The organism is Croceivirga radicis, from assembly GCF_002072105.2.
In the GTDB taxonomy this organism is placed as follows: domain Bacteria; phylum Bacteroidota; class Bacteroidia; order Flavobacteriales; family Flavobacteriaceae; genus Croceivirga; species Croceivirga radicis.
In genome coordinates, this window is sequence record NZ_MTBC01000001.1 from 230685 (window position 1) to 346027 (window position 115343).

Consider the following 115343-nt stretch of genomic DNA (forward strand, 5'->3'; position numbering starts at 1 on the left):
GACATCCGTAATTAGGACGGTCAGAAGTTGGTGTATCAGAAACAAAATCGTCTCTATTACATCTACCGTCTCCCCAGATATGTCTTAGGTTTAACCAATGGCCCACTTCATGGGTTGTAGTTCTACCACCATCAAAAGGAGCCGTTGCCGTACCGGTTGTTCCAAAATATTGTGGCGAAACCACCACTCCATCCGTAGAGGAGCTACCCCCAGGAAATTGCGCGTATCCTAAGATACCACCACCAATATTACCTACCCAAATATTTAAATGAGTGCTAGGTGTTACCACATTAGAGCCGCCTTGTGCATCAAACTTAATAGCATCACCTGTTCCAAAAGAAGTCTGGGAGGTTTGTTTTCTGATAACTTGATCTAAAGTAAACTGGATATCTGAATCTGCAACTACTGGACTAAACAAGGAAGGCACTTGGTTAATGTCGTTGTTAGTAGCGTTAAAATCATCATTTAATACAGCTATTTGCGAAGCAATTTGAGCATCTGAAATGTTCTGACTGGCATTGTTGTACAAAACGTGAACAATTACTGGAATGGTAATAGTGCCTAGGTTGTCTTCAACGGGAGTATCGCCTCCTCCGCCGTTGCCACCACCACCATTGCCGTTACCTTTACCTTTTTTGGCAGCAAGATATTGCCTGGTGTGCTTTTCTATATTATACATTTTTTGCTCTAAACCAGGATTGCTCTTAAGCTTCTGGTTCAACACTTTCATAGTGGAGCAATTTTTACCAGCATTTCCTTTACCCGCACTGGTGTCTTCTGATTCAACATCATCTGTATACACAAAAAAGTCGCTCATATCTACTTGAACTTCTTGCGTAGCTAAAACATCACTTTCGGGGGATTGCTCCTTTTCACAGGAGTAAAGGACAACTGCCATTGCAGACAAAGTCAAAATCGTCTTTTTCATAAATAAATGGGTGTATAATGGTTACTATTTGCTACAGAAGATACAAATAATTAACACTATCCCAATATTTTGTTAAAAATAAATATGAAATCTTAAAGCGAAGTTGTTACCCTACCAACATATTCTTAGCGCGTTCTACCCCGGCTACAAGCGCATCTACCTCTTCTTTTGTATTGTAAAAACAAAAGCTTGCTCTTACCGTACCAGGAATTTTGTAAAAATCCATTATGGGTTGGGCACAATGATGTCCCGTACGTACGGCAATACCCAATTTATCCAGAATGGTACCAATATCATATGGGTGAACACCTTCTATATTAAAAGAAATTACCGAAGTTTTGTTCTGTGCCGTACCATAAATTTTTAAACCATCAATCTTAGACAATTCTGTGGTAGCATAATCCAATAGTTGATGCTCATAGGCCGCTATTGCTTCAAAACCTATGGTATTCATATAATCTAAAGCGGCGCCAAAGGCAATACCACCACAAATATTGGGTGTACCTGCCTCAAATTTATGCGGTAATTCTGCGTAGGTAGTTTTTTCAAAGGTAACCTCTGCTATCATTTCGCCACCGCCTTGGTAGGGAGGTAATTTTTTTAACCATTCCTCTTTGCCATACAGCATACCTACCCCTGTGGGTCCACATATTTTATGAGCAGAAACCACATAAAAATCCACATCTAAAGCTTGTACATCTGCTTTAATATGCGGGGCAGCCTGTGCTCCGTCTATTAATACTGCGGCTCCTACCTCATGAGCAGCATTGATAATTTCTTCAATAGGGTTTATGGTGCCCAGAGCATTGGAAATATGGTTACAAAAAACCAATTTTGTTTTACTAGAGAGCAAATTTTGATAGGTTTCCATAACTAACTCTCCCTGCTCGTTCATCGGAATTACCTTAAGTATAGCTCCTGTACGCTCACAAAGCATTTGCCAGGGCACAATATTACTGTGGTGCTCCATGGCAGAAACCAATACCTCATCTCCCTTTTGTAACAAAGAAGAAAAACCGTTTGCTACTAAGTTTATTCCATGAGTGGTGCCCGACGTGAATATGATTTCGTGGACTTTGGCGGCATTAAAATGCTGCTGAATTTTTTGTCTTGCTTGCTCATATTTATCCGTGGCCTCTTGCGATAAAGCATGGACGCCACGGTGAATATTTGCATTGTAATTTTGGTAATAGTCTACTATTGCATTTATGACCTGTTGTGGTGTTTGTGAGGTAGCCGCGTTGTCTAGGTATACTAAAGGCTTACCGTTGACTTCCCTATTTAAAATTGGAAAATCTTTGCGTATTTGTACTACATCAAAATCCACTTCTGTCATAAAAAACTATTATCCTATAAATCGAAACCAAGATTTACTCCCAGCTTACTGGCAATAAGTTTGTTGATTCTTACTTTCAATTCTGGTATACGTACACTTTCTAATACGTTATTGGCAAAAGCATACATCATTAAAGCTCTGGCCTCTTTCTTAGGAATACCTCTAGATTGCAAATAAAATAAGGCATCCTCGTCTAATTGACCTATGGTACAACCGTGAGAACACTTAACATCATCTGCAAAAATCTCTAACTGAGGTTTGGTATTTACCGTTGCTTTATCAGATATAAGAATATTATTGTTTTGCTGAAACGCATTGGTCTTCTGTGCAATTTTATCTACAATAATTTTTCCATTGAAAACACCAGTAGAACTATCCCCATAGATACCTTTATAATCTTGGTGGCTTTCGCAATTAGGTTGCGCATGGTGCACCAAAGTGTAATGGTCTACGTGTTGCTTTTCGCCTAAAATGGTTACTCCCTTCAGGGTAGAGTCTATATGCTCCCCGTTCTGGTAATAATTCAAGTTATTACGGGTTAGTTTACCTCCAAAAGAGAAGGTATGCACACGTACTTGACTATTGGTTTTTTGGTCTATATAGGTATTGTCCACCAAAGATGCGGTAGGCGCATCGTTCTGTACTTTATAATAATCTACACGAGCATCTTTAGCCGCAAAAATTTCGGTCACCGCATTGGTAAACACTTCATTTGTGGTTAAACTTTGGTGACGCTCTATGATTTGCACTTCTGCATTTTCTTCTACTACAATCAAATTTCTTGGTTGCAACATTAAAGCGGCTTCGTTACCCGTAGCCAAGTGCAAAATTTGAATAGGTTTTCTAGGGGCCTTACTTTTAGGTATGTAAATGTATGCTCCTTCCCTACTAAATGCGGTATTCAATGTGGTTAATGATTCGTCTTTAGACGCTACCTTGTTAAAGTATTTTTCTATAACCTCTTTGTACATTGGCTTACTAAACGCAGCACTCATCAAACAAACATCCACACCATCATGTGTGGTTTCTGATAAGTAAGACGAATACACGCCGTCTACAAATACAATTTTGTACGTATCTATTTCGTGTAAAAAGAACTTCTTTACATCTTTGTACTCCAATGCATTGGTTTCTTTTGGAAAAATGCTGAAGTCTACCTTTTCTATACTCTTTAGCGAGGTGTATTTCCACGCTTCTTCCTTTTTGCTAGGAAAACCTTTTGCTTCAAAATTCTTAATAGCCTCGGAACGCACCTCATGTACGGGATGGTCAAGGTCTACTTGGTTTTCAAAGGCCAAAAAAGAAGAAATCAATTTATCTTTCAACTCCATCTTCTACTGCTTATACCGTTTCTTCTTGTTTGATCCAGTCGTATCCTTTTTCTTCTAGCTCCATGGCTAGTTCTTTACCACCAGACTTTACAATTTTACCATTGTACAATACGTGCACATAATCTGGAACTATATAGTCTAACAAACGCTGATAGTGGGTAATTACCACAATGGCGTTGTCTTTACTTTTTAATTTGTTAACCCCATTGGCTACAATACGCAAGGCATCAATATCCAAACCAGAGTCAGTCTCATCCAAGATAGCCAACTTAGGTTCTAACATGGCCATTTGAAAAATCTCGTTACGCTTTTTCTCGCCTCCAGAGAAGCCTTCGTTAAGGGAACGAGATAAGAATTTACGGTCTATCTCTAGCAATTCTGATTTTTCGCGAATCAGTTTCAACATTTCATTAGCAGGCATGTCTTCTAAACCACGTGCCTTTCTAGACTCGTTGATTGCTGTTTTCATGAAGTTGGTTACTGATACACCTGGGATTTCAACAGGATATTGGAAAGAAAGAAAGACGCCCTTATGCGCTCTTTCTTCTGGAGAGGCATCTTCTAAATCTTCACCATCTAAAACGATGCTTCCTTTTTCTACCTCAAAATTTTCATTACCAGCAATTACGGAAGCCAAAGTACTTTTACCAGAACCGTTTGGCCCCATGATGGCATGTACCTCTCCTGGTTTAACATCTAGGTTAATACCCTTTAAAATGGCTTTATCTTCTACACTTGCGTGTAAATCTTTAATTGTTAACATTCTTGCTTTTTATTTTTATCCTACTGATCCTTCTAAACTAATTTCTAATAACTTCTGTGCCTCCACGGCAAACTCCATTGGTAATTTGTTCAACACCTCTTTACTAAAGCCATTAACAATAAGTGCAATTGCCTTTTCTGTGTCTATACCACGTTGGTTGCAATAGAAAATTTGGTCTTCACCAATTTTACTGGTCGTGGCCTCGTGCTCTATTTGTGCCGATTTGTTTTTGGTTTCTATGTAAGGAAAGGTATGCGCCCCACACTCATTACCCATCAACAAAGAATCGCACTGCGAAAAGTTACGCGCATTTTCTGCCCTACTGTTCACTTGCACCAAACCACGATAACTATTCTGGGATTTACCGGCAGAAATACCTTTAGAGATTATAGTACTCTTGGTGTTTTTACCCAAGTGAACCATTTTAGTACCAGTATCTGCTTGCTGATAGTTGTTGGTTACGGCTATAGAATAAAACTCCCCGATTGAATTATCGCCTTTTAGAATACACGATGGATACTTCCACGTTACCGCAGAACCTGTTTCTACCTGTGTCCAAGAGATTTTTGCATTTTTTTCGCAAAGTCCTCTTTTGGTCACAAAGTTGAATACACCACCTTTACCTTCCTTATCTCCAGGGAACCAGTTTTGTACGGTGCTATATTTAATTTCTGCATCGTCTAGGGCAATAAGCTCCACAACGGCAGCGTGCAATTGATTTTCATCTCTAGAAGGTGCGGTACATCCTTCTAAATAGCTTACATAACTTCCTTCGTCGGCAACCACCAAAGTACGCTCAAACTGGCCGGTACCTGCTTGGTTAATTCTAAAATAGGTAGATAATTCCATTGGGCAACGCACGCCTTTTGGAATGTAACAAAAGCTGCCATCAGAAAAAACGGCAGAGTTTAATGCGGCATAAAAGTTATCTTTTTGCGGCACCACGGAACCTATGTGTTTTCTTACCAATTCTGGGTGCTCTTGTATAGCTTCAGAAATAGAACAGAATATAATTCCTTTTTCTGCTAATGTCTTTTTAAACGTTGTAGCCACGGAAACAGAATCCATAACAACATCTACCGCCACACCAGCTAATTTTTTTTGCTCATCTAAAGAAATCCCCAAGCGTTTAAAGGTGTCTAGCAATTCTGGATCTACCTCATCTAGACTTTCGTACTTTGGCTTCTTGTTTGGTGCGGAGTAGTATGATATATCTTGAAAATCGGGTTTTTCATAATGCACATTGGCCCACTCTGGCTCTTCCATCTGTTTCCAGATTTTAAAAGCCTCTAAACGCCATTGCGTCATCCAATCTGGCTCATTCTTCTTTTTAGAAAGCGCAACAACCACTTCCTCATTCAACCCTTTAGGAAAGGTTTCAGATTCTATGTCTGTATAGAAACCATATTCATACTCCTTGGTTTCTAATTCTTTTTTTAATTCCTCTTCTGTATACGCCATAACAATCTTACTGTTCTCTTTTTGGTATTTATCTGGATTTAAAGTGAAAAGCTTTCACCACAACCACAGGTTCTCTGGGCATTGGGATTGTTAAAAACAAAGCCTTTACCATTTAAGCCTCCAGAATATTCTAATGTGGTACCCACCAAGTATAAAAAACTCTTTTTATCTACCACAATTTTTATGTCATTATCTTCAAACACCTTATCGGTGTCTCCTACGCTATGGTCAAATTTTAGTTCATAGGACAATCCACTACAACCACCACTCTTTACCCCAACACGTACGTAGTCCGAACCAGCTTCAAAGCCTTCCTCTGACATCAATGCGGCAACTTTTGCCTTTGCAGTATCTGATACTTTGATCATGTTACAATTAGATTAATTATAAATAGCTTACAAATATAGTGGTTAAGACGCATTTTAACAGGATTCATAACATTATTATAACGAATATTTCCATAAGGGTTTTCTATGGGTCTAAAGACAAGGCCAACAAAGTTAAAGGCATTTAATTTTTGGCATTTTTTTAAAAACTTGTTTTGGATAATTCCTCCTACTTTTGCAGCATGCTAGAAGACAAAAACACACCCAGGACCAAGTTAGAGGAATTAGGAGAATTTGGCTTAATAGACCACTTAACCAAAAACTTTGAAATTAAACACAAATCTACCGTAAAAGGAATTGGTGATGATGCCGCCATATTGGATTATAACCAAGAAAAAATGGTGGTAACCACAGATTTGTTGGTAGAAGGCGTACATTTTGACCTTAGCTACATGCCTTTAAAGCATTTGGGCTACAAAGCGGTTATGGTTAACCTATCCGATGTATATGCCATGAATGCCACGGCAAAACAAATAACAGTTTCAATAGCCGTATCTAATCGTTTTCCGCTAGAAGCACTAGAGGAATTTTATGATGGCGTTGCCACGGCTTGTAAGATTTATAATGTTGATTTAATTGGTGGCGATACCACCTCCTCTACCAAAGGCATGCTAATTAGCATAACAGCTTTGGGTGCGGCCGTAACCGAAAAGATAACCCAACGATCTGGTGCTAAAGAAAATGATTTATTGGTTGTTTCTGGCGATTTGGGCGGGGCCTATCTTGGCTTACAAGTGCTAGAACGAGAAAAAGAGGTTTTTAAGGTTAACCCTAATAACCAACCAGATTTAGAACCTTATAGCTACATTGTAGAGAGGCAATTAAAGCCAGAAGCGAGAAAGGATATCATAGAATTGTTGGAAAAGCTAGATGTTACCCCAACGGCAATGATAGATATAAGCGATGGCCTATCTTCTGAAATACTTCATATCTGCAAAGCAAGTAAAGTAGGATGTAATTTATTTGAAGACAAAATTCCCTTAGACCCAACAGTAATTAGTGCTGCAGAAGAATTTAAAATGGACGGCACCATGATTGCCCTAAGTGGAGGAGAAGACTATGAGCTTCTATTCACTGTAGACCAAAAAGATTTTCCAAAGATTAAAGCAAACCCAAACCTCACGGTAATTGGCCATATGACCGATAAAAGCAACGGACAACATTTAATTGCCAGAGATGGCTCTCAAATTCCGTTAAAAGCTCAAGGTTGGAACTCGTTTGAAAATTAAGCAACTCGTTTACGCTCTATTCTTTTTCTAGAAGCACGACGATTTCTTTTTTGGTACATTTCCTCTAGGGTCTTGTTAATTTCTTTTAGCTTATCTGTTAACGCAGTTAATTTTCCACGTTCGTCCGTGGTAACTTGCGTTTGGCAATGAATACATTTGTATTCTTTAATGTGGTGGGTCACCTTCTTAGAAACAACAAAGTGATGTCCGAATAAGCTACAGAACAAACCAGTGATTTTGCTACCTGTTGGGGTAATAGTTTGACTCATAAACTAGGTTTTTGGGGCACGTAAGCTTGGGGCTTGATATGCGTTTTACTTTATTAAGTTTAGTTTGGCTAGAAACATAATTATCAACAATTGTTAATAACTTGCTGTCTATAAAATAGCAACGTCACGCCTAATTGGTTTAGTATACCGTGTTCTCGGATTTTCACTAAAAAATCGATAAACGGCGTTTTTTCGACCAAATACACCAAAAAATCGTTAAGCGTTACGCATTCAATTTACAAATAAGTTGTAGCTATGCAAACAAATAGCCTAGAATGTTACGTAAAAAAGACACTTTCCTAGTCGGTTTTGCCCTATTTTCCCTTTTTTTTGGTGCTGGCAACCTAATATTACCTCCATTTTTAGGTTTAAATGCAAGTAGGGATTGGTGGTTGGTTACAATTGGATTTGTTGTAACAGGTGTAATTATTCCTATTCTGGGAATATGGGCCCATGCAAGATTACAAGGCACCTTATTTGATGTGGCCAAAAAAGTTTCTCCTCTTTTCAGTATAATTTATTGCTACCTAATTTATGCCATTGCTGTTTTGTTACCGGCACCAAGAACTGCCGCGGTAACACATGAAATTGGTATTCTACCAGTGTGGGATGTTTCGTCCTGGATAACAAGCTGTGTCTACTTTTTATTGGTTTTTTTATTTGCCATTAATCGCTCTAAGGTATTAGGTATTATTGGTAAATTCTTAACACCAACCATATTATTGATTTTGTTTGGCTTAATAGTTATGGCTATTTTTAATTTTCCGTTAGATTTTAACGCCAAACAAGTATATACACACGCGTTAAGCCATGGTTTTCTTGAGGGATACCAAACCTTTGATGCTATTGCTGCTGTTGTTGTAGGCGGCGTTATTATAATTTCAATCAATTTTGATTATAAACATTTAGCATATAGTCAAAAAAAGAAATTAATAGCAAGAGCTGGCGTAATTGCTGGTTTAGGTTTAGCACTCATCTATGCCGGTCTTATTTTAACAGGTGCATTGGTACAGCCAGAATTTGAGTCGTCTATTGACCGTACCAGTTTATTAAAAGGAATAAGCTTATTAACATTGGGCAAAAGTGGCTCGCTATTTTTAAGTATACTGGTAAGCCTTGCCTGTTTTACAACGGCAGTAGGCATAGTAACCGGTACGGCAGATTTTATAAGAGGCCGTTTTAACAACTCAAACTATGCCTACGTTCTAACAGCCGGAATATGTAGCTTGCTTGGTATTCTTATAGGTCAATTTAAGGTAGACTTTATAATTGCGGTTGCCATACCCTCATTAATGTTTATATACCCATTAACCATTATCTTAATACTCCTAAACTCGGTGCCCGAAAAATATGGTAGTAAATTGGTTTTTAGATGGGTGGTAGGCACAACCTTACTATTTAGTATACCAGATTTTTTAAATTCTTTGGGTTTTACGGTATTGAGCCAAAACACCTTTAATTGGCTGCCACTTGCTAAATATCAAATGGGTTGGATTTTACCTGCTACACTTACCTTTTTAGCTACAAACCTTTATTACATTAAACGCTCTTTAAACTAGAATAGTTAGCCTTAACCCTAACTATTCTAGCAAACTATAACCTCAAATATTTTTTAGGAATTCATCCATTCTTCAATCTCTTCTGCTAGAATGGGTATGTTACGCATTAAATTAAATGGTGCTCCACTTTCTTTAATCACTACATCATCTTCCAAACGAATACCAAAACCTTCTTCTGGAATATAAATACCCGGTTCTACCGTAAATACCATATTGGCCTCCATTGGTGTTTTTAAAGCACCGTAGTCATGTGTGTTTAACCCAATATGATGGCTAGTTCCGTGCATAAAGTACTTTTTATAAGCTGGCCAATCTGGGTTTTCGTTTTGCACATCTGCCTTATCCAACAAACCTAACCCTAATAATTCAGCGGTCATTAATTTACCAACTTCTTTGTGGTATTCTGCCCATAATGTTCCCGGAACCAACATAGAAGTAGCCATGTCTTTAACACGTAGTACCGCGTCATAAACCGCTCTCTGGCGTTGGGTAAACCTACCATTTACCGGTATTGTACGCGTCATATCACTAGAATAGTTTGCATACTCTGCTGCCAAATCCATTAAGATTAGATCGCCGTCTTTACACTCTTTATTGTTTTCCAGATAATGTAGAACGTTGGCATTGTTACCAGATGCTATAATTGGGCTATAGGCAAATCCTTTAGAACGATTTCTAACAAATTCATGTAGAAATTCTGCTTCAATTTCGTACTCAAAAACGCCTGGCTTAACAAAACCAAGCACCCTTTTAAAGCCTTTTTCGGTTATATCACAAGCCGTCTGCATTATCTCAATTTCTTCTGGCTCTTTTACCCCTCTTATCTTCTGTAAAATTGGGTTACTCTTAGCGTAGGTATGTGCAGGATATTCTTTTTTGCATTTTATTACAAAACGATCTTCACGTGTTTGTGTCTCTACTGCCTGCCTGTAGTGTTCATTGGTATTAAAATAGATGGTTTCTGCCTCTGTCATTAAATCAAAAAACACCTTGTCAAAATCAGTTAACCAATATATAGTTTGTATTCCAGAGACCTTTGTGGCCGCTTCTTTTGTTAATTTTTCTCCTTCCCAAATAGCAATATGCGCATTAGTTTCCCTTACAAACAATACCTCTTTATGCTTTGGGTCTAAAGCATCTGGAAAAAGTACAAGAATAGTTTCTTCTTGATCTGCTCCAGATAAGTAAAAAAGATCTCGATCTTGCTCAAACGGCAAGGTGCTATCTGCCCCAATGGGATAAATGTCATTAGCATTAAAAACAGCAATGCTTTTAGGCTTCATTTGCGCCATGAATTTCTTTCTGTTTTTTACAAATAACTTACTGTCTATTGGGTGGTATTTCATATATCCTGTTTTTTCAAAATTACGGAATGCCCGGCCCATAGAAAAACCAATGACATTTTAAAAAGTAATAGAAACAACGAAAACATTGTCCTACTTGCGGCTAAACGGACTTATTACTACCTTTCTACAGACTAATTCAACCAGAAAAAATGAACAGATTTTATTTGCTTTTCGCCCTTTTCTTAACAACGCTTGTTCAAGCGCAACTTAGATCAACCTCAGAAGAAAAAACAATTGAAGCATTACAACTAAAAGCAAAGTTGGATTCCACTTCACTATTAAAGAATTTAAAATTACAGAATATAGGTCCTTCCATAATGAGTGGCAGGGTTGTAGATTTGGCCGTTAACCCAGCAGACCCAACAGAATTTTACGTAGCATACGCCTCTGGCGGACTCTGGCATACTACGGATAATGGTATTTCTTTTACACCAATAATGGATAATTCCCCAACCCAAAATCTGGGGGATATTGCCGTACATTGGCCAACCCGAACTATTTGGGTGGGCACGGGAGAAAACAATGCCTCTAGATCTAGTTATGCCGGTATTGGACTATTAAAGACAACCGATAACGGTAAAAATTGGGATTTTGCCGGTTTAGCGGATAGTCATCATATAGGTAGAATATTAATTAACCCAAACAATCCAAACCATGTGGTAGTTGGTGTTACGGGACACCTATATTCCACAAATGACCAAAGAGGGGTTTATAGTACAAAAGATGGGGGTAAAACATGGAACAGAACCCTATTTATTAATGACCAAACGGGTATTATAGATCTAGCAAGTGCCAGCAACAATTTTAATGTGTTGTATGCCGCCGCATGGCAAAAAGACAGAAAAGCTTGGAATTTTGACGGAAACGGAACCGGATCAGGAATTTATAAAAGCACGGATGCCGGGGAAAACTGGGAATTAATTAGCACTGCCAATAGCGGTTTCCCAACGGGTAACGGTGTGGGTAGAATTGGTCTTTCGGTTTATAACGATTCTATAGTTTACGCGGTATTGGACAATCAAAACCGAAGAGAAAAAGAGCTAAAAACCGTTGTTGATGGTGATAAACTGGTAAAAGACGATTTTAAAACCATGAACAAGCGTAACTTTTTAAAACTGGACAATAAAAAGCTAAATACCTTTTTAAAAACTAACGGATTTCAAGAAAAATATAGGGCAGAAAACGTAAAAGCTTTAGTAAGAGACGATGTTGTTGAACCCATAGATTTAGCCAAATACCTAGAGGATGCCAATTCCCTTTTGTTTGACACTCCAGTTATTGGCGCAGAAGTCTATAAAAGCACCAATGCAGGTAAAACTTGGGTAAAAACGAACACAGACTACATAGACGACCTTTTTTATAGTTACGGGTACTATTTTGCCCAAGTAAATGTAGACCCAAATAACCCAGATGTTATCTATCTAGCAGGGGTTCCTTTGATACAATCAAAAGACGGTGGTAAAACGTTTGAGTCTATAGATAAGAACAATGTACATTCTGACCACCATGCATTGTGGATAAACCCAAATAAGCCAGGGCATTTAATTAATGGTAACGACGGTGGTATTAACATAACGTACAATGATGGTAAGGTATGGAGCAAAAACAACGCACCAAGCGTGGGGCAATTTTATGCTATAGCCGTGGACAATGAACAACCTTATAACGTTTATGGCGGATTACAAGATAATGGCGTTTGGAAAGCACCGCATACCTCAGAAAACAATAATGATTGGTTGGCATCTGGTAAAAACCCATGGGAAATGCTTATGGGCGGTGACGGTATGCAAGTAGAAATTGATGCAAGAAATACCAACATTGTTTATACCGGATTTCAATTTGGAAATTATTTTCGTCTTAATCTAGAAACTGGGGACAGAAAATACATTCAACCAAAACACGAATTGGGAGAAGCGCCCTATCGTTTTAACTGGCAAACCCCCATTAGACTTTCGCATCACAATCAGGACATACTTTATCTAGGAAGCAACAAATTGCACCGATCCATGGATAAGGGGGAAACTTGGACCAGCATTTCGGACGATTTAACAAGGGGCGGAAAAAAAGGGAATGTGGCCTATGGTACTATTACTACAATTTCAGAATCCCCATTTCAGTTCGGCTTATTGTACGTAGGTACGGACGACGGATTAATACACGTGAGTAAAGATGGTGGTGCCAACTGGACCAATGTGGCGAACCCTTTGCCTAAAGATCTTTGGGTAACGGAAATTATGGCATCCAAACATAAAAAAGAACGAGTTTATGCTACTCTAAACGGATACCGTTGGGATAATTTTACCACTTATATCTATGTAAGTGACGATTATGGAGTAAGCTGGAAAAACATTGGTGAAACCCTACCCTTATCTCCTGTGAACGCCATTGTAGAAGACCCTGTAAACGAAAGTCTATTATTTGTAGGTACAGATAATGGGTTATATGCCAGTTTAGACGCTGGCAACCATTGGCAATCCATAACCAACGGCCTACCCAATGTTGCCGTTCACGATCTTGTGATACAAAAAAGAGATAAACACTTAGTAGTTGGCACTCATGGTAGAAGTATTTATAAATTAAATATTGCCAGCCTACAAAAAGTAGATTTTGACCTTAATAGAGAAAGCTTAATACTTTTTGACGTAGCTGATATAAAACATTCTAGAAGATGGGGAAATAGCTGGAGTTCTTGGGGTACCCCAAATACACCTGGCCTTAATGTAGACCTATACACCAATACCGAAACAACTTTTAAAACCAAGATTAAAACTACAGATGGTATTGTGGTAAGCTCTGGAGAATTAAATGCCGATAAAGGTTTTAACACCTTACACTATGATGTTGCTTTTGACAAGGAAGGTAAGGCCAACTACCTATCTAAAAACAAAACAAAATTAGAAACGGCCAAAAATGGCAAGACCTATTTGCCCAAAGGCGAATACATAATAGAGGTTAGCGGTAACGGGGCCACCAAAAGCACGAATTTTAAAATAGAATAATGAATTTAACCCTTAGCATACCTGCCTTATTATTTCCTGCAATTTCTTTAACCATGCTTGCTTACAATGCAAGATATTTGGCAATAGCAGGATTAATAAGGCAATTGCATGGGCAGTTTATTGAAACAAAAGCATCTCCTTTAAAAAAACAAATTTCATCTCTAAAGAAACGTTTAGAAATCATAAAAGGAATGCAGGCAACAGCCATTGCAAGTTTTCTGTTAGCTGCGGTGACCATGTTCCTAATTTACATTGAACTTGTAGTTTGGGCCAATATAATTTTTGGAGTAAGTCTAGTTCTTTTGATGATTTCTTTGGTTCTATCTTTTGTAGAGGTACAACTCTCTACCAAAGCATTGGGTATACAATTAAAAAGTATGGAAGAATGAAAATTGTTGACCAAAATACGATACAAGCGGTTGGTGTTACCCATGATCCAGATATAAAAAAAAAGGTACTCATAAGTAAAGGGGAAATTCACAAATTAATGATGTTTGGATCTGCCACCCTAAAGCCAGGACAGAAAGTTACTCCGCATAGTCATGAAACCATGACCGAGGTATTTTATATACAACAAGGCAAAGCACTTTTTACAGTAAACGGTGAAGATCATATTTTAGAAAAAGGGCATTGTATAACAATTGAAGCAAAAGAGCTGCATAGCCAAGAAAATCCTTTTAAAGAACCTGTGGAATGGCTATATTTTGGCATCGCTTTGGATTAAATCCATAGTTTACTGGGGTTTTTATCGTGTTTTCTTGTGGTTTTCATCTATTTTTTAAGATTTAATTAATAGTCCTGTTGTATGTTTGTAGTCCATCTTAAACGAACAACCTATGGAAAGGGTGACAGACATCGCTTTTTTCAATAATATTAGAGAAATAAGGGAGTATAATTTTGGAAAATTCTACTTCTTTGATAAGCTTGTTATATCTGAAATTAAAGAGGGGGTAACCTTTAATTGGGTTATGGCAGAACGTGTAATAGAAGCAGCTTACGAAGTTTATGATGTTGACAAATTACCTGTGGTTTATCTTTCTAACAGAATAAACCGTTATCAAATTGTTCCTAAAGACTGGCTAAAATTCTACAAAAACAGACATAGTTTAAAGTGCTATGGTGTGGTTGCAAAAAACAAGTCAACCTATGCCAATGTAGTTTTAGAACGTATGTTCTTTAAAAATGCCATTAGGCAATTTACCAATTTAGAAGATGCCATTGCTTGGGCACAAGAACGAATTTTGGAAGAAAACAATACTACAATTTAATGCCCAATGTGGTATAATGCATCACCTTGATTAACTACCGCTTGGTTGTTAATACAAAAGACATACCCATCAAAAGGTGCTTTAATCCTTTTTATTTTTTGGTCGTTGGTATCCGTTATATAGCCTAAAGGCTGCCCTTTTTCAATTTTACTACCATTAGCAATTTCAGATAAAAACATACCTGCTCTTGGGGCACGTATCCATCTTCTTTTGGTCAAAGCAATACTTTTGGTTTTTAGTGGTTCATCGTTCGTTTTTATCATTTGCAAATAATTTAAAACGTTTAAAATTCCCATTTTGGCTATCCGCATAGCTTCTGCACTAAAACGCATGCTTTCTCCTGCTTCATAGACCAACACTGTTTTGCCCAACTTAAAGGCTTCATTCCTAAAACTTCCTCTAATAAGACTGGACGGAAAATTAAATGGTGCGTTGAAAACTTCCGCTAGGGTTTTGCCTCCTAAATCTTCGGCCGTATAGCGTATCTGCGGATAATTATAACGTTGTCCACCTCCGGTATGCAAATCAATAGCAATATCTGCCAATGGTAAAACCTCTTGTGCATAGGTATAGGCTATTCTACTTGCCAAAGAGCCTTTGTTACTACCAGGAAAACTACGATTGACATCTTTACCATCTGGCACATCTCTAGAAAAGTGAATAAAACCAAAAAGGTTAAGTATTGGTACAACAATCAGCGCACCTCTTTTTAATTTTATTTTCTTGTCTACCAATAATTTTCGCAGAACTTCTACCCCATTAATTTCATCGCCATGCAAACCAGCTTGCAACAAAACAACCGGCCCTTTCTTTGATGCGTTAAAAACATGAACTGGTAAATCTATTACTGTACCCGTTGGGAGTTTGGCTATCTCTATTTTTACCAATTGCTGTGCCCCGGGAACAATAGTTTGCCCGTTTAGCTTTAGGTCTGCATTACCTTTTCCTTCCCACATTTTTCTCTATGTACTGTATTATCTGCTTAGAAACGTTAATATCCGTAGCTGCCTCTATACCTTTAAGACCCGGAGAAGCGTTTACTTCTAACAATAGGGGCCCTTTTCTAGACCTAATTAAATCTACCCCGGCTACACCCAAACCTAAAAATTTGGTGGCTTGCAAGGCAATATATTTTTCTCTTGGCGTAAGAACAACCCGCTCTCCTATACCTCCCCTATGAATATTAGACCGAAATTCGTCAATATCACTAGTACGTTTCATGCCAGCAACAACCTTTTTACCTACAACTATTATTCGAATATCCGTACCGTTTGCTTCTTCTATGAATTTTTGAACCAAAATGCTGGTATCCATTTTATAAAAAGTGTCTATGATGGATTTAGCAGATTTTTTGCTTTCTGCCAATATAACACCTAGACCCTGAGTACCTTCTTGCAGCTTAATTATTACTGGAGGCCCACCCAATAAGCGGAGTTGCTCCTCTATGTTATTTGGATTAATAGAGAATAAAGTTTCTGGTATTGGCAAACCTTGTTGCGCCAATAATTGCAAGGTACGCACCTTATTCCTTGCATTGGAAATAGCTACCGCACTAGCTGTAGTAAACACCCCATTATCTTCAAACTGTTGCACTATAGCCGCGCCATGTCTGGTAACCTTTGTGCCAATTCTTGGAATTATGGCATCAAACTCGTGGGTTACGTCTTCTTCTATAAATATTTTTGGCTTTTCTGCTCCAAGTTTTACGGTACACTTGGTATGGTCTATTAACTCTACATAATGGCCGGCGGCCTGTGCTTCCTCTACTAATCTGCGTGTAGAGTGCACATGTAAGCTAACAGAAAGAATGGCTATATCCATCTAAATAATCATGTGTTGTAAAATTAAATTCAATATCGTTTAAAAAAAACAAATGGCAGGGTAAATCCTATATTAAATAAAGTTTAACAACTCACTTTGTTCAATTTATAGACAGGCCAGCAACTAAAATTGGCAGAAATTATCAAACGTTTTCGACAATAGCTTAAAACGTTTCTAAATAAGGTGTTTTGCGTTGTTTAAAGCTTGTTAAAATCTTGATCCTGCCGTAAATTTGCTAGTAAAACTAATAACTAATGAGTGGATTGATAAAATCTTCAATTGCCAGAAAGCTAGTGATGGCCCTTTCTGGACTTTTTCTTGTGGTTTTTCTTACCCAACACTTTGTCATCAATTTTACTTCTGTTATAGCGCCAGAAACTTTTAACCAGTGGTCTCACTTTATGGGTTACAACCCTTTAGTGCAGTTTGTATTGCAACCGATCTTGATTGCCGGTGTTGTTATTCACTTTGTGATGGGCTTTATATTGGAAGCACAGAATAAAAGTGCCCGCGGGGTTTCTTACGTTAAATACAACGGGGGCGCCAACGCATCTTGGATGTCTAGGAACATGATTTACACGGGCTTAGTGGTATTAGCTTTCTTAGGCTTGCATTTTTATGACTTTTGGGTTCATGAGATGGCCTACAAGTACGTAGAAGTTAAAGCGGAAGACCCTACAAGATACCATGCGGAAACAGTTGAAAAATTTGCGCCAATTTGGAGAACGTTACTTTATGTAGTTTCTTTTGTACTACTTAGTCTTCACCTATGGCACGGGTTTGCTTCTTCTTTCCAGTCTATGGGAGTAAACAACAAGTACAGCCCGGTTATTCAAAAAATTGCTAAAATATTTGCGGTGGTAATTCCATTGGGCTTTGCCTTTATTGCTATTTACCACCATCTTAACCCAATAACACATTAATCATATGGGAGTATTGGATTCCAAAATTCCATCTGGGCCGTTGGCCGAAAAATGGACAAAACATAAAAATGATATTAATCTGGTTAACCCAGCCAACAAGCGTAACATTGATGTTATTGTTGTAGGTACTGGTCTTGCCGGAGGTTCTGCCGCAGCTACTTTGGCAGAACTTGGTTATAATGTAAAAACTTTTTGCTACCAAGATTCGCCAAGACGCGCGCACTCTATTGCCGCCCAAGGTGGTATTAACGCAGCAAAAAATTACCAAGGTGATGGGGATAGTCCTTATCGCTTGTTCTATGACACCATTAAAGGGGGTGACTACCGTTCTAGGGAGGCAAATGTTTACCGTTTGGCAGAAGAATCTGCCAACATTATTGACCAATGTGTGGCGCAAGGGGTACCTTTTGCACGTGAGTACGGTGGTTTGTTAGACAACCGTTCTTTTGGTGGTGTATTGGTATCTAGAACTTTCTACGCTAAAGGACAAACAGGACAACAATTATTGTTAGGTGCTTACGCGGCCATGAATCGCCAAATTAACCGTGGCAAGATAAAGTCTTACACTCGTCATGAAATGATGGATTTGGTTTTAGTAGACGGCAAAGCAAGAGGTATCATAGCAAGAAATTTGGTAACTGGAGAAATAGAAAGGCATTCTGCACACGCAGTGGTATTAGCAACTGGTGGTTACGGTAATGTGTTCTTTTTATCTACCAATGCTATGGGTAGCAATGTAATGGCAGCTTGGAGAGCACACCGTAGAGGAGCTTTCTTTGCCAACCCTTGTTTTACGCAAATTCACCCAACCTGTATTCCGGTATCTGGAGAACATCAGTCTAAATTGACTCTGATGTCTGAGTCTTTAAGAAACGATGGTAGAATTTGGGTGCCAAAGAAAAAAGAAGATGCAATTGCTATACGTGAGGGTAGACTAAAGCCAACACAGTTAGCAGAAGAAGATAGAGACTATTACTTAGAGAGAAGGTATCCTGCATTTGGTAACCTTGTACCTAGAGATGTTGCTTCTAGAGCTGCTAAAGAGCGTTGCGATGCTGGTTTTGGAGTAAATAAAACTGGCGAAGCAGTATATTTAGATTTTGCAGCTGCTATACAACGTTACGGTAAAGAAAAAGCGTTGACTTCTGGTATTAAAAATCCAGATGCTGCAACTATTACTAAGTTAGGAGAAGAAGTTGTGGAAGCCAAATATGGCAACCTATTTCAGATGTACGAGAAAATCGTTGACGAGAATCCATATAAAACTCCGATGATGATTTACCCAGCGGTGCATTACACCATGGGCGGTCTTTGGGTAGATTATAATTTGCAAACCACCATTCCGGGTTGTTATGCCGCGGGTGAAGCTAACTTTAGCGATCACGGTGCCAACAGATTAGGTGCTTCTGCCCTAATGCAAGGTTTAGCAGATGGTTATTTTGTATTGCCTTATACCATTGGAGATTATTTATCTAATGATATTAGAACGGGAGCTATCCCAACAGATTTACCAGAATTTGAAGCAACAGAAAAGGCCGTACGTGAACGTTTAGAGAAACTTAAAGCTGGATCAGGACAAAATTCCGTTGATTACTACCACAAGAAATTGGGTAAAATCATGTGGAACAAATGCGGTATGGCTCGTAACGAACAAGGCCTTAAAGAAGCTATAGAAGAGATTTCTGCCTTGAGAAAAGACTTCTGGGAAAACGTAAGAATTCCAGGTGAAATCAATGCTAAAAACGCTGAACTAGAAAAGGCAGGTAGAGTTGCAGATTTCTTGGAATTGGGTGAGTTGTTTGCAAAAGATGCTTTAGAAAGAAATGAATCTTGTGGCGGTCACTTTAGAGAAGAGTACCAAACCGAAGAAGGAGAAGCATTAAGAGATGATGAAAACTTTAAATATGTAGCGGCTTGGGAATACAAAGGCGAGCCTAAAGATGCCCAGTTACATAAAGAAGATTTGGTGTACGAGAATATAGAATTAAAGACAAGATCTTATAAATAAAATTGCTATGAAATTATTTCTAAAAATATGGCGTCAAAAAGATGCCAGTACCAAAGGACAGATGGTAGACTATACCTTGGACGGGGTAGAAGGCGATATGTCCTTTTTGGAAATGTTGGATATCTTAAATGAAGATCTTATCAATAAAGGTGAAGAGCCTGTAGAATTTGATCACGATTGTAGAGAAGGTATATGCGGTACATGTTCGCTACAAATTAATGGAGAACCTCATGGTCCAGATAGGTTGGTAACTACTTGCCAATTGCATATGCGTAAATTTAATGATGGGGATACTATTGTTATTGAACCATTTAGGGCAAAAGCTTTTCCGGTTATTAAAGATTTAATCGTAGATAGAAGTTCTTTTGACCGTATACAGCAGGCAGGTGGATATATCTCTGTAAACACCTCTGGAAATACGGTAGATGCCAATGCAATACCTATAGAAAAGCATGCAGCAGATTCTGCAATGGATTCTGCTACTTGTATTGGATGTGGCGCCTGCGTAGCCGCTTGCAAAAATGCAAGCGCTATGTTGTTTACCTCAGCTAAAGTGTCTCAGTTTGCACAATTACCACAAGGACGTGTAGAAGCTACAGACCGTGTAATGAACATGGTAAGACAAATGGATTTGGAAGGTTTTGGTAACTGTACCAATACTGGGGCCTGCGAAGTAGAATGTCCTAAAGGGATATCTTTGGAAAACATAGCTAGGATGAATAGGGAATATTTGGCCGCTAGCGTAAAAGGATAACTCTTTTAAGTTAATAATACAATTAACCCGAACTATTAAAATAGTTCGGGTTTTTTAATTTAGTACCATGACAGGTTATACGGAACATCCTATTAAAGTGCCACGCTTCAATGAAGCCAATGGCTTTTATACCACACCAGAACGTTCTAGACACATGGGCAAAATAAAAGGTAAGAACACCAAGCCCGAACTAGCTTTTAGAAAGGCTTTATGGCATAAAGGATATAGGTATAGAATAGATTATAAAAAGCTTGTTGGAAAGCCGGATATTGCTTTAAAACAATACAAAACGGTAATATTTATTGATGGCGAGTTTTGGCATGGAAAGGATTGGAAAACACGCAAGCAAAAACTGAAATCCAATAGGGAATTTTGGATTGCCAAAATAGAACGGAACATACAGCGAGACCTTGAAGTAAATAGCCAACTTACCCAAATGGGCTATACCGTTTTTAGATTTTGGCAAAAAGAAATACAACAAAACCTAGCCGGTTGTTTACATCAAATTACTCAACATTTAGAACTTGTTAAACAAAAGGCATAAAAAAAGCTCGAAACGAATTTCGAGCCAATAATTTTTTTAGGAACTTTAATTTTGGTGGCTTTTATAACATAAAGAGCTTTTTAACCAACCTCATAAATCCGCTGAAAAAATCAGTTCGGTAAACCTGAATATCCTCTTCAAAGGCTACAGATTCTTGGTTAAAATTAGAAGTCATGGGAACAAATATTTTATACGGTTAATTTGGGAATTTTTTTAATCATTTCAAACTTAACCTATAAGTATTTTTTAAAAAATAATTTGTTGCAGATGCATTTAATCTTGTTGTAAATACATCTTTTTAACTAATTAAAGCCTATTACACCATAAAAAACCAATTACAACTGCATTTCCGGTATACTTCCTTCTACAATTAAATTACCTTCTGTTGCTGTTTTAATTTCTTCTACAGAAACACCAGGAGCACGCTCTAACAACTTAAAACCATCTGCCACTACTTCTAATACGGCAAGATTGGTAACTATTTTGGTAACGCAACCAACTCCTGTAAGCGGTAAAGTGCACTTCTTTAAAAGTTTAGATTGCCCAGCCTTATTGGTATGCATCATTGCAACTATAATATTATCCGCGGAGGCCACCAAATCCATTGCACCGCCCATACCTTTTACCATTTTGCCCGGTATTTTCCAGTTTGCGATGTCACCCTTTTCTGAAACTTCCATAGCACCTAAAATTGTTAAATCAACATGTTTGCCCCTTATCATGGCAAAACTAGTGGCCGAATCAAAAAAAGAAGCGCCCGGTAAGGTGGTTATGGTCTGCTTACCAGCATTGATAACATCCGCATCTTCATCTCCCTCAAAAGGAAAAGGGCCCATACCTAAGACTCCGTTCTCACTTTGAAATTCTACACTAATATCATCTCGTACAAAATTGGCCACCAAGGTAGGGATACCTATACCAAGGTTTACGTAGAAACCGTCTTTAACCTCTTTTGCAATACGTTTAGCTATTCCATTCTTGTCTAACATACTATCTAGGTCTAACGGTTCTTTGTTCTATTCGCTTTTCAAACTCTTCTCCTTGAAAAATTCGTTGCACCAGAATACCAGGTACATGAATCTCATTTGGGTCTAATTTTCCTGCAGGTAATAACTCTTCTACTTCTGCAACGGTAATTTTTGCGGCACCACACATAACTGGATTAAAATTACGGGCCGTACCTTTAAATATTAAATTACCGGCCTCGTCTCCCTTCCATGCCTTAACCAAAGCAAAATCTGCTTTGTACGCTTCTTCCATCACGTACATTTTACCGTCAAACTCTCTGGTTTCTTTACCTTCTGCCACTTCTGTACCGTAACCAGCAGGGGTATAAAACGCGGGGATCCCTGCTTGTGCAGCCCTACACTTTTCGGCTAACGTTCCTTGGGGCGTAAGCTCCACCTCTAATTCTCCAGAAAGCATCTGGCGTTCAAATTCATCGTTTTCTCCCACATAGGAAGAAACCATTTTATCAATCTGTTTTTTTTGAAGCAATAAACCAAGGCCAAAATCGTCTACCCCAGCATTATTGGAAATACAGGTAAGATTTTTGACATTTAGTTTTACAAGATGCGCTATGCTATTTTCAGGAATTCCGCATAAACCGAAACCACCCAACATAAGCGTCATCCCGTCTTGGATACCATCTAGGGCCTCCACTACGGAATTTACAGTTTTGTTAATCATATGCAGTCTGTATCAGTAAGTTTAAAAGTCTAAGTCATCCAAATCATCATCAGTGTCCATATCCTCCGTGAGCTCTTTGACTACCTTTGTGCAATCCACATTAATAGACAAATCACTTGGCTTATCAAACGCTGATTTGGATATTGCCAACTCCTCATTATCATAGTTGGCTTTCATATACAAGCCCCAAATAGGTAATGCCATGGAAGCGGCCTGCCCATAGGTTAAAGATCTAAAGTGGGTTGCTCTTTCTTCGCCCCCTACCCATACTCCAGTCACTAAATTAGGAACAATACCCATAAACCAACCATCACTTTGATTTTGTGTTGTACCTGTTTTACCCGCTATAGGATTTGTTAGATTATATGGGTAACCCGTCATAATTTCCTTATAAACTCTTGAATTCTTATTGTAGGAGTGTCTTAATCTACCTCCTGATCCATATTGGGTTACCCCTTCCATTAAGTTGAGCATGGCATAGGCCACATCTCTACTTAAAACATCTTTGGTTTCTGGTACATATTCAAACAACACGGTACCATTTTTATCTTCTATCCGCGTAACCATCACAGGTTTTACGTAAACCCCTTGATTGGCAAATGTACCGTAGGCACCAACCATTTCATAAACATTAACGTCTGGTGTACCTAACGCGATAGAAGGCACTTCTGGTAAATCTTTGGTTATACCCATGTTCCTGGCCATTTTTACCACAGAAGCGGGCCCTACATCATCAATAAGCCTAGCCGTAATTGAGTTAACCGAATTGGCCAATGCATTTTTCAGTGTCTTCTTTTCACCAGAGTATTTACCGTCAGAATTCTTAGGGCACCAAGCCTCAATGTTACCATGCTTCATAGGTTCTATACAATACTGCGTATCTGGTAAAGAATCACAAGGAGACAAGCGCAATTGATCTATTGCTGCAGCATACACAAAAGGCTTAAAGGTAGAACCAGCCTGCCTAGCTCCCTGTATTACATTATCATATTGAAAATGTTTGTAATCTATGCCGCCAACCCAAGCTTTTACATGGCCTGTTTGTGGCTCCATGGACATCATTGCCGTACGTAAAAATGTTTTGTAGTATTTGATGGAGTCTAAAGGGGTTAAAATAGTATCCTTTTCGTAAGAATCGCTATTCCAATCAAAAACGGTCATTTCCGTTTTCTTTTTAAAAGAAGCCCTAATTTCACTTTCGCTCTTACCAGCCCTACTCATGGTTCGCCATCTTGCGCTAGACTTCATAGCACGCTCCAAAATATTATCAATTTCGTGCTTTTCTAGGTCTAGAAATGGGGTGGTAGGATTCCTTTCTGGTGTATTTTGCACAAAAAATTCGGCTTGTAATTTTTTCATGTGCGCTTCTACTGCCATCTCTGCATTATGCTGCATTCTAGAATCAATGGTGGTATAAACCTTTAAACCATCTAAGTAGATGTTGTATTTTTCCCCATCCAGTTTAGGGTTGTCCTTTACCCATTGGTTTAACCAACGTTGCATATACATCCTAAAATAAGTGGCCAGACCCTCCCTATGGGATTCAGGATTAAAATTTAAATCCATCTTTGTTTTCTGAAGGGAATCTTTTTCTTTTTCTGAAATGTATCCATATTTGGCCATCTGCGCCAGCACCGTATTTCTACGGTTAAACACCAATTCTTCCCTCCTTATAGGATTGTAATATGAAGAGTTCTTAAGCATACCCACCAACATTGCCGATTCTTGAATCCTCAAATCTTTTGGTTCTTTACCAAAATAAATACGTGAGGCAGAACGAATACCATCTGCGTTATAGTGAAAATCATAGATGTTTAGATACATAGCTATAATTTCCTCTTTGGTATAATTACGCTCCAAACGAGTTGCTAAAACCCATTCTTTTAGTTTTTGGGTAATTGCCTCAAATTTATTTCTAGACCTTACCCCAACAAATAATTGCCTGGCCAATTGTTGGCTAATTGTACTTGCACCACCTTTACTCCCTAAATAGGCAACGGCTCTTATGGTACCCCTAGCATCTATACCTGCGTGATCAAAAAACCGAGCATCTTCTGTAGCTACAAGAGCGTTTACCAGATTATCTGGCAATTGATCAAACGGTACCGGTGTGCGGTTATCTTCCAGATAATATTTTCCTAATGTTTTACCATCGGCAGATATTAGCTCTGTAGCAAGGTTGGTTTCTGGGTTTTCTAGATGTTCGTATTCTGGCATTGGCCCTAAAAGGCCCCATGAAGCAAATAGAAAAGGTAGCGCTACCAACACAACACCACATATAAACAATATCCAGAACCATTTTATGAATTTCAAAAATGGGTTTTTGGTTTTCTTTTTTGTCGTTGCCATTTTATTCTTGTATCGTTTCTAATTGCAGTCCAACATCGGTAATGCCTTTAAGACGTTGCATACCTTCTACCATACCATTTTTACGCATGGCATGTTGCACCTTTAAAGTATATACGCCAGAATCTGGAAATTTGATGTTTTCGCGAAGCCAAAGTTTATTTTCTTTTGTACTACCCCTACCTGTACCCAACCATTCGCCATTTGGCAAGGCCATTTCATACTCCAAGGTATCTACTTGTACTTGTTGGTTAGGCTTTATTAATTTAGTGATTAGAAAAAGATTACTAAACTCATAATCGTTATCATTTCTAACGTTTAAAAATAGGTTGTAATAGGCTGTACTATCCAAGTCTTTTATCTTAAAATCCAAGGTGTCCGCATTGGACCAAATTCCGTTGTTCAACGTTTTATATTCTGTATAGACCACATTGGAATTACATGCTGTAAAAAGCAAAGCAACCAGCATGGAAATACATAACCTACTTGCCATTACCCACCTTGTTTTTAGGATTTCTATTTCTTCTTCCCTTGCCACCTTTGCGCTTTTTGTTCTTTTTACGTTTTGGGGCATCAAAACGGGTAAGACTATCTTGGCCAACTACGTTTTCAAAAACCAACTTTTCATCCAAGGCTTCATCTACAACAGCGTAAGCCTCCAAGCTTTCAATTTTTTGCTCTTTTTTGTTCAGTTCTACTATTTCTAAAACCTGTTCTTTTTTTAAGGCATGCCAATTAGAAACATCTCCACGATAAGCAAACCATAATGTTTCTTTGAAAATATCTACCTTTTGGCAAAAAGCTATTCCTTTCTCCGTTAACAATTTGGTGTCAGATGAAGGGAAATCTTTTAGTGCCTCTAAGTACATATCCAGTTCAAAATTGAGACAGCATTTTAGCTTACCACATTGGCCCGCCAATTTTTGTGGATTCAACGCCAGTTGTTGATACCTAGCAGCAGCCGTACTTACCGACCTAAAATCTGTTAACCAGGTAGAGCAACACAATTCTCTACCACAAGACCCTACACCACCTAAACGTTGTGCCTCTTGGCGATACCCAATTTGACGCATCTCAATACGGATACCAAACGCCTTGGCCATATCTTTTATTAACTGCCTAAAATCTACACGATCTTCCGCCGTGTAATAAAACGTAGCCTTAGAACCGTCTCCTTGAAATTCTACATCACTTAGTTTCATTTGTAGATTTAAGGAAATGGCAATTTCTCTAGAACGTTTTTTTATTGCCTCTTCACGCTCGCGACTACTGATCCAAATGTCAATATCTTTTTCTGTGGCTTTTCTATAGATTTTTGGCAAGGCATCATCAGTAGGATCTACCTTTTTCTTCTTCATTTGAATCTTTACCAGTTCTCCCGTAAGGGTAACCGTACCTATATCATGACCAGATTTGGCTTGGGTTGCTACCACATCGCCAATTGCCAAAGAAAGCCCTTCTGAATTTCTAAAGAATTCTTTTCTACTATTTTTAAACCTTACCTCTACACAATCAAAAGGTGCTTGCCCATTGGGTAAGGACATGTTGGAAAGCCAATCAAAAACGGTAAGTTTATTGCATCCGTCCGTGCCGCAAGTGCCATTGCTCTTACAGCCACGTGGTTGGCCATCCTTACCGGTAGCACAACTACTACATCCCATATATTATATATTGAGTTAGGCAACCTTTATTGCCCAACAAAGGGTTCATAAAAATGTTGAAAGTAAAGATAGCACAATTTAACAATACGCCTGTCTACCGTTTAAATTTTAGCACTTCTGACCTGCCTTTTTTGAAAATTTTATTGCTGGCCTTCTTACCTTTTCTGAGTTTCTTTTGCTCCTCAAATGGCAATGCATTTACCTCTTTACAATGATCAGAACAACAATTATCCATTTTGGCCTTACACTCCTCACACTGAATAAACAGTAGATGACAAGCCTCATTGGCGCAATTGGTATGCGTATCGCAAGGCGCCCCACATTGATGGCATTGTGCAATTACATCTTCAGATATACGCTCTCCCCTTCTATGGTCAAAGACAAAATTCTTACCCAAAAACTTGTTTTCCAAGTTTTTATCCCTAACCTGACGGGTATACTCAATAATACCGCCCTCTAGTTGGTATACATTCTTAAAGCCTTTGTGTTTGTAGTATGCACTGGCTTTTTCGCAACGGATGCCTCCTGTGCAATACATGACCAATTTTTTAGTTTCCTTATGCTCGGCCAGGTTTTCCTCAATTATATCTAGAGAATCCCTAAATGTATCTACGTCTGGGGTAATTGCGTTTTTAAAATGCCCAATTTCACTTTCGTAGTGGTTACGCATATCTACCAATATGGTATTTGGGTCCTCTATAAGCTCATTAAATTCTTCTGCTTTAACATGCAAGCCCTTATTGGTAACATCAAAAGTTTTGTCATTTAAACCGTCTGCCACTATTTTGTTCCTAACTTTTACCTTTAATTTCAAGAAAGACATATTGTCTTGCTCAATGGCAATATTTAAACGAACTCCTTTTAAAAAAGAGATACTATCTAAATGTTTTTTAAACGTTTTAAAATTTTCTGCAGGAACAGATAATTGAGCATTAATGCCCTCTGTAGCCACATAGATTCTACCTAGAACATCTAAATCGTTCCAAGTAAGAAATAAATGGTCTCTTAAAATTTGTGGATTACCAATGTGTGCATATTTGTAGAAAGAAATAGTAAGCCTATCCTTACCAGCCTCCTCAATTAGAGCGGCTCTTTCTTTTGCACTTAATTTATTGTACAGTTGCATGCTATACCAATATTTAAGTTAAAGAATTGTTTTTGCAAAAATACACAAAGAATAAGGGCATCCAAATGATTGGATGCCCTTAGATTAACCATCTTTCTTTTTCATAGAAATATAGGTTTATCATTAAAAATGATAAACAGAGTTTGAGTTAGTTCTTCTAAAAGATGTAAAAGATTAAAAATGGTTGCGTTAGGCAAAAATGGCAAAGAAGTGGTATTTTAGTCTCCTAATTTTTTAAAAACACTATGAGCAAAGATAAAGACGCCAAATTAAAGGCACTAAAGTTAACCTTGGACAAACTGGATAAAACCTATGGCAAGGGCGCGGTAATGAAGATGGGAGACAGTGTTGTTGAGGATGTAGAAGTAATACCGTCTGGGTCTTTAGGATTAGATTTGGCATTAGGTGTTAGTGGTTATCCTAAAGGTAGAATTATTGAAATTTATGGCCCGGAATCTTCTGGTAAAACCACATTGACCTTACACGCAATGGCCGAAGCGCAAAAAGCGGGTGGCATAGCAGCATTTATAGACGCAGAACATGCTTTTGACCGTTTTTACGCTCAAAAACTAGGTGTAGATATAGATAATTTAATTATTTCTCAACCAGACCACGGAGAACAGGCCCTAGAAATAGCAGACAACTTAATCCGATCTGGCGCTATAGATATTGTTGTTATTGATTCAGTTGCCGCATTGACCCCAAAAAGTGAAATTGAGGGTGAAATGGGTGACTCTAAAATGGGATTACATGCCCGCCTTATGTCTCAGGCTTTAAGAAAGCTTACCTCTACCATTAGTAAAACGCAATGTACGGTTATCTTTATTAACCAGTTGCGTGAAAAGATTGGTGTTATGTTTGGCAACCCAGAAACCACAACTGGTGGTAACGCATTAAAGTTTTATGCCTCTGTACGTTTAGATATTAGACGATCAACGCAAATAAAAAGTACAGATGGGGAAGTAATGGGTAACAAAACAAGGGTAAAAGTGGTTAAAAATAAGGTGGCACCACCGTTTAAGACTGCTGAGTTTGATATCATGTACGGAGAAGGGGTTTCTAAAGTGGGAGAAATCCTAGATTTGGGCGTAGCTTATGAAATAATTAAAAAGAGTGGCTCTTGGTTTAGTTATGGTGACACCAAATTAGGACAAGGTAGAGACGCCGTTAAAACATTGATTGATGACAATCCTGAGCTAGCAGAAGAGCTAGAAGGTAAAATTAAAGAAGCAATCGCGGCCTTAAAAGAATAAATTTTTCTTAAAACCATAGGGAATACGCAACCCCTAGAGCAAGTTTTCATCTTTATAGTGTTGAAATAAAAGACTATGAAGAAACTAGCTTTAGGGGTTTTTCTATTTTCATTTTGTTTGTTTTTCTCTAATTGCGATGTGGATACCGGAGAGAATTTTCACTTTGAAGCCTTGGCCATAACAGATGCCCAGGTACCAGATACGTTTAGGCTCAATGAAAATTATAAGCTTGCAGTATCGTTTATTCGCCCAGATAATTGTACCTTTTTTGAAGGATTTGATGTTGTTTCCGGTGATGGTGGTGTGCGTTACATTACAGCTGTGGGTTCTATTATAGATGGAAATGAATGCGAAGTATTGAATGACACCGTAACCGCCAATTTGGATGTAACCATACTCATTGACCAAACTTATGACCTCAAATTCTATGCTGGATTAGACAGTGACGACAAAGCAAAATATTTGGAATATACCGTTCCGGTAGAATAATTACGAACAATACTAATTACCTGACCAACAATTTGAGTCTAGAAGAACTCATAAAAAACTGTAAAGCGAACAAGCGTAGCGCACAAGAGCATTTGTATAGACAATATGCTGGAATTCTCTATGGAATCTGTTTAAAGTATTCTAAAAACAAAACAGAAGCTGAAGATAATTTGCATGACAGTTTTATGACCATTTATGAAAAAATAGGACAATATAATTTTAAAGGTTCTTTTGAAGGTTGGATTAAAAGGATTACCGTAAATACGGTATTACAGAAATATAGAAAGGATGCATACTTGGATATTGTTTCTGAAAACTGGCCAGAGAATGAAGACGATGATGAAGAATTACCAACCATTAATTTAAGTACCCTGTTAGGTTACATTCAAGAATTACCCAACAAATACCGAGTAACCTTTAATCTTTATGTTTTAGATGGATACTCGCATAAAGAAATAAGTGAATTATTGGGCACCTCTCCTGGAACATCTAAATCTAATTTGGCAAGGGCACGGAGCATTTTAAAAGAAAAAATAATTAAAGAAAGCATCAATATTGCTTAAATACCTACAGTGATAATGAAAAGGAATAATTTGGATAAACTCTATCAGGAGCAATTTAAAGATTTTGCGCCGCCACCAAACCCGGAGGTTTGGCAAAGAATAGAGGCATCTTTAAACGAAAAGAAAAACCGGAGGATAATACCCATTTGGTGGCGTTTTGGCGGCATTGCCGCAATCTTAATTTTGGGCCTACTCACTTTCTCCCTATTCTTTAGTAAAGAAAACCAACCATCTATTAAACAAAAAGTAACTACCACAACTACTAAAAAAGCTACAGATAATACCAAAATTAACAACACACTTAAAAATAATGATGCCTTGGTAAGGGGTAATCCCGACTCAAATAAAAATGAGGCGAATGCTATTACCACACATACTACTACAAAGGCTATAAATAGAAATAGAACCAGTGCAGAAAATCCAGTTTTAAAATCAAATAGTGCCGTTGTTTCCAATAAAACCCAAAAAAACAAAGACGGTTTTAAAGCTAACGAGGCAGCTATTAGCAATGAATTGCCTAATAAAACTAAAGCTGATATAGTAGCAACTAATAATAAGCCTGAAGCAAACAATACTGAAAATACCGTCTCTAAACAAAATAAAACAAATGGTATTTTATTTGAAGATTCTAGAGTAGCTCAAAATAAAGCTGTAAAAGACACCCTTGTAAATCAGCAAAAGAAATCAATTTTTGAAGCCATTGAAGAAGCAGAAGAAGTGGTGCAACAAAATGACGATGAAACCAAAAAATGGTCTTTAGGCCCATCCGTGGCGCCAGTTTATTTTGATGCCATTGGTCAAGGCTCCCCTATACACTCTACTTTTAACAGCAACAGTAAATCTGGCAATCTTAACTTAAGCTACGGTCTTACGGTTGCGTATCAAGTAAGCAAAAAAATAAGCTTACGTTCTGGTGTACATAAAGTAGATTACGGCTATGATACCAAAGATGTAAGTTTCTCTTCGTCTTTAAGCGCATTAAATAATGGACAAATAGAAAACATTGATTATTCGCAATCTGCAAGAACCATTGTTGTTTCTAGCGCCAAAGAAAGAACGGCCGCATTTAGTGATAATGCAGAAGTAGCCAATACAGTAGCTCCGTTGTCTGGCAGAATGGTGCAACAGTTAGGCTATATAGAAGTACCCATGGAACTTAATTACCGTTTATTGGACCATAAATTTGGTATAAATGTCATTGGAGGGGTATCATCCTTATTCTTACTAGACAACGCAGTTTCTTTAGAAAGCAATGAACTGGTTACAGAAATGGGCGCTGCAAACAACGTTAATGACGTAAGCTTTAGCACAAATATTGGCCTTGGCCTAGATTATAAAATCAACAACGCGTTAAAGATTAATCTAGAACCAATGTTTAAATATCAATTAAACACCTTTAACAATACATCTGGAGAATTTAGACCTTATACCATTGGGGTATATAGCGGATTGCGTTTTCAGTTTTAAACAAAGAAGTTGGTTAGGTTGGTCGATTTATCGACAATCTTTAAGACCTCGTAGGAGCCTACGGGGTCTTTAAATTTTTAAGTTAATTCTTGATAAAGTAATTGCCAAGTCTGTTGTTTTAACATTTGAGTGTCACTTACGTCTAATAACGCTGTAGGCACAAACGGAAAGGTCTTTACTCTTAACGGCCCTGGAGCTCCACTAAAAAACTCCCAAGGAAATCGTTTTTTACAATCATAAAACACCATTGAAACGATTGGTATATTATGTCTAATGGCCATACGAAACGCACCATCTTTAAACCGGTCCAATACAACGTCACTTTCTGGTACACCGCCCTCTGGAAAAATACAGATACTCAAGCCCTGCTGTAATCTAGCTTGTACCCTTTTGTAAACCGCCGCCCTACTTTTAGGGTTCTCCCTATCCACCAAAATACACACCCTCTTGTAAAAGAACCCAAATATTGGAATTTTAGCCAATTCTTTCTTGCCCACAAATACAAAAGGATTCTTGCTCACATACAACATAAGCATAATATCTAGCATGCTGGTATGGTTGGCTACTAGCATGTAGTTTTTATGCGCCTCCATTTTTTCGGCTCTTGTAATTTTGGGCAAACACCCCATACCATATAAAATTGTTTTGGCCCAAATATTACGCGCCAGCCAATAAAACTGGGGATATGTTTTTTCAGAGAAGGTGGTTGCTAAAAGCAAAGGAGAAAAAACCAAAATTGGCAGTGTTACCAAGAGGTAAAACCATATTCGATATACCGTATGGCCTATATACTTCAAAATCTTTATCACCGGGTAAAAATACTTATTCTAGATTATACCGTTCAAAACTACATTCAATGTGTCATATTTTGTAGTTCAATCCATTTTATAATCATTTGCATATTGCTACTTTTACCTTTTTAAATTACTATGGCAAGAGTATTAACAGGAATACAAAGTACAGGAGTACCGCATTTAGGAAACATTTTAGGCGCCATAAAGCCCGCAATTGAGCTTTCTAATGACCCAAAAAACGAATCGTTCTTATTCATAGCTAACATGCATACCCTAACCCAGATTAAAGATGGGGAATTGCTTAGACAGAATACTTATGCGGTTGCTGCAACTTGGCTGGCGTTTGGTTTGGATATTGATAAAACCGTTTTTTACCGTCAAAGCGATGTACCACAAGTGGCAGAATTATCTTGGTACTTAAGTTGTTTTTACCCTTACCAACGTTTAACCTTGGCCCATTCTTTTAAGGACAAGGCAGACCGCTTAGAAGACGTAAATAGTGGCCTATTTACCTACCCCATGCTAATGGCAGCAGATATTCTAGCGTATGACGCAGATATTGTACCTGTTGGTAAAGATCAATTGCAGCACATAGAAATGACTAGGGATGTAGCCAATCGGTTTCATAATGCAATGGGAGAGACTTTTATAATACCAGAGGGCAAAGTACAAGAAAACACAATGTACATTCCAGGAACAGACGGCCATAAAATGAGCAAGAGCAGGGGAAATACCATAAACCTTTTCCAAACCGATAAAAAGTTACGCAAGCAGATAATGGGTATTGTTACGGACAGTACACCAATGGAAGAACCAAAAGATCCTGCAAAAGATAATGTTTTTGCCCTTTATAAATTGTTGGCAGCACCTGAGCAGATAGAAGAAATGAGCGCCAACTATTTAGCGGGTAATTATGGCTACGGACATGCCAAACAAGCGTTGTACGAAGTAATTTTAGAAAAATTTGCTGAACCTAGGGAGCGTTATGAATATTACATGAACAACCTTAAAGAGGTAGACGAAGCCTTAGCCATAGGAGCAGAAAAAGCGGGTAAAATTGCAAACAGCGTTATTGATAGGGTAAGAAATAAAGTAGGCTATTAAAAATAGTTAGAAAAGGGTGTACTGTAATCTTAAAAGCCTTGTTATTAATCGAACATTTTTAAGCATCTATACGTAGAAAGTGAGAACCTTGACTGGGAATTGTAGTTATACATTCTATGCAATACGCGTATTAAGGCGATAAACGTTTAAATATTTCTGCTAAACCACCAAACCTATTGTACCAAACAGTCTGGTATAAAAAAGAAATGCAAACAAACGATTAACCGCCTAGACCACCTCGAACAACTTACCTGGTAAAGGGCGTATCAATCCTTTCATTTCCATATTCAACAATGTGGAAGAAGCTTTGAAAATGGGCAGATTACACTCAAGGGCCACGATGTCTAGCAACTGTTTTCCGTTTAACTGTAAGTAATTGTAGATAGACTTTTCTGTTTCGTCCATAGAAACGAACAACTGTTTTTGAATAACCTTTTCCTCTTGTTTTTCTAGTTGCCAACGCAGCAAATAAATTAGTTCTGCAGCACTTGTAAGCATTTGGGCCTTTTGGTTTTTTATTAGATTGTTACACCCTAAACTATAATTATCCGTAACCCTACCTGGTACCGCAAAAACTTCCCGGTTATAACTATGCGCCAAATCTGCGGTTACCAAACTACCACCTTTATCTGCAGACTCTACTACTATAGTTGCTTCGCTTAAACCCGCTATGATTCTGTTACGCTTTAAAAAATTCTCCCTATCTGGTTTACTGGTACTCCAAAACTCAGTGTAAAAACCACCATTCTCTAACAATTTGGGTACGTACTTATCATGTGCTTTTGGATAAATTTGATTTAAACCATGAGCCAAACATCCAATTGTTTGTAGTCCGTTATCCATCGCGGCACGTTGTGCGGTAATATCAACGCCGTAGGCAAAACCACTTACAATTACCGGGTTTAACGGTGCAATTTCTTCTATAAATTCATTGCAGAATCGTTGTCCGTAACTGGTTATTTTTCGGGTACCCACTATACTTATCAACTTTCGGTTTTGTATGTCAATATTTCCCTTTTGGAACAAAAGTAGAGGACTGTCTACACAATGTTTTAAGTATCTTGGATAAGCCGGCGATTTGTAATGTACATAGCTAATATTATTTTGCTGAATGTAGTTTAATTCTGCTTCTGCCTCTTCTAAAAAAATTGGATCAAAAAACTGCTCTAACATAACAGAGCCTATTCCGTCAATTTTTTGAAGTGTACTTTGTTTCTCGTTAAACAGGGTTGAAACATCGCCACAGTGTTCTAATAATTTTTTTGCGTTTATAGCCCCAATTTTGGGTATGCGCTGCAATCTTAACAAGCCAAGTAACTCACTATCAGTTAGTGGAGCATTCATTCAAAAGTTTTTCACAATATACCCAAAACCAAATGTTAATAAAAAGTTACTCGTAGATATTTTACACTCGTTCATTTTTTACAATATTTGCCCTTATGCGTTTAGAACACTATATAGCAGAATTATTATACCGTTACAATTGCGTAGTAGTACCTGGGTTTGGTGCTTTCTTGGCAAATACAAATTCGGCTCGTATAGTGGGCAACACCATTCATCCGCCTTCTAAAAGCCTATCCTTTAACCAACAACTCCATAAAAATGACGGTTTGTTGGTTTCCCATATAGCTAGTAGCAAACAACTATCTCATGACGCCTTGTTAGAAGAAGTAGTTTCCGTAGCCAAAAACTGGAAAGAGAAATTGGTTGCAGGTGGTGAATTACGATTAGAAAAAATAGGCAAACTATGGATGGGGCAAGAAGAGCGTATTTTATTTGCCCCAGAAGGACAAGAAAATTATTTAGCCGCTGCCTTTGGTCTTAGTTCCGTAAACGGTCAAAAAGTTACCAGAGAAGTTCTAAAAGAAGAGGTGGAAGCCTTGGAAGAAGCTATACCATTCTCAATAACACCAGAAAAAAGACATAACCCTATTCGCCCATTGTATAAATATGCTGCGGTGGCGTTATTATTACTTGCAACTGGTACCACTTCGCTATTGGTACACAAGCAAAACCAATCCAATAAATTATTGGTTGCAGAACAAGCAAGAGAAGCGGTAGATAGACATATACAAGAGGCCACTTTTTTTCAAACGGCCCCGTTAGAATTACCACCGTTAGATGTCAAGGTCACGAAAAAAGAGACCGCTATAGCGTACAACCATCATATTATTGCCGGTGCATTTAGGGAAAAAGCAAATGCCGACCGTAAAATTGGCCAATTGCAGGCTCTGGGCTATAAGGCAAGATATTTGGGTACCAACAAATTTGGACTGCACCAAGTGGCCTACCAAAGTTTTGTTGAAAGTAGCGATGCGCTGCGTTATTTAAGACAAATAAAACGAACGGTATCCAAGGATGCCTGGATGCTCTCTGAAAAGTAGACCACTACTTCTATTTAGCATTTTTATTTAATTACCTTTGCGCAAAATTTTAAACATGCGCACTAAAACACCTAGCGAATCCCGTACAATTATGACCGATATGGTTTTACCAAGTGAAACCAATCCGTTAAATAATTTATTTGGCGGCGAATTACTGGCGCGTATGGACCGTGCCGCAAGTATAGCGGCCAGACGGCACAGTAGACGAATTACGGTTACGGCTTCTGTAAATCACGTAGCATTTAATCGCTCTGTTCCTCTAGGCAGTGTTGTTACGGTAGAAGCAACCGTTTCAAGAGCATTCAATTCTTCTATGGAAATTTATATTGATGTTTGGATGGAAGATCGGATAAGCGGTGAAAAGGTTAAAGCTAACGAAGCTATCTATACTTTTGTAGCCGTAGACGAAACCGGAACACCTACAGAAGTGCCTAAGTTAAAACCCGAAACCGAACTAGAACAACAGCGTTATGATGCGGCACTACGCAGAAAGCAACTTAGTTTAGTGCTTGCTGGTAAAATGAAACCAAACGATGCCACAGAGCTCAAGGCTTTGTTTACAAAATAATACGCCTTAAAAATCAAAATTATCTGGATCTGGCCCAAAACGATGCTGCTTATCCATAGCATCTAATAAGGCCATATCTTCTGCTGATAACTCAAAGTCAAATAGGGCTGCATTGGCAACAATTCGGTCCTTTTTTGAAGATTTTGGTATAGTAACCACACCTTTCTGTAGATCCCATCGCAATACAATCTGAGCAATGCTTTTGTTGTACTTTTTGGCCAACTCTTTAAAGGCATCCAACTCAAAAATTTTACCCTGCATCATTGGGGACCAGGCTTCGTATTGTATCTGATGCTTTCTGCAAAAATCCAATAATTCTTGCTGCACCAAATACGGATGAAACTCCATTTGGTTTACCATAGGTACTATTTCGGCAGTAGAAAGTAAATCTTCTAAATGATGTTGTAAAAAATTACTAACTCCTATGGCCCGTATTTTTTTCTCCCTATACAATTGCTCTAAAGCTTTCCAGGTTTCCTTATATTTTCCTTTTACCGGCCAATGAATCAAATACAAGTCTAGATATTCCAATTGTAATCGCTCCAGACTATCGTTAAAGGCTTTTATAGTACTTTCATAGCCTTGGTCTGCGTTCCATACCTTAGAAACCACAAAAATGTCTTCTCTGGCAACTTTACTCTCTTTTATAGCCTGCCCTACACCTTCCTCATTTTTATAAATAGACGCTGTATCTATGTGCCTATAGCCAGCATCTAAAGCCCATTTTACCGCATTAATAACCTCAGTACCGTCCTCTGACAAATAAACTCCTAATCCAAAATAAGGCATTTTAACACCATTATGTAAAGTAAACGTTCCTTGTAAGTTTGTTATTTGTTCCATAAGTCTACATTTGGTAAATCCATTGCTCTGGATTTAATTTAACGGTATTTTGATAGAGGTAAAACTTTAATTTGGTTTCGTTGTTTAACGCATTGGTATATATCTCGCCAATAGATTCCTTAACTTTTACCTTATCACCTTTTTTTACGTATACACTGGCCAGGTTAAAATACATACTAATGTAATTGCCATGCCTCACATAAACACCTTTTTGGCCAGTTCTTAAGGACATAATCTCAATTACTTCTCCCTCAAAAATGGCTCTAGCCTTTTCGCCTTTATCGGTAGTTATGGTTACCCCATTATTTTGATGCTTGATTCCAGGATACAATTTATCGGCATATAACCCATAACCTTGGCTTTTAACACCCTTTTCTACCGGCCAGATCAATTTTCCCTTATTTGCAGAAAAATTGTTGGCAATGAGTTTGGCCTCAGGTGTCAATTCAAACTTAGAGGAACTTTTTCCCCCAGTTTTTTTATTACTACTTGCAATTGCACTTTTAATCAAGCGGTCTATCTCGCGGTCTATCCGTTTAGATTCTTTCTGTTTGTCCGATATTATTTTGGCATATTTACTTTCATTGGAGCGAATACTTTTTAATAAGTCTTTTTGGGACGCCACTTCTTTTGCCAATTGATTTTTAACTTGTGTATTTTCTTGTACCAATTGGTCTTTTATTTTGCGCTGCGCAACTAAATCTTTGTTTAAATCCGTAAGTTCTTGCGTGCGGGCAACAATCTGTTCGCCTTGATTCTTACGGTATTTGGTATACTGCTTTATATATTGAAGACGCTTAAAGGCTTGAAAGAAATTCTCGGCAGATAATAAGAACATGATACGGTTTTCATCCGTCTTATTTTGATACGATTTTTGAATCAGGGTAGCATATTCTTCCTTAAGTGCTTTAAGCTCTTCTCTTAGCTTACTTATTTTACGTACGTTGGCGTTAATTTGCCTATTCAATAAATTTGCTTGCTGGTTGGTTACTTTAATTAATTCTTGACTTTTATTTATTTTTTGATCTAACGCCTCCAATTGATCAAGAACATTGCCCTTTTCTTTTTTTTCTTGAAAAAGCAAACGGTTCATTTCTTTTATTTCTTTTTGTATGCGCGCTCTTTTTGCCTCTAGGACCTTTTGTTCACTAGATTGAGAAATACCCAAATAAGGTAGAAATACCAATAACCCTAACAATAACCCTTTATGTAACCGACTTATATGCATTAACGAGCGTCAATATTTTTAAAACCACTTGGTATTTTGTAGGGAAAATTTAAAGTCTTACCCAATTCTATATTGCGATATTCTAGATTTATAGTAGTTTTCTCCCCTTTATTATCTATCTGAACATTTACCATATTTGGAATAATCTTATTGCTTACTTGCTGATAGGTGTAATCCATATCTAAGGATCTTGCCTCTGCATGCTGCCTTAATTCCTGTCTAGAAATCTTAAAATACTTAGAATCCACGAACAAGAAAATACTGTACAAATCTTCTTGTTTCTTTGGTGTTAGTTTATAGGTGTTGTTTACCACGTTTGTCTCATACTTATGATTTCTTAAGTCTAATATGGCATTACCCAACAACAGATTTTGTACTTTTTCAAAATTCATTTCTGTTCCCAGCATCTCGGTAAGATATGCAAAGTCACCATCAAAATATTCATTATCCAAACGGTTATAAAAACTCACCCTATCTGGTGTAATCAATGCTTTGAACATACCAAAGGGTGCACTTAACCAAATAGCTTCATCTTTTTTCATACGTAAACTAACGGATACTGATTGATCTGCATCTGCACTTGTGTACTCAATTTTAAGCTTTCCTGTCAAGGTATTATAGTCCGTAAGGTTTTTGTAATGTTGTTGAATAATTTTTTTAGCAGTTAATGAAGGGTCTACCGTCCCAGAGGACAATACTTTAGTACTTTTACAGCCACCTATAAAAAGCAAGGCCAAGAAAACAAATCCCAAATAAATATTCCCTTTCATACATTCAAATTAAAAACCTGGTCTTATTTTATTTTTGTAGTAGTTGGCTTTGGTTGGGTTATGCATGGCCGTATAGGCAGCAGCCAACGTATTATAAAATTTATTGGCCAGCTTTATATCATCAAATAAATAATCCAATCCACCTTCTAAAACCTCTATTGCTTGGTAATTTTTGTCTTTTTTATGTAGAGCAAGACCATAAGCATAATAAAAATAGGGTTGTAGCGGATAAGACTCTAGAGCGGATGCTGCACGTAGTGCCACAATCCCATAATTTTCCATCTTTATTTGTTGCTCCAAGTTAAATTGAATACTAGAAACCGGATTACCTTGTTGCCGAACTACAGTGCTTGAAAATGTTTTTTGCACATTGTCTTGTCTTCTCCTTAAGGCATCGTCTATCTTTACGGCCAGGTTGTTTTTAAAGTCGCTATTTGTAAGTTTTTCTAGTTGTTCCTTGGCTAAAGTATAGCTGCTTAAATTGTAATAAGCCAATGCTAGATTCTTTCTTATTTTTTCGTTATCTAAATTTAAATTGTGGTCAATACCGTCCAAGTTGGTGTTTTGAGCATTTAAAAGTTCTACTAAGGAGTAGAGGTACCAATAATTTTCTGGCTCATTGGTCAATGCTTCCAAAATAAATTCTTGCGCTTTAACAAAGGATTTATCCAAAGCATAAACCTTTCCTAGCTCATGATTTATAACATTAGAATTGGGCTGTAGTTGTTTGGCTTCCAAAAACAAATTAATTGCCCTATCATAATTTTCGATACTCTTTTGGCGTAGACCATCAAAGAACAATTCCTGAAACCTATCGGTATAATCTCCAAGAAAGACTTCGGCAGATTCCTCTACCTGGGGTATAGAATCGTTATTGTTTTGGGCAAGGCTTTTTAGGCCTGTAAGTAAGCAGGCAACATATACACCTATAACAAAACAACTTTTCTTCATAAATTTTTATTCCAATGTAGAATAATCCCCAATACTTATGGTTTCAAAATTACCATTGTATTTTACGTGATTTCCAATCATAGCATTGTCCAAATTAGCATTTTTGATAGAGGAATGCGCTTGGATTAAACTATTTTTAACGGTAGAATTCTCAATAACGGTATGGTCTCCTATTGAAACAAAAGGGCCTACCGTAGTATTTTTAAGCACCACGTTTTCTCCTATAAAACAAGGTGGAATAATATTAGCATTCTCCTCTTTAACGGTGTCCGAAATTAATTTTTCCCCATCTTGCTCTAAGAATCCTAACATGCGCTGGTTGGTTTCTACGGTTACGTTTTTGTTACCACAATCCATCCATTCGGCAACCTTGCCCGTTACAAAAACTTTACCGTCTGCCATCATGCGCTTAATACCATCGTTTATTTGATATTCACCCCCATTGATAATATCGTTATCCAACACGTATTGCAATTCGGTTTTTAACACACCAACATCTTTGAAGTAATAGATACCTATTACCGCTTGGTCACTTACAAATTCTTGTGGCTTCTCTACCAGTTCCACAATATGGTTCTTATCGTTTAAGTTAACCACACCATAAGCCGACGGATTATCTACTTTTTTGGTCCAAATAACACTATCCGCAGTTTTATCTAAATCAAAATCTGCCCGTATTAGCGTATCTGCATAAGCTATTACAGCAGGGCCAGATAAAGATGGTTCTGCACACATTATGGCGTGCCCTGTACCTTTAGGATCTAGCTGTCTGTAAATTGATGCCTTAGCACCCAATTCGTGGGCAAGCTTCTCTAAACTAGTTACTACGTCCGCTCCAAAAAATGCAGGGTCTCCTAAAATAAAAGCAATTTCTTCTATAGGCTCACCCAATACTTTGGCAATATCACTCACCAGACGATGTACTATGGGTTTACCGGCAACGGGGATTAAAGGTTTTGGAACAGTTAACGTGTGTGGACGCAGTCTAGAACCACGACCCGCCATTGGTACAATGATTTTCATTTATTATTCAATTAGTTGTCGTATAAAAACGACTAATTTTTAATTTCATTTTATATCCTAAAAAGGAACTATTTATACTGCTGTTATTTTACACCCGTACTGCCAAAACCGCCCGCTCCACGTGCTGTTTCTGAAAGCTCGTTAACCTCTATCCATGTGGCACGTTCATGTTTGGCAATAACCAATTGGGCCACACGCTCACCATTTTCAATGGTAAATTCTTCATTGGACAAATTCACCAAAATAACACCAACCTCACCTCGGTAATCGGCATCTACTGTTCCCGGGGCATTAAGTACGGTAATCCCTTTTTTGGCCGCCAGACCACTTCTAGGACGTACTTGGGCTTCATAACCTACAGGTAGTTCTATAAACAAACCTGTTTTAACAATGGTTCGTTCTAAGGGTTTTAGCAGGATTGGCTCCTCTATGTTAGCCCTTAAATCCATACCTGCAGACGCCAACGTTTCGTAATGCGGTAAAGCATGAGCCGATTTATTTATGATTTTAATTTCCACGTTTTATGAATATTGCTTTTAACTTATCGCCTTCCATCTTATAAATGACCCCCAAAAATAGGCAAAGCAAAAAGGAACCAACGATTAAGTTACGGTTAAAAATATAGAATGATGAAAAGGAGAATAGTATAGATACCCCTCCGTAAAATATAATCTTTCTCATATTGTAGGGTACAGGATACAATTTTTTACCCATGTAATAACTTAAACACATCATTGCGGTATACGCGCATAAGGTTGCTATTGCAGAGGCCATATACCCTATTTTGGGTATAAAAATAATATTGATGGCCAAGGTAATGATAGCACCTATTACCGATATAAAAGCACCATAGCGTGTTTTATCCGTAACCTTATACCAAACGGACAGATTGTGATAAATACCCAAAAAGAAATTGGCAAGCACTATAAACGGTACAATTTTTAATGCTTCCCAATAAGCTTCATTGGGGATTAAAACCAATTTAATAACATCGGCAAAGACAACTACTACTAGTAAAATTATACTCCCAAATATGACAAAATAATCCGTGATTTGAGCATAGCCTTTTTGCGGATTTTTAGAATCTGCATGACTAAAAAAGAAAGGTTCTATACCCAATCTAAAGGCTGTAGAAAAAAGCGTCATAAAAACGGCTAGTTTATAACATCCAGAGTATTTTCCTATTTCTGATTTAGATATATCTGCTGGCAACAGCCACTCTAATAAATACCGGTCAAAAACTTCATTTATAGTATAGGCAACTCCCGCAACTAATACGGGCATGGCATAACGCATCATACGCCTCCATAGCGTGGTCTCAAAAATATACTTGGTATCTAGGTAAATACCGCCTACCCACAAAAAGGCGATTCCGCTAGAAATGGCATTGGCTATAAAAACATATTCTACTTGAAAATCCTCTACAAAAATGGCCCGCCACAAGGCATTATCACTTTCTTGTAACTTGGGTAGAATAGCCAAAAAGAATAAATTGAGAAATAAATTTATTGCCACTGTAGTAACCTTTACCACCGCATAACGCATAGGGCGCTCTTTCGCCCGCAACCAGGCAAATGGGATAATGGTCAATGCATCAAAAGCCAAGACCGCTACAACGATTAAAAACAAGGTGTTGTCTAACTCTAAAAGCGTTGCGATACCCGATTTAAAAATCCAAGAAATTATGACAAAACCTAATGTAGTAGCTGCTACACTTATTAAACTAGTAGAAATTACATTTTCTTTGTTAGCCTCTTTATTAAAAAAACGAAAAAAAGCCGTCTCCATTCCATAGGCTAATACCACATTGCAAATGGCAATAAAAGTAAATACCAAAGAGGTTTCACCATAGGTACTGGTATTCATAACCCCAGTATGAAAAGGCACTAGAATAAATGAGAGTATCCGTGGTAAAACCGTGGCCAAACCATAAATAAATGTTTGTTTAAACAGTTTGTTGAGGATGCTCAATTGGGTAGATGTTTAACAGAAACCCCGAAGTAGAACTTCGGGGAAATTTAAAAGATAAAGGTACACATTTTAGGCCTATTGATACATTTTTGGCTTTAGTTCCTTTACGTTATCAATTTTAAGATATTTGAGTTCACCGTTTTCTGTATAACTAATCACACATTCATTTTCTGACAGCTCAAATGGATTTTCCTTTTGTAATTTTGGAGGTTTGTTACCTACCTCTTTCTTTGGGTCTGCATGCATTACAATGTCTGGTTTATCCATTTTATTACTAAAATTTGCTTCAGCATACATTTCATCTGAATTCTTCACCATTTTTAAATCCGCAACTTTGCCCCTAAAAAAAGCTTGGGCAAAGGTTACCCCTTCTTTATCTAATTGCCCAACGGGAATTTTAAGTTTGGTGCCAGAACCACTTTCTGCCCTACCACCTGCCCAATACTGGCAGGTAACATCACCTGTTGTAAATGGGGCTTCCTTAACAAAGGTTTTTTGCGACGAACAACTACTAAGCGTAAAAATCAAACTAAAAAATATATAGGAAAACCATTTCATTTTGTACTATTTATTATTCTTATAAAGATAGAAAACCAAAATTAGTGCCAAACAAAAAAAGCCCCTGAAATATTTCAGGGGCTTTAGTAGAACAAAACGTTCTTATTAGTTGTTTAAAGCTTCTGCTCCACCAACGATTTCTAGGATTTCGTTAGTAATAGCTGCTTGTCTAGCCTTGTTGTACGTTAAGGTTAACTGGTCTCTTAACTCACCGGCATTATCTGTAGCCTTGTGCATAGCTGTCATACGTGCACCATGCTCACTAGCAAAAGAATCTCTAATTCCTTTGTACAATTGTGTTTTTAAGGACTTAGGGATTAACTGCTCAATAATCTCTGGCTTAGAAGGCTCAAAAACGTAATCTGAAGCAACTACATCACCTTCTGATGCAACCGGTACAATAGGTAAAAATTGCTCAGTGGTAACCACCTGTGTTGCGGCATTCTTGAACTTATTATAGATGATAAGTATTTTATCGTATTCACCGGCCACAAAACGTTGCATTAAATCTTCAGCAATTACTGCTACATTTTCAAAAGTTAAGTCATCAAAAATCGAACTATGGTTAGCAATTACCGTGTCTGCTTTAGTAAGGGCATCATTGGCTTTTTTACCTATGGCAACAAAGTCTACTTGCTTACCTTGATATTGTTGCTTTAAAGCTGTTGTTTGTTTAATGATATTAGCATTAAACGCACCACAAAGACCTCTGTTAGAAGTAATGGCAACAACCAAAACCTTATTAACCTCTCTGTTTTCTGCATAAGCACTGCCAGCATCACCTTCTAAACTAGCACTTAAACTTTGCAACAACTCCGTTAATTTATCTGCATAAGGACGCATAGCGGTAATGGCGTCTTGCGCTTTTTTAAGCTTAGCAGCAGATACCATTTTCATGGCACTGGTAATCTGCATGGTAGACTTTACCGATGAAATCCTATTACGTATTTCTTTAAGATTTGCCATCCTTTAGATTAAAATTTAAGCTTTATATTTTGCAGAAAGTTCTTTACTAACAGCTGTTAAAGTTTCTATAACCTCATCTGTAAGTTTACCTGCTTTTAAGGTATCTAAAACACCTCTGTGTTTAGCATTTAAGAACTCTAAGTAATCTCTTTCGAACTCTTTTACTTTATCTACCGGCACATCTCTTAGCAAGTTCTTAGAACCAGCAAAAATAATAGCCACCTGGTCTTCTACCGTAAATGGGTCGTTCTGCGCTTGCTTTAAGATTTCTACGTTACGCTTACCTTTTTCAATTACGTTTAAGGTAGCTGCATCCAAGTCAGAACCAAACTTAGCAAATGCTTCTAGTTCACGGAATTGTGCCTGGTCTAATTTAAGCGTACCAGATACTTTCTTCATTGATTTAATCTGGGCAGAACCACCTACACGAGATACAGAGATACCTACGTTAATTGCAGGACGTACACCTTGGTTAAATAAATCTTGCTCTAAGAATATCTGACCATCTGTAATAGAAATTACGTTGGTTGGGATATAGGCAGAAACGTCACCTGCTTGTGTTTCAATAATTGGCAATGCGGTTAAAGAACCACCTCCCTTTACGATTGGCTTTAACGATTCTGGCAAATCGTTCATGTTCTTTGCAATTTCATCATCCGCAATAACCTTAGCCGCACGCTCTAATAATCTTGAGTGCAAGTAGAAAACGTCACCAGGGTAAGCCTCACGTCCTGGTGGTCTTCTTAATAACAAAGACACCTCACGGTAAGCAACGGCTTGCTTGGACAAATCATCATAAACAATCAATGCGGGTCTACCCGTATCACGGAAGTACTCACCTATTGCAGCACCGGCAAATGGCGCATATACTTGCATTGGCGCAGGATCAGATGCGTTTGCGGCTACAATTGTAGTATACGCTAAAGCACCTTTTTCTTCTAAAGTTTTTGCAATTGCAGCAACGGTAGAAGCTTTTTGACCTACAGCAACGTAGATACAGTATACAGGTTCACCTGCATCATAAAATTCTTTTTGGTTTAGAATGGTATCTATACAAACGGTTGTTTTACCTGTTTGACGGTCACCAATAACCAACTCACGCTGACCACGACCAATAGGAATCATGGCATCAATAGATTTGATACCTGTTTGCATTGGCTCATTTACTGGTTGACGGAAGATTACTCCAGGCGCTTTACGCTCTAGTGGCATCTCATAAGTGTCTCCAGAAATTGGACCTTTACCATCTATAGGGTTACCTAAAGTATCTACAACACGACCAACGATACCTTCACCAACTTTGATGGAAGCAATACGTTGTGTACGCTTAACAGTAGCACCTTCAACGATTTCTTTTGAAGGACCTAAAAGTACCACACCTACGTTATCTTCTTCTAAGTTTAATACGATACCTTGCATACCGCCATCAAACTCTACCAACTCACCATATTGTGCGTTAGATAGACCGTAAACACGTGCAATACCATCACCTACTTGAAGTACAGTACCCACTTCATCTAAAGAAGCAGATGCTTCAAATCCCGATAATTGCTCTTTTAAGATTGCTGATACCTCAGCTGCTTTTACTGCTGCCATTGTTATAGACTATTTGTAAATTCCCTTTTTAAACTTTTTAATTTGCTTGCTACACTTGCATCGTATTGCAAGTCGCCCACACGTAGCACAAAACCACCAACCAAGGCTTCGTCAACCTTGTTTTCCAAGGTTACTTTTTTGCCGGTTAAACTAGCTACTTGCGCTAATATTTTATCTTCCAATGCTTTTGTTAAAGGCACGGCAGATGTTACATATGCCACATCTTCCCCTTTACGTTGCTCGTATTGGGCTATATATTTTAAAGCAACCTCGTTCAACAAATCCAAACGTTTGTTGGCCATTAAGGTGTCTAATAAACCCATGGTTATTTGACCACCATCTTTAAAGATAGCTTTTAAACTAGCTTTTTTGATTTCTGACTTTACGACAGGGCTGGAAAGAACTTGTTTAAGTTCATTGCTTTCTGCAATAGTAGCAATGATATCTTTCATGTCTTTCTCTACCTTATCAGCGGCCTTTTGCTCCATGGCAAAATCTAGCACCGCCTTGGCGTAACGTGTAGCTGCTCTTGAATCGCTCATAGGATTCTTTTCTTACTATTAATTTAATTTGATATCACCCAACATGTTTTCTACAAGCTTTAATTGCTTGTCTTTGCTGGACAATTCTTCTTTGATAACTTTTTCTGCGATATCTACAGAAAGGGTAGCCACTTGTGATTTAATTTCAGCCATAGCCGCTTTCTTTTCGCTTTCAATTGCAGCTTGTGCTTGAGCAATCATCTTATCACCTTCTACTTGAGCTTGCTCTTTTGCGTCAGAAATCATTTTCTCTTTGATTTCTCTAGCTTCCTTCAACATAGATTCGCGTTCTGCTCTAGCCTCTTGCAACAATCTATCGTTATCTGCTTGCAAGTTTTGCATTTCTTTACGTGCGTTTTCGGCAGCATCTAATGCATCTTGGATTCCTTTTTCCCTTTCATTCAAAGATTGCATTATTGGTTTCCATGCAAATTTTGCTAGCAAGAAAATCAACACCAATAAAATGATGGCTTGCATTACAAATAAGCCCGGTGAAAAATCGTTTAACAAATCCATTTTAAAATACTTTTATCAATTATTATTTAATCGCAAATGTTTTAAAAACACCTCCTGCAACCAACCGTTGCAGGATAAGTGTTCTTTGTAATTACTTTCCTAGGATCAACGCACCAAAGGCCAAACCTTCTAAAAGTGCACCGATGATGATCATCGCAGTTTGGATTTTACCAGCTGCTTCTGGTTGACGAGCGATACCTTCCATCGCTTTACCACCAATCTGACCCAAACCGATACCACCACCGATAACGATTAATCCAGCTCCAATTAAGTTGTACATAGTAATTGACTTTATAAATAATTAAACAATAATAATTCTAAACAAAATTTTCCCTAACGTCTTCCACATCAGAAACCTCATGGCCATGTGCGTCGTGCTCATGTTCATGGTCATGCTCCGCAACCGCCATTCCAATAAACAAGGCAGAAAGCATTGTAAAGATAAACGCCTGTAAAAACGCCACCAACAATTCTATTACCGTAATGAACAAGGTTAACACAAAAGAGATTCCCGTAGAGCCTACAGCTCCAAAAGAAGATTTAAGCAATATCATTAACGCAATTAAGCTCATTACCACAAAGTGGCCTGCAGTAATATTGGCAAACAAACGAATCATCAAAGAGAATGGTTTTGTAAACATTCCCAAGATTTCAATTGGCATTAAAATAATTTTCATGGGTACTGGTACGCCCGGCATCCAGAAAATATGTTTCCAATAATCTTTATTAGCGCTAAATTGAACTATCAGAAATGTAAATAAGGCCAAACAAAACGTTACAGCAATATTACCCGTTACATTAAAACCAAGCGGCGTCATCCCCAATAGGTTCAACACCCAAATGAAGAAAAATACGGTTAACAAGAATGGCATAAAGCGTTGATACTTTTTCTCGCCAATGTTAGGCCTTGCAATCTCGTCCCTTACATACAACACCAATGGCTCTAAAATGCGGCCAAAACCGGTTGGTACACTTTTGTTTTTGTATTGCTTTGCTAAAGAAGCAAAAGCCCACACCAACAATAAACCAGCCAACAACATACCAAATACACCTTTGGTAACAGAAAAATCTAAAACCTTGTGAGCGTTGGTAGGGTGGTGTGCTTCATCAAAAGCAACTTCTGTTGCCCCTTTATCTAACTCGTATATTTTTTCGTGAATCTTTACAAATCTAGACCCTCCTTTTTCTACAATCACGTTTCCTGCATCATCATGATGAAAAGCAGAAGACATGAACGTTTGCAATCCGTTACTAGACCAAACAATTACAGGTAACGGAAAGCCAATGTGCTTACGTTCCCCGTGAGAATCTGTATAGGAAAACAAATGAAAGTCGTGCGCATCTTTAAGGTGATGCTGAATGTACTCGTTAACCTCTTCCTTGGTATTTACCTCACCACCATGGTCAGTAGCATGTTCTTTGTCAGAAATGGCAAATGATTGAACGGATACAAACAGTGCAAAAAGCAAACTAGTAATACCTAGATTTTTCTTCATCATGATAAATTTCAAAAATGAGGCTCGTCAAAATTTTGCGCAAAAGTAATACATCTTGCTGTAATCCAAACCATTTTCATCGAATATTGTTTGATGTATCTATTTTGGTCAAGATTTTTGCGATGAAATACACCTCCAACAATAGACTTAAGAAAAAGGGAATCAGCAAAGAAAGTAATTCAGATTTGGGTGTTTCTTCTTCGGCAAACAAAGGTTCTTTAAACAATAAAACAAACAGGCCCATTTTTACAAACAACATGGCCAGGTATACAATTCCTAGCGAATTTTTTAAACTGTCTTGTTTGGATAGAAATTGAATGGATAATACCAAAACCAGCGAGAACGTAAAGTGGAATAGGTACGTATTGGTTAAAAAAGCCTTAAACGGACCATTTTCCAAAAAAAAATTGGTGTGCAATCCATAAGCTAGGATGGCTACACCAATAAATAATGCGATTATTTTAAAAGCTTGCTTCAACATAGTGCTATTTACTCATGTCTATGGCCTTTTTAATTACCAAGCCCATAGCCATAAAAACAGCCAGCAAAGTTATAATTTCTTCCCAATAGGCTGTTACAAACTTTTGATCCAACCATTCCCCTAACAAATTACCTAAATAAATGGTGACTCCCATTTGAATAGCTACTCCAGAGAAACTGGCAATATTTTTTAATAGTTGTTGGCGCTCGTTAAGAGGCTTTTGCTGGTTCATTTTGTTTTGGCTGCTGGGTACGCTGTGCATTTGGATTAGGTTTACCCATGGTACAGGTAGCGTTAAAAGTAGCTCCTGGTTCTACGGCAAGTTTTGCCACATTTACGGTACCCTCAATTTTTGCGTCACTTTTTAAGGATAATAATTCAGACACATATAGCTCACCATCAAAATTACCTTCTATGTCTGCATTTACGCATTCTACTTTACCTTTTATTAGGCCTCCTCTACCAATAACTACCTTACCAGAAGTTTTTACGTTACCCTCTAATTTGCCATCTATCCTAAAATCGGCCTCAGAAGTAATATCTCCTTTAATTACAGTGTTTTTTTCTATTCGGTTGGGCTGACCACCACCAAAGCCCTCATTTGGGCGTGGCTTTTTGTTGTCTGAAAACATTTTACTCACGGTTTTGGGGTTAAAATTTGTTCTTTATACGTTTCTAAATTTTTATGGACTAGGATAGTTTGGTAGTTCTTTGATAAAATTACGAAATTCTTATCCTTTATTCTGTAATCCTTATTGTTTTTTATCAGTTCTGCAAACCCTAAGGCAAAGTCTTTAGATTTAAAGCCGTGCACTACTACAAACTGGTCTTCTAACGTGTAGATATCTTTGCTTACCGCATTTTTATATCGAAGATCTTTTACCGCCGCTTCTAATCGCTCTTTTAATGCTAGGGCTGGTTCATTATTTGAAATTTTAAAGGGAAATACCACCTTCCAATTTCCGGTACCCGTTGCACCCGTTTCCGGGCTAAATTCTTTATTGGCCAACTTAGGTAACTGTTCCGCAACTATTTGTTCTGCTTTTTTACCTTCTGGATTATTTGGATACGTTAAAGCCACATAGTTAAGCGCCTCCTTAAAGGGTTCAAACCCTTGTAGGCGCCCTATGGCATTTGCCTTGAGCAGTTCAAACTTAGGTACAATAGGATCGCCCGTAAATCTATTGATCCATTCTTGGGATTGTGTAATTACTTCTATAAATTTTTGTTCTTGATATAGTTTAAAAAGTTGTGCATATCTAGCATCCGGACCTTCCTCGTTTACATCTAGAACCGCTTGTGGGTTTAACAACAACTCTGCATACCTACTACCATCATGATTGCGGATAATGTCTTGTTTCATTCCATTAGCAAGAGGACTACCCTCTTCCTCATAAATTTTATACAAATTATACTTAGAAGGTAGTATAAGGCGCTCTTCTGGATTACCTTTAAGAACACGCTCTAGTTTACCTGCGGCCAATAGATTCTCTTTAAACTTTTCCTTGTAAATAAGGCCTAGCTGGTAATTGGCAAAATTGCGTTCTGCCACAAGGCTATCTATTGTTTTTGTGTCTGTTGGTACTTGGCTTAAGTAATAATCTAAAGAAAACTTTTCGTTTTCTGGTACTGCCACATCTGTACTTGTTACAGCCTCTCCTGTTGCTTCGGATATGGCCACTGTATTTTTATTGCTCCAACGCCAATTGTCTTCTAAAGTACGTTCTCCCCATTGGGTCCTAAAAGTAGTTTTGCCCTTGCCCAAGCTTACCACATTGTAGAAATAGAACTTACCTTGATTTTGTTTGCCACCAGAAGAAGCTGCGAATTGCGCAAAACCGGCATTAGCTCTTTTCTCCTTCTCTTTTTCTAGCGCCTCTTCTTTAGCTTTTAAGTCTGCAATATAAGCCTCAAAGTACGTTACCCGCTCCTCTTCTGGCATGTTATAAACAGTAATAACACTGTCTGCATGCGTTACAATGTCCTCGTAAGCAATTACATCCTCTAGATTATCAAACTTTTTCTTTATAGTTCTGTACTTTCTAGTGTTTTCCATTAGATTTTGTAGTACACTATCATAATAAGAACCTGCCTGTTTGTAGTTGTTTAAATCAAAATTATAAGCTGCAAGTGTTTCGTAATTAAACGCATTGAGTTTTCTATCGTTCTGGGTAGCCTTGATTGATTTGTTAAAATAGACCAAAGCCAAACTATCCGAACCTGTTTCTAAATGATAATTTCCAATTTGATGGTAAATTTTATCTAAAAACGGACGATTTTCACGATTTTCTTCTAAATCCGTAAGGTACTCCAGTAAGTATTCTTCATTTTCTGGGGTAACCTTGGTATTTAAAATCTTTTTAAGGTGCGCATTGATCATATACACCCTAGGCGATTTCCTGTTTAATGCAATTACCTTGTCAAAGGCGTAGTTTGCACTGTCTTTAAACCCTAGTTGATTGTAAAGCTGCCCAATTATGAATAAATAGCGCCCACGCTCCTCATTCTTTTTGGTGTAAGCTTGTGCAATCTTAAGTTTTTGTATTGCGGTATCTTTAATTGCAATATCTAAATAAGATTGTGCCATTACGGCATTGGCATCTGCATATTCTTGGTCTTTTAACCGTTCGAACTTTTGTAAGCGCTTAAGGTTTTTGATAGCCAACTCTGGATTGCCCAAACGCATGTTGGTTTTTTCTCTCCAAATAGTTGCCTCATTGAGCTTGTCACTAGACTCGTATTTCTTTAGAACGTAATTGAACGCTTCTAAAGCAGGAATGTATCGCTCATCAAAATAACGGGCTTTACCCAAAAGCAAGAAGGCTTCATCTGTTTGTGGGTTGCGCTCTAAATCTTGTATGTCCATACTATGCTTTTGTATGGCCTTGGTAGCTTTTTCTTCTGCCCTTAAAAAGTTTGGGTTGTTATCTTCTGAATCTAGTTTTACCTGATCCGAAACTTCTAGCCGCTCTACGGGTAATAAATCCCAAAAATCATCTTGATAATTAGCGTTTAATTCTGCTCTTCCTTCCTCAAAAGCAATGTTACCATTGTACAAGGTATTGTACTTGGTATTTAGTGCATGCCAGTTTCTGTTTATAAAGGTGTCTTTTTTGGTAGAACACCCAATAACAGCTAACAAAGCCACTAACGGAACGTAATTTTTAAAAGTATGAAGCTTCAACTTGTTGCAATTCTGTACCTATGCATAACTAAAAAAATAGCTATTTAGTATAGGCTTTATCGATAAAATGCAACTACACCAATTCTTCCCCCGCAAAAAACTGTTCCAATTCTTTTAATGTTGCTTCAGAAGTGGCAATATCTTTTACAATTTCGCCCTTATTCAATACCACAATTCGTTCACAAACCTCTGTTACATGAATTAGATCGTGACTAGAAACCAGTACGGTAACATTTTCTTTTGCCGCAAGTTCCTTAATAATTCCTTTTAACCGAATTTGTGTTGTTGGATCCAAATTTGCAAAGGGCTCATCTAAAATCACTACCTCTGGATTACCTATAAAACTTGCTACAATTCCTACTTTTTTCTGATTTCCTTTAGATAAATCGCGCAGATACTTTTTCTGACCCAAAATCTCCCCATGGAAAAAGTCGCTAAATTGGGCTAGGTGGGCATTAACGTCTGCCCTGTTCTGCCCCCGAAGTTCTCCAATAAAGTAGAAATATTCTTCCGGAGTTAGATAACCAATTAAAAAACTCTCGTCTATAAATGCTGCCGTAAATGGTTTCCAAGCTTCACTTTGGTCTACTTGTATTTGGTTGTTAACAATATGGCCGGTTGTTGGTTTAATCAAATCTAGTAGCGCACTAAACAACGTAGTCTTACCCGCGCCATTATTACCCACTAAGCCAAAACTTTGACCTTTTGGTATTTCTAGTGAATCTATATTTAAAACGGTATTGACTCCGTAGGTTTTTGTAAGGTTGGTGGCTGTAATCATGTTTTTTATATTTTAGGATTGATGCTATTATTTATTTCTGCTTGTAGGCCAATAAGGTTTTGTATTTCTCTTTTTTGTAAATGCCTTCTATCATTTTAAAAGCCTTCTCTTTAAAAACAAAACCCAAAAGACCTGTTAGGGCTACTAGAACATAACCTATTAGTGGACTCACTAAAAAATGACCAATGGTGTATACTACAATAGGTAAAAGCAATTTAGGAAGGGTAAGTAAGAGGGTTTTTGCATTAAAGGCTTGTTTGTCCCCAAACGCTTTCTTGTTCGAGGTTAGGTCTATAGGCGTTTTTACATAAGCACCACCCCACAATACCATGTAGCTGTTAACGCCCAAATTATAAACTCCCCCAACCAAAACAGCGGCATACGCTTCCCACCCAAAATAGAGATAAAATATACCCAAGAAGGTAGAGATAACCGTGGCTATGTTTACCAAGTACCACTTAGAGTTTAGGTAATCCTTGTATTGTATGTTCTGGCTCATCATTAAAGGATAGTAACTACTGTCCCAGCTGGGAACATATTGTCCAAATCCAAACATAAAACCGCCGGTCACAAAAATACCCGCAAAGATTTTCATAAAAGGGTTGTCATATGCCTCTATACCACCTGTAAAGAACAGAAGGCCATAAAACAAGAACAGAAAACTCATTAGTACCGCCGTTTTGGCCCGTTTGTTTCGGCGTATTAGTTTAATATCATTTTTTAAAAAAGTACCTAACGTTCCGTAACGATTTAACCAATCGTATTCTTGAGTGTTAACGGCTACAGATTTTTTAGCCAAACCGCCATCCAAGTACATTCTGTTCAAAAAATAGTAGAATGCGGCAAAATATAAACCGATAGTTAAAATCCAAGGTATTATTGCTGTCCAAGGCAAATCGTAAAAAGCATCAAATATGGGTTGAGTATACAGGGTAATATCTAGCCAGCTGTAATATTGTGCCGCACCCAACAATGCAAATACGGCCAAAAAGGAATAAAAGACTGCATCTCTATTGTTGGCCAATATGTTAATGAAGTTGTTGGCATATATTAATGCCATAATACCCAAATGCCACCCTAGGACATTTAAAAAAGGATAATCGTTCATCAAAAGAATGATACTAAAGGGTATAAAAAAGAAAGCATGTGTCCAATTAAAAAAAGAACTTATCGTTTTGCCCAAGGTAAAGTTGACAATCTGACTTTTCTTTATGGGTAAATATAGCATTGGCTTTATGTTGGCTACCGGCATTTTTTGCAACATGTACCTAAACGCAAGGTCTATGACCCAATAGTAGATTAGGTATTTGTTTACAACCCTTAGCGGGTCTCCAAGATTGGCTTTATCCAAAAAGAAATAAGCGCCTATACCAAAGCCTAGAAGATAAATAGCTACAAAGAATGCACCAAGACCCATTAGGATTTTTATCCATAATTCGGTTTGGAAAGAAGCTTTTCTAAAAAAAGATTTCCATTGAAGGTTTAGTAAACGTTTAAACATGGTTGGTGGTGTTGTTTGGTTCTATGAGTAGGTAATTTACATTAATTGTTACATTAGTATACCAATTTGTATTCTGGATACACTTCGGCCAATAATTCTTCTGCCTTAGCAGGTATTATGTATGCACTTAAGATATAGAGCAGTACAGAAACAACAACTAATGCGGACCATAACAGCAATCCCCAATTGGTGTCTAATAATCCAAGTGAATTATTAAAATTTAGCAAATGAATGGGTAACAAAATTACTTGTAAGTATGCTCCTAAATTAAATATCAATTCTTCTAGCAACCACTTTTTAGGTTTATTATTTAGCTGTTTTTTTAAATGGAATGTTCGGATTAGTGCAACACTGGCCAATACCATAAAAAGACCTACTAAAATTTCAAACTTAATGGCATTTAGAATCTCTGACCCTAATACGATATAGAGCAAAAAAATTGCTCCCATTACCAAAATAATATTGGGAATTGAAAACCATTCATTAGTATAGCGCCAAAGTAGCCGTCTATATCTTTTATTCATAGCGGCGGTTTTCTTTTCTACCACCTCCATAAAGCCAAACACTCCAAATTTTTTAAATTCTATCTCCAAACACTGCTCAAAGGAACGTTCTGGATAACCGTTCCATTGCGCTTCTATGCCCTGAGCCAAATGGTCTACCAATTCTATTTGTACATCCAAATGTTCTACATAATGTGAACGCACGAAGCTGTGTAGCGTTTCTATTTGATTTTGATTTACTAAACGCTTTTCCATCTATTATAAATTGCTTTCTGCTTGGATATATAATTTGTGGTGATTTTATATTGGGTTATACCAAATACAAGTCCAAAAAAACCAACTACCATCCAGCCAGCGGTGGTCATTTCCAACCCAAAGCTTTTTGGCATAAATGATAACATATTAAACATGTGAAGTGGAAACATGGTGTAAACCCCTAAAAGATTGGCACCAAGATGCTGACGCTTTTTACCTATAAAAAATATGCTATATGCCATAGGAATAAGCGATAACGCTAAAATTGGTACAAAAACTGCTAACTTTAATTGTTTAGGAGTAAAATTTAAAGACTCTAAATAATAAAGCCCAAAGACGTACAATAATATGAATAGGAGGTATTTAGGCTGTTTAAAGATTTTTAATACAGTACTACCAAAGGCCTTTCTAAACCCAATATTTAGTTGTTTCTGCTTGTCTTTAATCAGCCTTTCAAATCCCGAATGGTCTGCGTAAATAGAAGTTTCAAAAATCCATTGGGTATTCTCTTTATTTAACTTTCGCTTTTGTGGTCTATTTCCAAATGAAACATGCACTTGCATCATAGCAGCATCAAAACTTACACCCATGCTCATCTTTTCCTCAACCTGTGTGGCTATGTGATCAATTAGCTCCGCGCGAACATCCCAATATTTAACCTTGTTCTGTATTAGGTAGGTTTCTATAAATGCTATTTGTTCTTGTGTCAACGTTTTTTTCATTTTAAAGAAATACTATGGCTTTTTACGTTTTAGCTAAAAGCGTATTAGTTTGCTTTCTTTTCAAAAAAAACAATCTTAAAAAAGCAGCTATAGCCGTAATTAAAAAAGCAGTTAAAATATTAGCAACTAACGGCCACTTTAACAAAAAATAACTATCATCTACCCAAAGGTTAAAATACAAGTTCATTGCATACGAACTAGCTACTAAGGGCCAAGCCAGCATTTCTAGACTAGAAATTCGATACCTTTTTTTGGGCAACGTTCCAAAAAAATAGACCAAACCAGCACTAATTATAGCAATCCAGACTGATTGCGCATAGGGAAACGGGTCTGTAGAAAATTTGTTCCACATATAAATAACTGTAACCGCAACGCAGAAAAAAATTAGAAACTTAGGAGTTATTATTTCTTTGCCAAGTACTAAAAAAGACGTTTTTTGCAACCGTTTTTTAAATAGCTCGTAATTTCTTTCTAATCCTTTTTTATTAACCACCATATAAGATTTAAAGGCATCATAGAATTCTAAGTCATGTTCTTCCATGCTTTTTTCTATTGCACTGGCAACATGGTCTATTAATTCTAAGCGAACATCTAAATAATCAAATCCAGAATTACGCAAGTAGTTATCTATAAAATTTAGTTCATCCTTGTCTAAATGTTGTATCATAACAATTTCCATTTAGGATTCAATAAGGTTTCCATACTGCGTATAAATTCTTCCAACTCCGCCAGACGATTCACCGTTTCCTTTTCGCCTTGCTCTGTTAATTTATAGTATTTGCGTAAACGGTTATCCACTTTGGCCACCTCAACATCCAACAAACCTTCTGCTTCTAATTTATGAAGTGCCGGGTACAAGGCACCTTCGGTAATCTTTAGCTCGCCTTTTGTTAATTGTTTTACTTTCTGGGTTATTTCGTACCCATACATTTTACCCTCCTCATCTAACAATTTTAGGATGATGGTACTCAAACTCCCTTTGTACAACTTTGAATTTGCCATATCCAAATATACATAAATTTCTTATGCATAAGTTTTTTAGGTATTAAAATTAGTGTTAGCTTTCCTTAGCTTTGCAAAAAATTTATTTGCTATGAGCGATTTTCATCCATTATCCGTTGCTGCAGTAACCAATTTAACACCAAATTCGGTTGCATTAACTTTTAATGTTCCAGAGAACTTAAAGGAAACTTTTTCTTTTACCGCGGGGCAATACATCACTATTAAAAAAACAGTGAATGGTAATGAGGTAAGAAGAGCCTATTCTATCTCTTCTGCTCCTAGTTCTGGCAAATTAACGGTTGGTATTAAAAAGGTTGAAGGGGGTACTTTTTCTGTCTACGCCAACGATGAAATTAAAGTGGGTGATGTTTTAGAAGTAATGCCACCAGAAGGTCGTTTTGTATTTGAACCGAGCAACCAAACAAAACATGTTTCCGCCTTTGCCGCAGGTAGTGGTATAACTCCCATAATTTCTATAGCTCAAACGGTTTTAGAAAGTCATGAAGAAAATACGTTTGTTCTTGTTTTTGGCAACCAAACGCCAGCAGAGACCATGTACCATACCGCCCTTTTAGAATTAAAAGGGCAGTTTCAAAGCCGACTACACATAGAATGGGTGTACAGTAAAAGCACCGAGCCCGATTGCCTTTTTGGGCGTATTGAAAAATCTACCGTAAATCTTATCCTTAAAAACAAATTTAAGGATACCACGTTTGATGCCTTTTACCTATGTGGTCCAGAAGCGATGATAAATACGGTATCCGATACGCTAAAAGAGGGCGGTATAGCTGCAGATAAAATTCATTTTGAATTGTTTACCTCTTCGGAAACGGAAGACACCTTGGCCCAAAATTTAGAAGGCGCTACCCAAGTTGAGGTTCTCCTAGATGATGAGACCTTCAAATTAAACGTGGAAAAGAAAACCATTCTTTTGGATGCCATTTTAAAAGAAGATATAGATGCGCCGTATTCTTGCCAAGGCGGCGTTTGTAGCAGTTGTATTGCGCGCGTTACGGAAGGTAAGGCAGAAATGGTGAAAAATCAGATTTTAACCGATGGGGAGATAGCAGAAGGTTTAATCCTAACCTGCCAAGCCCATGCCACCACGCCAACTTTAAAAATAGATTTTGACGATGTGTAAAGCTTAATTTTTAAGCTGCGTAAAGAGTTGTTCAAGATTGGTAAATTCTTTCTTTACCTGGCTTACACCAATAGCACCACCCGAAAATCCAGAAGTTGCTTTAATCAATTGCAACTTGGCTTCGTTTTGCCCGTTAAATTCTATATATAATTGTAGTTTAAAATATTTATAGAAAGCACCTAAAAGAATGCGCAAAATTCTGTTGCCCTTTTCATAGGTACCATTGCTTTTATCGCCTTGGATTAACTGGTAACCACGATTCGCCAATAGTTGGTGCACTTGTTGCGTAAATTCCTCTTGTTCTACCTCAGAATAATAGAAAGTTTTCTGATTTTTTACATCGGGGTCTCTTTTTACTAAAACAGCCATTGGTTTTCTTTTTTGATGGTGTAAAACTAACGCGGTTTACCATCGTATGGTATCCCTGAAAACCGGGTTTATGGCTTGTTCTTATCTAAATAAGCATCCATAGCAAAGTTGGCGGCATCATAGCCAATGGTAAACGCTTTTTCTATACCTTTTTTGTCTAAAACGCCTATTTGGTCTAACTGCGCTGGCTCTATCAAAATATCGCATTCACAAATTTTTTCCCTACAAGAAGCGTAAATCATAAGGCCTGTTATACGGCTCGTAAGTTGCAGTGAATTGCTCAGGTCCTTTTTTTGTAATTTACCATTAACCGATACATTACTGCCAACGACTAAATCGGCACCTTGCTCTACATATTCTTTTGGAAAATTGTTCATGATTCCACCGTCTGCGTACAATACCTTATCTATTTCTACAGGACTAAAAACGGGAGTTAAAGCTGCGGAAGCCAGCAAGGGCATAATTAACGCCCCCTGGTTAAAAACCTTTTCTGTTCCTTGTAACAGATCCGTTGCCACCACATGTAAGGGAATATTTAACTGTTCAAAAGAATCATGCGGAAAAAATTGTTGAAAAACACTAAAATAACGTTCGGTATCTATAAGTCCCGGTTTGCCAATAGCAAAAAAACTGTACTGGAACAAGGGTGTCTCTTTAAAGAAGGCCAGCATTTCGTCTATGCTATTGCCATTAGCGTATAAGGCGCCAACCAAGGCACCAATACTTGCGCCGGCTACGCTCTGGGCTTTTACTCCTCGCTCTTGCAATACTTTTAATAAGCCAATATGGGCCATGCCTCGAATGCCTCCGCCAGATAAAACCAGTCCTATTTTCTTTCCAGTAAACATGAAGAAATTTTATAGGTTAAAAGTACTGTTTCACAACTAATTATTTTGCGCTTACAGTTTAAAAAAAAGTTTTGTTTAATTTTTCTTCAACAGTAAAACCTTAATTAAAATAACTCCGTAGGTAACAAAAAAGAAACAAGAATAGATTTTTAAGAAAAAACCTGTAATTTAAATTCAAGTATTACGAACCAATACCCATAACAAACGTTTAGTTTGCATAAAAAAGCCAATCATACCGCTATTTTAATCTTTGCACAAAGTGCAAAATTAGAAGCCTTACGTAAACCCATTCGTAATGGTGAGCTGGTATTTGATGCCTTAAACAAGCAAACGCTTTCCATAGTCCAGGCCACTGGCTTACCCTATTTGGTTTGGGACGAAGAAAAACAAATTGGCGAAACCTTTGCCGAACGTTTTTCTAACGCATTACAGGCCGTTTTTGACAAGGGCTATAAAAATGTAATTTCTATTGGCAATGATAGCCCTAATCTAACAGTATCCAAACTTAAACAGGCCTACAAGCAAATCTGCAAGGGCAAAACAGTTTTAGGTCCTTCTGCGGATGGCGGCGTCTACCTAATTGGTATTCATAAAGACCATTTCAGATACAACGATTTTAAGCGCTTGCCTTGGGAACGTATTTCGCTTTTTAAACGTATTTCCGAATCCTTTGGCTTAGCCGGTGAAATTCATCAGTTAGAAACTTTGACCGATGTTGATTCGGAAACTGATATTCTTGAGATACTCCAAAAACCCATCACCCAGTCTTTAAAAAGAGCCTTAGTGCTTGGCTTATCCAGACAAGCAGCCCCTAAAACGTACACACACCTTAGCTATATAACACACTACCTGTCTACCTTCTATAATAAAGGTTCTCCACAGTTTAACTAAACTGGCCCCCTACCTATATTTAAGAAATCTCAACATCACAAATGAAAAATATACTTTTGGGTATATTGTTGTGCGTTTGCACGATTACCCATGCACAAATCAATATAAGCGGTACGGTTACCGATGCCAATCAGGAACCCTTACCCTTTGTCAATATCTTACTTTTACAATCTACAATTGGTGCTACTACAGATACCAATGGCAACTTTTCTATGGAACTACCCGCAGAAGGTGGTCAGTTGCGTTTTTCGCTATTGGGCTTTACGTCCAAAACGATAACCATTACCAGTGCTAGTAACAACCTCAACATTACATTAGAAGAAAGCTCAGAACTGCTCAATGAGGTTGTTTTGACCGCACTTGGTTTGGAACGAGAAACCAAAGAATTGGGTTATGTAGTACAAAGTTTGGATGCCCAAGGGGTAACCGAAGTAAAATCGGTAAACTTTTTAGATAACCTAACCGGTAAATTAGCCGGGGTAACCATTAACCAAGGGCCAACGGGCGTAGGGTCTTCTAGCCGCATTAGCATAAGGGGCGAAGCTTCCTTCAGCAATAACAACCCACTGTTTATCGTAGACGGCGTACCTATAAACAACAACACCGTTTTTAACTTTACCAATGAGGCGGCAGCTGGTTTTCAAGAGGTCGATTTTGGTAACGGTGCCATGGAGGTAAATCCAGATGATATTGAAGAAGTATCCATTTTAAAAGGCCCAAGTGCCGCGGCATTGTATGGCACAAGAGCAGCCAATGGCGTTGTGGTGATAGCTACTAAAAACGGTAGCCAAAGCAAAGGATTGGGCATCAGCTACAACACCAGCCTATTTTTGGAAAGTGCTTTTCAGTTGCCGGACTTTCAAAACAGCTACGGCCAAGGAAATTCTGGCCAATTTGAATACGTAGATGGTCTTGGCGGCGGTATTAATGACAATATTACCTACAGTTGGGGACCGCTCTTAGACCAAGGTACTTTGATTCCCCAGTTTGATAGTCCTGTGACCCTTGCTGACGGCACGGTAGTTCGCGGTGGTGATACTGCGCTTTACAATGGTTTGCCCATTACGGCAACACCTTTTGTTTCTAACCCAGATAACCTCAAGGATTTTTATGAAACCGGTACCACTTTCATCAACAACTTGGCTATTTCTTCCGGATTTGATAAGGGCAGTTACCGTTTGTCGTTTACCGATTTGCGTAGCGAAAGCATCATTCCGGGAGTAAATTTGGACCGCCAAACGGTTGCTGCTCGACTCAATTTTAGACCTACGGATAAGCTTCAAATTAATTCATCCATCAACTATGTAAATTCGCAAAGCGATAACCGCCCCTCTAATGGTTACGGTTCTGAAAATGTAAATTATTCTTTGGTGGCATGGGGTCCACGTTCCCTAAACATTGATAATCTTAGGAATTACTGGCAACCTGGCCTAGAGGGTAGACAGCAATATTCTTTTAACTATACCTTTTTTGATAACCCCTTCTTTATTCTACATGAGAATCGAAACTCGTTTAACCGAGATCGAGTTTTTGGGAATGTTTCGGCAAAATATCAGATTACCCCACAACTTTCCGCTACGGTGCGCAGCGGTATGGATTATTCCGATGAAACCCGGCAACTGCGGCGAGCTTATAGCTCTAACCGCTTTCAAAACGGAGGTTATGCGGAACACGACGTGTTTTTTAGAGAAATCAATACAGACTTTCTTTTAAATTATACCAATCGTTTTAACGATTTTAAAGTGGCTATTTCTTTAGGTGGTAACCGATTGGACCAAAAAGCATTCACGAGCCAGTCCCAAACCACCAGTTTGGCACAACCAGGTATTTTTAGGTTAAGTAATGCAGCATCCCCAGTTGAAGTATTTGAATTTGAATCCAACAAACGCATCAACAGCTTGTATGGTTTGGCCAAAATAGGTTACAAAGATTTTCTGTTTTTAGATATTACCGGTCGTAATGATTGGTCTAGTGCCTTGGCTACGCCATTTTCGGTAGACAATGTTTCGTTTTTCTATCCATCCGTGTCTTCTAGTTTTATTCTTTCGGAGGTTGCAGCACTGCCTTCAGCTATTTCGTTGTTAAAACTTAGGGCCAGTTGGGCACAAGTAGGTAACGATACCAATCCTTACCAAACTTCCGGTGCTTTTGTGGCACAGACCCCTTATTTAGGACAAGCAACGTTTAGTGAACAGAATTTTATCGCCAATCCCAACCTACGTCCGGAGCAAACCTCCGCAGTAGAATTTGGGGCCGATATTCGTTTTTTTGGCGACCATTTAAATTTTGATGTTTCGTATTACGATGCACTGACCAAAGACCAGATTTTATCACTGCCCATCGGTATTGCCTCGGGCTTTGGCCAACAAGTAGTAAATGGTGGTGAAGTGCGTGCCAAAGGGTTAGAAGTTATTTTAAATGCTACGCCAATAGTTACCGATAATTTTAAATGGAACAGCACCTTGAATTTTAGCCGTTCTAGAACTACCGTAGAAGATTTGCCACAGGAGGATGGGCGTTTAACCTTGGCGTATTCGCGTATTTACGATAGTCAAAACCAAACGGTATTTTTACAAGTGGAAGAAGGCGGCCGTATTGGCGACTTGTACGGCACGGGCTATTTAAGAAATGAAAATGGCGATTTTATCCTAACGGAAGAAGGCCGCTACATCCCAGATAATAACTTACAAAAACTGGGTAATTACAATCCAGATTTTATGCTAGGGTTCAACAATCAATTTAGCTATAAAAATTGGGATTTGGGCTTTCTGTTAGACTGGCGTCAAGGGGGTATAATCGTATCCCGTACGCGTGCTTTAGGCAATGTGGGCGGTCAGTTGGCAGAAACCGCATTTAGGCCAGAAGAAGGTATTGTGCCACAAGGCGTAGTTAACACCGGTACGGCAGAAAATCCTGTTTATGTAGAAAATACGGTAGCGGTAACCCCAGAAAGTTACTACCGCCAGTTTTATGACCGTAACCATGAAGAAAACAATGTGTATGATGCTTCCTTCTTAAAGATACGCCAAGTAGCCTTGGGCTATACGTTTAAAAACTTGAGTTTTTTACAACAAAATGCCAGTTTGCGCCTATCGTTAATTGGTCGTAATCTGTTTGCGATTACAGAAAACCCACATTTTGACCCCGAGCAATTTGCCGTACAGGGTAATGGATTCATAGGTGGTGTAGAAGACATGTCTTACGCCACCACCAGAAGCATCGGTTTTAAAGCAGGTTTTAATTTTTAAGAAGGTATCCAAATGAAAAATAGAAATAAAACAATTAGTATAGTATTTACTTTGGTACTTTCTACCGCTTTATTCCAAGCTTGTACCAAAGATTTTGAAGGCATCAACACCAACCCCAATCAGCCAATTGCTGTAGAACCCAATTTGTTGCTTCGCCAAGTTATTTATGATTATGGCGAACAAATGTCTTATGAGGGTTTTACCGCTGGTAATTTGTTGGGGCAGTATAGCACCGCCTTAGATTTTAATCTTTTTGACCGTCACGATTTAAAATCTCCTCAGTTGGGGGGTAATCCTTGGCCAATTATTTACAAAAACCTAAGGGATAATGAGTCCATTTTAGAACTGGCTCTAGAAAATCCTACCCATGAAGTTTATGAAGGTCCGTCTAGGATATTAAAAGCCTATATGGCGATGGCCCTGACGGATTTGTTTGGAGATGTTCCTTACTATGAGGCTTTCCGAGGTGATGCAGCTACGGTTACACCTTCCTATGACGCACAAGAAGCCATTTACTTAGGCGAAGAAGGCATTCTGGATAATATTGATAAAGGTATTACCGCCTTAGAAAATTATGAGGGTACCATTGCTTTGGAAGGCGATATTTTATTTGAAGGCGATTTAGAGGGATGGATTCGCTTTGCGAATTCTTTAAAACTAAAAGCTTTGGTACGTATCGGCAGTCAACAAGACCCAAGTACGGAATTGCAAGCGTTGTTCGATGCGGGAAATTTTATCTCCCTGAACGAAGAAAATGCAGTGTTCGATTTTACCAACGGAGAACCCAATAATTTTAGACTGGCGCGCTTGCGTATTGGCGACTTTAACAATTTTGTGCTTTCCGAAACTATGGAAGATATTTTAAAGGATTTGGAAGACCCACGCATAGCCACTTTTTATAGACCTTTTGCCAATAGTGATTCCGCAGAATTTAACGGGTTACTCAACGGTATCGATGCCTCACAAACCTCTATTAACTTAGCGGATTATTCATTGGCAGGAACCATTTTTAGGGAGGAAACTGGCAGATTAGACGCCAATTTCATGACGGCATGGGAAACCCATTTTTTATGGGCAGAAGCAGCCGAACGTGGGTGGATTACCGCCAATAGTACAGCATTGTACAACACTGCCGTTACCCAAGCCTTTGCCTATTGGGGCACCGATTTGCCCGAAAATTATCTAACCGGGCCTGCCGCTTTAGCCAATGGCGATGCCCTGCAGCAAATCATCACCCAAAAATGGATTGCCAATACTATTAATGGGTATGAAGGTTGGATAGAATTTAGAAGAACCGGGTTTCCACAGTTACGAACAATATCCGCCAGTTTAAATAACGATGTAATTCCCGTTCGTATGCCTTATCCAGCAGAAGAGCAGGCACTAAACGCAGAAAATCATGAGGAGGCGGCGGCCAATACCAATGATAACAGTATAAATACCCCCGTTTGGTGGGATAACGATTAACATGCGGCCCTATTTAGACATAGCACTTTTAAATCTTAACCCCGGTAGTATTGGTGTACTACAATGGGGGTTGGTGCTTTTGTCCAGCTTGGCATTCATCCTATTATCACCACTAGCCAAAAATACCGAACAGTTTTTTAAGGCTCAGGTCAACCATAAAGCGCCCAATACCTTTATGCTTATGGGTAGCTTGGTTATCTCTTGGATATTTGCCAAAAGCATTACCAATGCGGCCAATTTGGGATTGGCCTATGGTTTGGTAGGCGGTGTTGCCTATGCGGCTTATTACCTTAGTTTTATAGTTGCTGGTTATGTTATTTACCAAATGCGAACCAAAGGCGGCTTTACCAGTATACACCAATTTTTGACTACCCGATTTGGTAAAGGCGCCATGTTCTTGTTTTCGGTTCTTATCGCTATTCGGCTTTTTAACGAGGTATGGAGCAATACCATGGTCATTGGTTCCTATTTTGGAGAAATGGGTAGCCTGCCCTATTACAGTTCCATCCTAGTTTTTACGGTGTTAACATTAATCTATGCCTTGAAAGGGGGATTGAGTAGTAGTATTTTTACGGATGCAATTCAGATGGTCCTATTTGCTGTTTTACTGTTTGTGGTACTAAGCACTATTTTTTCATCGGAGTATAATTTTACACCAGTTACGGTAATTACTTCTGGAGAGTGGAAATGGGAAATGGGAATAAACCTTCTTCTAGCGGCCGTGTTACAATCATTTAGTTATCCCTTTCACGACCCCGTGTTAACAGACCGTGGCTTTATTAGTAAGCCAAAAACAACCTTAAAAGCCTTCTTGTGGGCAGGCTTGGTAGGCGGACTATGTATTATACTCTTTAGTATAATTGGCATATATGCACAACAACAAAATATGGAAGGCCAAGCTGCCGTGCAGGTAGCCAAAGCTTTTGGTGCTATTATCTTATTGGTCATTAACTTTATTATGATCACCTCTGCAGCTTCAACACTGGATTCTACCTTTTCTTCTTTTTCCAAACTCGCCTCCTTAGATTTGAATTTGGGAACAAGCTTAAGCTTTGGCAGATGGGCAATGGTGGTCATTGCTGTTTTAGGTACGTTACCCATTTTTATGAATGCAGAAATTTTATCGGCCACTACCATTAGTGGTACCATGGTTATTGGCCTAACACCCGTTTTTGTGCTTTGGAAAAAGAAAGTTTCTACTGCCAACTACTACTTGAGTGTTATTGGTGGTCTAATCTTTGGATTTTTATTGGTTTTTGGGGTGTTCCCAAACACCCTCATTTTTACCCATGGCAAATATGCCGATTTACTTTGGGTTAATTTTTGGGGAATTCTCGTGTGTTTCCTCTTATATTTAATACCGCTATGGAGAAGAAAATAATGCATTTGGAGGTCCAAACGGACCGTATATTGGTATTTGGTGGGGTTTACAGCAACCTACAAGCATTGCAAGAGCTAAAAAGCATTGCAGAAGCAGAAGGTATTGCGCCAGAACACTGCATTTGTACAGGAGATATTGTGGGTTATTGCGCGCAACCAGAAGAAACTGTTCAGCTGTTTAGAGAATGGGGTGCATTGAGTATTTCTGGGAATGTGGAACAGCAGTTGGCAGACGGAAGCGACGATTGTGGCTGTGATTTTACCGAAGGTAGCCGATGCGATGTTTTTTCCAGAACATGGTTTCCTTTTTCAAAAGAGCAGTTATCCAAAGATGCTATCGAGTGGATGGGAACGCTTCCAGAACATCTAAAATTCACGTTTGCTGGTAAAAAAATTACCGTAGTTCACGGTTCATACGAACAGGTGTCCGACTTTATATTTGAGTCCACTTCAGTAGATAAAAAACAGGTCAGTTTTAATGCATCGCAAAGCGATGTTATTCTAGGAGGGCATTCCGGATTGCCCTTTCATCATGCATTTGAAAATAAATTGTGGTTAAATCCTGGTGTTATTGGTATGCCGGCGAATGACGGTACCCCGCGTGTTTGGTATATGCTGCTAGAAGAGGTAGAGGGCAAATTAAAATATACCCATCGTTCTTTTGAATACGATTACCACACGGCAAAGCAACTAATGCACATCAACTTTTTACCCGAAGCCTACGCAGATACGCTGCAGACCGGACTTTGGGACAATATGGAAATCTTGCCCGAATTAGAAAAAATGGCGCAGGGCATACCTATCGATTTTAATACAAATTCAAACATAAATAAAAACACAAAACAAAATACCATGGCAAATAACTATTACGACCCAGCAGACTTAAGAAAATTTGGAAAAATAACCGAATGGAGCGAAGAGCTTGGCACCAAATTTTTTGACTATTACGGTAAGGTTTTTGAAGAAGGCGCACTAACTGCTAGAGAAAAGTCTTTAATTGCCTTGGCTGTTTCTCACGTGGTAAAATGTCCATATTGTATAGATGCTTACACAAAAGATGGTCTACAAAAGGGAATTACCAAAGAAGAAATGATGGAAGCCGTGCATGTTGGCGCTGCCATAGAAAGTGGAGCCACCTTGGTACATGGTGTACAAATGATGAACAAATACAATAAACTATCGCACTAATGGAAAAGAGTATCATGAATGACCTGAAAAAGGCGAAAAAACCCAAGTTAAAAACGCTACAAGCCAGGGAAAACGACCTTGCGCAACCCAATAAGCAGTTGGCGATATTAAACGGAGGTCTATTTGCCGATGGTGAATTACCTTATTTTAAGGATAAAATTAGTGAGATTGGACAATTTCCGCTTCGCCCTAATAAATTGGAAATTCTACAGATAAACGTAGGGTATATGTGCAACATTACCTGTGAGCATTGCCATGTAGATGCGGGCCCTACCAGAAAGGAAATCATGACGGTGGAAACCATGGAGCAATGCCTAGAGGTGATAAGAAATACGGGGGCGCATACCTTGGATTTAACTGGCGGTGCACCAGAGATGAACCCTAATTTTAGATGGTTTGTAGAAGAGGCTTCCAAAGCTGGTATTAAGGATTTTATCGTGCGGTCTAATTTGTCCATCATTTTGGCCAATCCAAAGTTTAACGACCTGCCAGAATTCTTTAAAAAACACAATGTACACGTTGTATCTTCCCTACCACATTATACCCGTGGAAAAACAGATAAACAGCGTGGCGACGGGGTTTTTGACAAATCGATTAAAGCCTTACAACTTTTAAATGAGGTGGGTTATGGAATGCCTGATAGTGACTTACGCTTGGATTTGGTTTACAACCCATCTGGAGCCTATTTACCTGGCGACCAAATGGCATTGGAACGTGATTTTAAAAAGGCACTGGACGAAGATTTTGGTATTCAATTTCATAACCTTTTTGCGATAACCAATTTGCCTATCTCTCGTTTCTTGGATTATTTAATAGCATCGGACAATTACGAGGAATATATGTATTCTTTGGTAGAAGCTTACAATCCGTCTGCAGTGAGCAGTGTTATGTGTACCAATACCATTTCCGTTAGTTGGGATGGTTGGCTTTATGATTGTGATTTTAATCAGATGTTGGGCTTAAAAGTGGCCAATAAAATAAAACACATTAAAGACTACAATGAGGATTTGATTAATGATAGGAATATCATCATTTCCCAGCATTGTTATGGTTGTACCGCAGGAGCGGGGAGTAGTTGCCAAGGAACGGTGGCGTAAGAGCGTATTTTGCTAAAGTAAATCTGTTATTTTAGCAACAACGTCATCTGGCGTAATGGTGTCGATGGCCTTGTCATATCCTTCCGGAAACTTATTGCCGTATACGGATGTTGGTAGTAACGGAAAGGTATCTAGATTAGGTAAAATACTATTGGACAAAGGTTGCTTATAAGGAACAAAACCCGCATAGGGATGGGTAACACCCCATATTGTAACAACGGGCACCCCGTAATTTGCCGCAAGATGACCGTTACCACTGTCCATGGCCAATATAACCGATAGGTTTGCAATAAGGTCCAATTCCGCCTTAAAAGGCACATTAAACGTCATGTTAACAACACGTGAATTAAATTTACTAGCCAAGGTATCTAACAGTTCCTTTTCTTTGGATCCACCACCAAAAAGTAGCACTTGCGCATTGGTTTGTGCAAGCAAATCACGAATAACTAATTCAACTTTATTTAACGGATACATTTTGCTTTTGTATGTCGCAAAAGGAGCTATACCTATCAAACGGCTTGAAGCATCAATACTGCTGGCTATTTCCTGTGGTAAAATTGGCTTTGATAACACCAAATCCTGGCTAAGGTCCACAGCAAAACCTAGTCTGCGAAACACATCTGCATAACGCTCATGACTGCTCTTGAGCGGTCGCATAACTTTATTGGTTGGGCGGGTTAACGCCTTTTTTTCTTTTCTTCCTTTGTCAATTTGGATAACCGGTACACCAACACTTTTAAATAAGATTTTCAGCACATTACTACGCAACACATTATGCAAGTCTGCTACGGCATCAATATTTAATTTTTTTAAACTAGAAAACAATCGGTATAAACCATAAATACCCTTATGCTCACCTTTTACATCTGCATGCACAACGGTAACCCGTTGCAAATCTTTAAAAATAGGTGCAAAGCTATTTTTGGTGAGTAGGGTTATGCTTAAATTCGGATGGTTTTGTAAAAGCGATATTAAAACTGGTACGGTCATGGCCACGTCTCCCATGGCAGACAACCTAATAACCAAAAGATGCTTGTATTTAGGCTTTCTGCCCACGTAGAACAGGGTTTAGTTCGTCATCGTTATACATTTTCATTTGCTTATAAACTTTCATGTATTTTTTACCCGCTTCTATATCTGCCAACAATTCGTCTATAGCGGTAGATAAATCCTTTTTTTGTTCTAGTAAGACGTTTAATTTGGCAGCACATTCTTTACGGTGTTTGTCTGTAGCATCCGCACGTTCTGCCTCCTCTTTCATGTGGTAAATCTTAAGCGCCAATATGCTTAATCTATCAATAGCCCACGCTGGACTTTCGGTATTAATACCTGCATTAGCTTTAATTTCTACCGATTGGTATTTATGTAAAAAATAACTGTCTATGAATTCAACTAAGTCAGTACGGTCTTGATTACTCGCATCAATTTTTCGTTTTAACTCCAACGCGGCAACAGGGTCAATGCCCGGGTCACGTATTAAATCCTCAAAATGCCATTGCACGGTATCTATCCAATTCTTACGATATAACAAATGTTCAATACTGTCCTTATCATATGGATTTTGAAACGGTTGGTCTACGGTATCTAATACATGATAGGCACGTATGCTTTCTTCAAATATGTTGAAGGCGTTTTGGCTAAACATAAAAATATTTTTTACAAAGATACATCATTGCAATAGGGTTAAGCATAGAAAAACTATACCCAAAATAACTACTGTCCAAAGAAATAATTCCTTAAATCGAGGTTTTCTAATGCTATTGGTATAGTTGGTCAACACAATAGACATAGGAAAAAAAGTATACAGTATTTTGGGTGCAAAACCCTCTACTGGCAAAGCGATTAATAAAATTGCGGTAAACAAATATCCTAATACTACTCTTAGACGTAAAGTTTTTCCTTGCCTACGATAGCCAATTTTTCCAAAAACGAATAGCGCCAATAAGACACAAAAAAGAAGATATAAGATTAGCCCGAAAGGGACTGCTTGAAACAAACCAAAACCAAATTGAAGCGAAAAGTGTTCTAATAAAGTAGTAACGCTTTCTGTGTTAATGGCAATAGCAAAAACAATAAGGGCTAAGGCAAAAAATGCGGCAAATGGCATAAACCAAAGTCGCATTTCATTATTCCAAAATTGGCTTATAGCTAAATATAGCGGTACAACAAATAAGATTGTCCATGGGTCTATTATAACTGCCATAAATAACCATAAAGCAGCTTCAAAAACCTTTTCCTTTTTATTTTTTTGGGATAATAACGTAATTATACGGCCCAATGAAAACATGAGGAATAATGCCGCATAGATTTCTTTAATATTCAAGAAAACAGCATTAAACCAAAACAGCAATAAAACAAAGAAAAAAATAGCAAAGGAATTAGTACCGGTAAGCTTATTGAATTTTACTATTTGACTTATTCCCAGCACGGAAACAACCAAACCAATATTACCTAAAAAAATCCATAATAGGTTTGCCTTTAATCCAGAAATACCATTTACGGTTGCCCAAACCAACCAGTAGCCTAGAACCAAAATACCGATAACCACGGCTTGGTTTGCCGGTTTGGTTTTGCTAAAAAAATTGGAAATCATATAATAATTATGAACAATTTAGGTAAATCTCTTATTTTTGTGCCGTAAATATACAGTATATCATGAGCAATTTGTTTTACGGAATTGAAGACTTGTTTGTTAATGTGCTTTTTAAGCCCTTAGACGCTTTACGATTTATGGATAGCTGGTGGGCCGCCAACACCTTAAATTGGTTATTTATGATTATTGGAGCCGTAGCGATGGTGTACTGGATGGGTCAATTGAAAAAATTCAATGACAATAACGAAGAGGACAAGACTAGCACCTCTCATTCTTTTTTATAGGTCGAATCCAATATCTTTTCGGTAATACATACCTTCAAAATTGAGGGTTGAAACGTTTTTATAGGACGTTCTCAACGCCTCTTCTTTTGTTTCGCCGAGCGAAGTTACCGCAATTACCCGACCGCCATTAGTTACCAATTTACCATCTTTAGCTGTGGTACCCGCATGAAATACTAGTGAATCTGATACCGTATATGCACCAGTAATTTCCTTGCCTCTTTCATAAGTTTCTGGGTAACCACCAGAAACCGTCATCACAGTGGTAGCAAATCTTGGGTCTATGTCTAATGAAACTTGGTCTAGGGATTGATTACCAACGGCCAGAAGTAAATCCATTAAATCCGATTTAATCCTTGGAATGACCACCTCTGTCTCAGGGTCGCCCATTCTTACGTTGTATTCAATAACCTTTGGGTCATCCCCAACTTTAATCAAACCAATAAAAATAAAACCTTGATACGGTATGTTGTCTTTCTTTAAACCGTCTACGGTTGGTTTTACGATACGTTCTTCTATTTTAGCAAGGAAAGCTTCATCTGCAAAAGGAACTGGCGATACAGCACCCATTCCGCCAGTATTAAGCCCTTTATCTCCTTCTCCTATACGCTTGTAATCCTTGGCATAAGGTAAAATCTTATAATTTTCACCATCCGTTAAAACAAAACAGCTTAGTTCAATTCCGTCTAAGAACTCTTCTATAACTACAGTTGTGCTAGCGTTTCCAAACTTAGCGTTGACCAACATGGCCTCTAGTTCTGCCTTGGCCTCATTAATATCTTGTAAAATCAATACTCCTTTGCCCGCTGCTAAACCATCTGCCTTTAAAACGTAGGGTGGATTTAAACTTTCTAAGAACTGAAAACCTTCTACTAAATTTTCTGAGGTGAAGCTTTGGTAAGCTGCTGTAGGCACATTATTGCGTAGCATGAATTCTTTTGCGAATTCTTTAGAACCCTCTAAAGTAGCCGCCAATTTTCTAGGTCCTACAATAATTAAATCATTTAGACCCGCTTCATCCTTAAGAAAATCATGTATTCCTTCTACCAAAGGCACTTCTGGCCCAACCACGACCATTTTAATGTTATAGGTTGTAATCGCCTCTTTAATCGCATTAAAATCAGAAACACCTATGGCCAAATTTGTAGCTATTGACGAAGTGCCTGCGTTGCCAGGCGCAACAAAAAGTTGGTCTACTTTATCACTTTGTGCAATTTTCCAAGCTAGGGTGTGTTCGCGGCCACCAGAACCAATTATTAATACGTTCATAGAAAGAATTTTGGCAAAAATAACTTTTGCCATAAAAGTACACTACGTTTTGGTAGAAAAATCCCTGTGTTCTTTTTTAGCTAATTCTTCAGGAGAAAGCGATTTGAAATATTCGAAAACCTTTTTAAGCCCTTCTGAACGGTGCACTTGTGGTTCCCAATCCAATATTTCTTTAGCCTTTGAGATATCTGGTTGCCTTTGGAGTGGATCGTCTTGGGGTAATGGTTTAAAGACTATTTTCTGATTTGTGCCCGTTAGCTTAATAATTTCTTGGGCAAATTCTAAGATTGTTGTTTCGTCAGGATTACCAATATTTATAGGCTCAACATAATCACTTTTAAGCAACCTATAAATTCCTTCTACTTGATCATCTATGTATGTGAATGAACGCGTTTGAGAACCATCCCCAAACACGGTTAAATCTTCACCTCTTAAAGCCTGACCCATAAAAGCTGGTACCACACGCCCATCATTGAGGCGCATTCTAGATCCATACGTATTGAAGATACGTACAATACGGGTTTCCAACCCGTGATGACGATGATAGGCCATGGTTATGGACTCCATGAATCTCTTGGCTTCGTCATATACACCACGAGGGCCAATAGGGCTCACGTTCCCGTAATACGATTCATTTTGAGGATGTACCAATGGATCACCATAAACCTCAGAGGTAGACGCTACCAAAATACGAGCCTTATGATCTTTAGCAAGACCCAATAAATTTAAGGTGCCTAATGAACCTACTTTAAGCGTTTCAATGGGAATCTTTAGATAGTCTATAGGACTAGCCGGGGAAGCAAAATGTAATATGTAGTCCATTTGCCCTGGCACATGTACGAACTTTGTAACATCGTGATGGAAGAACTCGAAACGTTTTAAGTGAAATAGATGCTCTATGTTTTTGATATCGCCTGTAATCAGGTTATCCATTCCGATAACATGATGGCCCTCGGCAATGAACCTATCGCAAAGGTGCGAGCCTAAAAATCCGGCTGCCCCGGTGATGAGTGTTTTTTTCATTTTCGCTATTATATCCCTCTTGAAAACAAAACGGTTGTCACTGTTTTAAAAATTATTCTTAAATCTAAAGTTATCGACCTATTTTTAATATAGTATAAGTCATACTCTAATTTCCGAATGGAGTCTTCCAAATCCTCACCATACTTATATTTTACCTGGGCCCACCCTGTTATACCAGGTTTAAATAAATGTCTAATACCATAAAATGGCATTTTTTTGTTCAATTGATCAACAAAAACCTTTCGTTCTGGTCTTGGTCCGATAAACGCCATATTCCCTTGTATGACAGATATAATCTGAGGCAACTCATCTATTCTAAAAACTCTTAATATTCTTCCAAAGGAGGTAATTCTTGCATCGTTTTTAGTTGCCATTTTGGCTCCCTCTTTTTCTGCATCAACCACCATTGATCTAAACTTATAGATTTTGAACTCGTTTCCAAACTGACCAACCCTTAATTGAGTATAGAACAAGGGTCCCTTGTTAAAAAATAAGTTTAATGACCAAACAAATGGACAAACCAAAAAGAAAACCACTCCTACTAAACAGGATAACAGAAAGTTTACAATAAAACTAAAAATTACGTGTAAATACCTAATTTTTTTATTTCTGAGACGAAGCAGTTCATAAAAACTGTGATGGTGAGATTTTATAGGCATCGCTTCATATGTGTTTTCGTAAAAGGAAGTATACGAAATCACCTCTTTCCCTTTTAAGATAGAGTCCAACAATATATTTTCAACCGATTCGGGTAAGCTATCATAGTTTCTTAGGTTTAAAATCCAGGCATCAATTTTTTCAATTGCCTCTAGGAAGGTTTTCTTTTGAAAAGGCGGCTGACCATTTTCAACACTGTAGGTTAACTTTACTTTATAATAGGTGTTTACTTCATCACCATTAATATATTCCAAATGTTCTTTTAAATTCTCTTCTGCCTTTTGATCGTATAGATAAAGGACATTCTTCGTGGTTGGGATAATTTTAAATATATTACTAAAAAAAAGCCTCCAAAGTGCAATTTCAATTGGTGTAAGCAATAAAAAAGAAAGTAAGGGTATTCTCCAGAAACTAACATCGTAAGTGAATACGGTAACAATAAAAACAATGAAAACATACAAGGACGATATGTACAAAGATTGCGACAGGGCATACCTCCTTCTTGCTACTTTTTCCAGGTTGTAGAAATCTAAAATATAGGATAATCCGAAATATGTGAAAAGACCAAATCCAAAAACAAAAACCTTAAGCCCTATTGAAATAAACTCCTTGTCAATAGCATGGTTGATTAAAAGGTTTAGAGATGTCAATACAATCAACATGTCCCCAACCAAAAGAATAAACTTTCGTTCAATAGAATTTAAAATGGAAGGTCTAGACATTAATTTTATTAATAAATAATTAAAAACAGTTCTATTATTAATTGAACCTAAAATATTTTCACGGTCATAAACTGAAAGTGTTCTCGAACAAATTTAAACAGTCATATTGCTTGTTTTTTCATTTGTCCACTTGTCCTTGTTATTAAAGTTCAGCATTAACAAAGTAAAAAAGATAAAAAAGAAAAGTCCCCTTTGAAGATAAATAAAATCCTCTATCAATGATACCGTAATTATTAAAGCAATAAAAAAATTAAGAATGAGGTTTTTCTCTTTTAATGCTTGATAAATAATCACTCCAATCAAAAACAATAGAAATATCAGCCCCAAAATCCCATTCGAAAGGGTTTCTTTCAAAAAAATGTTATGTGGAATCAAAGGGGTCATTTCTTTATTAATTTCAACCATATACTTTGTGATATTTCTTTCTCCAATACCAAAAAACAAATGGTTGTTGATTAAATTTAATGACTCGTCAAAGAATATCAGTCTATCTTGAATCGATTTTTTCATTGAGGTAAAAACCCATTCTTTAATAAGGTAGAAACCAACTATAGCACATGTTATGAATGGTATTGCCAAAAATCTAAAATTATTTAAAATCAAAATCAAGTTCAGCACTAAAAACATGACCATTGTAAGCTTCGACCCTAAAAAGAATATCCCTATCATCTGAAAAACAAATAATAAGCCCCATAATATTCTTTTGTTAGATTTCGCATTAAACAACCAAATGTTTGTCAAAATTGAAGAAAAAACAATGTAGACTCCTACGTAAGTTCTATGATATGTGCCCGGAAATCTATTCTCAATGGCCCAAAAAAGATAATTGTCTATTTGTACTGTATATCGAGGATGGATTTGAATAAAATAAATATAATAAAGACAAGCATATAAAATGTATGTAAATACTCCTATAACAAAGAAAACAAACACCTGCGATTGTAGTTCTTTCGTCTTAATCCTAGAATTATAGAAAGTGAATGGGAGTATGGCACATGCTATTTTCACATCATTAATAATAGTGTTTTCAAAAACGCCTCTACCTGAAAAAAAAAGAGATAAAAAATCTGAAAAGAAGAACAGTGCAAATGAGATTATCAAGGTATTATATTGAGGCTTTTTCTTTACTAATATTAAACTGTTTAAAAAAAGCACTCCCATCGCAACTGATGACACCCATAACGGAAAGGGCAAAGGCAATATCAGCGCAAATAAATAAAAACCTATAAATTTTTTTTTAATTCTTTTGCTCACAGTTGTTTATAAATATCCAATAATTTTTTCATCAGAATTTTATTAGAAAACATATTCTGAACTCTTGTTAGAGCATTTGTTCCCATTTTTTTTCTCATCTCGATATTTGATGACATTAAATCTATAGCATTCGCCAGTTCATTAACATTGTTAGGTGTAACAGTAATCCCTGTTAAGTTGTGTACACTAACATAAGGCACCCCTGTTGGTAAATTGGTGTTAATTACGGGTTTCGAATAGTTCATGGCTTCTAATTGAATTATCCCAAAAGCCTCACTCGGCTCAATAGAAGGAAACACCAAAAATGAACAATTTCTAAGATATGTTTGTTTTTCCTCATTCGAAACAAACCTGTTTATGAACTGAATATCCTTATTCGTTTTATTCATTACAGATTTAATGTTTTCGACAATATCTCTTTCCCCTTCACCAACCAAAAGGAGTTTTATATCCAATTTTGTTTTCTCGAAAGCCTTTAACAACACCTCGATTCCCTTGTAATAAGATAATCGGCCCAAACACAACATGTAACCTTTATCATGAATGTTTTTGGTTTTGACGGGTTCAATTCCTAGAGGAAGTATTTCTACTTTGTTCCCATATCTTGAAATTACATTGGAGAAGCTTAAGAGGTTTGGAGATGTCGTAGTAATGACAGAAGCTTTTTTACAAAGGTTTCGTTGAAAAATCTCCATTAAATTTTTGAGGAATTTCTGCTTAACTATATCGCTATGCCAGGTAATTATTATGTTGTTTTTCCTTTTAATAAAAATAGAGAGAATTGACGCCAAAGGAAAGGGTTCGTGAAAATGAAGAATGTCATACTTTCTGTATAACTTAAAAAAATAAAAGTAAAATGAAATTGATACTGGCATTGAAAAAAAAGTGCCAAATGAAGAGCATCTAATTACTTCAACTCCATTAACTTCGGTAATCGCAGTTTTAAGCTTAAAATCTTTATAGACGCATAAAATTGACACTTTATGGTCTTCTTTAACCGCCTCGGCATATTGCTTGACAACCGTCTCAACCCCACCAATATCTGGCCAATAATACTTGTTTATTTGTAATATTCTCATAATGTAGGGCTATGACAGATATAACTCCAATATTTTTTTTGTGTGAGATTCTACGGTATAGTTACCCATTTGAGCTAGATTATTCACAATAATATTCACTTGTTGTTGGGATTCAAATTCATCAATGGCCAAAGTAATTTTATCGGCCAAACCTTTATAATCTTTTGTTTTAAACAAATACCCTGTTTTTCCATCATGGATTAAATCAATGTTTCCATTGCAGTTAGAGGCAACCACAGGGATTTCACTGAGCCCTGCTTCAATTATAGCAGTAGGAAGGCCTTCAGAAAGTGAAGTCGACAAATATAAGTCGAAATTGTTTAAATAGTCGCCTGCCCTTTTAATGTCTCCCCAGAAATAAACTCGCTTATTGCATGGTAAACCGTTCACAATTGATTCTATTTTATTTTTATACTGCAAATCCACATCCAAATATCCTCCCATAATATGCAAAGAGATATTTTCATCTTCCAATTGGTCAAATGCTCTTATCATAGTTTCTAAATCCTTGACTTCTGCGATTCTTGACAAGCTTACCAAATTATATTCGTATTCTCGTAACACTTCCTCAATTTTCAAGGGCAATTTTTTTTTAATAATATCAACCCCATTGCCAATAACCTTTACTCTATCCTCTTTTACTCCAGTTACCTTTAAAAAGAGTTTTCTCTCGGACTCACTAACAGCAATAGATTTTGAATACATCATTGAAAAAAGCCTTTCGAAGCCGATATAAAGTTTTTGTTTTAATCCACTAAACTTAACGTGAAATCCTCTGAAGGTATAGAATACTTTACCTCTAAAAAAAGGGTAAATCAAAAAAGCATACATTGCCCCCCCTTTACCATTCGCATGAACAATGTCTGGTTTAATTTTTCTAATTATTTTTAAAAGTTTTAAAAATGATTGAAGGTTAACCTTTGAAATGTCTACATCGAAACATTGTGAAGTATTGTCAACAAACTCCCTGAAAATAACTTCATCGGCTTTTAGGGCCGCCGAGTAATTCTCTATTTTCCCATTGCTTTCTTTAACAAAACGCAGAACATTCACTGGAGCACCTCCAATTTTGTACACCGGAAATAAATGAAGTACTCTTTTCATTGAAAAAATTCAAGGTTAGACAAATAATATTTATAACTCTTAAAAAAAATCAACGCTGCCACCCCTGTAAAAAGAAACAGCTTGTTAATTATTTTTTTGCTTTTTAGAATTACCATGGAAAATAAAATTCCCTCAACAGCCAAAAAGTAGTACGTAATTCTAATCATATAAGAAAAGCTGTTCAAGAAAAAGTTCATTACTACCCCTAAAACAAAAATGTTCAGCAAAAAATTATAGCTTGGTTGATTGATACGTTTTTTTTGAAAAACAAACAGGAAACAAGTAAAAATATACCATAATTGAATCGGTGAAAAGCCTACTTTTTCCATCTTTGACGCATAATTTTCAAGCTTATAAAATATAAATGAACCCCAAAAAACAGTATATTTTACACCATACTGAAAAGTATCAACCAAAGAAATGAAAACAAATAAAAAAGATATACTGACAAGAATAAGTAAGGTTTTTGCTGAAAACCTTAACTCATATAGCCACCATACAGGAATAAAAACCAGTGCAGAGATGTGGAAAGACGCCGCCAACAACACTAACAAAAAAAAATAGATCCTTTTCCTTTTTAGAACAAACAATAATGACATTAATACTACGCCAAGAGCCAATGCCTGTCTTACTTGATTAGCCTCTAGCGACATAAAATATGTTCCTAGCAATATAAAAATTCCAAATATAGGTGCTGGAGACAATTTCTTCATAACCCAAATCTTAAGTCCAACAGAAATAATGGCTAGGCAAATGAAATAAAAGACAATGTCTCCCTTTATCCATTTAATAAAACTAGATAGCATATAGAATCCTGTGTCCATATTATAATCTAGAGCATTTTTAGTCCCAATATCACTGAAAAAAGAAATGTAGTTTGGCGTGTCCACACCGTCTATCCCTCTGTAACCCAGCACCATAACAGCGCCAATGAACAAAAGTATTGCTGATAAGCGCATTTTTTTGGACAAAAACACTTCGATTAGAGAAGCATATAGCGCATAACAATAAAGGATTACATATTGTGTCATTATTATTCTGTCAAAAGAAGGGAAAACAAATTTTCAAATTCAATGGTTATTTTTTCAATCCCAAACCTTTCCTTTACCATATTGCTTAAAGTTTTGGGCGGAAGTTCTATTGAAGTCAAATTTTCGCAAACCTTTTCAAATTCGATACTATCTGTTATATCAATTATCTCCCCATAAATTGATGTTTCAATTATTTCATTGATACCTCCTTTATAGTTATTAGCTACTACAGGGGTGTCGCACATTAATGTTTCTAAAACTACATTTGGGAAACCTTCAAATCTTGAACTTGATATGAATAAGTCGGCCTGTGCCATAAATTGATACGGGTTGTCTTGAAACCCCTTGAATGAGATATTGGCGCTTAAATCAAGTTTAATTGCATGAGCTTTAAGCTTATTTTTAAGCTCCCCATCCCCCAAAATAGTTAAATGATAATTGTCTTTATTTCTAAATTTTGAAAACGAGTCCAAAAGCATATCGTATCCCTTTTGATGGGTCAAGCTACCCACAGAGATTAAATTTATCTTACCCGTAGGTAATAATTGTTCACAGCTTTCTTTCAATTCAAATACAGTATTAAAATCTACAGGATTGTTGATTTTAACAATTTGGTTTGGTCCAAGGTTCTGTACTATCCTTTTTAGATCAGTTTCCATATCTGAACTTTGAACAACAATTCTGTCAAAATTTTTATAAAATAGCTTATAAAATAGAATTGTTATCCCGTGATGGTTTACCTTACTGATCATATTTGACTCTCGAGCCACTAACTTAACCTTAGAGGGGAAAATAAAAGAAATGGCTCCCAACAACGCATTTAAATGCCCTAAGGTTGAGAATAAAATATCGGGTTTGGTTTTTCTTACATATTTAACTATCGGAAGTATTGCATAACGGACCCTAGAAACTCCTAAATCATGTACCTCAAAACCAGTTTCATTCTCAAGAAAAGAAACAAACTCTCCCTTTTTAGCCAATAGGCATAAGATAACATTAAACTTACTCTTATCAATTTGCTTGCATAAATTCAAAAATACCCTTTCAGAGCCACCACCTCCCAGTGAAGGCAATAAAAAAACTATAGAACTTTTTGTTGTTTTTTTGTGATTGAAACTCATTTTCTTGGCAATCTAACCATTTCTCCTAGTTTATAATCCCACTCCTTTGGCACGATTGGCCTAAAACCTGAATCGTGATGAAATGTAATCTCACCAAAATAGACTTTACCCTCAACTGAATAGAAATCAACCCTGGCATAAGCAAATGGTTCACTCAATATCTCAGCGAATTTTAAAATTTTCTCTAAGGTTGGAGGTTTTGGCACATTGAACTTATTAGGTAAAGTTTCCTTTCCACTCTTTAGCTTAATAGCCCAATGAAAATTAGCCTTATCCCAATTCTCATCATACCAGTTTCTAGAGTGGTGTTCGGTACCACGATCAAAATCTAATTGAATATATTTTGGCTTGCCTCCAAAACAATGAACTTTGTAATCTTTAGGTATTTCTCCATCCTTTGACTGTAGTAGTCTTTCAACCAGGATTTTTGGCGGAATGTGTTTATACTGCCATTCTTTGGATGAATAATAAAAGTTCGTTTTTAACTTTTTAGCGAAAAACTGTCTTAGCACTTTCCAGTTTTTAACTTCATTTTTGTCTTTTATAATTTTATAACTGCCTGAATCGTGATTAGTCTTAATAATGAAGGGACTCTCTGGTAATGTTTCATAAGTTATGTCTTCTACGTTTTCGGTAACAAGTAGCATTGGAATAAGATGCTCCTTGCCTATTTTTTGTTCTACATAATTTCTAACTTCTATTTTGTCTGCACAAATTGTATGTAAATCGGTTCTATCATATAATTTTAACCATTGTATTTTTTCATTAAGTGTTTGGGGGTTATCCAAATTTAGTTCATAGCCCATCCTTCTTTTAAACCTGTTCTGTATGAATGTCTTTTCGTCCATGATATGATGTCTCCATATATCGTAAACAAAAACCATGGGCTTCATTATAAAACCAAAAGTCCCTTTACCGTAGTAATACCTTCCTATTTTTTCCCTGATTTTCATGGATAGTAGATTGTTATGTTTAGCAAGAAAATATCTATACAAGAACTCAAATAGATAAACCAAAAATACAACTATAAGAATATAATTGAATGTCAGATGCCCGACAAAAAAGAGAATGGCAATCAAACAAGAGTAAAAAACAGTTGTCCAAACCATAGACTTAAACAACAAATTGAATTTATTGTGAACTATTAAGCAGTTTCGAGCAAGGAAAACTGATAGTGTTAAAAAGGGGGCGCTTAACAATACAAGCCTTATTGATCCAACATTTTGCGGTTCGTCAATATTTAAAAAGCTAAAAATATCATACAAAAAAAATTGAACCACTAACAACAATGATAACACAAAAAGCAACGTGTACATGGCAACCTTTTTCACAAAAGTCATATTCAATTCTTTAGATACCTTCGGAAATATGGCCCCATTAATAGATTCTACCGGCTGAGTAATTATCGAAATCATCTTTATTGAGATATCGTAAAGTGCAACTTCTTGCATACCCAGAAAATAGCCAACAATAAATATATTAAACCGATCCTTAATGGATACAACCAAAGATGAAGCAAATAGCAAATAGCTTTGCTTCAAATAATGGTAATAAGTATTGAATTCATATAATCGAAACTGGACTTTCTTAAATCCTAGCATTATACCCAAACCTATTGCTCCGCCCACCAAAGCTCCCAAACTAAAAAAAAGTGGTACATAAATATAATCGTCCCTTGTCTCGATCGTGAGGAACATTAAAAAAACGAAAGCCAATTTAATGGAGACATTGATTATGACTATATACTTCATTTGCTCTATTCCCTGAAAAAACCATTTTGGAAATAGGATAAAATTGAAGTTCAACCCAAAAAACAAGAGATACAATACCTCATCTCCCTTAAAAAAATCAATATTGTAAATAGCAAGAAAATATAAAGTAAACGCTACAATGCCTAATGCCAACCTTAACATCACAACACAAGAGACTATTTTAGAAAGGTTTTCGGTATCATTCCTAAAAATAGAGACCTCCTTTGTGGCATATCTATCAAATCCAAAATCAACGAAAAGAGAAACATAAAGCGCTAGAGATTGTGCCAATATAATTTTCCCCCATAGTTCTAACCCAAATAAATCAATTAAAAATGGGTATATAATAACAGGAAAAAAAATATTAAATACCTGAAGAACAGTTAGGTAAGAGAAGTTCTGAAGAACATTATTGTACTTTTTTACAAGAAAGGATAAGTTACCCATATAAAATATTTTGTTGAATGCAAACCTGTCCTGAAAGCGTCGACTTCGATTCTCCTATTTATTTAAAAAAATATTTTTTTTGACAAACTTTTGTCCTTTGAAGATAGTTTTATGTGATTACTATCTAACATCCAATTTATTTTAAGTTTAGAATTATTAAATCTTACACCACATTCAACTTTAGGGTTGTAATAATTATCACATTTATATAAAACTCTTGCGGATTCGCTCAAAGTTAAAAAACCATGTGCAAATCCTCTTGGCACAAACAGTTGTCTTTTGTTCTCATTGTCCAGTTCAATGGATAAATGCTCGCCAAAAGTAGGGGAATTTTTACGTAAATCGACCACTACATCCTGAATTCTTCCATCCAATACGGAAACCAACTTGGCCTGGGCATGTTCGCCTTTTTGAAAATGCAGTCCTCTTAACACTCCCTTTTTGGAATAGGACTGATTATCTTGTACAAAATTTACCTCTTGCCCAATGGCTTTACAAAATTCTCTATGATTAAAACTCTCGAAAAAATAACCTCGGTCATCCTTAAAAATTGTAGGTTCGATTACAAAACATCCTTTTAACTTGGTCTCCGTCGCCTTTATCATCCCTCTTTCTTCAAAATACCCAATAAACGTTCACCGTAGCCGCTCTTTATTAAGGGCTTGGCCAATTCTTTAAACTGATCTGCATCTATATATCCCATTTCAAACGCTGCCACCTCTATAGATCCGACCACAAATCCTTGGCGTTCCTCGATTACTTCTATAAACTGCGAAGCCTGCATTAGGGCCTGAAAGGTCCCTGTATCCAACCAGGCAGTGCCCCTGTCCAAAATACTTACGCTCAGTTTTCCTCTTTCTAGATACGCCCTGTTTACATCGGTGATTTCCAATTCGCCCCTTTTGCTGGGCTCAATGTTTTTGGCTATGTCCACGACTTCGTTGTCATAAAAATAAATGCCCGGTACTACATAGTTGGATTTGGGTTGATTGGGCTTTTCTTCGATACTAATTGCCTTGCCATCCTCATCGAACTCCACAACCCCATATCTTTGTGGGTCGTTTACGCGATAGGCATAAACAATGCCACCCTCGGGATTATTGTTGCTCTGCAATAACTTGGACAATCCAGCTCCATAAAAAATATTATCGCCCAAAATAAGTGCCACCTTATCATCCCCTATGAACTCTTCCCCTATAATAAATGCTTCCGCCAGCCCGTTGGGTGAATCTTGGGCCGCATAGAAAAATGAGCAACCATATTTGTGGCCATTGCCCAACAGTTCTTTAAAAAGTGGGAGGTCTTTGGGTGTGGAAATAATCAATATTTCCCGTATTCCTGCATACATAAGGGTAGACAAGGGGTAATAGATCATCGGCTTATCGTAAATGGGCATCAACTGCTTACTCACCGATAAGGTAAGTGGGTGCAATCTACTACCTGTTCCTCCTGCCAATACGATTCCTTTCATCCTAATTTATGCTTGATATTGCTTTTTATAATATTCCAAATAGTCTCCCGAAGTAACATGGTCTAGCCATTCTTTATTATCAAAATACCACTCTATTGTTAGCTCCAAACCTTCTTCAAATGTTACCGATGGTTCCCACCCTAATTCTTTATTGATTTTCGAGGCATCGATGGCATATCTTAGATCGTGTCCTGGACGATCCTTTACAAAGCTTATGAGCTTTGCCGAAGTGCCTGCCTGCCTGTCCAATTTTTTATCCATTAATCTGCACAATAATTGGGTCAGTTCAATATTCTTCCACTCATTAAAACCGCCAATATTGTATGTTTCCCCCTTTTTTCCTTGATGGAACACCAAGTCTATGGCCCGGGCGTGATCTTTTACAAAAAGCCAATCCCGAGTATAGTTGCCATCACCATAAACGGGCAATGGTTTTTTTTGAATGATATTGTTGATGAACAGAGGAACCAACTTTTCTGGAAATTGGTTTGGCCCATAGTTGTTGGAACAATTGGAAATTACAAAAGGAAGGCCATACGTTTCCCCATATGCCCTTACAAAATGGTCCGAACTTGCTTTAGAGGCCGAATAAGGGGAATTGGGAGCATATGCTGTAGATTCCTTGAAAAAGCCATGACTTCCCAAACTACCATAGACCTCATCGGTACTAATATGATAAAATATAAACTCAGGATTATTCCGGAATAACCCTAGGGATGTATTCAGCAAATTAACCGTTCCAATAACATTAGTGTATAAAAAGGCATTTGGATTGGAAATAGAACGATCAACATGCGATTCAGCAGCTAAATGAATTACACCATCAAATTTTTCTTTATTAAAAAGTTGGGTAATAAATACTGGGTCAACAATGTCACCTTTTATAAAAGTGTAGTTAGGATAATCCGCAATATCTTTAAGATTTTCTAGGTTACCCGCATAGGTTAAAGCATCCAGATTAAAGATATCGTAATTAGAATAGTTGGTGACAAATCTTCTGACAACGTGAGAACCAATAAATCCCGCCCCCCCTGTTATCAAAATTTTTTTATCATTGCTTCCCATACTTTCTTAAAAACCTATTTAAATCCCTTAAGGCTAATACAATTAATATTACTCCCAATAGTAACAAAGGCAATACAAACTTATAACTATTCCAAAAACCTTTAACTTTGACACCTCGATTAGGAAAGTCACTAATTACATTTAAAATTGATGATTTATTGGCTCGTTCTTGGTTCAATGCTACTAGGTTTCGTTTCAAGATTTCTCTTTCTTTAACTAAAGCCAACTCTTTATTCTGGGATTGCCCATTTTCTGCCAAATTTATATTGGTTCCCTGCATCGGTTTTTCTGCTTCTTTAACCAATATCGTTTTATATAATTGCTGCAAGCTATCTACTTCACTCAATTGCTGTGTTATGATAGAATCTTGCAATTTAATATTTATGTCGTTAATCTGTTTTTGTAATTTAAAGTAATCATTACTTGAAATTGATTTAACGATGGATTGCTGTGCTTTTTTTGCCACACTGTTGTCCGTACTTATCAATGAAATTTGATGAAAACGAGCATCTAACGAATTAAAGTTTTGCAAATATGATTCAAACTCAATTGCCTTAATTGTTGATGTGTCTAATTCCTTAACAAACTCATCAAACAGTTTTATTTTTTGATTTTCGTCTGAATAGGAATCAACAAAAATTGACTTTATCGAGCCCGCTTCGGGAATTGTAATTTTTAATGCTTCTGCAAGTGCTACAGAGTCCTCTGCCTTTGCCAAGTCGTTATAAAACTCTATATTATTATATAGTTGTTGAACACTATTGAAATTAGGCTCTACAACCATTCGAGATATAAACTTTTCTGTTTTGTATTTGTCTATAAAATAACCAGCAATGGCTCCTATTACCAATGAAGCTAATAGGATGATGAAGTTTCTTTGGATAAACAGTAACAGTAGAATAATAAGATTAAAAAAACCTTTAAAAATATTCCCAATGAAATTATACAACTTTTGAAAAGCACGACCTATTAATTGGAATAATTGACCCAAATCAATCTCGTCAGTATTACTGTTATTATGATGTTCTAACATTGCTTATTTTAAAATTTAGTTGGTTAGAATTTGCCTACAAAGATACATGGAATTTAAACTCATATGCTATTAACCCGAAAAGTACTACCTTTTATCGCATTTTTAAATTAGTTATGATTACTGCCAACTTATCCTTTTCTAATTGAATAATATGTTTTTCCGCTACTAATCAATATAATTGAAGATTGGATTACTTATCATTCAGATCTCGCTTATTTTAACAAAGCTATTGGCCCTAACATAGGCTTCCTGTAGTTCAATTTCATTTATCATCTTATAAGCTTGCTTTGCTAAAGATTTTTATTAATTATACTAGATTTTGGACTCTATTGGATAATCCTGATTAAACTATCAAAAACCAATTAGTATAAATCATATAAAAATTTGCTCCAATATTTTATAGGTAATAAGATATGTAGGTTTTACTCCCGTTGTTCCTAGACCACCAGAAGCCAACGTACTACCTGTTTCCAAAGGATTATCTGATGCGTAATATGCATATCTAACCTTAACATCCTTACTTACACTTTTTCTTACCCTTGAAGCCGATTGTATGGCTTTTTGGTAATGAACACCTTCCATTTCTAGACCAATAACGTTCCAGGTAGACTCATAGAAAAACTTTAAAATGTCCTTATTCTGCAAAGACGTACCTAATACGGTAACCATGGTTCCTTCTAAAACTTTAAGTCCATGACCTTCAAAATCCTTGGCGCATAGTTCGTTCTCAAAAGGATAGTTATCTGCAGTACCTTCAAAAATGTGTGCAGAAGGTATCATTAAGTCGCCCTTACCGCCCTCTAGAATTCCTGCTTTACCCATAATGGAAACAGAATCTACATTCAGAAAAATTTTGTCATCTCCTTTTTCTAATGGTTTCAACAACTCGTCAATTGTTTCGTATGCCTGCTCGCCAAACGCATAATCCATCACAAAAATTACGGGCTTTTCATCTTCAGGAATGCTAGTGTCAACCTTGTAGCAACAGGCAGCATCATTAAATTTTGCCGTGTCAAATAACTGTACGGAGATGTTAGCTCCAGAAGTATCTTCTATAGGTATCATACCATTGGCAATAGCCACCTTCTCTACTTTATTCCGTAACTCTTTATTTTCTGATAAACTTAAAGCCTGATAAATCTCTAAATCGTCTTTACCTTCAAACTCTGCTCCAAGCACTTTTCTCGCAAACAGCGAATTCATTACACTATGCATATTAGCGCTTATAATGTGTAAAGGCCTGCCCAGTAAATTATACTTTTCTAGCGTCTCCTTAATAGTGGTAGCCCATCGTTCTCCGTGAATGTGGTGACCCAATCGTTCTCTTAAGAGCGGACTAAAAGTGATTGTTCTTTTGTTGCCTGTGGCCACCTCTTCTATAGCCAACTTGCCCAACCAATAAATAAACTCTAGAAAACGGTCTGGCATGGCATCGGTAGCAAACTTCTTTTGTATCGCTACCACCTCTGCATACGTTCTACTTAGGATATTGGCTACATGTATGTAGGCAACTTCGCGCTCATCTTCCGTACGTTCTGTTTGCTTAACAAATTCTTCTAACTTTTGCCAATCCCGAATGGTAGTACTATCCTCCTCTATCCATACACGCTCACATATTTTATCTGCCTCAATAAACAAAAAGGTTAAGTGCGTTAAAATATCATAGATGTCTGAGCGACCACGAGTAATTTCAATATTCATCTGCTCATCGTCTATACGATAGCAGTTTCTTCTTCTTTTTGGCGGAATTATAGGCTGCAAGTGCGATTTTGAGATGCCTTCATCTGACGTTAAATTGATATACCTACATTGTTCTATGCCCATAGGTAGGCGTTCTAAAACATAAATAAGTCCGTTTAACTCTCCTCTATCTTCTGCAACCGAACCGTAAATTTCTGGTCTTAGTACCAACAATGCGTTACGCAATGCATTGCCAGAAACACCGGAAGGTTTATAAAATCCCCTATTTAACAAATGCCGCATGGTAACATACAAACGCTCTATGGCGTTGGTAGATTCTTGTGCACGTGTAGTTTCCTTAATTGCCGTCATATTCACTATTTCAGTGTAAAAATACGGGAAATCTTCTTACCCTATTTTAAATGCAGTTAAGGCTTCTGCTAATTTTCTGTCATTAGAAAGGCGTTGTATTTTGTTTTGTCCACCCAGCTTACCAATGGATTGCATGTAAGCTTTAAATCCATCTTTTTGCACTTTAACTATTTGCAAACGTTTTAAAACCTTGCCTTCTATTAGATCAAAATAGTAGCTGTTTTGTTTTTGGAGCGATGTGTCTAAGGTTTGTATAAACAATTCCATATCTGATGGTTCTTTCTGAAATTCTATAAACCATTCATGATAGGGCAATCCACTTTCTGGTGTGGTTTGTGGGGCAACGGTAAATTCGTTCACTTGGGCATCCGTGGCCACAATGGCATCTTTCATTGCTTGTTCTACTTCTTTAGCAATAACATGTTCTCCAAAGGCAGAAATAAAATGCTTAATTCTACCCGATACGATTATTTTATAAGGGTCCTTAGAAATAAACTGAACGGTATCTCCTATGTTGTATCCCCATAATCCGGCATCTGTTGAAATTATCATGGCATAATTTACGTTCAATTCTACGTCCTTAAGGGTGATACGTTTTGCATCTGCATCAAAAAATTCGTCTGCCTTTACAAACTCATAAAAAATACCGGCATCCGTAAGTAAGAGCATTCCTTTTTCGGATTGGGAATTCTGATAAGCAAAAAAACCTTCACTAGCTGGAAACAATTCTATAGCATCTACTTTACGGCCTATTAAACTTTCGAACTTGGCGCGATATGGTTCATAATTCACGCCACCGTAAATAAACAACTGAAAGTCTTTAAATAAATCACCAACCTTTTTTTGGTGTTTATCTTGTAGCTTTTCAAAATACATCTGTACCCAAGAAGGGATGCCTGCTATAACGGTCATGTTCTCATTTTCCGTCTCGGTAACTATGGCATTTACTTTGGTTTCCCAATCTTCAATACAATTGGTTTCCCAGCTAGGCAATCTGTTTTTTTGCAAATAGTTGGGTACATAGTGTGCCGAAATACCGGATAATCTACCCAACTTTATGCCGTTTTTTTCTTCCATTTCTGGGCTACCCTGCAAAAAAATCATTCGCCCATCTACAAAATCGGCATTGCCTGTTTCTTGAATGTAATTAAGGATGGCATCGCGAGAAGCGTTTACCTGATTTTTAATAGAAGGTTTGGTTATGGGTATGAATTTTGCCCCAGAGGTTGTGCCCGATGTTTTTGCAAAATACAATGGTTTGCCGGGCCAAAGCACATCCTTTTTACCTTCTAGAATTTGTTCTACGTAGGGTTTTAACTCCTCATAATCACGGATGGGAACTTGCTTTACAAAATCTACATGGTTTTTAATAGCGCCAAAATTATGGTCTTTACCAAACGTAGTATGTTCTGCATTTTTTATAAGGTTCTTAAATACCTTTTCTTGAGCCCCAATAGGATTGTTGATCCATTTACTGTTTTTTTTGGCAATTCTATTGGCAAAAATTTTGGCAGCGAATGCTTTTAAGGACATATTATTTAAAGTCTATAAAATCTAAAGGATTGGTTGGTTTGCCGTTTAGCCATAGTTCAAAATGCAAATGCGGGCCAGTCGTAAATTCGCCTGTATTACCCACGGCAGCAATTACCTCTCCTGCCTTTACTACATCTCCTTGGCTTTTACTTAATGATCCGTTATGCTTGTAAACCGAAATCATATCGTCTTTATGTTCAATAATGATTACATAACCCGTTTCTGAGGTCCATTCCGAAAAAATTACCATGCCCGCGGCCACGGCCTTTACCGGCGCGCCTTCTTGGGCAACAACGTCTACGGCAAAGTGCTTCTTATCTGCATTATATGTTTCTGTTAAAGAGCCATCTACTGGTTTAAACAATAAATTTCCACCGCCACTAACATTACGCTCAAATAAATTGTACTTATCTTCTAATTCTACCTCTTCGCGCATGGCCAAATCTTCTTCAATTGGCTCTAGATTTATGGTAGACGGGTCCAGTTTATATCTTTCGAATAAAGAATCTCTTGTAAACTCATTGTTTTCAATTTCTCCACGCAATACCTTTCTTATATTCTCCAAATACCCATTGGTATAATTTAAAACGTTTACTAAAGAATCTGTTTTATAAGTAAGCTCGGTAGCTTGTCTTTTTAAGCGGGTAGAAGAATAACCAGGTATGTATTCCCTTAATGGTGTAAAGGCAATTAATAACGTGGTTAGTCCTATTAAAACGATAATAAAAAGCGTGCCAGTAACAAATACGTTTAACCGGTTTAGTTTAAAAGATATCTTTTCTTCAAACGTATTCTCATTTAAAATAACCAACCTGTACTTGTGTAACAGCTTTCGTTTAATTTCCTTACGCTTTTTAGCTTTTTTTGCCATAATAGACAAAGATAGGTTTACAAATTAATTTACGTGCTTTTACCTTTACTTTAAAGGTATTTTAGCAATTAACAACCGGTTAATTTACATTTTTTTGAAAGTAAAACTTCAAATTTTGGTATTTAACACCTATGCTCTGTTGAATTTTGTACTTTTGATATTCATTTAAGACAGAAAGATTATGGTTTTAAGTACTATTATTCTTGGAATGCTTGGACCTTGGCAAATTGTATTGATTGTTTTGGCCATATTATTGTTGTTCGGTGGAAAAAAGATACCAGAATTAATGCGTGGTCTTGGTAGCGGCATAAAGGAGTTTAAGGATGCCTCCAAGGAAGATGAGCAAATAGAAGGAAAAAAAGAGACCGAATAACATCGGTCTTTTTCTTTTTTAGCTCCTAACAGATTTCAAGACCGCCACACCTTTACGCTTTTACTTCACTATTTCTTTGTTTCACAACAAAAATTAATCCACTACTTATTAACAATCTATTTTCGTAGCTAGTATGTACTTTAAAGTGCATGATGTAATCGCCTAAATATCAAACTAAAACATAATAGGCCATTTATAATCTAGCCATGAAAAAACTATTCTTACTACCGCTATTCCTGTTTTGCCTAACTATTTCGGCACAGTCTGTTTCCCTATTGGAGTTTGAAGATGCGGAGATTGAACGAATCATTCTAAACGAAAACAAAAAGAATGACAGCCTAACCAAAAGTAAATCAACCACAAAAACTACTGTAAACAATAAGTTGATAAAAAGAGCAGATGGCTTTTTTGACAAATTGTGGTATGCAGAGGCGGCTAAAGTATATGATGAAGCTTTAAACGGAAAACAAAAAGATTTTCCAGCGGCTGTATGGCTAAGGGCTGGTGATTCTCACTATTTCAATTCCAACATGAAGATGGCCAGTAAGTACTACCAGATTGCATACAAAAAAGATGCAGATGCAGTTAGTAATGACGACCTATTTAAATACGCACATGCTTTAAAGGGAACCGGTAGATATAAAAAGGCCAATAGAATTATGAAGGTGTTTAATGCGCAGGATAAACAAACCCTTTTGGCAGATAAAGAGGCTAGCACCATTGAAAATAGCTTGGCAGAGAATAGCAAGCCTTATGAGGTAGAGATTAAAAACTTAAACATTAACTCAGAATACTCAGACTTTTCTCCAATGATAATTGGAGCGGGTAAATTCTTATATGCCTCTTCCAAAGATTCTGCATTTTTAAAAACCAGACGGTATAAATGGAACAAGCAACCCTACTTGGATTTATATGTTGGCGAGGTAGGCGATGATTTAGAAAAGGTTAAAAACGTGGAAAAGTTACCCCAAACCATAAATAGTAAATACCACGAGGCGGCAGTTACGTTTTCACCAGATAAAAACACCATCTACTTTACCAGAAACAACTATGGTAAAAAACTAAAACGAGACCAAAATGGTGTTAACCATTTAAAAATTTATACCTCTACCAAGACAGAAAACGGCTGGTCAGAAGCTAAAGAACTGCCATTTAATAGTGAAAACTATTCTACAGGTCACCCAGCAATGAACCAAGATGGAACCAAATTATACTTTGTTTCTGATATGCCTGGTGGTTATGGCGCAACGGATGTTTATTACGTTAACATTAAAGAAGATGGGAGTTATTCTGCACCAATAAATCTTGGAGAGGGTGTTAACTCTAGACGAAAAGAAATGTTCCCATTTGTGTCTGAAAACGCCTTGTACTTTTCTAGCAACAGAAGCGAAGGTTTTGGAGGTTTAGATATATATAAAGCTGATATAATTAACGAAGAATATAAAAACATAACCAATATAGGAGAACCTATTAACAGCAATAAGGACGACTTTTCTTTTGTAATGGACGAGGTAAATAATTCTGGTTACTTTGCTTCTAATAGAGATGGCGGCAAAGGTGATGATGATATTTATGCCTTTACTAATTTAGAGATTAAACCTCCTGTAGATATGAATGCTATAATTGAAGGGGTGGTCTTAGACGAACTAACAGGAAATCCAATCCAAGAGGCTCTTGTGGCCCTTTTGGATGAGGACCAAAATAAGCTTGCGGAAATAGCTACGGACGAAAAAGGAAGATTTCAGTTTGACGATGTTCGCAAACAAAGCAACTATACCATTGTAAGCAATCTTTTAAGCTATAATGAGGACAGTAAAAGTATTGCTACAGAAGACAAAGCGCGTATTAGTCTAGAGTTATTAATGAAAAAAGAGGCTGCCCCTATTGTTATGGAGGACGGGGTTAAGAAGTTGAAAATTGATAACATAAACTTTGACTTTGACCGGTATTACATTAAATCAGATGCGGCAAGCGAGTTAGATAGGTTGTTGGCTGTTTGGGAAGAGTATCCTGAAATGGTCATCAAAATTGAATCGCACACGGATAGTAGAGGTAGTAGGGCTTATAACCAATATCTTTCTGATAAGCGGGCCAAGGCAACCAGGGATTACTTAATTAAAAATGGTATTGACCCTTCTAGAATTGCCAGTGCCGAAGGTTTTGGAGAAGACAGACCACTTAACAATTGTGAGGACGGTATTCCGTGTAGTAGAGATAACCACTTAGAGAACAGACGTTCAGAATTTATAATTGTTTCAATGTAAATTACAGCTAATACATAAATAAAAAAGCCCCTTGTTTAGGGGCTTTTTTATTTATACAACTCAGGTTTTATTTGCTAGCCATTTCTGTTTCATTGGAAAACTCAAGCGTTTTCAATACCGCTTCCAATTCAAACATATAATCCCTTTTTTGCGTATTAGGGGCAAAAGTAAATCCTTCTAACACCAATTTTCTTTTGTTGGGTTTATCGTTGATAATATACATTAAAAACGGACCCGCCATTGGATAACCGTTAATTTCCCATATACCCCTAACCTCTGCCGCTTTTCTTCCTCCTATTTCTGCAGGAAACACATAAGGAGCAAATGCTTTTTCTGTCATCATATAAGTGCCTGCATCAGGACCAGGAACATATTTTTTACCTATACTATCTCTTAACTTAACTATATCTTGAACAAATGTAGAATCACTAGTAAACGTTTTCTCTGGAATACTGTAGGCAATAATATTCATGTTTCCTTTTGGTATTTGGCGGTCTACCCAAACAAAATTCTTTTCTTGCTTTCCAACACGATATACAGATGGTAAGGTAAGCTTAACACCCAATTCATCTTCTATGGCCGTTTCTTTGCTTAACGAGCGATTAAAACGCTCCTGAACCGCGGCAATCTCAACAGCTTTGAAGGCAGTTATGGCTTCTTTTCCAATTTTTTCTATACCCGCAACTATTTCGGCATTTGTTTTACCTTTTACAACGGCTATATTTTGAGGGTCTGCGTATACATCTCGTTTAACATGGGCTATCGTCAACGTGTCTTTTTGGACAAACAGAACAGAGCGTGCGTGCGTAGTAGCTCCTTTGAATACTTCCGGCGGTATCTGTGTAAGTGTAAGTATGGCCTGCTCTGGCATTAAACTCACAGCAGGGGCGGCAAAAACCTCTCGCACCTTTTCGCCAACTTCTCCTTGCCACAAGCTATTATCCATAACCACCATAAGGCTATTTTCACTTCCTGTAGAGCCAGGTAAAAAATTGGCGGCTTTTTTTTCTTGTTTACAGGAATAAACGGTAAGGGCCGCAAGGGCCAAAATGAATAGTGTTCCTAATTTTTTCATATCCTCTAATTTACGAAGAACAATTACACAATTTGAGTTTTGTTCCTGGTTTAAGGTTGTTGTTGCTTAAACCGTTCCACTTTCGTAAGTTATCAATAGTTATGCCAGGATATTGTCTAGATATGGTCCAAAGAGAATCTCCTGATTGTACTACATGGATTTTAGATGGATCTGAGGGTAATTTTACAGGTTTCGTGGTTGTGGGCGTGGTGCTTTTCTTGCTTGTAGTAGTTGCCACGGCAACTGGTTTTCTGGGATAAATAACTAGACGTTGGCCAACTTTGAGGTTATTATTTCGCAATCCGTTCCATCTTTTAATTTGGCTAACACCAACACCAAAACGTTCTGCTATTTTGCCTAAGTAGTCACCACTTCTAACTTTATACCTAACACGGTCTGTACTGGTAACTAAATCTGGTAATGTTTTTTCTTTCTTTTCAAATTCACTTTTAGCATACGAGTAAATTGAATCTTCATTGCTTACAAATGCTCCAATATGTTTTAGTGGCAAACGTAGCGGGTAAGTTTTACCGTCCACTTTAGGAATAATATCCAGTTTGTAGGATGGATTCAAGAATTTTAATTCTTCTTCTGAAATTTTTACCAGTTTTGAAATGTGTTCAAAACCAATCATGTTTTTAACATGCACTGTGTCCGTTTCAAAGTAAGGTCTATCTGCCTTTAAGCCAACAATACCATGTTCGTCTGCATATTCAAACATGTACATGGTAGCCAAAAACAATGGCACGTAATTAGCGGTTTCACGTGGAAGAAAGGGTCTTATATTCCAATAATTTGTGTGTCCGCCAGACCTCCTTATAGCCTTGTTTACATTACCCGGTCCAGAATTGTAAGCAGCCAATGCCAAATCCCAATCATTGAAAATACTATATAACTTGGACAAGTATTTTCCGGCTGCTTGGGTAGATGCAATGGGGTCGCTACGCTCGTCAACATAACTACTTACATCTAGGCCATACATTTTTCCCGTTCCAAACATAAACTGCCATAGACCCGTAGCTCCTACCCTAGATTTGGCGGTTGGGTTTAATGCCGATTCCACAATGGCTAAATATTTCATTTCTAACGGAATATTATGAATATCTAGTTCTTGTTCAAATAGCGGAAAGTAAAACTGGCTTGCGGTAATCATTCTGTGGATTAAGCCACGTTTTCTTTTTAAAAAGGATTGAATTACCTGTTCCAAATAAGGATTGTATTCTACGTTAAAAGGCGTTTTTGCATTTAAACGTTGTAATCTGGCCTTTAACGTATCTGTAGGTAAGTCTGCAGCGAAAATTGAGTCGTAATTAATACGAACCACTTCTGCATACATCTCATCATAAAACTTATGATTGTCCCTAAGTTCTTTTAACCAAAGACTATCATAAACATACGCTTGTTCAAACTCTTCTGTTGTGGTAAGTTCTTGCTTTTTTGCAATTGCAGGTATGTTTAATGGTGTATCATTAAGTACGGTTGTAGTTTGCGTACTATCCTGCTCTGTTGCCTTTTGTGGGGTTTCTTGTGCCGTGGCCGTAAGAATACCTAGGGGAGCAACAATGCCCCAAAAAATTCGCTTTCTAATCATCTTTGACACCTCAGTTTGGAATGGGACGCGCTAAAATGCATCTTTTTGTTCAATAATTAAAATCCACCAAACAAAAAACAAGAATTTTAACGAACGCCCCTATTTCTATAACTGACTGATTATGCCATTATTGCAGCAATACCGGGTAAAGTTTTACCTTCTAAACTTTCTAACATGGCACCACCACCAGTAGATACATAGCTTACTTTATCTTCAAAACCAAATTGCTTAACCGCGGCTACAGAGTCACCCCCACCTACTAGGGAAAAGGCACCTTTAGCAGTTGCTTCATCTACTGCGTTACCTATGGCAATGGTACCTTTGGCAAAAGATTCCATTTCAAAAACGCCAACAGGGCCATTCCATAAAATGGTCTTGGAGTTTAGAATTACTTGTTTAAAGTTCTCCAAGGTCTTTGGTCCTGCATCTAAACCTTGCCAACCGTCTGGTATTTCTGTAACGTCTACTACCTGGGTTTTGGCATTGTTGTTAAAATCATCTGCGGCCAATACGTCTACCGGTAAATGCACGGCTACGCCTTTTTCTTCTGCTTGTTTTAGAATATCTAGGGCCAATTCCATTTTGTCGTCTTCACAAATAGAATCTCCTACTTTTCCTCCTTTTGCTTTCACAAAAGTATAGGTCATTCCGCCACCAATTACCAAATTATCTACCTTATCCAAGATATTTTCAATAATGGTAATTTTTGAAGATACCTTTGCTCCGCCAAGAATAGCGGTTACCGGTTTTTCACCGGTCTGCATAACCTTATCTATGGCTTTTATTTCTTTTGCCAATAAATAACCAAAACATTTATTTTCTGGGAAAAACTTGGCAACCACCGTTGTAGAGGCATGTGCTCTATGGGCCGTACCAAAAGCGTCATTTACATATATATCTCCAAAATGGGATAATTTTTCTGCAAATGCTTCGTCACCATTAGTTTCTTCATCATAAAACCGTAAGTTTTCCAAAAGTAAAATTTCGCCGTTTTGCAAATCTGAATAGGCCTGTTCTACCTTTTCTCCAACGCAATCTGCAACAAATTTTACTTGAACGCCTATAATCTCGCTTACTTTATCACAAATGTGAGACAAGGACAAATCAGGATTACTCTGACCTTTTGGCCTACCCAAATGGCTCATTAAAACGGCACTACCACCATCTTCCAAAACTTTTAATATAGTTGGTTTGGCAGCATCGATTCTACTAGTATCCGTAACATTAAAATCCTCATCTAAAGGCACATTAAAATCTACACGGATCAAAGCCTTTTTGTCTGCGAAGTTATAGTCATCTATTGTTCTCATATCAAAATTGGATTTAAGCTTCAAAAGTAACCAATTACCAACGCTGTGTAAAGGGGTTATTCTGAAAATTTGTAAAGTTTTGGTGCATTTTAGTTTAAATTTCTACATATCGCCAAATATGTATCTTTGACCATATGTTGTTTAAAGAAGTTTTAGGCCAGCACCATTTAAAAACACACTTAGCGGCCACCGCAGACGCAGGTAGAATTCCGCACGCACAATTATTTGTGGGGCCAGAAGGTAGTGGAACCTTGCCATTGGCCCTAGCTTATGCCCAATATATACTTTGCGGCAATACGGGCGGTGAAAATCTTGGAGACAATAGTAGTTGTAACTTAAAATGCAGCGCATTTACCCATCCAGATTTACATTTTGTATATCCAGTAGCTAACTCGGATAAGGTAAAAACGCATGCCATAAGTGACAATTATATTAACGAGTGGCGGCAATTTCTTAAAGAACAGCCTTACGGTAATTTGTTTGATTGGTACCGAGCCATTGGAATTGAAAAGAAACAGGGTTTAATAGGAACCGAAGAAGCACAGGAAATTGTAAAGAAATTAACCTTAAAATCCTACGAAGGTGGTTATAAGGTAATGTTGATTTGGATGGCAGAAAAAATGAATGCTTCTGCGGCCAATAAATTACTTAAACTAATTGAAGAGCCACCAAACAAAACGGTTCTAATTTTAATAGCGGAAGATGCGGAACAAATAATCAATACTATTAGAAGCCGTTGCCAAATATTACAGTTTGGCCCTTTGCCAGAACCCGTTATCGTAGAACGCTTATTGTTAAAAGGTGCTTCTAATGATGAAGCCAATAGGTTGGCGCACGAAGCAAACGGAAATTACAACAAGGCTATAGACTTATTAAACCAGGATTCTGAAGATTTGGTTTTTGAACGATGGTTTGTTCAATGGGTACGTACCGCTTTTAAGGCTAAGGGTAATAAAGCTGCCATTCATGACTTATTATTGTGGAGCGATGAACTTTCTAAAACAGGAAGGGAAGTGCAAAAAAAATTTATACAATACTGCATTGCCATTATTAGACAAGCGCTATTGTTAAACTATGGAGCCAATGATTTGGTCTACAGCAGCATTGGTGTAGATAATTTTGATTTGGCCAAGTTTGCCCCTTTTGTTCATGAGAATAATATTATGGGCATTATTGAAGAATTGGAAAAAGCCATGCTTCACGTGGAACGCAACGGTAATACCAAACTTATTTTTACAGACCTTTCTATTAAACTAACGCGTTTGCTTCACAGCAAAGCCGCCTAAAAAACTAAGACATGCATTTACATTTTACTGAAAACGCAACCCAACTTATCTTATTAGCCATGATTATTATTGTTTTTATCCAAAGTGGTTTGGATAAGGTATTTGATTGGCATGGAAACTTATCTTGGCTAAAAAGTCATTTTGAAGAAACTCCTTTTTCTGGTTTGGTGCCTGTTTTGTTAGGAACAATTTTGGTAATGGAGCTTGTTGCGGGGATTTTATCCGTTATGGGTTTTGCCCATTTGTTATTGTTTAATGATGTGGTTTTTGCCTTTTATGGTGTATTACTAGCGGCAGTGACTTTACTAATGCTCTTATTGGGCCAACGGGTTGCCAAAGATTATGAGGGGGCAAAAACCATAGTAATTTACCTAGTCCCAGTATGTTTGTTACTCTTTTTGGTAACTAAATAGATTCTGATTAAACCAACTGGGATAGTGGTCCAATTTGATTTTTGATAACACAACATAACTAATAGTCAATTTTTAGTAAATAGAACAAAAAAAGGCCTTGGTTTCCCAAGGCCTTTTTCTATTATAAACTATTTTATTACTGCTTATACTCGTCGTTTAAAATCTTAAGTACTTCTTCAGTTAAGTCATTTGCTTCTTCACCATACAGTACGCTACCACCTTCTCCTCCACCAAGGATGTAGGTGTATCCGTTTGCTTTACCGTAGGCTTCTATCTTTGCCTTTACTTTTTTAACTACACTATCCATTTTTTCCTGACCAGCTAGTTGTATGGATTGTTCTTCTTGTTGTAAGCTTTGACCCATCATTTGCCCACGTTGTTGGATCATGCCATATTCTTCTTGCGCCTTTTTCTGAGACATTGAATTTGCCTTTGTTTGAAAAGCTTGTACTTCCATTTGAAAGGCTTGCGAAATACTGTCTCTCTTCCTATTCAACTTATCGGCTTTGGTTTTGTAATCTGCTTCTACATCTAATTTTTCTTGGTAACCATCCATCAATTTTACATTGTCTACAAAACCAATTTTGTTTTGCTGGCAAGAAACCATAATTACCAAACCTAGTATTAATCCTAATTTTTTCATTCTATCGATTTAAGTTGCGGCTAAAATATAAAATCCATTTTAGGTAAGTAAAATTCTTTTTTAATTATGTATAAGCATAACCTATAGCACAAAGAAGAACCTATAACGTGTAGTTATAGAAATTGTGATTATACAAGGTGATTTAAGAGCGTTTTTGGGTTGTCGCCTTACCATACAATAGGTGGTTGCCGTTAAGGCCTTAGAGCGGCTTATTTGGCTTTTTTGAGGATATAAACATGGGAAGACCATTCTTTGGAACCTATTGCAGCTAAATTACTGTATAACCCTTTCAGAAATCCTCTAATAAGTGTGTTTTTGACACCTTTGTAGCGCTCAGATAGCATACTAACATAAAACGAATCAAAATACATGGGCTTCGTTTTTTGTAAGGCTAAATCATGCTTACCAAATAATTGCACAATGCTATTTTGCGAAAAGTGCCAGAGATGTCTAGGCACATCAAAAGCGGCCCAATAGGTTTTATAATGTTTAGCATCCCAACTTTTAAAATTAGGAACCGCAATAACCAACACACCGTTGTTTTTTAAAAGTGAAACCAATCTGCCTATTGTATCTTCCAAATCAGGCACATGTTCCAAAACATGCCAAAGCGTAATACAATCAAAACTTCCTGGCTTCAAACTATTCAAGTTCTCTTGTAAATTAATACCCTTTTGCTTAGCCAAACCTCTGGCCTTAGCATTTGGTTCAACACCAGAAACAACAAAACCTTTACTTTTAGCAACAGATAAAAAATCACCCGTACCAGCGCCGTAATCTAAAAGTTTTCCTTCATCACCTATATACTTATTTAACATCACTACCTTACGTTTAAGGGTAAACCTTTTTACGAATTGATACAGCTTTTCGAATATTGAATCTGCACCATCTGTGTGCGAAATGTAATCCTCACTCTGATAGTAACGATTTAAATCTGAAGGCACAGGTTTAGTGACCAACATATCTAAGGAGGAATCATACAACAATTGAAATGACTCCTTGGTAACAGAATAGTCTTTAGTTTCTAAATAAACTTCCATATTGATTTTAAAAAACAATAGCCTCAAAAGAGGCTAAAGTATTTATCTTCTAGTATAGCTTTATTGTTCCACGTGGAACATTACCTCCCTAAGTGAACTAAAAGCACGGAAATATCGGCAGGTGAAACACCACTAATTCTAGATGCTTGTGAAATAGTCACCGGTTCAATTTCCTTTAGTTTTTCTCTTGCCTCAAAACTTAAGGACTTTAACTTGGCGTAGTCAAAATTCTTAGGAATCTTAATCCCCTCTAAACGCAATAATTTGTCTGCGTTATTCTTTTCCTTTTCAATATACCCAGAATACTTAACCTGAATTTCTGTTTGTTCTAACACGTCGGTATTCAAATAATTTTCCGTTACATATTCTGAAACTTTGTCCAATTGTAACATATGATCCATTGTAACTTTAGGCCTAGAAAAAACCTTGAACAGCTTGTCAGATTGTTTCACCAAAGAAGAATCCAAACGCTCTAAAATTGGATTAATTTCATCTGGATTAAAACTTGTGTTTTTAAAGAAGGAGACAAAGTCACTAGATTCTTTTTCTTTGCGCTCCATATTTTTTAACCGTTCTTCTGATGCCAATCCAATTTCATAACCCCTTGGTGTTAATCTTAAATCTGCATTATCCTGCCTAAGTAAGGTTCTATACTCTGCTCTGGAGGTAAACATACGATACGGCTCTTCTGTGCCTTTGGTAATTAAATCGTCAACCAAAACCCCAATATATGCTTCGTCCCTATTAAGAATAAAAGGGTCTTGATCATATACTTTTAGATGCGCATTTATACCCGCCATTAGACCCTGAGAAGCCGCCTCTTCATAACCAGTGGTTCCATTAATTTGCCCTGCAAAAAACAAATTGTCCACTAGCTTGGTTTCCAATGTGTGCTTTAACTGTGTAGGCGGAAAATAATCATACTCTATGGCATAACCCGCCCTAAAGAATTTTACATTCTCAAATCCCTTAACAGAACGTAATGCTTTAAATTGAACATCTTCCGGCAGACTAGTAGAGAAACCGTTTACGTAAACCTCTACCGTATTCCAACCTTCTGGCTCTACAAATATCTGATGTCTGTCCTTATCTGCAAATCGGTTAATCTTATCTTCTATTGAAGGGCAGTAACGAGGTCCCAAGCTCTTAATTCTACCATTGAACATTGGCGAACGATCAAAACCTTCTCTAAGCAAATCATGCACCAACTCACTCGTATGCGTCATGTAACAATCTCGTTGGGTGGTTAACTTATGCGTATCTAAATACGAGAATTTTTCAGGCTTGCTATCTCCAGGTTGGGGAATCATAACAGAATAATCCAATGATCTACCATCCACTCTAGGCGGTGTGCCTGTTTTCATTCTACCACTCTCAAAACCCAATTGAACCAACTCCTCCGTAATACCTGTAGCAGCACTTTCACCAGCTCTACCTCCACCAAATTGTTTTTCGCCAATATGTATTAAACCATTTAAAAAAGTACCATTTGTAAGTACAACTGATTTTCCTTTTATCTTTAAACCCAAGCTGGTTTTTACACCAACTGCTTTGCCATTTTCTACCAACAAACCACTTACCATCTCTTGATAAAAATCAACATTTGGCGTTTGCTCTAACAATAAACGCCATTCCTCAGCAAAACGCATTCTATCATTCTGCGTTCTTGGGCTCCACATTGCCGGTCCTTTGGATTTATTGAGCATTTTAAATTGTATGGCAGAGCGATCCGATACTATTCCACTATAGCCACCAAGGGCATCAATTTCACGTACAATTTGTCCTTTTGCAATTCCGCCCATGGCAGGATTACAGGACATTTGCCCAATATTCTGCAAATTCATTGTTACCAACAATGTACTGGAACCCATGTTGGCAGCAGCCGCGGCGGCTTCCGCTCCAGCATGGCCACCTCCTACTACAATAACATCATACTCCTTATCAAACATAGCTCTATTGTTCCACGTGGAACATATTAATTGATTTATCTTCTTGTAATCTCATCTCTTTTGCGTCTGACTCTGTTTTATCTTTAAAACCTAATAGGTGTAAAACACCATGAGACATAACACGCAATAATTCATTTAAAAAAGATACCCTATTAACTACGGCATTTTCCTTTATACGTTCCAATGAAATAAAAATATCACCAGAAATATAATTTCCATCTACATAATCAAAAGTTATAATATCCGTATAGGTATCATGGTTTAAGTACTTCATGTTAATACCATGCAGATACTCATCATTACAAAATATAAAGCACAAATCGCCTACCTCCTTTTCATGCCCATTAATAATCCTAGTTAACCAATCGGGATACAAGGAAATATCATTTAGCTCAAATTCTGTTTCGTTTACAAACTCAATCATTAGTATTAAAATAGGACTTAACCCGATTTTTAAAATCAGTTTGCAAAGGTAATGGTTGTCTATTTAATATCTCTGTTTGTTGAAAATACTCGCGCGCATCCCTATATTCCTTTTTAATCGTATTTGAAAAGGATCCTTTTACCTTTTCAGAATCACGCTTAGGATCTTTACCCTGTTTTAATTCCGCATCTTTAAGTTTTAGCAACTGTTGCTGTATAACATTTACCCTATTAATATTCTCCTTAGTAATACCATTCTCTAATAATCTATCTTCAAAATCCTGCATCTGTTTTACAAGACTTTTCGCCAATTTACGTTCCTCATCATTTAGTATATCTTCTAATTGCTTTTCTAAAACAGAGCGTATTTGCTGTTGCGCTTTATAAATTTCAAATATTTCTTGTAACTCCTCTTCAGACATTCCACTGCCATTACCAGAACCACCCTCACCTCTTCCTTTAGATTTACCGTCACCTTTTCCGTTAGATTCGCCATTCTTTCCATTACCAGTTCTACCTTGATTGCCTTCTGACCCGTCTCCATTCTTGCCATCATCACCATTTTTACCTGAATTTCCATTCTTGCCATCGCTATTTCCAGACTTAGAATCTCCTTCCTTACCAGAACCTTGGTTCCCATCTTTTTGTTCTCCTTCATTACCAGTACCCATCTTTTGACTAAGATCTTCTTGCTTTCTTATAATATCTGGAAGTTGAAAATCCTGACCATTACCTTTTCCCTTCCCAGGGTTCATACTTTCCTGCATATTATCCAGAACATTAACCAAATAATCCGCCAAAGAATTGGAAGCAGTTAGTACATACTGTTGATAGCTTTTTGCTTGAAAAAGTTGGTTTTCAGCAATACTTTCCAAACCTTTGTCCATATTATAATACACATCTTCTACTTGTTCGTTCACAAAATCTGCAAGCTCTACTTGTCTTAATGAAAGTGCGAACAAACTATCATCTACATGGGTAAACAATTCTCTTAATTTCTTTTGTTCCTTTATACTATTAGAAAAACTATTTAAATCTCCCCTATCAAAATTCATGCGCTCCATTAAACCTTCTTGTTTAAAAGAAAATATTAAAAGGTTGTCTAATATTTGACGAAGCATGTCTGCATCCTCCGCTACAGTTGAGCCGCTATTAGACGCAGAGAAAGACACTTTATCGCCTAAATCTTTCATTTTAGCACCAACGCTACGCTGTTTAGATTTCAACTTACTACCAGATTGTTCGTCTAAACCACTCCCAACATTTTCGTCCAAGTTATGCTTTTCAAACTCCTTTTGGATATCCTCCAAATCCTTATTAATCTCAATAAGCTCTTCGTCATCAACTTCTAAATCAAAACCTTTTTTAAGGCTTCCGTTTTCTTTTAGTAATTCGGAAAATTGTTTCTTTATAACAGAAAATCTATTCCTGATTGATTCTTGTGACGATTCGTTATCCTTATCCAGTAACTTTAACTTAGACAGCAATTCTTGACGTTCTCCTAGTTTATAGATTTCTTCTGCTAACTGCTTTGCCTTTTCAGCCACATAGTATCTCTTAGTTAATTCAACAATCTGTTCCAAGCTTCTTTTATTGGCTGCTTGGGATTTAGCCAACTTATCCAATTGCATTTGCAATTCTTCCTTATCTATTTTATCCGCTACCTTTTCTAGCTCTTCCAATAATTTCTGATTCTTTTTTGCAAGCATTTCTTGCCTTTCCAGTCTTTCCTGCAATAATTCATCCTTTTCATTTAGACTCTCTTTTAATTGATTGGCAAACTTTTCCATTAACCGTTCTTGATCAAGCTGCTCCCGTAATTCTTTTCTAACCTCTTCTTTTTTATTAAAACCAAAATCTGTTTGGGTTTTAAATTCCTTATCCAATTGTTCTAATTGATCAATTATTTCTTCGCGTTTTGAGATTTGTTCATTAATACCATCTGACAAACTCTTACTAGTTTCCAACAACCTATTCTCCAATTCTTGATCACTTAAAATGTTCGTTGTAAATACCTCAGAAGTAATGCTCTTACCACCCACGACACCATCATTATCGGTAACCTTAAAATAAAAACTGTATTCCTTACCTGGGCTTAATTTTAAACCTTGAGGAAAAGTATAATAAAACTGATTAGACCTGCCCAAATCCTTTTCCAGTATTAAACTAGATTCTTTGCTGCCGTTGACCTCTTTATATACAATTTCAACTTTATTAATACTATAATCATCCAGAACCTTACCCGAAAAAAACGATTCATTAGGAACCAAGCTATCTTGTTTACTAGTAACAGAAATGCTCGGATACTCATCTTTAATTACATTTATTGTATACGGAATGTTTTCATATTCTTTAAGAGAAGCATTACCTAATTGAATTTGATAATCCAACCGATTAAAAATTCTTTTTTGGTACTTAAACTCATTACCTAAAGACATAAAAGAAGAAACACTATCAGCTTCTATAAAATCTACAAGATCTAAATTTGAACCTTTGACTTTCCAAGTAACAGTTGTTCCATAAGGAACCTTTACATCTCCTGTACCGTTAACCACTCTATTCTGCATACCTAAATATTTAGGATAATTTAAGAGCATTTGAAAATTGGTGAGCAACGGTGTTTTTACCACGTCTACCTTATAAATTTTTGAATATACATCTCCAGCCAATAATTGAAATGAAAAATTTTCTTTTTCAATTGGAAAATCAAACTGAAAATTCTCTCGTTTATTCTCTGCTAGAAAACGTTTTCCTTGGAACAGAATAAAAACTTCTTCTGGTTTAACCGAGCCTTTAGTGGTAAAGGATAGCGACAAGCCCTGGTTGTCTTTAGTATTGAGATTATCATTTAAAATCCAAAACTGAAAAGGTGCTGGCTTAACGTAAGCTGTTTTATAATCGGCTATACGTTGTATACCCTTAAAATAATCTCCTATAAATCCACTTACTACAAACAATCCTAATATACCAATAGGTATTAAAAGCCAATACGCGTATTTCCAAATCCTCTTACTATCAACAGCATTTACAAAAGGTATGGTTTTTAGTTTTTCAGATTTTTGATTAATGGCGGCAAGTATCAAATCAGAATCAGCCTCTTCTGATAAATCCAAAACATTGCTTAATCGATCATCAATATCCTTAAAATGTTTGCCTATTATTCTCGCCGCTTCTTTGTGTCCTATTCCTTGTTTTATTTTAAATAGATATAAACATGGGGTTAAAATATAATGGTAAATAAAGAGTAAGACCAACATACCACCAACCAGAAATAAACCAAAACGAACTCCAGGAGCTAACCAAAAAACGCTTTCAACAGTACCCAAGACCACTAGCAATAAGGCACTCGACGTTAAAAAAACTATAGCACCTTTAACCAGCTGTATTAGATAATACTTTCTAATGAAAGCCTGCAAATTGTATAAGACGCTTTCAAAATTATTCATATAAACTCCGTTTATTACAAGTTAATCAAGCTACTAAAACAATTTTAAAAATAAACTGTTAAATCCACTTAAACCCAAATAGCTATCTTCCTTAATAACGCCATTTCATATTGTATATTTGCGCAAAATTGAAATCATGTCTCTAGAAACTCGTGTACGTTTTGCCCCTAGCCCAACAGGACCATTGCATATTGGTGGATTAAGAACAGCTTTATTTAATTATTTATACGCCAAAAAAAACAACGGTAAATTTATATTACGTATAGAGGATACTGATCAAAACCGGTATGTAGAAGGCGCAGAAAACTACATAGAAGAGGCCTTAAAATGGTGTGGACTAGAACCAGATGAAAGTACCAGTAATCCTGGAAAATTTGGTCCTTACAGACAAAGCGAACGTAAACACCTTTACAAAAAATATGTTTTTAACCTTATTGAAAAAGATAAGGCTTACTATGCCTTTGATACACCAGAAAGTTTAGACAACTATAGGAAAGCACACGAAGCTAAGGGTAAAACCTTTATTTACAACTGGCATAATCGGGAAAAATTAGATAATTCTCTTTTACTTACACCAGAAGAGACACAAAATAAAATTAATTCTGGTGCACCTTATGTAATTCGTTTTAAATCACCAGAAAATCGAGAGTTAGTTTTACGAGACGAAATCAGAGGAACTATAAAAATTGATACCAACATTTTAGACGATAAAATTTTGTTTAAAAGTGATGGTATGCCAACATACCACCTGGCCAATATTGTAGACGACCATCTAATGGAAATTACACATGTTATCAGAGGTGAAGAATGGCTACCCTCTTTGGCCCTCCACTATTTATTGTACGAGGCCTTTGAGTGGACAGCTCCTAAATTTGCACATTTACCCTTAATTATGAAGCCAACAGGTAAAGGAAAATTAAGCAAAAGAGATGGAGACAAAGGTGGTTTTCCTGTTTTTCCTTTATCATGGAACGATTCTAAAGGTTACAGAGAAGAAGGCTATTTTCCTGAAGTCGTGATTAACTTTTTAGCTTTATTGGGTTGGAATCCAGGCACAGAACAGGAACTTTTTACCAAAAAAGAACTAATTGAAGCCTTTAGCCTAGAACGTGTAAACAAATCTGGTGCACGATTTGACCCTGAAAAAAACAAATGGTATAATCATCAATATCTACAGCTAAAAGCACCAGAAGAATTAAAAGTCAACCTAATTCCTATTTTAAAAGAAAAAGGTTTATCAGAGGAACTAATAAACAGTTTACCACTAGAAAGAATTATTAGTCAGAATAAAGAAAGAGCAAATTTCATTGGGGACTTCTGGGAGTTAATTGATTATTACTTTATTGCTCCTACCGAATATGATGCCAAAGCTTCCAATAAGCAATGGAAAGAAAACACCCCTAAATTAATGGAAGAGGTAATTACTGTTATAGAAACAATTTCTGAATTTGAATCTGAACGTATTGAAGCCTCTATTAAACAATATATTTCTCAAAACGAACTAGGATTTGGACAAATTATGCCCCCATTGCGTTTGGCAATAGTAGGCGCAATGAAAGGACCCCATCTTTTTGATATCATGGAAATTATTGGCAAAGAAGAAACCATACATAGAATAAAACAAGCCATACACAGTTTGTAACAAAATTGAAATAAATAAGACTTATCCTTCGGTAACTGTTGTACCTTACAACAAAATAATCAACAATTAAATCTTAAATTATGGGGAACTTCTTATTTATTCCAATTTTAATATTGGTAATCTTTGCTGTATTATCCGGTGTGTTTATTGTTAAACAACAAACAGCCGTACTAATAGAAACCTTTGGTAAATTTACCAGTGTTAGACATTCTGGTATTCAATTTAAAATTCCATTTGTACAACGAATTGCTGCAAGAGTAGGACTAAAAATTCAACAATTAGACGTAATAGTTGAAACAAAGACATTAGACGATGTATTTGTAAAACTGAAAGTATCCGTACAGTATGTTGTTATCAAGGAAAAGGTATATGAGGCCTTTTACAAATTGGAATACCCGCATGATCAAATAACTTCATATGTATTTGATGTAGTACGTGCAGAAGTACCTAAAATGAAATTGGACGATGTCTTTGTTAAAAAAGATGATATTGCTATTGCAGTAAAAAGTGAATTACAGGATGCTATGTTAGAATATGGGTATGACATTATTAAAACCCTAGTAACAGATATAGATCCAGATCCACAAGTAAAAGCAGCCATGAACCGTATTAATGCTTCTGAACGAGAGAAAATTGCTGCTCAGTTCGAAGGTGACGCAGCACGTATTCTTATAGTAGAAAAAGCAAAAGCGGAAGCTGAAAGTAAGCGTTTACAAGGACAAGGTATTGCTGATCAGAGAAGGGAAATTGCAAGAGGTCTGGAAGAATCTGTTGAAGTTTTGAACAAAGTTGGTATTAATTCTCAAGAAGCATCTGCACTTATAGTAGTTACCCAACATTATGATACTTTGCAATCTATAGGGGAAGAAACAAACACCAATCTAATATTGCTACCAAACTCTCCGCAAGCAGGAAGCGATATGTTAAATAATATGGTGGCTTCATTTACCGCTAGCAATATGATTGGAGAAAAAATGAAGGAGGCTTCCAAAAAGGAAAAAGAGTAATTCTAATTGATTCCAAAAAAACAAACCCAATCATCAAAAATGATTGGGTTTTTTGTTAAAACACATTTTAAAGGCTTTTAACAGGCGTACTGATTTTAAGTCAAGGCAAGACACCTCCGCTTTAATTAAATGCAGTAATAGCCTTTAAAATATACCGATTTGTATAGTAAAAACTAATAGGCACAGGTTAATTCATAGACTTTAATAATAGTCTTATTTTTCTTTCAATTTTGCCCAGGTATCCCTTAGACCAACTGTTCTATTAAAAATCAATTTTTCATCCGTTGAATCTTGGTCCACATTAAAATAACCTAAACGTTGAAACTGAACCTGATCGCCAATTGTTACATTTTTTAAACTCGGCTCCAAATAACCGGTTACTATTTGTAAAGAATCTCTGTTTACAAATTCCATAAAATCTTTTTCTTTATTTGCGTCAGGAGTTTCATTTGTAAACAAACGATCATATAATCTTATTTCAGCAGTTTCTGCATGTTTAATAGAAACCCAATGTAGGGTGCCTTTAACCTTTCGTAGACTTTCCTCTGTACCACTTCCACTTTTGCTTTTTGGATCATAAGTACACTGTACCTCTACTATGTTGCCATTTTCATCCTTAGTACAGCTTTCTGCCTTAATAATATACCCATTTTTCAATCTAACCTCTCCACCTAACTTTAAACGGAAAAATTTTCTGTTGGCTTCTTCTTTGAAGTCTTCCTGCTCAATGTATATTTCCCTTGAAAAAGGTACTTCCCTTGTTCCTGCGCTCTCATCCTCAGGATTATTCTCTGCTTTTAACCATTCTTCTTCTCCCTCAGGATAATTAGTAATTACCACTTTTAAGGGATTTAGTACGGCCATTACCCGTGGCGCAACTTTATTTAAATGTTCACGAACGTGAAATTCCAATAACGATACATCCACAACATTATCCCTTTTGGCAATACCAATGGTATCTACAAAATTCCTAATCGATTCTGGCGGATAACCCCTTCTACGCATTCCAGAGATTGTTGGCATTCTTGGATCATCCCATCCAGAGACAACACCATCTTCTACCAATTTTAATAATTTACGTTTACTAACAACGGTGTGCGATAGATTTCTTCTTGCAAACTCTCGTTGTTTTGGCCTTAACTTATCTTTAGATACCAATTGGTCTAAAAACCAATCATACAACTCTCTATGCGGAAGAAATTCCAGCGTACATAAAGAATGCGATACCTGTTCTATATAATCACTTTCGCCATGGGTCCAATCATACATTGGATAAATACACCAATCGGTATTTGTTCTATGGTGTGCTCTATGTATTACCCTATACATAATGGGATCACGCATTAACATGTTGGTGCTGGCCATATCAATTTTAGCGCGCAAAACGTGTATACCCTCTTCAAAATCCCCGTTCTTCATTTGCTCGAACAACGCAAGATTTTCGGCAACTGTCCTGTTCCTGTATGGACTTTCAACACCGGGTTCTGTTGGTGTTCCCTTTTGTTTTGCCATTTCCTCTGAAGATTGGCTATCTACATAGGCTTTACCATCTTTAATCAACAGTACCGCCCAATCATATAATTGTTGAAAGTAATCTGAAGCATAGCACTCTTTATCCCATTGAAAACCAAGCCATTCCACATCTCTTTTAATGGCATCTACGTACTCCTTTTCTTCTTTGGCAGGGTTGGTATCATCAAACCTAAGATTTACCGGTGCGTTGTAACGTAAACCAAGACCAAAATTTAAACAAATAGAACTAGCATGTCCTATATGTAAATACCCATTAGGTTCTGGTGGAAATCTAAAACGCAAATCGCTTTTAGAATAGTCTTTACCGAGGTCCTCCTCAATAATGTGTTCTATAAAATTCAAGGACTTTTTGGTCTCTTCCATATAAAATTTATTGTAGGGCAAATGTAGCTAAAAACAACAGTTATTAGCAATTTATCAACAGTATAACCTATAAGAAATAACGTTTCACAACAGAAAACCGTTTCACCACAACAATAACTTTAAGTAGTTAATAAATATGTGAATATTTGATGTTGACAAGGTATGTAGAGCCCTGTTTTTAAAGCAAATAACACCCCAAATATCAACTAAAATTATGCTTCTGAGACATCTTTTCACATACCAACCCCAAATAGAACCTACACTTATGAAAACAAAAATTAATCAAGGTTTATGTGTGTTAGCTCTCCTGTTCATTGGATTGGCAACAGGTAGTGCGCAGACATTGAACAAACCTACACCGGCAGACAATCCAAACCTTTCAGGTAATTCAGAATGGCAAAATGCATGTGCCTCTAGCAATTTTAACGAGTACTTTGTAAACTTTACCTGGAACCCACCATTGGTAGCTTCCAATAACGAATTTATTCTTGAGTTATCTGATGCCAGTGGTAATTTTAGTTCACCGGTAGAATTAGCACGAATTGCCGATAAAAATCAAGTGTTTGATTTTGATATTGAATTTCAACTACCAGAAGATACCCAAGGAGAAGGGTATCGTTTACGTGTTAAAAGTACAAATCCAGAAAAGGTAAGTGAGGTCTCAGATTCCTTTGCCATGTACTACATTGGCTATAACAGCCCAATTCTTATTAGTAAAGACGGCAATGGAACCATACCTCCAGGTGGCGTTATAGATTTATGTGATGGAGAATCTTTAACCTTAGCTACTCATAATGTATCCAATGCCAACCAATACAATTACAGTTGGTACAGGAGTGGTACGGCACTATCTGGAAACAGCAATAGTATTAACATTACGGAACCAGGAATCTATTATGTAGAAATGAATTATGGTGCCTGTTCTGGTTCTGCAAATACCTTGTCCAATAGTATAGAAGTAAATATTAATGCTGCACAAGGCGTAGCTATTAACACGCCTACAAAAACAGTTTTGTGTAGTGAAGATACGGTTACCTTAACTGCCAACGTACAAAACCAAGGGTACACATATACCTGGTATAAAGACAACCAAATAATACAAGCGGGAACCTTAGAAGGCTATAGCTTTACAGTAGATGCAGCTAACGCAGGATTTGAAGGAGATTACCAAGTAGAAATTGAAGGTAGCGGAATTTGTGTTGAAAAGTCTGATGCCGTTACCATTTCTAGCGCTGGATCATTTACCGTGGCTTTAGACAATACAAACGGGATTGCTTTATTGCCTGGTTCAACCGAAACTATAACTGTAACAACGGATGCGGCTTCGGCTACGTACCAATGGTACAAAAATGGAACTGCAATAGCTGGTGAAACCAACGCTAGTTATACTATTACAACGATAGGAGATTATTATGCTACCGTTACCGAAACCGGTGGCGCATGTACTTCTGTTACCAAAACTACAGAAACAGTTACTGCGGCCTATCCTGCTGCTATGAGTATAGCTATTGATTATATGACTACTTATGCTCCATGTGAAAATACCAATATAGAATTAGAAGTTAGTAGCATTACCGCTACGGACGCAAATGGTAACACTACAGATGTTACCGAAAGTTTAAAAGCCGATTTTACCTACCAATGGAAGAAAGATGGTGCGGCCATTACTGGTGCAACGTCCTCATTATTATCTATTTTAAATGCGGAAGAAAACGGTACATATACACTAGAAGCAAACCTAGAAAGTTTTAATCTAGTTTCCAATGAATTGTCAGTTGTACTAAATGCAAATGATCCTATAACAATTACCGCAGACGGAACCCAAATATGCGATGGCGTAATTGTTACCCTAAGTACGGATTACGATTTAAACAATGTTGATTTTGAATGGTACAAAGACGGAGGTAAAATAGCTGCTACCACAACAAGTTTAACAGTAACCGAAGCTGGTAACTATCAATTAAAAGTTTTAACCAACGGTTGCCCAACTCTATCTAACGAAATAGTGGTTAACGCATTTGACGAAAGTATAGTGCAACTAGATAAAGAAAGCAGTATAGTAATCCCAGAAGGGGAAACTACCACAGTAAATGCCACTGGAGCCGATAGCTATGTGTGGTTTAATGAAGCCAACGAAAACTTAAGCACCTCTAGCAGTGTTACCTTGACAGAAGAAGGCACTTATCTACTTATAGCCACTATTGGTAATTGTAGCGTAAGCAAAACCGTTACCCTAGCATTCAGAGATAATTTTGATATCCCTAATGTGGTAACTGCAAATGGAGATGGTGTAAATGACCTTTGGATCATTCCTAATACCTATTCTAGAAAAGCAAATACAAGAGTAATTATTTATAACGAAAACGGAGAAGAAATAGTTAACCAATTGGACTACCAAAACAATTGGCCTAACTCTACCACCGGTTTTACTAAGAAAAATCAGCTCTTTTATTACAAAATAGTAGAAGCAACCAAAACCTTACGACAGGGTACCATTACGGTTATCCGATAACCTAACAAACAAATGAACAAGTATAACAAACTAATCCTAACACTTATGGCAATTCTTTCTTTTGGTGCACTCACGGCCCAAGAGGAAGATCCCTTTGTGGCTTATGATTTACCTACACAGAACTTGGTAAAATTCAATAGATATTTATTGAACCCTACCTTTTCTACGGTTAGGGAAAATAAATCATACATCAACTTATTTCACAGAAATGAGTCGGTATCTTTTGATGACAACCAACAAACTTACTTTTTAAGTTATAGTGGTAGAATTGGAGACCGTAGTGGTGTGGGTGTCAGTTTGTACAATCAAAGAGAAGGCATCATAGATAATTATGGTTTGTTGGCCAATTACGCGTATGGCGTAAAATTGAGCGAAAAAAGCAACTTAACCTTTGGGGCCAACTTTTCTTATTATAAAAGTGGAATCAATCAATCAAGGGCAAACACCTTAGATCCAAACGATCCTATTCTGCAAGGATCTAATGATATATCGTTGATAACCGTACAACCCGGATTTAACCTTTCTTACGGTCAGTTTGATTTTGGAGTTATTGCGGACAACTTATTTGATTATAATCTAAAAACAAGTGAAACGCTTACCAGTTTTGATGCTAAAACCTTCACGGGTCATTTACAATATACCCATGAGTTTACCAATAATAGCGGTTTACTAGAACAGGGTAGATTAATGCCGTTGGCAAGAGTACGTTCTATTGCTAACGAAGATATAAGCCTTGGTGGTAGTTTAATTCTTGATTTGCCTAAAATAGGATGGTTACAAGCAGGTTATGATCAATTCTATGGAGCGGCGGCAGGTATTGGTTTTAACCTGAACAAAAGAATCTCTTTAGGCTATAACATTGAAAAAGGTCTTTCTAATAATATTGAACAATTTGGTGTAAACCATGAAATATCCCTGGCCTACAGTTTTACACCAACCCTTACCGAAGATCGTGTTCTTCTAGAAAAAGAAAATGAGGACTTAGTTAACAATGACGAAGAGGAAACTCCAATTGAAGAACTTACCGTATCCGAAAAGGACTTAAAGATTGCAGAATTACAACAAAAACTTGCTGAAAATGATGCAATTATTGAAGAATTGATTTTCCGTCAAGACTCTATTGAATCTAACAGACAAAGTGATTTGGAGCGACGTTTTGCGATGGTAATGCGAATGGTTAAAAGAGAAACCGAAGGCAACAGACCGGACATAGAAAAAAGAGCTCAAGA

General features: G+C 37.2%; 105 protein-coding genes and 1 pseudogene (2 of these 106 cut by a window edge). 34 read left to right on the top strand and 72 right to left on the bottom strand.

The genetic code is table 11. The features are described 5' to 3' along the window. The 6 genes from BUL40_RS01060 to BUL40_RS01085 form a co-directional block, all read right to left on the bottom strand. Positions 1–928 carry the 5' portion of a zinc metalloprotease gene (locus tag BUL40_RS01060; protein WP_080317733.1) on the bottom strand. It extends 158 nt beyond the left edge of the window, so the window shows 928 of its 1086 coding nt (coding positions 1–928); it begins with the start codon at positions 926–928; its stop codon lies off the left edge, out of view. A 106-nt stretch (positions 929–1034) separates the two neighbouring features. Continuing rightward, positions 1035–2264 carry an aminotransferase class V-fold PLP-dependent enzyme gene (locus BUL40_RS01065; protein ID WP_080317734.1) on the bottom strand — a complete coding sequence of 410 codons (1230 nt, stop codon included), beginning with the start codon at positions 2262–2264 and terminating at the stop codon, positions 1035–1037. A 14-nt stretch (positions 2265–2278) separates the two neighbouring features. Then, a complete protein-coding gene (gene sufD / locus BUL40_RS01070; RefSeq protein ID WP_010516156.1) occupies positions 2279–3595 on the bottom strand; it encodes a Fe-S cluster assembly protein SufD in 1317 nt (438 codons plus the stop codon). Between the two features lie 10 nt (positions 3596–3605). Next, positions 3606–4358, bottom strand: coding sequence for a Fe-S cluster assembly ATPase SufC (gene sufC / locus BUL40_RS01075; protein WP_010516158.1), 753 nt, complete (start codon positions 4356–4358; stop codon positions 3606–3608). A 15-nt stretch (positions 4359–4373) separates the two neighbouring features. Continuing rightward, positions 4374–5819, bottom strand: a complete 1446-nt coding sequence (gene sufB / locus BUL40_RS01080) for a Fe-S cluster assembly protein SufB (RefSeq protein WP_010516160.1) — start codon at positions 5817–5819, stop codon at positions 4374–4376. 38 nt (positions 5820–5857) lie between these two features. Further along, positions 5858–6187: a HesB/IscA family protein gene (locus tag BUL40_RS01085; RefSeq protein WP_010516161.1), complete on the bottom strand. Its 330-nt coding sequence runs from the start codon at positions 6185–6187 to the stop codon at positions 5858–5860. A 200-nt stretch (positions 6188–6387) separates the two neighbouring features. Between BUL40_RS01085 and thiL the strand changes: the two genes are divergently transcribed. After that, positions 6388–7434, top strand: a complete 1047-nt coding sequence (gene thiL / locus BUL40_RS01090) for a thiamine-phosphate kinase (RefSeq protein WP_080317735.1) — start codon at positions 6388–6390, stop codon at positions 7432–7434. On the opposite strand, the gene BUL40_RS01095 is transcribed toward thiL, so the two are convergent. Then, on the bottom strand, positions 7431–7703 hold the full coding sequence (locus BUL40_RS01095; protein ID WP_080317736.1) for a hypothetical protein: 273 nt from the start codon (positions 7701–7703) through the stop codon (positions 7431–7433). The genes thiL and BUL40_RS01095 overlap by 4 nt on opposite strands. 275 nt (positions 7704–7978) lie before the next feature. Here BUL40_RS01095 and brnQ point away from each other — a divergent pair, with 275 nt between their 5' ends. After that, the gene (gene brnQ, locus BUL40_RS01100) at positions 7979–9262 is read left to right on the top strand and encodes a branched-chain amino acid transport system II carrier protein (protein ID WP_080317737.1); all 1284 of its coding nucleotides are present in this window, start codon (positions 7979–7981) and stop codon (positions 9260–9262) included. Positions 9263–9315: 53 nt separating this feature from the next. On the opposite strand, the gene BUL40_RS01105 is transcribed toward brnQ, so the two are convergent. Continuing rightward, a complete protein-coding gene (locus tag BUL40_RS01105; protein ID WP_080318011.1) occupies positions 9316–10608 on the bottom strand; it encodes an aminopeptidase P N-terminal domain-containing protein in 1293 nt (430 codons plus the stop codon). A 149-nt stretch (positions 10609–10757) separates the two neighbouring features. On the opposite strand from BUL40_RS01105, the gene BUL40_RS01110 reads away from it, so the two are divergent. The 4 genes from BUL40_RS01110 to BUL40_RS01125 all read left to right on the top strand — a co-directional run bounded on the left by BUL40_RS01110 (position 10758) and on the right by BUL40_RS01125 (position 14875). Next, entirely contained in the window at positions 10758–13607 is a 2850-nt protein-coding gene (locus BUL40_RS01110; protein ID WP_080317738.1) for a WD40/YVTN/BNR-like repeat-containing protein, read from the top strand. Beyond that, the gene (locus BUL40_RS01115; protein WP_080317739.1) at positions 13607–13996 is read left to right on the top strand and encodes a DUF2721 domain-containing protein; all 390 of its coding nucleotides are present in this window, start codon (positions 13607–13609) and stop codon (positions 13994–13996) included. Before BUL40_RS01110 ends, BUL40_RS01115 begins: the two co-directional genes overlap by 1 nt. Next, positions 13993–14331: a cupin domain-containing protein gene (locus tag BUL40_RS01120; protein ID WP_080317740.1), complete on the top strand. Its 339-nt coding sequence runs from the start codon at positions 13993–13995 to the stop codon at positions 14329–14331. The genes BUL40_RS01115 and BUL40_RS01120 overlap by 4 nt, the downstream gene beginning before the upstream one ends. A gap of 112 nt (positions 14332–14443) precedes the next feature. Then, positions 14444–14875, top strand: a complete 432-nt coding sequence (locus tag BUL40_RS01125) for a hypothetical protein (RefSeq protein ID WP_010516171.1) — start codon at positions 14444–14446, stop codon at positions 14873–14875. Here the strand turns inward: BUL40_RS01125 and BUL40_RS01130 are convergent. Together BUL40_RS01130 and BUL40_RS01135 are read right to left on the bottom strand one after the other, a co-directional pair. Beyond that, on the bottom strand, positions 14872–15831 hold the full coding sequence (locus BUL40_RS01130) for a succinylglutamate desuccinylase/aspartoacylase family protein (protein ID WP_080317741.1): 960 nt from the start codon (positions 15829–15831) through the stop codon (positions 14872–14874). The genes BUL40_RS01125 and BUL40_RS01130 overlap by 4 nt on opposite strands. Then, positions 15812–16696, bottom strand: a complete 885-nt coding sequence (locus BUL40_RS01135; RefSeq protein ID WP_080317742.1) for a RimK family alpha-L-glutamate ligase — start codon at positions 16694–16696, stop codon at positions 15812–15814. Before BUL40_RS01135 ends, BUL40_RS01130 begins: the two co-directional genes overlap by 20 nt. A 254-nt stretch (positions 16697–16950) precedes the next feature. Here BUL40_RS01135 and BUL40_RS01140 point away from each other — a divergent pair, with 254 nt between their 5' ends. From BUL40_RS01140 to BUL40_RS01155, 4 genes are all read left to right on the top strand, one after another. Beyond that, positions 16951–17619: a succinate dehydrogenase cytochrome b subunit gene (locus BUL40_RS01140; RefSeq protein ID WP_080317743.1), complete on the top strand. Its 669-nt coding sequence runs from the start codon at positions 16951–16953 to the stop codon at positions 17617–17619. Between the two features lie 4 nt (positions 17620–17623). After that, entirely contained in the window at positions 17624–19627 is a 2004-nt protein-coding gene (locus tag BUL40_RS01145; RefSeq protein WP_080317744.1) for a fumarate reductase/succinate dehydrogenase flavoprotein subunit, read from the top strand. 7 nt (positions 19628–19634) lie between these two features. Then, positions 19635–20381 carry a succinate dehydrogenase/fumarate reductase iron-sulfur subunit gene (locus BUL40_RS01150; RefSeq protein ID WP_010516181.1) on the top strand — a complete coding sequence of 249 codons (747 nt, stop codon included), beginning with the start codon at positions 19635–19637 and terminating at the stop codon, positions 20379–20381. A gap of 67 nt (positions 20382–20448) precedes the next feature. Further along, positions 20449–20925, top strand: coding sequence for a very short patch repair endonuclease (locus BUL40_RS01155; protein WP_080317745.1), 477 nt, complete (start codon positions 20449–20451; stop codon positions 20923–20925). Between the two features lie 335 nt (positions 20926–21260). Here the strand turns inward: BUL40_RS01155 and BUL40_RS01160 are convergent, their stop codons facing one another. The 6 genes from BUL40_RS01160 to trhO form a co-directional block, all read right to left on the bottom strand. Then, entirely contained in the window at positions 21261–21914 is a 654-nt protein-coding gene (locus tag BUL40_RS01160) for a CoA transferase subunit B (RefSeq protein ID WP_080317746.1), read from the bottom strand. A gap of 1 nt (position 21915) precedes the next feature. Further along, a complete protein-coding gene (locus tag BUL40_RS01165) occupies positions 21916–22614 on the bottom strand; it encodes a CoA transferase subunit A (RefSeq protein ID WP_080317747.1) in 699 nt (232 codons plus the stop codon). A 21-nt stretch (positions 22615–22635) separates the two neighbouring features. Continuing rightward, positions 22636–24963 carry a penicillin-binding protein 1A gene (locus tag BUL40_RS01170; RefSeq protein ID WP_080317748.1) on the bottom strand — a complete coding sequence of 776 codons (2328 nt, stop codon included), beginning with the start codon at positions 24961–24963 and terminating at the stop codon, positions 22636–22638. Between the two features lies 1 nt (position 24964). Continuing rightward, positions 24965–25453, bottom strand: coding sequence for a gliding motility lipoprotein GldH (locus tag BUL40_RS01175; protein ID WP_010516190.1), 489 nt, complete (start codon positions 25451–25453; stop codon positions 24965–24967). Continuing rightward, a complete protein-coding gene (locus tag BUL40_RS01180) occupies positions 25443–26621 on the bottom strand; it encodes a PSP1 domain-containing protein (protein WP_010516193.1) in 1179 nt (392 codons plus the stop codon). Before BUL40_RS01180 ends, BUL40_RS01175 begins: the two co-directional genes overlap by 11 nt. Before the next feature lie 94 nt (positions 26622–26715). Next, complete coding sequence (gene trhO, locus BUL40_RS01185) at positions 26716–27747, bottom strand: oxygen-dependent tRNA uridine(34) hydroxylase TrhO (protein ID WP_080317749.1); 1032 nt, start codon at positions 27745–27747, stop codon at positions 26716–26718. 245 nt (positions 27748–27992) lie between these two features. On the opposite strand from trhO, the gene recA reads away from it, so the two are divergent. The 4 genes from recA to BUL40_RS01205 all read left to right on the top strand — a co-directional run bounded on the left by recA (position 27993) and on the right by BUL40_RS01205 (position 31519). Then, positions 27993–29000 (top strand): recombinase RecA, encoded by a 1008-nt coding sequence (recA, locus tag BUL40_RS01190; protein ID WP_010516196.1) that lies wholly within the window; start codon positions 27993–27995, stop codon positions 28998–29000. Positions 29001–29075: 75 nt separating this feature from the next. Then, positions 29076–29489: a hypothetical protein gene (locus tag BUL40_RS01195; RefSeq protein WP_010516198.1), complete on the top strand. Its 414-nt coding sequence runs from the start codon at positions 29076–29078 to the stop codon at positions 29487–29489. A 32-nt stretch (positions 29490–29521) separates the two neighbouring features. Then, entirely contained in the window at positions 29522–30052 is a 531-nt protein-coding gene (locus BUL40_RS01200; RefSeq protein WP_010516200.1) for an RNA polymerase sigma factor, read from the top strand. A 15-nt stretch (positions 30053–30067) separates the two neighbouring features. After that, positions 30068–31519 carry an outer membrane beta-barrel protein gene (locus tag BUL40_RS01205; RefSeq protein WP_080317750.1) on the top strand — a complete coding sequence of 484 codons (1452 nt, stop codon included), beginning with the start codon at positions 30068–30070 and terminating at the stop codon, positions 31517–31519. Positions 31520–31596: 77 nt separating this feature from the next. Here the strand turns inward: BUL40_RS01205 and BUL40_RS01210 are convergent, their stop codons facing one another. After that, complete coding sequence (locus tag BUL40_RS01210) at positions 31597–32328, bottom strand: lysophospholipid acyltransferase family protein (RefSeq protein ID WP_029511343.1); 732 nt, start codon at positions 32326–32328, stop codon at positions 31597–31599. Positions 32329–32448: 120 nt separating this feature from the next. Between BUL40_RS01210 and trpS the strand changes: the two genes are divergently transcribed. Further along, a complete protein-coding gene (gene trpS, locus BUL40_RS01215; RefSeq protein WP_080317751.1) occupies positions 32449–33417 on the top strand; it encodes a tryptophan--tRNA ligase in 969 nt (322 codons plus the stop codon). A gap of 228 nt (positions 33418–33645) precedes the next feature. Here trpS and dprA read toward each other — a convergent pair whose 3' ends face one another. Further along, positions 33646–34761, bottom strand: a complete 1116-nt coding sequence (gene dprA / locus BUL40_RS01220; protein ID WP_080317752.1) for a DNA-processing protein DprA — start codon at positions 34759–34761, stop codon at positions 33646–33648. A 95-nt stretch (positions 34762–34856) separates the two neighbouring features. Here dprA and BUL40_RS01225 point away from each other — a divergent pair, with 95 nt between their 5' ends. Together BUL40_RS01225 and BUL40_RS01230 are read left to right on the top strand one after the other, a co-directional pair. Then, positions 34857–35801: an HU domain-containing protein gene (locus BUL40_RS01225; RefSeq protein WP_080317753.1), complete on the top strand. Its 945-nt coding sequence runs from the start codon at positions 34857–34859 to the stop codon at positions 35799–35801. A gap of 55 nt (positions 35802–35856) precedes the next feature. After that, the gene (locus tag BUL40_RS01230) at positions 35857–36369 is read left to right on the top strand and encodes an acyl-CoA thioesterase (RefSeq protein WP_010516212.1); all 513 of its coding nucleotides are present in this window, start codon (positions 35857–35859) and stop codon (positions 36367–36369) included. A gap of 6 nt (positions 36370–36375) precedes the next feature. On the opposite strand, the gene BUL40_RS01235 is transcribed toward BUL40_RS01230, so the two are convergent. From BUL40_RS01235 to BUL40_RS01350, 24 genes are all read right to left on the bottom strand, one after another. Further along, entirely contained in the window at positions 36376–37212 is an 837-nt protein-coding gene (locus tag BUL40_RS01235; protein WP_080317754.1) for an aldo/keto reductase, read from the bottom strand. Between the two features lie 4 nt (positions 37213–37216). Next, positions 37217–38440 carry a murein hydrolase activator EnvC family protein gene (locus BUL40_RS01240; protein ID WP_080317755.1) on the bottom strand — a complete coding sequence of 408 codons (1224 nt, stop codon included), beginning with the start codon at positions 38438–38440 and terminating at the stop codon, positions 37217–37219. Then, entirely contained in the window at positions 38440–39210 is a 771-nt protein-coding gene (locus BUL40_RS01245; protein ID WP_080317756.1) for a DUF4292 domain-containing protein, read from the bottom strand. The genes BUL40_RS01240 and BUL40_RS01245 overlap by 1 nt, the downstream gene beginning before the upstream one ends. Before the next feature lie 9 nt (positions 39211–39219). Beyond that, positions 39220–40161: a tetratricopeptide repeat protein gene (locus tag BUL40_RS01250; protein WP_080317757.1), complete on the bottom strand. Its 942-nt coding sequence runs from the start codon at positions 40159–40161 to the stop codon at positions 39220–39222. Between the two features lie 6 nt (positions 40162–40167). Further along, entirely contained in the window at positions 40168–41184 is a 1017-nt protein-coding gene (locus BUL40_RS01255; protein ID WP_080317758.1) for a sugar nucleotidyltransferase, read from the bottom strand. Positions 41185–41267: 83 nt separating this feature from the next. Next, positions 41268–41702, bottom strand: a complete 435-nt coding sequence (gene dut, locus BUL40_RS01260) for a dUTP diphosphatase (RefSeq protein WP_080317759.1) — start codon at positions 41700–41702, stop codon at positions 41268–41270. Next, positions 41692–43155: an oligosaccharide flippase family protein gene (locus BUL40_RS01265; RefSeq protein ID WP_080317760.1), complete on the bottom strand. Its 1464-nt coding sequence runs from the start codon at positions 43153–43155 to the stop codon at positions 41692–41694. Before BUL40_RS01265 ends, dut begins: the two co-directional genes overlap by 11 nt. Positions 43156–43230: 75 nt before the next feature. After that, a complete protein-coding gene (locus BUL40_RS01270) occupies positions 43231–43713 on the bottom strand; it encodes a hypothetical protein (protein ID WP_080317761.1) in 483 nt (160 codons plus the stop codon). Positions 43714–43818: 105 nt separating this feature from the next. After that, complete coding sequence (gene atpG, locus BUL40_RS01275; protein WP_080317762.1) at positions 43819–44679, bottom strand: ATP synthase F1 subunit gamma; 861 nt, start codon at positions 44677–44679, stop codon at positions 43819–43821. A gap of 15 nt (positions 44680–44694) precedes the next feature. Continuing rightward, positions 44695–46275, bottom strand: a complete 1581-nt coding sequence (gene atpA, locus BUL40_RS01280) for a F0F1 ATP synthase subunit alpha (protein ID WP_010516224.1) — start codon at positions 46273–46275, stop codon at positions 44695–44697. 2 nt (positions 46276–46277) lie between these two features. Continuing rightward, complete coding sequence (gene atpH / locus BUL40_RS01285; protein ID WP_010516226.1) at positions 46278–46817, bottom strand: ATP synthase F1 subunit delta; 540 nt, start codon at positions 46815–46817, stop codon at positions 46278–46280. 18 nt (positions 46818–46835) lie between these two features. Continuing rightward, entirely contained in the window at positions 46836–47333 is a 498-nt protein-coding gene (locus BUL40_RS01290; RefSeq protein ID WP_010516228.1) for a F0F1 ATP synthase subunit B, read from the bottom strand. A 91-nt stretch (positions 47334–47424) separates the two neighbouring features. After that, entirely contained in the window at positions 47425–47613 is a 189-nt protein-coding gene (atpE, locus tag BUL40_RS01295; RefSeq protein WP_004569351.1) for an ATP synthase F0 subunit C, read from the bottom strand. A 37-nt stretch (positions 47614–47650) separates the two neighbouring features. Next, the gene (gene atpB, locus BUL40_RS01300; protein WP_010516247.1) at positions 47651–48829 is read right to left on the bottom strand and encodes a F0F1 ATP synthase subunit A; all 1179 of its coding nucleotides are present in this window, start codon (positions 48827–48829) and stop codon (positions 47651–47653) included. A gap of 76 nt (positions 48830–48905) precedes the next feature. Further along, positions 48906–49310 (bottom strand): DUF6168 family protein, encoded by a 405-nt coding sequence (locus BUL40_RS01305; RefSeq protein ID WP_080317763.1) that lies wholly within the window; start codon positions 49308–49310, stop codon positions 48906–48908. A gap of 4 nt (positions 49311–49314) precedes the next feature. Beyond that, positions 49315–49542 carry an AtpZ/AtpI family protein gene (locus tag BUL40_RS01310; RefSeq protein WP_010516249.1) on the bottom strand — a complete coding sequence of 76 codons (228 nt, stop codon included), beginning with the start codon at positions 49540–49542 and terminating at the stop codon, positions 49315–49317. Then, the gene (locus BUL40_RS01315; protein ID WP_010516250.1) at positions 49520–49942 is read right to left on the bottom strand and encodes a bactofilin family protein; all 423 of its coding nucleotides are present in this window, start codon (positions 49940–49942) and stop codon (positions 49520–49522) included. The genes BUL40_RS01310 and BUL40_RS01315 overlap by 23 nt, the downstream gene beginning before the upstream one ends. Positions 49943–49947: 5 nt before the next feature. Continuing rightward, positions 49948–52494 (bottom strand): type IX secretion system periplasmic lipoprotein PorW/SprE, encoded by a 2547-nt coding sequence (gene porW / locus BUL40_RS01320; RefSeq protein ID WP_080317764.1) that lies wholly within the window; start codon positions 52492–52494, stop codon positions 49948–49950. A 73-nt stretch (positions 52495–52567) separates the two neighbouring features. Further along, positions 52568–53275, bottom strand: coding sequence for an ABC transporter ATP-binding protein (locus tag BUL40_RS01325; RefSeq protein WP_080317765.1), 708 nt, complete (start codon positions 53273–53275; stop codon positions 52568–52570). A gap of 31 nt (positions 53276–53306) precedes the next feature. Further along, the gene (locus BUL40_RS01330; RefSeq protein ID WP_080317766.1) at positions 53307–54776 is read right to left on the bottom strand and encodes a DUF5687 family protein; all 1470 of its coding nucleotides are present in this window, start codon (positions 54774–54776) and stop codon (positions 53307–53309) included. A gap of 53 nt (positions 54777–54829) precedes the next feature. Next, the gene (locus tag BUL40_RS01335; protein WP_080317767.1) at positions 54830–55534 is read right to left on the bottom strand and encodes a hypothetical protein; all 705 of its coding nucleotides are present in this window, start codon (positions 55532–55534) and stop codon (positions 54830–54832) included. After that, a complete protein-coding gene (locus tag BUL40_RS01340) occupies positions 55519–56256 on the bottom strand; it encodes a hypothetical protein (protein WP_080317768.1) in 738 nt (245 codons plus the stop codon). The genes BUL40_RS01335 and BUL40_RS01340 overlap by 16 nt, the downstream gene beginning before the upstream one ends. 22 nt (positions 56257–56278) lie before the next feature. Next, the gene (locus BUL40_RS01345; RefSeq protein WP_141239627.1) at positions 56279–56923 is read right to left on the bottom strand and encodes a hypothetical protein; all 645 of its coding nucleotides are present in this window, start codon (positions 56921–56923) and stop codon (positions 56279–56281) included. Beyond that, positions 56920–57258: a PadR family transcriptional regulator gene (locus tag BUL40_RS01350; protein WP_080317770.1), complete on the bottom strand. Its 339-nt coding sequence runs from the start codon at positions 57256–57258 to the stop codon at positions 56920–56922. The genes BUL40_RS01345 and BUL40_RS01350 overlap by 4 nt, the downstream gene beginning before the upstream one ends. 91 nt (positions 57259–57349) lie before the next feature. On the opposite strand from BUL40_RS01350, the gene BUL40_RS01355 reads away from it, so the two are divergent. Continuing rightward, a complete protein-coding gene (locus tag BUL40_RS01355; RefSeq protein ID WP_080317771.1) occupies positions 57350–58399 on the top strand; it encodes a ferredoxin--NADP reductase in 1050 nt (349 codons plus the stop codon). Between the two features lie 3 nt (positions 58400–58402). Here BUL40_RS01355 and BUL40_RS01360 read toward each other — a convergent pair whose 3' ends face one another. Beyond that, positions 58403–58768, bottom strand: a complete 366-nt coding sequence (locus tag BUL40_RS01360) for a hypothetical protein (RefSeq protein WP_010516266.1) — start codon at positions 58766–58768, stop codon at positions 58403–58405. A 68-nt stretch (positions 58769–58836) separates the two neighbouring features. Next, positions 58837–59616 (bottom strand): patatin-like phospholipase family protein, encoded by a 780-nt coding sequence (locus BUL40_RS01365; RefSeq protein ID WP_010516269.1) that lies wholly within the window; start codon positions 59614–59616, stop codon positions 58837–58839. Positions 59617–59829: 213 nt separating this feature from the next. Between BUL40_RS01365 and BUL40_RS01370 the strand changes: the two genes are divergently transcribed. The 7 genes and pseudogenes from BUL40_RS01370 to arsS all read left to right on the top strand — a co-directional run bounded on the left by BUL40_RS01370 (position 59830) and on the right by arsS (position 68887). Then, positions 59830–60507 carry a TIGR04282 family arsenosugar biosynthesis glycosyltransferase gene (locus BUL40_RS01370; protein WP_080317772.1) on the top strand — a complete coding sequence of 226 codons (678 nt, stop codon included), beginning with the start codon at positions 59830–59832 and terminating at the stop codon, positions 60505–60507. A gap of 41 nt (positions 60508–60548) precedes the next feature. Continuing rightward, the gene (locus BUL40_RS01375; protein WP_080317773.1) at positions 60549–63755 is read left to right on the top strand and encodes a SusC/RagA family TonB-linked outer membrane protein; all 3207 of its coding nucleotides are present in this window, start codon (positions 60549–60551) and stop codon (positions 63753–63755) included. 12 nt (positions 63756–63767) lie between these two features. Next, entirely contained in the window at positions 63768–65222 is a 1455-nt protein-coding gene (locus tag BUL40_RS01380) for a SusD/RagB family nutrient-binding outer membrane lipoprotein (protein ID WP_080317774.1), read from the top strand. Position 65223: 1 nt separating this feature from the next. Beyond that, positions 65224–66603: an SLC5/6 family protein gene (locus BUL40_RS01385; protein WP_176465424.1), complete on the top strand. Its 1380-nt coding sequence runs from the start codon at positions 65224–65226 to the stop codon at positions 66601–66603. After that, a pseudogene (locus BUL40_RS01390) lies at positions 66603–67208 on the top strand (metallophosphoesterase family protein); the annotation flags it as partial. The gene BUL40_RS01385 and the pseudogene BUL40_RS01390, both read left to right, overlap by 1 nt. 246 nt (positions 67209–67454) lie before the next feature. After that, positions 67455–67790 carry an arsenosugar biosynthesis-associated peroxidase-like protein gene (locus BUL40_RS01395; RefSeq protein WP_010516278.1) on the top strand — a complete coding sequence of 112 codons (336 nt, stop codon included), beginning with the start codon at positions 67455–67457 and terminating at the stop codon, positions 67788–67790. Continuing rightward, positions 67790–68887: an arsenosugar biosynthesis radical SAM (seleno)protein ArsS gene (arsS, locus tag BUL40_RS01400; RefSeq protein ID WP_176465425.1), complete on the top strand. Its 1098-nt coding sequence runs from the start codon at positions 67790–67792 to the stop codon at positions 68885–68887. The genes BUL40_RS01395 and arsS overlap by 1 nt, the downstream gene beginning before the upstream one ends. Positions 68888–68899: 12 nt before the next feature. Here the strand turns inward: arsS and BUL40_RS01405 are convergent, their stop codons facing one another. The 3 genes from BUL40_RS01405 to BUL40_RS01415 are packed head-to-tail and all read right to left on the bottom strand — an operon-like array spanning position 68900 to position 71480. After that, a complete protein-coding gene (locus BUL40_RS01405; RefSeq protein ID WP_080317776.1) occupies positions 68900–69943 on the bottom strand; it encodes a glycosyltransferase family 9 protein in 1044 nt (347 codons plus the stop codon). Beyond that, positions 69927–70532, bottom strand: a complete 606-nt coding sequence (locus tag BUL40_RS01410) for a DUF4254 domain-containing protein (protein WP_080317777.1) — start codon at positions 70530–70532, stop codon at positions 69927–69929. Before BUL40_RS01410 ends, BUL40_RS01405 begins: the two co-directional genes overlap by 17 nt. A 24-nt stretch (positions 70533–70556) precedes the next feature. After that, positions 70557–71480: a DUF6427 family protein gene (locus BUL40_RS01415; RefSeq protein WP_080317778.1), complete on the bottom strand. Its 924-nt coding sequence runs from the start codon at positions 71478–71480 to the stop codon at positions 70557–70559. A 62-nt stretch (positions 71481–71542) separates the two neighbouring features. Here BUL40_RS01415 and BUL40_RS01420 point away from each other — a divergent pair, with 62 nt between their 5' ends. Beyond that, a complete protein-coding gene (locus tag BUL40_RS01420) occupies positions 71543–71764 on the top strand; it encodes a DUF6341 family protein (protein WP_010516289.1) in 222 nt (73 codons plus the stop codon). Here BUL40_RS01420 and purD read toward each other — a convergent pair. From purD to BUL40_RS01500, 16 genes are all read right to left on the bottom strand, one after another. Then, positions 71759–73030 carry a phosphoribosylamine--glycine ligase gene (gene purD, locus BUL40_RS01425; RefSeq protein ID WP_080318013.1) on the bottom strand — a complete coding sequence of 424 codons (1272 nt, stop codon included), beginning with the start codon at positions 73028–73030 and terminating at the stop codon, positions 71759–71761. The two genes, BUL40_RS01420 and purD, sit on opposite strands and share 6 nt — an antisense overlap. 42 nt (positions 73031–73072) lie before the next feature. Continuing rightward, complete coding sequence (locus tag BUL40_RS01430; RefSeq protein WP_080317779.1) at positions 73073–74053, bottom strand: UDP-glucuronic acid decarboxylase family protein; 981 nt, start codon at positions 74051–74053, stop codon at positions 73073–73075. 8 nt (positions 74054–74061) lie between these two features. Further along, entirely contained in the window at positions 74062–75432 is a 1371-nt protein-coding gene (locus BUL40_RS01435; protein WP_080317780.1) for a sugar transferase, read from the bottom strand. A gap of 93 nt (positions 75433–75525) precedes the next feature. Beyond that, positions 75526–76686, bottom strand: coding sequence for an O-antigen ligase family protein (locus BUL40_RS01440; RefSeq protein ID WP_141239628.1), 1161 nt, complete (start codon positions 76684–76686; stop codon positions 75526–75528). After that, complete coding sequence (locus BUL40_RS01445) at positions 76683–77765, bottom strand: glycosyltransferase (RefSeq protein WP_080317782.1); 1083 nt, start codon at positions 77763–77765, stop codon at positions 76683–76685. Before BUL40_RS01445 ends, BUL40_RS01440 begins: the two co-directional genes overlap by 4 nt. Before the next feature lie 9 nt (positions 77766–77774). Further along, entirely contained in the window at positions 77775–78869 is a 1095-nt protein-coding gene (locus BUL40_RS01450) for a glycosyltransferase family 4 protein (protein ID WP_080317783.1), read from the bottom strand. Further along, positions 78866–79900: an EpsG family protein gene (locus BUL40_RS01455; RefSeq protein WP_080317784.1), complete on the bottom strand. Its 1035-nt coding sequence runs from the start codon at positions 79898–79900 to the stop codon at positions 78866–78868. Before BUL40_RS01455 ends, BUL40_RS01450 begins: the two co-directional genes overlap by 4 nt. Positions 79901–79902: 2 nt before the next feature. Continuing rightward, positions 79903–81021, bottom strand: coding sequence for a glycosyltransferase (locus BUL40_RS01460; RefSeq protein WP_080317785.1), 1119 nt, complete (start codon positions 81019–81021; stop codon positions 79903–79905). Then, positions 81018–83219 (bottom strand): ATP-grasp fold amidoligase family protein, encoded by a 2202-nt coding sequence (locus BUL40_RS01465; protein WP_080317786.1) that lies wholly within the window; start codon positions 83217–83219, stop codon positions 81018–81020. The genes BUL40_RS01460 and BUL40_RS01465 overlap by 4 nt, the downstream gene beginning before the upstream one ends. A gap of 62 nt (positions 83220–83281) precedes the next feature. Further along, on the bottom strand, positions 83282–83824 hold the full coding sequence (gene rfbC / locus BUL40_RS01470; RefSeq protein WP_080317787.1) for a dTDP-4-dehydrorhamnose 3,5-epimerase: 543 nt from the start codon (positions 83822–83824) through the stop codon (positions 83282–83284). Next, positions 83821–84690, bottom strand: a complete 870-nt coding sequence (gene rfbA, locus BUL40_RS01475) for a glucose-1-phosphate thymidylyltransferase RfbA (RefSeq protein WP_080317788.1) — start codon at positions 84688–84690, stop codon at positions 83821–83823. The genes rfbC and rfbA overlap by 4 nt, the downstream gene beginning before the upstream one ends. 6 nt (positions 84691–84696) lie before the next feature. Next, the gene (gene rfbB / locus BUL40_RS01480; protein WP_080317789.1) at positions 84697–85755 is read right to left on the bottom strand and encodes a dTDP-glucose 4,6-dehydratase; all 1059 of its coding nucleotides are present in this window, start codon (positions 85753–85755) and stop codon (positions 84697–84699) included. Next, positions 85742–86788 carry a hypothetical protein gene (locus tag BUL40_RS01485; RefSeq protein ID WP_080317790.1) on the bottom strand — a complete coding sequence of 349 codons (1047 nt, stop codon included), beginning with the start codon at positions 86786–86788 and terminating at the stop codon, positions 85742–85744. Before BUL40_RS01485 ends, rfbB begins: the two co-directional genes overlap by 14 nt. A 372-nt stretch (positions 86789–87160) precedes the next feature. Continuing rightward, a complete protein-coding gene (locus BUL40_RS01490) occupies positions 87161–88840 on the bottom strand; it encodes a DUF6909 family protein (RefSeq protein WP_080317791.1) in 1680 nt (559 codons plus the stop codon). 36 nt (positions 88841–88876) lie between these two features. Beyond that, positions 88877–90373, bottom strand: a complete 1497-nt coding sequence (locus BUL40_RS01495; RefSeq protein WP_080317792.1) for a GH3 family domain-containing protein — start codon at positions 90371–90373, stop codon at positions 88877–88879. Position 90374: 1 nt separating this feature from the next. Next, positions 90375–91244, bottom strand: a complete 870-nt coding sequence (locus BUL40_RS01500; protein WP_010516325.1) for a M23 family metallopeptidase — start codon at positions 91242–91244, stop codon at positions 90375–90377. A gap of 181 nt (positions 91245–91425) precedes the next feature. On the opposite strand from BUL40_RS01500, the gene tatA reads away from it, so the two are divergent. Further along, the gene (gene tatA, locus BUL40_RS01505; RefSeq protein WP_010516327.1) at positions 91426–91617 is read left to right on the top strand and encodes a twin-arginine translocase TatA/TatE family subunit; all 192 of its coding nucleotides are present in this window, start codon (positions 91426–91428) and stop codon (positions 91615–91617) included. A 206-nt stretch (positions 91618–91823) separates the two neighbouring features. Next, entirely contained in the window at positions 91824–93881 is a 2058-nt protein-coding gene (locus tag BUL40_RS01510) for an OmpA family protein (RefSeq protein WP_080317793.1), read from the top strand. A gap of 67 nt (positions 93882–93948) precedes the next feature. On the opposite strand, the gene BUL40_RS01515 is transcribed toward BUL40_RS01510, so the two are convergent. The 3 genes from BUL40_RS01515 to BUL40_RS01525 form a co-directional block, all read right to left on the bottom strand. Further along, on the bottom strand, positions 93949–94956 hold the full coding sequence (locus BUL40_RS01515) for a DUF4837 family protein (protein WP_080317794.1): 1008 nt from the start codon (positions 94954–94956) through the stop codon (positions 93949–93951). Between the two features lie 10 nt (positions 94957–94966). Beyond that, positions 94967–96547 carry a LysM peptidoglycan-binding domain-containing protein gene (locus BUL40_RS01520; protein WP_080317795.1) on the bottom strand — a complete coding sequence of 527 codons (1581 nt, stop codon included), beginning with the start codon at positions 96545–96547 and terminating at the stop codon, positions 94967–94969. A gap of 119 nt (positions 96548–96666) precedes the next feature. After that, complete coding sequence (locus BUL40_RS01525; protein ID WP_080317796.1) at positions 96667–97857, bottom strand: phosphoglycerate kinase; 1191 nt, start codon at positions 97855–97857, stop codon at positions 96667–96669. Positions 97858–97991: 134 nt separating this feature from the next. Between BUL40_RS01525 and BUL40_RS01530 the strand changes: the two genes are divergently transcribed. Next, complete coding sequence (locus BUL40_RS01530; RefSeq protein ID WP_080317797.1) at positions 97992–99143, top strand: DNA polymerase III subunit; 1152 nt, start codon at positions 97992–97994, stop codon at positions 99141–99143. An 11-nt stretch (positions 99144–99154) separates the two neighbouring features. Then, on the top strand, positions 99155–99556 hold the full coding sequence (locus tag BUL40_RS01535; protein WP_080317798.1) for a DoxX family protein: 402 nt from the start codon (positions 99155–99157) through the stop codon (positions 99554–99556). 136 nt (positions 99557–99692) lie between these two features. Here BUL40_RS01535 and BUL40_RS01540 read toward each other — a convergent pair whose 3' ends face one another. The 5 genes from BUL40_RS01540 to BUL40_RS01560 form a co-directional block, all read right to left on the bottom strand. After that, positions 99693–100199, bottom strand: a complete 507-nt coding sequence (locus BUL40_RS01540; protein WP_010516339.1) for an OmpH family outer membrane protein — start codon at positions 100197–100199, stop codon at positions 99693–99695. A 209-nt stretch (positions 100200–100408) separates the two neighbouring features. Beyond that, positions 100409–101239: a class I SAM-dependent methyltransferase gene (locus BUL40_RS01545; protein ID WP_080317799.1), complete on the bottom strand. Its 831-nt coding sequence runs from the start codon at positions 101237–101239 to the stop codon at positions 100409–100411. A gap of 80 nt (positions 101240–101319) precedes the next feature. After that, positions 101320–103188: a tRNA uridine-5-carboxymethylaminomethyl(34) synthesis enzyme MnmG gene (gene mnmG / locus BUL40_RS01550; protein ID WP_080317800.1), complete on the bottom strand. Its 1869-nt coding sequence runs from the start codon at positions 103186–103188 to the stop codon at positions 101320–101322. A gap of 4 nt (positions 103189–103192) precedes the next feature. Further along, the gene (gene ybeY, locus BUL40_RS01555; RefSeq protein ID WP_080317801.1) at positions 103193–103612 is read right to left on the bottom strand and encodes an rRNA maturation RNase YbeY; all 420 of its coding nucleotides are present in this window, start codon (positions 103610–103612) and stop codon (positions 103193–103195) included. Further along, positions 103605–107057, bottom strand: coding sequence for a hypothetical protein (locus BUL40_RS01560; protein ID WP_080317802.1), 3453 nt, complete (start codon positions 107055–107057; stop codon positions 103605–103607). The genes ybeY and BUL40_RS01560 overlap by 8 nt, the downstream gene beginning before the upstream one ends. Before the next feature lie 136 nt (positions 107058–107193). Here BUL40_RS01560 and gltX point away from each other — a divergent pair, with 136 nt between their 5' ends. Both gltX and BUL40_RS01570 read left to right on the top strand, forming a co-directional pair. Beyond that, positions 107194–108699, top strand: a complete 1506-nt coding sequence (gltX, locus tag BUL40_RS01565; RefSeq protein WP_080317803.1) for a glutamate--tRNA ligase — start codon at positions 107194–107196, stop codon at positions 108697–108699. Between the two features lie 80 nt (positions 108700–108779). Further along, positions 108780–109706 (top strand): SPFH domain-containing protein, encoded by a 927-nt coding sequence (locus BUL40_RS01570; RefSeq protein WP_010516349.1) that lies wholly within the window; start codon positions 108780–108782, stop codon positions 109704–109706. A 213-nt stretch (positions 109707–109919) separates the two neighbouring features. Here the strand turns inward: BUL40_RS01570 and BUL40_RS01575 are convergent, their stop codons facing one another. Beyond that, entirely contained in the window at positions 109920–111602 is a 1683-nt protein-coding gene (locus BUL40_RS01575) for a glutamine--tRNA ligase/YqeY domain fusion protein (protein WP_080317804.1), read from the bottom strand. Positions 111603–111867: 265 nt separating this feature from the next. Here BUL40_RS01575 and BUL40_RS01580 point away from each other — a divergent pair, with 265 nt between their 5' ends. Together BUL40_RS01580 and BUL40_RS01585 are read left to right on the top strand one after the other, a co-directional pair. Next, positions 111868–114114, top strand: a complete 2247-nt coding sequence (locus BUL40_RS01580; protein ID WP_080317805.1) for a T9SS type B sorting domain-containing protein — start codon at positions 111868–111870, stop codon at positions 114112–114114. Positions 114115–114126: 12 nt separating this feature from the next. After that, positions 114127–115343, top strand: the 5' portion of a protein-coding gene (locus BUL40_RS01585; protein ID WP_244901799.1) for a PorP/SprF family type IX secretion system membrane protein. Its footprint extends 976 nt past the window's final position; 1217 of the gene's 2193 nt are visible here — the first part of the coding sequence; it begins with the start codon at positions 114127–114129; its stop codon lies beyond the right edge, outside the window.

Bases quoted from the DNA above. Each gene is read 5' to 3' on its own strand.
- BUL40_RS01250 (WP_080317757.1), bottom strand. From the start codon at position 40,161: ATGAAGAAAAGTTGTTTTGTTATAGGTGTATATGTTGCCTGCTTACTT.
- BUL40_RS01175 (WP_010516190.1), bottom strand. From the start codon at position 25,453: ATGGCAAGTAGGTTATGTATTTCCATGCTGGTTGCTTTGCTTTTTACA.
- sufB (WP_010516160.1), bottom strand. From the start codon at position 5,819: ATGGCGTATACAGAAGAGGAATTAAAAAAAGAATTAGAAACCAAGGAG.
- trpS (WP_080317751.1), top strand. From the start codon at position 32,449: ATGGCAAGAGTATTAACAGGAATACAAAGTACAGGAGTACCGCATTTA.
- BUL40_RS01580 (WP_080317805.1), top strand. From the start codon at position 111,868: ATGAAAACAAAAATTAATCAAGGTTTATGTGTGTTAGCTCTCCTGTTC.
- BUL40_RS01140 (WP_080317743.1), top strand. From the start codon at position 16,951: ATGAGTGGATTGATAAAATCTTCAATTGCCAGAAAGCTAGTGATGGCC.
- sufD (WP_010516156.1), bottom strand. From the start codon at position 3,595: ATGGAGTTGAAAGATAAATTGATTTCTTCTTTTTTGGCCTTTGAAAAC.
- BUL40_RS01375 (WP_080317773.1), top strand. From the start codon at position 60,549: ATGAAAAATATACTTTTGGGTATATTGTTGTGCGTTTGCACGATTACC.
- BUL40_RS01430 (WP_080317779.1), bottom strand. From the start codon at position 74,053: ATGAAAAAAACACTCATCACCGGGGCAGCCGGATTTTTAGGCTCGCAC.
- BUL40_RS01315 (WP_010516250.1), bottom strand. From the start codon at position 49,942: ATGTTTTCAGACAACAAAAAGCCACGCCCAAATGAGGGCTTTGGTGGT.
- BUL40_RS01245 (WP_080317756.1), bottom strand. From the start codon at position 39,210: ATGAAAGGGAATATTTATTTGGGATTTGTTTTCTTGGCCTTGCTTTTT.
- rfbB (WP_080317789.1), bottom strand. From the start codon at position 85,755: ATGGGAAGCAATGATAAAAAAATTTTGATAACAGGGGGGGCGGGATTT.
- BUL40_RS01335 (WP_080317767.1), bottom strand. From the start codon at position 55,534: ATGGAAAAGCGTTTAGTAAATCAAAATCAAATAGAAACGCTACACAGC.
- BUL40_RS01540 (WP_010516339.1), bottom strand. From the start codon at position 100,199: ATGAAAAAATTAGGATTAATACTAGGTTTGGTAATTATGGTTTCTTGC.
- BUL40_RS01350 (WP_080317770.1), bottom strand. From the start codon at position 57,258: ATGGCAAATTCAAAGTTGTACAAAGGGAGTTTGAGTACCATCATCCTA.
- BUL40_RS01310 (WP_010516249.1), bottom strand. From the start codon at position 49,542: ATGAACCAGCAAAAGCCTCTTAACGAGCGCCAACAACTATTAAAAAAT.
- BUL40_RS01360 (WP_010516266.1), bottom strand. From the start codon at position 58,768: ATGGCTGTTTTAGTAAAAAGAGACCCCGATGTAAAAAATCAGAAAACT.
- BUL40_RS01240 (WP_080317755.1), bottom strand. From the start codon at position 38,440: ATGCATATAAGTCGGTTACATAAAGGGTTATTGTTAGGGTTATTGGTA.
- BUL40_RS01145 (WP_080317744.1), top strand. From the start codon at position 17,624: ATGGGAGTATTGGATTCCAAAATTCCATCTGGGCCGTTGGCCGAAAAA.
- BUL40_RS01155 (WP_080317745.1), top strand. From the start codon at position 20,449: ATGACAGGTTATACGGAACATCCTATTAAAGTGCCACGCTTCAATGAA.
- BUL40_RS01115 (WP_080317739.1), top strand. From the start codon at position 13,607: ATGAATTTAACCCTTAGCATACCTGCCTTATTATTTCCTGCAATTTCT.
- BUL40_RS01465 (WP_080317786.1), bottom strand. From the start codon at position 83,219: ATGGGTAACTTATCCTTTCTTGTAAAAAAGTACAATAATGTTCTTCAG.
- BUL40_RS01120 (WP_080317740.1), top strand. From the start codon at position 13,993: ATGAAAATTGTTGACCAAAATACGATACAAGCGGTTGGTGTTACCCAT.
- BUL40_RS01525 (WP_080317796.1), bottom strand. From the start codon at position 97,857: ATGAGAACAATAGATGACTATAACTTCGCAGACAAAAAGGCTTTGATC.
- BUL40_RS01125 (WP_010516171.1), top strand. From the start codon at position 14,444: ATGGAAAGGGTGACAGACATCGCTTTTTTCAATAATATTAGAGAAATA.
- atpH (WP_010516226.1), bottom strand. From the start codon at position 46,817: ATGAGCGATTCAAGAGCAGCTACACGTTACGCCAAGGCGGTGCTAGAT.
- tatA (WP_010516327.1), top strand. From the start codon at position 91,426: ATGGTTTTAAGTACTATTATTCTTGGAATGCTTGGACCTTGGCAAATT.
- BUL40_RS01420 (WP_010516289.1), top strand. From the start codon at position 71,543: ATGAGCAATTTGTTTTACGGAATTGAAGACTTGTTTGTTAATGTGCTT.
- BUL40_RS01380 (WP_080317774.1), top strand. From the start codon at position 63,768: ATGAAAAATAGAAATAAAACAATTAGTATAGTATTTACTTTGGTACTT.
- recA (WP_010516196.1), top strand. From the start codon at position 27,993: ATGAGCAAAGATAAAGACGCCAAATTAAAGGCACTAAAGTTAACCTTG.
- BUL40_RS01445 (WP_080317782.1), bottom strand. From the start codon at position 77,765: ATGAGAATATTACAAATAAACAAGTATTATTGGCCAGATATTGGTGGG.
- trhO (WP_080317749.1), bottom strand. From the start codon at position 27,747: ATGCAACTGTACAATAAATTAAGTGCAAAAGAAAGAGCCGCTCTAATT.
- BUL40_RS01150 (WP_010516181.1), top strand. From the start codon at position 19,635: ATGAAATTATTTCTAAAAATATGGCGTCAAAAAGATGCCAGTACCAAA.
- mnmG (WP_080317800.1), bottom strand. From the start codon at position 103,188: ATGTTTGATAAGGAGTATGATGTTATTGTAGTAGGAGGTGGCCATGCT.
- BUL40_RS01330 (WP_080317766.1), bottom strand. From the start codon at position 54,776: ATGTTTAAACGTTTACTAAACCTTCAATGGAAATCTTTTTTTAGAAAA.
- BUL40_RS01290 (WP_010516228.1), bottom strand. From the start codon at position 47,333: ATGGATTTGTTAAACGATTTTTCACCGGGCTTATTTGTAATGCAAGCC.
- BUL40_RS01255 (WP_080317758.1), bottom strand. From the start codon at position 41,184: ATGAAAATCATTGTACCAATGGCGGGTCGTGGTTCTAGACTGCGTCCA.
- BUL40_RS01460 (WP_080317785.1), bottom strand. From the start codon at position 81,021: ATGAGTTTCAATCACAAAAAAACAACAAAAAGTTCTATAGTTTTTTTA.
- thiL (WP_080317735.1), top strand. From the start codon at position 6,388: ATGCTAGAAGACAAAAACACACCCAGGACCAAGTTAGAGGAATTAGGA.
- BUL40_RS01340 (WP_080317768.1), bottom strand. From the start codon at position 56,256: ATGAAAAAAACGTTGACACAAGAACAAATAGCATTTATAGAAACCTAC.
- atpA (WP_010516224.1), bottom strand. From the start codon at position 46,275: ATGGCAGCAGTAAAAGCAGCTGAGGTATCAGCAATCTTAAAAGAGCAA.
- sufC (WP_010516158.1), bottom strand. From the start codon at position 4,358: ATGTTAACAATTAAAGATTTACACGCAAGTGTAGAAGATAAAGCCATT.
- BUL40_RS01495 (WP_080317792.1), bottom strand. From the start codon at position 90,373: ATGTCCTTAAAAGCATTCGCTGCCAAAATTTTTGCCAATAGAATTGCC.
- BUL40_RS01535 (WP_080317798.1), top strand. From the start codon at position 99,155: ATGCATTTACATTTTACTGAAAACGCAACCCAACTTATCTTATTAGCC.
- BUL40_RS01560 (WP_080317802.1), bottom strand. From the start codon at position 107,057: ATGAATAATTTTGAAAGCGTCTTATACAATTTGCAGGCTTTCATTAGA.
- dprA (WP_080317752.1), bottom strand. From the start codon at position 34,761: ATGAATGCTCCACTAACTGATAGTGAGTTACTTGGCTTGTTAAGATTG.
- BUL40_RS01395 (WP_010516278.1), top strand. From the start codon at position 67,455: ATGGCAAATAACTATTACGACCCAGCAGACTTAAGAAAATTTGGAAAA.
- BUL40_RS01270 (WP_080317761.1), bottom strand. From the start codon at position 43,713: ATGAAATGGTTTTCCTATATATTTTTTAGTTTGATTTTTACGCTTAGT.
- BUL40_RS01435 (WP_080317780.1), bottom strand. From the start codon at position 75,432: ATGTCTAGACCTTCCATTTTAAATTCTATTGAACGAAAGTTTATTCTT.
- arsS (WP_176465425.1), top strand. From the start codon at position 67,790: ATGGAAAAGAGTATCATGAATGACCTGAAAAAGGCGAAAAAACCCAAG.
- BUL40_RS01180 (WP_010516193.1), bottom strand. From the start codon at position 26,621: ATGGGATGTAGTAGTTGTGCTACCGGTAAGGATGGCCAACCACGTGGC.
- BUL40_RS01415 (WP_080317778.1), bottom strand. From the start codon at position 71,480: ATGATTTCCAATTTTTTTAGCAAAACCAAACCGGCAAACCAAGCCGTG.
- BUL40_RS01410 (WP_080317777.1), bottom strand. From the start codon at position 70,532: ATGTTTAGCCAAAACGCCTTCAACATATTTGAAGAAAGCATACGTGCC.
- BUL40_RS01485 (WP_080317790.1), bottom strand. From the start codon at position 86,788: ATGTTAGAACATCATAATAACAGTAATACTGACGAGATTGATTTGGGT.
- brnQ (WP_080317737.1), top strand. From the start codon at position 7,979: ATGTTACGTAAAAAAGACACTTTCCTAGTCGGTTTTGCCCTATTTTCC.
- BUL40_RS01325 (WP_080317765.1), bottom strand. From the start codon at position 53,275: ATGATTACAGCCACCAACCTTACAAAAACCTACGGAGTCAATACCGTT.
- ybeY (WP_080317801.1), bottom strand. From the start codon at position 103,612: ATGATTGAGTTTGTAAACGAAACAGAATTTGAGCTAAATGATATTTCC.
- atpE (WP_004569351.1), bottom strand. From the start codon at position 47,613: ATGTACAACTTAATTGGAGCTGGATTAATCGTTATCGGTGGTGGTATC.
- BUL40_RS01195 (WP_010516198.1), top strand. From the start codon at position 29,076: ATGAAGAAACTAGCTTTAGGGGTTTTTCTATTTTCATTTTGTTTGTTT.
- BUL40_RS01165 (WP_080317747.1), bottom strand. From the start codon at position 22,614: ATGATTAACAAAACTGTAAATTCCGTAGTGGAGGCCCTAGATGGTATC.
- BUL40_RS01135 (WP_080317742.1), bottom strand. From the start codon at position 16,696: ATGGATATAGCCATTCTTTCTGTTAGCTTACATGTGCACTCTACACGC.
- BUL40_RS01520 (WP_080317795.1), bottom strand. From the start codon at position 96,547: ATGATTAGAAAGCGAATTTTTTGGGGCATTGTTGCTCCCCTAGGTATT.
- BUL40_RS01365 (WP_010516269.1), bottom strand. From the start codon at position 59,616: ATGTTTACTGGAAAGAAAATAGGACTGGTTTTATCTGGCGGAGGCATT.
- BUL40_RS01170 (WP_080317748.1), bottom strand. From the start codon at position 24,963: ATGGCAACGACAAAAAAGAAAACCAAAAACCCATTTTTGAAATTCATA.
- BUL40_RS01205 (WP_080317750.1), top strand. From the start codon at position 30,068: ATGAAAAGGAATAATTTGGATAAACTCTATCAGGAGCAATTTAAAGAT.
- atpB (WP_010516247.1), bottom strand. From the start codon at position 48,829: ATGAAGAAAAATCTAGGTATTACTAGTTTGCTTTTTGCACTGTTTGTA.
- BUL40_RS01230 (WP_010516212.1), top strand. From the start codon at position 35,857: ATGCGCACTAAAACACCTAGCGAATCCCGTACAATTATGACCGATATG.
- BUL40_RS01105 (WP_080318011.1), bottom strand. From the start codon at position 10,608: ATGAAATACCACCCAATAGACAGTAAGTTATTTGTAAAAAACAGAAAG.
- BUL40_RS01490 (WP_080317791.1), bottom strand. From the start codon at position 88,840: ATGACGGCAATTAAGGAAACTACACGTGCACAAGAATCTACCAACGCC.
- BUL40_RS01510 (WP_080317793.1), top strand. From the start codon at position 91,824: ATGAAAAAACTATTCTTACTACCGCTATTCCTGTTTTGCCTAACTATT.
- BUL40_RS01545 (WP_080317799.1), bottom strand. From the start codon at position 101,239: ATGGAAGTTTATTTAGAAACTAAAGACTATTCTGTTACCAAGGAGTCA.
- BUL40_RS01385 (WP_176465424.1), top strand. From the start codon at position 65,224: ATGCGGCCCTATTTAGACATAGCACTTTTAAATCTTAACCCCGGTAGT.
- BUL40_RS01065 (WP_080317734.1), bottom strand. From the start codon at position 2,264: ATGACAGAAGTGGATTTTGATGTAGTACAAATACGCAAAGATTTTCCA.
- BUL40_RS01500 (WP_010516325.1), bottom strand. From the start codon at position 91,244: ATGGCAAAAAAAGCTAAAAAGCGTAAGGAAATTAAACGAAAGCTGTTA.
- rfbA (WP_080317788.1), bottom strand. From the start codon at position 84,690: ATGAAAGGAATCGTATTGGCAGGAGGAACAGGTAGTAGATTGCACCCA.
- BUL40_RS01305 (WP_080317763.1), bottom strand. From the start codon at position 49,310: ATGTTGAAGCAAGCTTTTAAAATAATCGCATTATTTATTGGTGTAGCC.
- rfbC (WP_080317787.1), bottom strand. From the start codon at position 83,824: ATGATAAAGGCGACGGAGACCAAGTTAAAAGGATGTTTTGTAATCGAA.
- gltX (WP_080317803.1), top strand. From the start codon at position 107,194: ATGTCTCTAGAAACTCGTGTACGTTTTGCCCCTAGCCCAACAGGACCA.
- BUL40_RS01455 (WP_080317784.1), bottom strand. From the start codon at position 79,900: ATGACACAATATGTAATCCTTTATTGTTATGCGCTATATGCTTCTCTA.
- BUL40_RS01160 (WP_080317746.1), bottom strand. From the start codon at position 21,914: ATGTTAGACAAGAATGGAATAGCTAAACGTATTGCAAAAGAGGTTAAA.
- BUL40_RS01225 (WP_080317753.1), top strand. From the start codon at position 34,857: ATGCGTTTAGAACACTATATAGCAGAATTATTATACCGTTACAATTGC.
- BUL40_RS01345 (WP_141239627.1), bottom strand. From the start codon at position 56,923: ATGATACAACATTTAGACAAGGATGAACTAAATTTTATAGATAACTAC.
- atpG (WP_080317762.1), bottom strand. From the start codon at position 44,679: ATGGCAAATCTTAAAGAAATACGTAATAGGATTTCATCGGTAAAGTCT.
- purD (WP_080318013.1), bottom strand. From the start codon at position 73,030: ATGAACGTATTAATAATTGGTTCTGGTGGCCGCGAACACACCCTAGCT.
- BUL40_RS01450 (WP_080317783.1), bottom strand. From the start codon at position 78,869: ATGAAAAGAGTACTTCATTTATTTCCGGTGTACAAAATTGGAGGTGCT.
- BUL40_RS01575 (WP_080317804.1), bottom strand. From the start codon at position 111,602: ATGGAAGAGACCAAAAAGTCCTTGAATTTTATAGAACACATTATTGAG.
- BUL40_RS01570 (WP_010516349.1), top strand. From the start codon at position 108,780: ATGGGGAACTTCTTATTTATTCCAATTTTAATATTGGTAATCTTTGCT.
- BUL40_RS01515 (WP_080317794.1), bottom strand. From the start codon at position 94,956: ATGAAAAAATTAGGAACACTATTCATTTTGGCCCTTGCGGCCCTTACC.
- BUL40_RS01235 (WP_080317754.1), bottom strand. From the start codon at position 37,212: ATGGAACAAATAACAAACTTACAAGGAACGTTTACTTTACATAATGGT.
- BUL40_RS01530 (WP_080317797.1), top strand. From the start codon at position 97,992: ATGTTGTTTAAAGAAGTTTTAGGCCAGCACCATTTAAAAACACACTTA.
- BUL40_RS01355 (WP_080317771.1), top strand. From the start codon at position 57,350: ATGAGCGATTTTCATCCATTATCCGTTGCTGCAGTAACCAATTTAACA.
- BUL40_RS01095 (WP_080317736.1), bottom strand. From the start codon at position 7,703: ATGAGTCAAACTATTACCCCAACAGGTAGCAAAATCACTGGTTTGTTC.
- BUL40_RS01110 (WP_080317738.1), top strand. From the start codon at position 10,758: ATGAACAGATTTTATTTGCTTTTCGCCCTTTTCTTAACAACGCTTGTT.
- BUL40_RS01130 (WP_080317741.1), bottom strand. From the start codon at position 15,831: ATGTGGGAAGGAAAAGGTAATGCAGACCTAAAGCTAAACGGGCAAACT.
- BUL40_RS01085 (WP_010516161.1), bottom strand. From the start codon at position 6,187: ATGATCAAAGTATCAGATACTGCAAAGGCAAAAGTTGCCGCATTGATG.